This window comes from Variovorax sp. MHTC-1, assembly GCF_003984645.1.
Classification (GTDB): domain Bacteria; phylum Pseudomonadota; class Gammaproteobacteria; order Burkholderiales; family Burkholderiaceae_C; genus Variovorax.
The window spans coordinates 54,628-140,241 of record NZ_RWKI01000011.1 but is presented as its reverse complement, the minus strand read 5'-3'; the positions used below and the strand labels follow the sequence as shown (position 1 = coordinate 140,241).

Genomic DNA, 85,614 nt, shown 5'->3' with positions numbered 1-85,614 from the left:
ATGCGCCGAAGCAAGGATGGGCTATCTGTTTTGGACCCGCACCTCGTCGGCAAAGGCCGCCCCAGCCTTGGCTAATTCTGCGAGGATTTCAGCGTTCAACTCATCGAGCGATGACGAGGCGAAGAAGCGCGCACGAATCGCATCGAAATACGGTGCGCTTCGAAACCAGGCTTTCCATTCTTCGACGCTCGTCGTCTGCACTTCCAGCAACTTGAATTTCACGAGTACCTTGAGCGCATATCGGGCGTGCTTGACGGGATCGCGCGACAGCGCCTCGAGCCTGCGCCGCGCCAATGAAAGCGCTGCCGCCGCCTCGTTGAAGACGCTCCCATGGCCCGGGATCACGCACACTGGCTCGAGCGCTTCGATCAGGTCGAGGGTGGCAGCCACCTCGTCGAAGGACGGCTCTCCCGCCAACTCGGGAAACACGATACCGAAGCCGTTCTCCCAGAGCGCATCGGCAGAGATCAGGGTCCGTGAGCCGGATTCGAACAGGATGATCGAGTGCGGGTCGTGCCCCGGCGCTGCATGCACCTGCCAAGGCAGGTCTCCCAGCACAACATCCTGGCCAGGCACCAGAAGCCCATCGAAACGAAAGCGCGGGCATTGCTGGCCGGTGGCGCGGAAACTCAGTGCATCTTCGTCCCAGCTTCGCACCAGGTCTGCCTCTCCCGGCGGAATCAAGGTGCGTGCCCTGGGGTAGCGCTGCTGCAGCGCCGCGTTGCCGCCGCAATGGTCGCTGTGCAAATGCGTATTCAGCACACGGTCGAGGGGCCGGTCGCCCAGTCCGGCCTCGACGAGGGCCAGCGTCTGGCCGGAATGAGTGGCGTAACCGGTGTCGACCAAGGCCGTCTCGTCACGACCCACCAAGAGGATGTTGTTGGACGAAAGCCATCCGCGCTCAAAAACGTGGAGCTGCGCCGGCAGACCCGCAGCGGCGCTCAAGCCGTCGCGCCTGGCCGCAGCTGGCGCCGGAGGATCTTCCCGACATTCGTCTTTGGCAGACTCTCTCGAAACTCGATGTGCTTCGGACGCTTGTAGCCGGTCAATTGATCATGGCAGTAGCGCATCACTGTCTCCTCGGTCAGCGAGGGATCCTTGCGGACGACGAACACCTTGATAGCCTCGCCCTGCTTCTCGTCCGGCACGCCGATCGCTGCGCATTCGACAACGCCAGGGCACAAGGAAATGACGTTCTCCAATTCGTTGGGGAACACGTTGAACCCGCTCACGAGGATCATGTCCTTCTTGCGGTCGACGATCCGACTGTAGCCGTCTTCCTGCATGACCGCGATGTCGCCGGTTCGCATGAAGCCGTCGGCGGTGAATGCCGCCGCGGTTTCGGCCGGCTGGTTGTAGTAGCCGGTCATGACGTTGGGTCCCTTGATGCACAACTCCCCCGCCTCTCCGGGAGGCAGCGAGCGGCCTTCGTCATCCTTGATCGCAACTTCGATGCTGGGCAGCGGCAACCCGATAGTTCCGGTGAACGCGGTGTTGGAGACCGGGTTGTTGGTCCCGATCGCGCAGGTCTCGCTCATACCCCAACCCTCGATCATCGGGCAGCCCGTGGCCTCGAACCACTTGCGGGCAGTGCCTTCGGACGCCGCCATGCCGCCGGCTTGCGACACGAAGAGCGTGGAGAAGTCGATGGACTTGAACTCGGGGTGCATCAGCAGGGCGTTGAACAGCGTGTTTACCGCCGGCAGCATGTGGAAAGGCCGCTTCTTGAGCACGGCAATGAACTTGTCGAAGTCGCGCGGGTTGGGAATCAGCGTCAGGTGGGACCCTTGGCGGATCGCGAGCAGGCACAGCGTCAGCGCGAAGATGTGATAGAGCGGCAGCGCCGCGATGCTGTTGACCTTGGACAGATCGCCTGCCCGCTCCAGTGCGGGGGTGAACCACGCTTCGGCCTGCAGCGTTGCTGCGACGATGTTGCGATGGGTCAGTACCGCGCCTTTCGACAGTCCCGTGGTTCCGCCGGTGTATTGGAGGAAGGCGATCGAGTCGAGCGTGCTGGGATCCGGCGCCAGCGTGCGTCCCTTGCCCTCGGCGATGACCTGAGGAAAGGGGGTAACGGTGCGGCCGTTGTCGAGCGGTAGCTTGTAGGGTGGAACCATCTTGGCCAGATGCCTCACGGCCACCGTGATCCAGGTGCCGTAGAGGCCCCCGAGCAGATCCCCCATCGAAGTGACCACCACGTGCTTCAAGGGCGTTCGCTCGATCACCTGCTCGAGCGTCGCTGCGAAGTTCTCGAGGATGATGATCGCCGTCGCGCCCGAATCCTTCAGCTGGTGTTCGAGCTCGCGCGCCGTGTACAGCGGGTTCACGTTGACGCAGGTGTAGCCCGCGCGCAGCACACCGCACATCGTGACGGCGAACTGCGGCACGTTGGGAAGCATGATGGCCACGCGCGCGCCAGGCTCCAAGCCACGCGACTGCAGCCATGCGCCCATCGCTTTGGACAGCTCGTCGAGCTCGCCATACGACATCCATCGTTCCATGCACACCGAAAACGGTCGCTCGGCGTAACGCTTGAACGATTCGTCGAACAGATGCCCCAGCGAGCGGTACTGCTCGGGATCGATCTCGTGCGGGACGCCGGCCGGATAGTTCTTCAATGCGGATGACTGCATGCGATCTCCTTTGGCGCGGATTGTCGAAGCGAGCCCGGCCCCGACGCCAGCGGACTTGTCCTAGGGTGGCGCCCGATCTGTCGCGCATGCGATAGTCGGCGCATGGTTGCGCGTCTCCAGCAGTGTTTCGTGCTCGGCAGCCTTCTTGGTGCGATCGCCTGGGCGAGCTTCTGGTGGAGCCGGTCGCCGTCTGTGGCTGTGCTCAGCCTCATCGCGTTGACCTGTACCCACACGACCATCCTTGCGGTCGAGTTCGTTGCGAGCTACCGCATCAACGGCCACGACCCCATTTCCCGCGCGCGAGTGCCCCAGTGCATCCGGGCGTGGCTGGCCGAGAGCTGGCTCGCGCCGCGCGTCTTCTGCTGGTACCAGCCCTTCCGCTCGCGCGCCGTGCATGATCACCTGCCGGCGAACGGTCGAAGGGGCGTGGTGCTGGTCCACGGGTTCCTATGCAACCGTGGATTCTGGACCCCTTGGTTGCGCGAGCTGCGCATCGACGACCGTGCCTTCGTCGCGGTCGACCTCGAGCCGGTCTTCGGCTCGATCGACCACTACGCGCAGACCATCGACGACGCCATCCTGCGGGTTACCGCAGCGACCTCGCTGCCACCGATGCTGATCTGCCATAGCATGGGCGGACTCGCCGCCCGGGCCTGGCTGCGCGATGCCGATCCGGCGCGTGTGCATCGCATCGTCACCATCGGGACCCCGCATCGCGGCACCTGGCTCGCGCGTTTCGGCCGCACGCTCAATGGACGCCAGATGCGCGTGGGCGGCGAATGGATGCAGCAGATCGAAGGCGAACATGCCAGCACGCGGCGGGTTCCTTTCACCTGCTGGTACACGAACTGCGACAACATCGTTTTTCCTACGTCCAACGCGACGCTGCCCGGTGCCGACAACCGTCTCGCCGACGGGTGTGCGCATGTGGAAATGGCCTTCGACCTTGGCCTGAGGCGCGCGACCTTGGCCCTGCTCGATTGTTGACGCTAGGTCGTCGATTCGCCTGGCAGCAGCACACCCGCCTCGATGTCGGGCTGAGTTGCGAGCTTCTGGTAGAGAGGCGTGAAGTCCGGCGCCGTCAGCTCGAACAACCGCGCAAAGCTGTCGATCACGAAGTAGGTGCTCTGGTAGCTGTCGATCTTGTAGCGCGTGCGCATGGTGCGCAGCAGATCGAGCGGCAATCGGTAGGGCTCAGGGCTGCGCACCGCGTGCCGCAGCTCGCCGACCGAGCTCAGGACGCCTGCACCATAGGCGCGCAAGCCGTCGGGCTGGCGAATCAGACCGAACTCGACCGTGTACCAGTAAAGCCGCGCAAGCTTCTCGCCGGCGCCCAGCTCGTGCGCTTTGATGCCGCCCTGCCCGTAGCGCTGCACATAGTCGGCGAAGGTCGGATCGAAGAGCATCGGCACATGGCCGAACAGATCGTGGAACACGTCCGGCTCGACGATGTAGTCGAACTCCTCGGGCTTGCGGATCCAGTCCGTGACCGGGAACTTGCGGTTCGCAAGCAGCGTGAAGAAGGGCAACTCGGGAATGAGTCCGGGCACCGCGACGACTTCCCAGCGCGTCGCCTTGTAGAGCCGCTCGTTGATCTCCTCGAAGCGCGGGATCCGGTCCTTCACGCCGAGGGAAGGCAGCGACGCGATGAAGGCATCGCAGGCCAGGCCCGGCAGCTGCGCGGCCTGGCGCTCATAAAGACGCCGGTAGGTGTCGTGGTCGGCCGGCGTGTAGCTGGCCCAATCCTGCGGACAGGTGTAGTCCGCAAGAACGGCGCCGCCGCGCGAATAGTCGCCGCGCGGCGGGCGCTCCGATTGGCCGTAGACCGCGGGCATGACTGCACCTGTTGGCGTCTCCATGAAAAGCTCCAATGTTTTCTACTTGAGCCAGCGATCCATCACGCGCTGGAATTCGCCACCCGCCTGCGACAGGTGCAGCCATTGGTCGACATAGGCCTTGAAGGCCACGTCGTCGCGCGGCAGCATCCAGGCCATCTCGCCGTACTGCAGCGGCTTGTCTGGATTGACGGCGCACAAGCCCGGCTTGAGCTTCTGCTGGGTGATGGCCTCCGCCGCTTCGGTTACGAAGACGTCAGCGCGCCTCGCGAGCAGCTCGTCGAAGATCGTCACGTTCTCGCCATGCATCGTGAGCTTGGCGCGCTTGAAGTTGGCGCGCGCGAAACGCTCGTTGCTGCCGCCCGGGTTGAAGATCACGCGCACTTCCGGCTTGTCGATGTCGGCCACGCTCTGGTACTTGGCAACGTCCGCGCAGCGTGCGATCGGCGTCTTTCCGTTGACCATGTAAGGCGTGCTGAAGAAGGCGCGCTTCTGGCGCTCGGTTGTCACCGACACGCCGCCCACGGCCAGATCGCACTTGCCGGCCGCGAGGTCGGGCAGGAGATTGGCCCAGGTCGTCTTGACCCATTCCGGCTTCGCATTGAGGCTGCTGCTGAAGCTGGTCATCAGGTCGACATCGATCCCTTCATAGCTCGCATCCGGCTTCTGGAAGCTGAAGGGCTTGTAGTCGCCCGGCGTGCAGATGCGCAGCACGCCGGCCTTTTGCACCGCATCGAGATGCGACGAGGCCGCGCCCGCACGCTGTTGCGGATTCATGGCGCACCCGCCGAGAACGAGGATCGCGGCCGCGATCCATGACGAGCGAATCCAAGAGGTCTGACGCATTCCGCGCTCCTATATGTGATGGGGCGGCTATTGTGCGGCGGTCAGCACGCCCCGGCGCATCTGGTCGAGCTCGATGCTCTCGAACAGCGCCTTGAAGTTGCCGTTGCCGAAGCCGTCGTCGCCCTTGCGCTGGATGAACTCGAAGAAGATCGGGCCCAGTTGGTTCTCGCTGAAGATCTGCAGCAGCAGCGCGTCCTTCTTGCCGTCGATCAAAATCTTGCGCTTGTGCAGGTCCTCGACGTTTTCGCCGTGGCCCGGAATGCGCTTGTCCACCAGCTCGTAGTAGGTGTCGATGGTGTCGAGCAGCTTGACGCCGTTGGCGCGCAAGGCGTCGACGGTCTTGTAGAGATTGTCCGAGCCCATTGCGATGTGCTGGATGCCCTCGCCGCGGTAGAGGTCGAGGTACTCCTGGATCTGGCCAGCCTGTTCCTTGCCCTCCTCGTTGATCGGGATGCGGATCTTTCCGCACGGGCTGGTCATCGCCTTGCTCTTCACGCCCGTGACCTGGCCTTCGATGTCGAAGTACTTGACCTCGCGGAAGTTGAACAGGCGCTCGTAGAAGTCCGCCCACTCGTTCATGCGGCCGCGGTGCACGTTGTGCGTCAGGTGGTCGATGTAGGTCAGGCCGTTGCCTTCGGGCGCCAGCGCCTCGATCGCGCTGAGGCCGGGCAGGGCTTCGAAGTCGACGTCGTAGAAGCCGATGTTGCCGATGTCGCCGAACTGCGCGCCGTTCTTGCCGCGCCAGCGGTCGACCAAGTAGATCAGGCTGTCGCCGATGCCCTTGATCGCCGGGATGTTGAGCTCGCCCGGGCCGGCCTTGTCGGCGAAGCCCCAGGCACCGAGCCCGATGGCGCGCTCATATGCGGCCTTGGCGTCCTGCACGCGAAAGGCGATGGCGCAGACGCTGGGTCCGTGCTGGCGCGCGAAGCGCTGGGCAAAGGAGTCCGGCTCGGCATTGACGATGAAGTTGATCGTGCCCTGGCGGTACAGCAGCACGTTCTTGTGGCGGTGCTTGGCCACTGCCTTGAAGCCCATGCGCTCGAACACCTGGCCCATGGCGACCGGATCGGGTGCGGCGTACTCGATGAATTCGAAGCCGTCGGTACCCATGGGATTCTCCCAAGGGGTGAAGGCGGGGGCGTCGGGGGTGCTCATGGGCTTGTCTCCAATGGAAGGCGAGAAGATCGGGGGAAGGCGGGATTCAGTGTCGCGCCGCGCATGCGCAGCGTCCGTGTTGAACTGTAAAAGCGCAAGCCATCACGATTTCAGCGTTATCGCGCCCCATTCGGCGCCTGAACGCAGGAAACCTGCAAAAATGGACGAATGGACGCACTCGACAAGCAGGATCGGCTCATCCTGCGCACGCTGCAGGCCGACGGCCGCGCCACCTACGACCAGCTGGCCGAAGAGGTGAGCCTGTCGCCCAGCGCGGTGCTGCGGCGGGTCAAGCGGCTGGAAGAAAGCCGCGTGATCGACCGCTACGTGGCGCTCGTGAAACCCGAAGCGGTCGGGCTGGGGCTCACGGCCTATCTCAATGTCCGGCTCGAAAAGCATACCGAGAGCCACAAGCGCAACCCGATGGACCTGTTCCGCGCCAGCGTCCAGACCTGGCCCGAGGTGGTCGAATGCGCGGCGCTGACGGGCGAGATGGACTACCTCTTGCGCGTGGTCGTCGCCGACATGGCGCACTACAGCCGCTTCATCATGGACACCCTGCTCAAGCATCCCAGCGTGCAGGACTGCAAAACCAGCTTCGTGCTCGATCGCGTCAAGGCGACCACTGCGGTGCCCGTGTAACAACATATGGGTTGCGTGCACCCCACGGGACGTGGATTCGTTTACCAATGACCTAAGTTTTCGCCCTACGGTCTTGTTGTTTAGGGGAAAACCCTTATATTGAATGCATGCTTACCGCCAAGGCACTCCTCAAAGCCTCGCTTGGCCTCGGCTCCTTTCTGAAAGCGCCGATGGTTGAAGCCCAGCCGCGCGCCGCCGCGCCCGCACCGGTCATGGTGCCGATCCGCTCGATCGGCCCGCGCGAGCGCGACCGCATCGCGCAACATCTTCTTTCCCTCAAGCCGCACGATCGCTACCTGCGTTTCGGCTATGCAGCATCCGACGAGCAGGTTCAGCGCTATGTCGACGGGCTGGACTTCGATCGCGACGAGCTGTTCGGCATCTACAACCGCCGCCTCGACCTGATCGCGATGGCCCATCTCGCGTTCGCCCCGGCCGACCAGCACAAGGACTGCGCTGAGTTCGGCGTCTCGGTGGCCGAACATGCGCGCGGGCGCGGCTACGGTGCACGGCTCTTCGAACGCGCGGTGGTGGTCGCCCGCAACGAAGGCATCGGCATGCTGTTCATCCATGCGCTGAGCGAGAACGCGGCCATGCTCAAAATCGCGCGCAATGCCGGTGCGACCGTGGTGCGCAGCGGCTCCGAGTCCGAGGCGCATCTGCAGCTGCCAGTCGCCACCTTCGACAGCCGCATGAGCGAGATCGCGCTCGAGCACTACGCGCAGGTCGATTTCCAGCTCAAGACGCGTGCCAAGCAGTTCTGGGCGTTCCTGGCCGATCTGCAGGAAATCCGTAGCGGCGTGCGTGCCGCCCGCGACCAGTCCTCGCCCTGAGCGGGGCCATACCGGGGGAGGCGCGTGCTTCTTCCGGTATCCTTGTGGTCCCCCAACTCCGCCCTCCCGCAGTGGCCGACCCTCACCCTGAACGCGCGCCCGTCGAACGCGAAGACAAGCGCAGTTTTCTGCAGAAGCTCGCCGAATTCATTCATCCGGGCCCCGACTCGCGCGACGAGCTGATCGAAACGCTCGCCGACGCAGAGGACAACGACGTGATCGGCGCCGAATCGCGCGTGATGCTCGAAGGCGTGCTCCGCATGGCCGACATGACCGCCGGCGACGTGATGGTGGCGGCGCCGCGAATGGACCTGGTCAACATCGACGCGCCCTACGATGCGCTGCTGCACCTCGTGATCGACACTGCGCACTCGCGCTTTCCGGTGTACGAGGGCGAAAAAGAAAACATCATCGGCATCCTGCTCGCGAAGGATCTGCTCAAGCTGCAGCGCGCGCCGGGCCTGAACATCCGTGCGCTGCTGCGCCCCGCCACCTTCGTGCCCGAGAGCAAGGGCCTGAACGATCTGCTGCGCGAATTCCGCGGCAACCGCAACCACCTCGCGATCGTGATCGACGAGTTCGGCCGCGTGGCAGGCCTCATCACCATCGAAGACGTGCTGGAGCAGATCGTCGGCGAGATCGAGGACGAGTTCGACATCGCCGAGGAGGAGGGCGACATCTTCGGCCTGGCCGATCGCACCTACCGCGTCTCGGGCGACACGCCCATCGAGCGCGTGGCGGAGGCCTTCGGCATCGTGTTCGACGAAGAAGCGCTGAGCGAAGACTTCGACACCATCGGCGGCCTGATCGCGCACGAGATGGGCCATGTGCCCAAGCGCGGCGAGCACTATGCGCTCGGCGCCTTCGACTTCGTCGTGCTGCACACGAAGGGTGGCGCGGTGCGCTGGTTCAAGGTCTCGCCGGCGCGCGGCGACGACGCGACCGATTGAAAACGCTCGCGCGCGCGCTGGGCTTCGGCATCGCGGGGCTCGCGCAGGCCGCGGCCATTGCGGCCCCGTGGAACGGACAGCCGCTCTGGTGGCTGCAATTGATCTCGCTCGCCGCGCTGGTCTGGCAGCTCGATGCGCTACGGGCCCGCACCAGCCCGCGCCCCGCGTGGCGCAGCGCAGCCTTCTACGGCTGGCTGTTCGCGACCGCCTGGCTCTGCGGCACTTTCTGGTGGCTCTTCATCTCGATGCACACCTACGGCGGGCTCGCTGCGCCGCTCGCTGCGCTGGCGGTGCTTGCGCTCTCCGCAGCGCTGGCGCTGTACTACGCCGCGGCCTGTGCCTTCTTCATCGCATTCGCACCGGCCAACCGGGCGCACGCAGCCGTGCTGTTCGCGGCACTGTGGACCCTGGCCGAGCTGTTGCGAAACAGCTTGTTCACCGGCTTTCCGTGGGGTGCCGGCGGCTACGCGCACGTCGACGGGCCGCTCGCCGCCTATGTGCCCTGGCTCGGCGTCTACGGCGTCGGTGCACTGGCCACGGGCATCGCGACGCTCGCGGCCCTGGTGCTGCGCCACGCGCGCGGCCGTGCAGTGGCGGTGCCGGTCGGTGCCGCGGTGGTGCTGCTTTGCGTGCCCGCTCTCATCGGCGCGGCACGCGGCGAGGCCGACGAGGCTGCGCAATCGCGCGGGCGGCTCGAGGTCGCGCTGCTGCAAGGCAACATCCCGCAGGACGAGAAATTCATTCCGGGCGGCGGCATCGCGACCGCGCTGAGCTGGTACGGCGAGCAGTTGCAGAATGCGACCGCGTCGCTCGTGATCACGCCCGAGACTGCGCTGCCCCTGCTGCCTTCGCAATTGCCGCCCGGTTATCTCGATGCGATCGCGGCGCGTTACGCAAGCAGCACGCAGGCGGCCATCGTGGGCTTGCCGCTCGGCGACGGCCGGCTCTACACCAACACCGTGCTGGGCTTCGGTCCGGGCCAGGGCACGCCCTATCGCTACGACAAGCACCATCTCGTGCCCTTCGGCGAGTTCATTCCGAGGATGTTCCGCTGGTTCACCGAGATGATGAACATCCCGCTCGGCGACTTCAAGAGCGGCGGCCTTGCGCAGGCGTCCTTCGAGTGGCGGGGCCAGCGCATCGCGCCCAACATCTGCTACGAGGATTTGTTCGGCGACGAGATCGGCGCCAACTTCCGCGACGAGGCCAGCGCACCCACCGTGCTGCTCAACGTGAGCAACATCGCCTGGTTCGGCGACACCATCGCGATCGACCAGCACCTGGCCATCTCGCGCATGCGCGCCCTCGAGTTCCAGCGTCCCATGGTGCGCGCGACCAACACCGGTGCCACCGTCGTCATCGACCACCGCGGCCGCGTCACGCATGCGCTGCCACGGCACACGCGCGGCGTGCTGGTGGCTGAGGTCGAAGGCCGCGCCGGGCTCACGCCCTATGCGCTGTGGGTGTCGCGCCTCGGGCTCTGGCCGCTGTGGGGCCTGGGCTTGTTGATCGCCGTGGCGACGGTGCTGCTCGGCCGGCGACAGGCCAGTCGCGCTGCTTCCCGGGGTTGAGCCCTGCGGGTCGAAGCAGGCGCCCACCACCGCGCGTTGTGCCCTCCTTCGACAAGTGCTACGGTCGAACTTCCGTCGTATATCCGACGACATCGCGAAGGGGAATGCCGTGGGAGACCCGATACGCCCGTTGCAACCAGGAGAGGCTGCGCCCGAGTTCGCACTGCCCGCGGTCAATCTCGAGGGAGCGGTCTCGCTCGCCGGTTTGCGTGGCCGCCCCTTCCTGATCGGCCTTTTTCGCGGCCTGCACTGCCCGTTCTGCAGGCGACAGGTGATGCAGCTCGGCCACGTACAACCCGCCCTGGAGAGCGCAGGGGTCGAGACCCTGGCCGTGATCAACACGCCGTTGGAACGCGCTCGCCTGTACTTCCGCTACCGCCCGACGCCGATCATGCTTTTGAGCGACCCGGATTGCCGGACGCACCAGGCCTTCGGCGTGCCGCACATCGAGTTTCTGCCCGAAGGCAGCAGCGAGCGGCCCGAATGGCCCTCTCGCGCGAGCATGGCGGACTTCGAGGCGGCACGCGTCAATCCGACCGGCGAGCTGCCGGAACCGTTGCAGCCGATGGCGTCCAACGGCGTACTCAACGCCATGGACGGCTTCGAGCTCGACGAAACCGACCAGGCGATCTTTGCGCAGCACAGCGCCCAACTCGTCGGGCACTTTCTGGTCGATGGGGCCGGCATCGTCGCCTGGGCGCAGATCGAGGCGCTCGACGGGCCGAACAGCCTTTGCATCTTCCCGAGCGCGGCGCAGATCATCGCGGCTGCCGGCCGCCTAGTACGCTGACTTGCAGCGGATTGTCAGGAGATCCGGATGGACGACGAGACACTCAACCTCAGTATTCGCAAGTTCCTCAAGATGGTCGGCGTCAACTCGCAGCGCGAGATCGAGCAGGCGGTGGCGAAGGCCGTTGCCGACGGCAACGGCACCGAAGCCTTGGCGGCGAGCATGACCCTGGAGCTGCCGGCGCTGGGGCTCAAGGTCAAGTTCGACGGCGATATCAAGCTGCGCTAGACCTTCATCCTGCAGCCGCCGAGCACGAACGCGACCAGCTCACGCTTGAGCGGCGCATCCGGCGTCAGCCCCAGCATCACGCGCGTTTGCAGCGCGTACTTGGCGATCTCGCCCTAAGTTCCGCCGGCCGCCTGCATCGACGCATGCATACAAGGCATTTGGGGACTGCGACGGCGTGGCACGCTTCCTGTATCGTCTCGCCGCTTCGTGAAATTAGTCACACCCCAACAGGAGCTTCCATGTTCTTCGCCCCCCGTTTCCGCGCCTTCGCGGCTACCGCTGCGCTGGTCGCCGCCAGCGCCATCGCGCATGCGCAGCAGGCCTTGCCCAACGTCGTGATCCTCGCGACCGGCGGCACCATCGCCGGCGCCGGCGCCTCGGCCGTCAACAGCGCCACCTACGCCGCCGCCAAGGTGCCGGTCGACAAGCTGATCGCCGGATTGCCCGAGATTTCCAAGGTCGCCAACGTGCGCGGCGAGCAGGTGTTCCAGATCGCCTCGGAAAGCTTCACCAACGACAACCTGATGGTGCTGGCCAAGCGCGTCTCGGCCTTGTCGAAGCAGGCCGATGTCGACGGCATCGTGATCACCCACGGCACCGACACGCTGGAGGAAACCGCCTACTTCCTGAGCCTGGTGGTGCGTACAGCCAAGCCGATCATCGTGGTTGGCTCGATGCGTCCGGGCACGGCGCTCTCGGCCGACGGCGCGTTGAACCTGTTCGACGCCGTCAACGTCGCCGCCAGCAAGGACGCCGGCGGCAAGGGCGTGTTGGTGACGATGAACGACGAAATCCAGAGCGGCCGCGACGTCAGCAAGGTCGTCAACATCAAGACCGAGGCCTTCAAGAGCCAGTGGGGCCCGCTGGGCATGATCGTCGAGGGCAAGAACTACTGGTTCCGCGCGCCGGTCAAGCGCCACACCATGCAGTCGGAATTCAACATCGACGAGATCACGGCGCTGCCGGCGGTCGACATCGTCTACGGCTACGGCAGCGTGCCCGCCACCGCGATCGACGCGTTGGCCAAGAGTGGCGTGAAGGCGATCGTCCACGCCGGCACCGGCAACGGCTCGGTGGCCGACCGGATCGTGCCCACGCTGCAGAAGCTGCGCGGCGACGGCGTGCAGATCATCCGCAGCTCGCGCGTTTCCGACGGCTTCGTGATCCGCAATGCCGAGCAGCCCGACGACAAGTACGACTGGGTGGCCGCGCACGACTTGAAGCCGCAGAAGGCGCGCATCCTGGCGATGGTTGCCTTGACCAAGACCAACGATCCCAAGCAATTGCAACGCATCTTCTGGGAGTATTAGCCCACCCCAGGCTGCGCGCACTTCGTGTCGCTTCGCCAACCCCTTCGAGGGGGCAACATCGGCGGCCCGGCAAAGCCGGTTCCGCGGTGTTCCACGACGAAGGCGCGACACCGGGCTCCGCATGATCGGCCGCAGCGGCGCAAGCCCTGCGGCCGGTCCCGCGTCTGGGCGCTCTTAAAATGGCCGACTCGTCGCGTTGGAGGCCGTCCGCTTCCGACCGGCCACCAGGCCCACCATGCTGACCTTCCAACAAATCATCCTCAAGCTTCAGTCCTATTGGGACGCCCAGGGCTGCGCGCTGCTGCAGCCCTACGACATGGAGGTGGGCGCCGGCACCTCGCACACCGCCACCTTCCTGCGGGCGCTGGGCCCCGAGCCCTGGAAAGCCGCCTACGTGCAGCCGAGCCGTCGCCCCAAGGACGGCCGCTACGGCGAGAACCCGAACCGACTGCAGCACTACTACCAGTACCAGGTCGTGCTGAAGCCGGCACCCGGCAACATCCTCGAGCTCTATCTCGGCTCGCTCGAAGCGCTGGGCTTCGATCTCAAGAAGAACGACATTCGCTTCGTCGAAGACGATTGGGAGAACCCGACGCTCGGCGCCTGGGGCCTGGGCTGGGAGGTCTGGCTCAACGGCATGGAGGTGACGCAGTTCACCTACTTCCAGCAGGTCGGCGGCATCGACTGCAGGCCGATCACCGGCGAGATCACCTACGGGCTCGAACGGCTCGCGATGTACCTGCAGGGCAAGGAAAGCATCTACGAGCTGGAATGGGCGCCCGGCATCAGCTACGGCGACGTGTACCACCAGAACGAGGTCGAGCAGTCGACCTACAACTTCGAGCACAGCGACGCCGACTTCCTGTTCACCGCCTTCGCCGCGCACGAGAAGCAGGCCAAGTACCTGATGGAACAGAAGCTCGCGCTGCCGGCCTACGAGCAGGTGCTCAAGGCAGCCCACAGCTTCAACCTGCTGGACGCGCGCGGCGCGATCAGCGTGACCGAACGCGCGGCCTACATCGGCCGCATCCGCAACCTTGCGCGCAGCGTCGCGCAGAGCTACTACGAAAGCCGCGAACGGCTCGGATTCCCGATGGCGCCGCGCGAATGGGTCGCCGAGATCTCGAAGAAGGCGGCCTGAGCGATGACCTCCAAGAACAACCTGCTTGTCGAACTCTTCGTCGAGGAACTCCCGCCCAAGGCGCTGAGGAAGCTCGGAGACGCCTTCGCTTCCGTGCTGCGCGACCAGCTGGTGGCCCAGGGCCTGGCCGATGCCGGCTCGGTGCTCACCGCCTACGCCTCGCCGAGGCGCCTCGCGGCGCACCTCACGAACGTGCTGGGCCAAGCCGCCGACCGCGCGGTCTCGCAGAAGCTCATGCCGGTGACGGTGGGGCTCGATGCCTCGGGCAACGCCAGCCCGGCGCTGCTCAAGCGCCTGGCCGCGCTGGGCGCCGACGCCTCGGCCGTGCCCGGCCTGAAGCGCGCGATGGACGGCAAGGCCGAGGCCCTGTTCTTCGAAAGCACGGCCAGGGGTGCGACGCTGTCCGAAGGCCTGCAGAAGGCGCTGACCGAGAGCATCGCCAAGCTGCCGATCCCTAAGGTCATGAGCTACCAGCTCGAAAACGGCTGCGAACTGCCCGGCTGGAGCAGCGTGAGTTTCGTGCGCCCCGCGCACGGGCTGGTGGCGCTCTACGGCGACACGGTCGTTGCGGTCGATGCGCTGGGGCTAAAGGCCGGGCGCGAAACTCATGGCCACCGCTTCGAGGCGCAGGTCGATCCGATCGTGCTGCGCGATGCCAACAGCTATGCGGTGCAGCTGGCCGACGAAGGCGCCGTGATCGCGGGCTTCGAGGCCCGCCGCTTCGAGATCGCGCGCCAGCTCGCGGAGGCGGCGTTGACGGTCGGCACCGGCTCGCAGCCGATCCACGACGATGCGCTGCTCGACGAAGTCACGGCCCTGGTCGAGCGCCCGAACGTGCTGGTGTGCGAGTTCGAGCGCGAGTTCCTCGACGTGCCGCAGGAGTGCCTCATCCTCACGATGAAGGCCAACCAGAAATACTTTCCGCTGCTCGACGCCGCGGGCCGGCTCACCCACAAGTTCCTGGTGGTCAGCAACATCCGGCCCGACGACGCCAGCGCGGTGATCGGCGGCAACGAGCGCGTGGTGCGCCCGCGGCTGGCCGACGCGAAGTTCTTCTTCGACCAGGACCGAAAGAAATCGCTGGCCTCGCGCGTCGAGTCGCTGGCCAAGGTGGTCTATCACAACAAGCTCGGCACCCAGGGCGAACGCGTGCAGCGCGTGATGCGCATCGCGCACGCGATCGGCGAACAGCTGGGCACCGCGGCGCACGACAGCACGCTGGCGCCGCGCGCGGTGCAGGCGGCGCAGCTGGCCAAGGCCGACCTGGTGACCGACATGGTGGGCGAGTTCCCCGAGCTGCAGGGCATCATGGGCCGCTACTACGCGCTGCACGACGGGCTCGAGCCCGCGGTGGCCGACGCGATCGAAGACCACTACAAGCCGCGCTTCGCGGGCGACGAACTGCCGCGCAACCAAGTCGGCGTCGTGGTCGCGCTGGCCGACAAGCTCGAGACCCTGGTGGGCATGTTCGGCATCGGCAACCTGCCCACCGGCGACCGCGATCCCTTCGCGCTGCGCCGCCATGCGCTGGGCGTGATCCGCATGCTGATCGAGCGCCAGCTGCCGCTCGACCTGCGCGCCTTGCTGGGCCAGGCCTTCGCCGCCTTCTCGCCGAAGGCCGGCGAAGCCGCGCTCGCCGACCCGACCGAAGCGCTCGAAGCCTTCCTCTACGACCGCCTGGCCGGCAGCTTGCGCGAGCAGGGCGCCAGCGCCCAGGAGGTCGATGCCGTGCTGGCGCCCCAGCCCCAGCGCCTCGGCGAGGTGCCCAAGCTGCTCGCCGCCGTGCGCGCCTTCGCCGCGCTGCCCGAAGCGCCGGCGCTGGCCGCGGCCAACAAGCGCATCGGCAACATCCTCAAGAAGTCGCCGGAAGCCGATGCGCACGTGAGCGAGCTGCTGCTGCAGGAGCCGGCCGAGAAGGCGCTCCATGCCGCGATGCAGAAGGTCGGGCCCGTGGCCAACGCGCAGTTCGACGCCGGCGACTACACCGCTTCGCTGCAGACGTTGGCTGCCCTGCGCGAGCCGGTCGACACCTTCTTCGACGGCGTGATGGTCAATGCCGAGCAGTCCGACCTGCGCCTCAACCGCCTGGGCCTGTTGATGCTGCTGCATGCGGCGATGAACCGCGTGGCGCAGCTCGAGCGCCTCGCCACCTGATCGGTACCGCCATGAAAATCGTCATCCTCGATCGCAACGGCACGCTCAATGTGCACCGCGAGGACTTCGTCAAGAGCGACATCGAGTGGACGCCGCTGCCGGGCGCGCTGGAGGCGGTCGCGCGGCTCAACCACGCGGGCTGGCATGTCGTGATCGCGTCCAACCAGTCCGGGCTCGGGCGCGGGCTGTTCGACATGGCTTCGCTCAACGCGATGCACGCCAAGATGCACAAGATGCTGGCGGCCGTAGGCGGCCGCGTCGATGCGGTGTTCTATTGCCCGCACAGTCCCGACGAGGGCTGCGAGTGCCGCAAGCCCAAGCCGGGCTTGTTCCACCAGATCGGCGAGCGCTACGGCGTCGACCTGGCCAACGTGCCGGTTGCGGGCGACAGCCTGCGCGACATGCAGGCCGGCGCGGCCGCCGGCTGCGAGCCGCACCTGCTGCTGACCGGCATGGGTGCGGCCTGCCGCGGCGTGACGCCGTTGCCGCCCGAGTACCCGCCGAACACGCAGGTGCACGACGACCTGGCGGCCTTCGTCGACTTCCTGCTGGAACGCGAAGAGCAGCAGGCGGCCCTGCAGGTGGCTGTCTGATGGCCTTCCTTCGATCCGTCGTCCACGCGCTGTGGATGCTCGTCACCGTGATCCCCTGGGGCATCATCATGGTGGTCAGCTCGCTCTGGAAGCGCGGCATTCCGCTGTACTGGATGGCCGTGCGCTGGCTCGGCTGGGCCATCGGCGGCGCGCGGCTGCTGCTGGGCATCGAGACGCGCGTGAGCGGCATGGAGAACCTGCCCCAGGACAAGCTCGCCGGCTGCGTGCTGCTGGTCAAGCACCAGTCGACCTTCGAGACCTTCCTGATGCCCACGCTGATGCCGCACCCGCTGGCCTTCGTGTTCAAGAGGGAACTGATCTACGTGCCCTTCTTCGGCTGGGCGATGGCGCGGCTCGACATGATCCACATCGACCGCAGCCAGCGCACGCAGGCTTTCAACAAGGTTGTCGCGCGGGGCCGCGAGCTGCTGGCGCAGGGCATCTGGATCATCATGTTTCCCGAGGGCACCCGCATTCCGCGCGGCCGGCAGGGCGTCTACAAGACCGGCGGCACGCGGCTCGCGTGCGAGACCGGCGTGCCGGTGGTCCCGATTGCCGTGACCTCGGCCAAGGTCTGGCCGCGCAAGGCCTTCATCAAGCGCCCGGGCGTGGTCGATGTCTCGATCGGCCCGGCCATTTCGAGCGTCGGGCGCCGGCCCGACGAGCTGATGCGCGAAGTCGAGGCCTGGATCGAAGGCGAGATGCGCCGGCTCGACCCCGAGGCCTACGTCTCGATCGAGACGGTTTCGGCCTGAGGCCCGGCCATGCGCAGCCTGCTGCAGTTCACGCTCGACCTGTTCGACGAGCCTGCGCCGCCTGCGCCCCCGCCTGTCGTCGAGCAGGCGCCGGCGGGCACCGTCTTCCCGCCGGCGATTCCGCTGGCCGACGCGATGAGCCCGGCCAGCTTCGTCCATCCGCGTGCCACGCGCGAGCTGGTGCTGGGCGACGCACGCGTGGCCTACGAGTTCACGCGCGGCAAGCGCCGCACCATCGGCTTCGTGGTCGGCGCCGAAGGGCTTTCGGTGCGCGCGCCGCGCTGGGTGGCGCTGCGCGACGTCGATGCCGCGGTGAAGGAGAAGGCCGACTGGATCCTGCGCAAGCTGTCCGAGACGCAGCAGCGCCATGCGCAGCTCGAAGCGGCGCGCATCGAGTGGAAGGACGGCGTCAGCTTTCCCTTTCTCGGTGAGCCGGTGGTAGTGCGGCTCGATCCGCACCATGCCTTCGACGGCATCGGCGCGATGCTCGATGCGGGCGCGGGCGTTGCGCCGCACACGCTGCGCCTCGCGCTTTCAAACAGCGCGAACCAGGCCCAGATCCGCGATGCCGCGCAAGCCTGGCTGATGCGCCAGGCGCGGCGCGTCTTCACCGAGCGGCTCGATCACTTTGCACCCCGCCTCGGCGTGGCCTGGCGCAAGCTGGCGTTGTCGAACGCCTCTACGCGCTGGGGCAGCGCCAGTGCCGACGGCGCGATCCGGCTGCACTGGCGGCTGGTGCACTTCAAGATGTCGGTGATCGACTACGTGGTGGCGCACGAACTGAGCCACCTGCGCGTGATGGACCACAGCCCGCGCTTCTGGGAAACGGTAGAAAGCGTGGTGCCGGACTACGGCGCGCTGCGGCAACAGCTCAAGGAGCAGCCGGTTCCCAAGTGGTGACTCCCGCCCCCTCTTGGGAGGGTCGGGGTGGGGGGCACATGGCGTTTCCATGAGACGCTACCCCCATCCCGGCCTTCCCCAAAGAGGGAAGGAGCAAGGCATCAGCGTGCGTGCGTGACGCCGCCGTCAACGATCAGCGTCGAGCCCATCACATAGTCTCCGGCCCGTGACGCGAGGTAGATCGCCGCGCCCGCCATGTCCTCCGGCTCGCCGATGCGGCCGGCCGGAATGTTCCCCTTGATCTCGTCCCCATGGTCGCGCGCGACCTTGTTCATGTCGGAGGCGAAGGCGCCGGGTGCGATCGCGCTCACCACGATGCGGTCCTGCGCGAGGCGCAGCGCCATGCGGCGCGTGAGCTGGATCAGCCCGGCCTTGCTGGCCGCGTAGGAGTAGGTTTCCTGCGGATTGACCGAGATGCCGTCGATCGAGGCGATGTTGATGACCTTCGCCAGGTGGTCGGTGGCCGCCTTCTTGAGCATCGGCGTCAGCGCCTGGGTCAGGAAGAAGGGGGTCTTGAGGTTGAGGTCGACGACCTTGTCCCAGCCGCTCTCGGGAAATTCCTCGTAGGGTGCGCCCCACGCGGCGCCGGCGTTGTTGACCAGGATGTCGAGCGCGTCTTCGTGCTTCGAATACGCGTCGACCAGTGACTGCGCACCGGCGAGAGTCGACACGTCGGCCGGCAGCGAGACGCAGTGGCCGGAGGCCGAGAGTTCCTTGGCCGTCTGGTCGCAGGCGGCGGCCTTGCGCGCCGAGATGTAGACACGGGCGCCCTGCGCCAGAAAGCCTTCGGCGATCATGCGGCCGATGCCGCGCGAGCCGCCGGTGATGAGGGCGCTGCGGCCCTGGAGCGAGAAGAGTCGAGTGGTGTCCATGCGCTATGTCTCCTGAGATGCGGCACAGCTTATTCCGGCGTGCCGGCGATTCGCGTCACCTTGGCGCCAGAAGCCTCAGTTGCGTTTTGTTACTGCATAATCCAACAGCGCCAGCCCCGGCAACGGTCGGCAAGCCCAGTTCTCCCACTTCGTCGGTCCAGCGCGTGATCTCCAAATCCTTCATTGCCGCGTCATGCGACCGCCTGTTCGGGACGGTCTCGGTAACCTGGCCAACCCCGCAGTGGCATCGTCAGCACAATGAACGTGCCTGAGCGCTTTCGGTTCGCCCGCCTGCGCCACTGGCGCGACTGGCAAAGCCTGGCCTATCTCGCCGCGCTGCCCGCGCTGGCGGCCTGGCAATGGATGTACGGCTTCCATTGGCTGCTCTACGGTCTGATGCTATTTCTCACGCTGGGCGTCGGCGTGATCCATCACAACCATGCGCATCTGCGTATGTGGCGCGGCCGCTGGCCGAACCGCTTCACCGATTGCTGGCTGACCCTGTTGCAAGGCCATCCGACCTTCGTGTTCTGGCCGGCGCACGTGGCCAATCACCATCGCCACCGGCACGGGCCGAAGGACGCTGCGCGCACCTACCGGTTCGGAGGTGACACCAATCACCTGCTGGGCTATCTAGTGCATCCGCTGCAGGCCGCGGCCGTGCTCTACCCGATGTTCGTGGTTTGGCTGGGCCGGCTGCGGCGCCGCTGGCCGGGCGCCTGGCGCTACTGCATGGCGCAGTACGTGCTTTGGCTCGGCAGTTGGACCGCGCTGCTGGCGCTCGATTGGCAGAAGGCGCTGCTGTTCGTCATCCTGCCACAGTTGCACGGACTGCATTGGCTGCTGGCCACCAACTACCTGCAGCATGCGCATGCGGACGGCCGGCCGCGCCCGGAAAGCGCTTCGCTCGACTACGCGCGCAACTTCGAAGGACTGGTCAATCCGCTCCTGTTCAACATCGGCCTGCATACGGTGCATCACGAGCACTCGAAGGTGCACTGGTCGGCGCTTTCACGGCTGCACCGCGAGCACTACCGCGCCCGCATCCACCCTTCGCTCAACGAAGGCGGTCTTCTTCCCTACATGGCGCGCGTGTTCGTGCTGGGTGCGCTCGTGTCGCGCTTTCGCAGCCGCTCGCTGATGTCCCCGATTTCTCCACCACGGCCCTGATCCATGCCAGTCTCATTCCAACGCGTCTACCTCGAAAGTGCCGGCTATTTCATGCCCGGCGAGCCGGTGTCCAACGAACACATGGATGCCTACATCGCACCGCTCAACCGCATGTCGGAGCGCATCAAGCGACGCATCCTGGCCGAGAACGGCATCCGCGAGCGCTACTACGCGATCGACGCCGAGGGCCGCACGGTGCACACCAACGCGCAGCTTGCGGCCGGCGCGATCCGCCATTGCCTGCAGCAGGGCGCGGTCGAGCTGTCGCGCGTGTCGTTGCTGGCCAGCGGCTCCTCGGGCGGCGATGCGCTGATGCCGGGCTTCGCCAACATGATCCAGGGCGAGCTCGCGGCGCCGCCGATGGAAACGCTGTCGGTCCACGGCATTTGCGCGGCGGGGGTGTCGGCGATCCAGGCGGCGGCGCAGGGCGTGGAGCTCGGCGCGCATCGCTCTGCGCTGGCGGTGGCGAGCGAGATGCCCTCGCGCCTGTTCAAGCGCTCGCGCTTCGCAGCGCGCGGTTACGACACCGACTTCGACTCGCATTTCCTGCGCTGGATGCTGTCCGACGGCGCCGGTGCGCTGCTGCTGTCCGACGGCGCAGCGGCGCTGGCCGGCGCGCCGGGCCTGCGCTTGCGCCTCAAGTGGATCCATCAGCGCGCCTTCTCCGGCGACTATCCGGTGTGTATGCAGCTGGGCCTGACCGAAGACCGCTCGCGCGGCCACCTGGACTTCGGCTCCTGGGGCGAGGCCGAGGCTGCGGGTGCGCTCGCGCTCAGGCAGGACATCCGCCTCTTGCCGCACCTGTTCGACATCGGCATCCACGAATACGCGGGCCTGGTGCGCGAGGGCTGGGTCGATCCGTCGCGGGTCGACCATTTCCTGTGCCACTACTCGTCGGAGAAGTTCATCCCGGTGGTGGACGACCTGATGCGCAAGGCTGGCCTCGCCATTCCGCGCGAGCGCTGGTATAGCAACCTGGCCTGGCGCGGCAACACCGGCGCGGCCTCGATCATGATCATGCTGGCCGAGTTCCTGCAGACCAAGAGCTTGAAGGCAGGCGAGCAGATCTTCTGCTACGTGCCCGAGTCGGGCCGCTTCATGGCGGCGTACATGCTGTTCGAGGTCGAGGAGTCCGGTGCCGCTGCTGCCGCTGCGCCTGCGCCGGTTCGCGCAGAGGCGGCGACCGAGGCGTCGACTGAAGTCATTGCACCGCCGCACGACCCGGCGGCCGCGCCCGAGGGCCTGGGCGAACTGCTCACCGAGCTGGCCGCGATCTGGCACGACTACCGTTCGCGCGTATGGCGCACGCCGCTGGTGCAGCAGATCCGCGAGCGCCGCTTCGCGCTCGCGGACTACCTGAACTGGATGGAGAACTGGATTCCCCAGGTGCGCGAAGGCAGCAAGTGGATGCGCGAAGGCGCCGCCTCGCTGGCCGAGCCCTACCAGGCGCTGGCCGCCCTGATCGGCTTGCATGCCGGCGAGGAGCAGGACGACTTCATGATCCTGTTCAACGACTACCGCAAGGCCGGCGGCAGCATCGCGGACATCGATGCCCTGCGGCGCAACCCGGGCGGCGAAGCGCTCAACGCCTACCTGCATGGCCTGGCCGCGACGCGCAACCCGATCGGCCTCCTGGGCGCGATCTACGTCATCGAAGGCACCGGGCAGCGCATCGTGCCGGCGCTGCTGCCGCTGATCAAGGCGGGGCTGAAACTGCCCCCTGAAGCTTTCCGCTTCCTCGAGTACCACGGCCACAACGACGAGAACCACCTCAGCCGCTGGCTCGCCGCGGTCGAGATGGCGATGGCGCTCGACAGCGAGGGCAGGGCGGCGCGCCAGATCGTCGACACCGCGCGCCACACCGCGGCGCTTTACCTGATGCAGTTCCAGCACGTCACCGAGCGCATTTCTCCCTGAGCACCGGGCAGTCCGCATCGAATCGCACTTCGACGGCGGACGCTGGAAAGGTGTCGGGACCGAACTCTGCAAACTCTTCTCACCGGCCTCTCTCATCCATCGGATCGAGAGCCGAGCGCACTATGGCCTCCTATCTTCGACACGGCGGATTCCTGCTCTTCTTCGGGCCGCTGATTTTCGTGACCGTTCTGGCAGGTGGAGCTTGGACCTGGCTCGGCTTCATCGTGCCGATGGCCATCGTGATCGTGGGCGACGCCGTCCTTCCTCCCGACACATCGACCCCGGTTCTCAGATGGCCAGGTTTGCTCAACCTGTTTCTGTTCGCGCAGCTTCTTCTGACCGTGATCGCATTGATCCTTGTCGGTTGGAAGATGGCGCCGGGAGATTTCGCGCATATCGGCGAGATGACCCAGGCAATGACCGGTTGGGATGTTCTTCGCCGGCGCGACGAACTCGTCGTCTGGAGCACCTTGGGCGTCGTGCATTCCATCAGCCTCCTGCTGAGCGGGAATTTCTTTGTCGCGCACGAGCTCATCCACCGGCGAGATCGGCTCAGCGCGGGCGCGGGAAAACTGCTGCTGGCAGCGGTGGGCGACACGCAGTTTGCGATCACGCATCTGCATCAGCATCACAAGCATGTGGGCACCCGCGCAGATCCGGCGACCGCGAGGCGCGGAGAGTCCGTGTATCGCTTCATGTTTCGATCCGCGTGGGGGCAGTGGGTCGGCGCCTGGCGGATAGAGAAGGGACGACTGGCCAGACGGGGGCGATCGCCGTGGAGCCTGGACAATCGATTCATCGCCGGGCAAGCGATGACGCTGTCGATCGTCGTCCTCATGGGGGCCGCGTTCGGATGGCAGGCGCTGCTCGTGTTCCTCCTCTGCGCGGCCCGCGCGAAGGCGCTCAACGAGGCGATCAACTACGTTCAGCACTACGGGCTGGTTCGGGTCCCCGGAACGCCGGTCGAGCCTCGCCATTCCTGGGATTGCACGGCGGCGGTGAGCGGACCGCATCTCATCAATCTGCCCCGGCATGCGGACCATCATGCCCGGGCCAACATTCCATTCTGGAAACTGCGCAGCGAGCCTGGTGCTCCGCTGCTGCCGCTCGGCTACTTTGCAGCGCCGCTGCTGGCGATGGTGCCGTCCCTCTGGCGGCGGCGAATGAAGCCGCTGCTGCAGAAATGGGACAGACAGATGGCTTCCGGCGCCGAGCTTGCGCTGCTGCGTGAACGCGCCGGCGATCGGGAATTGCCGCACTCATGAGATGCGGCAACGGCATGCGCGCTAAGGGGAAGCACTGCCCGCCAGCGCCGGCGTCGCTCGCGGGCTGATTCCAAGCGCGACCTCCTGCAGGGTGCGCGCCAGGTGCTCGCCGTCCAGGGGCTTGTGGAGGACTCTTGCGGCCACGCTCGACAACTCGGCGAAACGCGAGGGTGCCGTTTCGCCCGTCACGATCACCGCCGGCAGGGTCGGCATCTCCCGGCGCAGGCGCCCGATCACGTCGATGCCGGTTTCGTTGCGCAAGCGAAAGTCGACCACCAGCACGTCCGGCTCGAAGCCGTCGGCGATCGCCTGCTGCGCCTTGCCCCCATCCGTGACGCCCTTGACCGACCAGCCCATCTGATGCAGATAGATGCACATCGCATTGAGCACTTCGGCCTCGTCGTCGACCAGCAGCACCGCCAGGCGCGTGCCATCGGCGTCGCGCGCGGAGACCGGTGGAGGCGACGAGAGTTCCGGAACCATCGGCGGCGCGGCATCCATCTCGAGTTCGAAGGTCGTGCCCCGGCCCGGCTCGCTGTCGAGCTTCAGCTCGATATCGAGCAGCGCGGCAGTTCGCCGCACGATGGCGAGGCCCAATCCGAGGCCTTGCGCGCGGTCGCGCGACGGGTTGCCGATCTGATAGAACTCTTCGAACACCCGTTCGCGTTCGCTCGCCGGAATGCCCGGACCCGTGTCCAAGACCTGAACCAGGACGCGTCCCGACTGCGCGCGTCGCGCCGCAAGCGTGACGCCGCCGGTCGATGTGAATTTGATGGCGTTGTTGACCAGATTGCCGAGGATGCGCAGCAGCTGATCGCTGTCGGTGAGACCCCACAGCGGCTCGTCCTTCAGGTCGACCCGGAGCGACAGCCCCTTCTGCGCCGCCAGCGCCGCGTACTCGTCATGCACTGCGCGGAGCACCGCTCCGATGTCATGGGATGCGAACTTCGCAGCGATGGAGTGAGCGTCGAGGCGTGAAATGTCGAGCAGCCCGTCCAGCAGTCCGCTGCTCTGGCGCAGCGCGCTGCTGATGCCCCGGCTCACCTCTTTCAACAGCGGATCGGTCGCTCGCTGGGCAAGGATGTCGAGCGTGGTGGCGTTGATCGACAGTGCATGCAAGGGCTGCCGCAGGTCATGGCTGGCCGCGGCGAAGAAGCGTGTCTTGGCCTCACTCGCCGCTTCCGCTCGATCGCGTGCCACCTTGACCGCTTCGGACAGCACCGCGTTGTCGTCGACCACGCTCATGAGTTCCTTCAGGTTGCGAGCCTGATCCTTGACGGTTCCCAGCAGCAGCGCATACATGGCGCAAACGCCGATTCCGAGCGAGATCCCTAGTGTGCCGCCGCGCAAGATCCATCCGACGGCGATGAAGCCAAAGGTCAGCGTGGACAGCCCGACGAAGGCGCGCAGCGAGCCCGCCAGCGAGGTGACGCTGATGGCAACTCCCACGATCAGCATGACGCCCATCAGGAGCGGTCCGGCGTTGGTCGGGATCGAGTAGTAGATGAAGGGGACGATCGGCGCGGTCACCAGGCCGTTCATCGTGAAGCCGTTCTCTAGCCGGCGAAGCCCCGCGAGCCAGGTCTCGGCGGGCGCGCGCTCGATGGTCTGCGCCAGCCGGTAGCGGTGCACCCCCACTGCCCATGTGCAGGCGAGCCAGACCCATTGCCAGATGCTCAGACCTTGCTGCGTGGCGACGAGGGCGACCAGCAGGTAGCCGAAGTAGACCAAAGGTAGGCGCCGGGAGTAGTGCAGCAACAAGGCCAGTCGGCGCTCGGCGATGCGGTGTTCGATGCGCGCCTCACGCAGTTCCGGCCTCGAATCCGTGAGGGAGACGGCTGCGGCTTCAGTCAATTCGCATGCCCTCGCGCGATGCCTGGTAGGCGGCCTCGGTCCGGTTGCGCACGCCGAGCGCCGTGTAGACGGCGGTCAGGTGGGCCTTGACAGTGGACTCGGCGATGTTGAGCTGGCGCGCGATGAGCTTGTTGGGCAGGCCGCGAGCCGCGGCGCGGTAGACGTCCATCTGGCGCGCCGTGAGGCCTGCAAGCCGCGGGTCACTGCCGCTGCCGGGACGGCTTTCGATGTCGGGCGGAGGGGCCGCGTTGAGGGTTTCCAGCGGCAGGAAGATGCGCCCGGCGAGCACGTGCCGCAGCGCGGCGACCATCATTTCCGAGCTGTACTTCTTGGGGATGAAGCCGGCTGCGCCGAGGTCGACCGTGTTGCGGATCATCGCGGCGTCGGTCTCGCCGGACAGCACCACGATGCGCGCCATGCAGCCGGCGTCGCGCAGCCGGCGGATGGATTCTTCGCCGTCGCAATCGGCCAGGTGCCAGTCGAGCAGCACCAGGTCGAACTCCGCGAGCGCCACCAGCTGGACGGCGTTCGTCATTTCGCCCGTGGTTTCCACACGCAACTCGGGAACCAGGACGCTCAGCAGGTTCTTCATACCCTGCAGAAACATCACGTGGTCATCAATCATCAATACGTTCATCGGTACCCCCTGGGTCCGAGTATTCATCAGATTGAGGCCGGAATGAACGGGCTAAGACTTTGGTCGGAGCGGCAGTGAAAGTGCTCTTGCGCTTTTGAATTCGCGCCGAACGCCGGTGACCGGATCGCGAAAAGCCAGCCCCTTGGCCAGCAGCTGCAGCGGCCGCTCGAAGTCCTCGCCGCCTTCGGGCAGAAGCTCGGGATAGATCGCGTCGTTGCGAATCGGCATGCCGATCGCTGCGCAATGCACGCGCAGCTGGTGCCTGCGCCCGGTGAGCGGCGCCAGAAGCAGGCGGGCCCAGCCCTCGCGGGCCTCCAGCAGCTCGAAGCGCGTCTCGGAGTTGGGCTCGCCGGGCGCCTCCCGCATGCGCATGAAATGCGCGTCGTCCACGAGGCGGCTGCGACGCACGGCGGGCAGCACCGGTTCACCGCGCCACGGCACGATGGCCTCGTAGTGCTTGGTGATCTCGCGCTCGGCAAACAGCGCGTGATAGATGCCGCGCGTCTCGGGCCGGACCGAGAACAGCACCACGCCGGCGGTCTCGCGGTCGATGCGGTGCAGGGGCGCCAAGTCGTCGAGACCCAGCTTGCGCTTCAGGCGCACGAGCAGGCTCTCCTGCACGTACTTGCCGACCGGCGTGACCGGAAGGAAATGGGGCTTGTCCACGGCCAGCAGCTGCTCGTCCTGGAACAGGACGACTTCGTCGAAAGGGATGCGGCGCTCCGTCTCGAGCGAGCGGTAGTAGTAGATGCGCAGCCGCGGCTGGTAGGGCCGCATTTCGGTGACGGGCACGCCGTGCTCGTCGACCACCTCGCCCGAGCGCATGCGTGCTTCCCAGGTCGCGCGCGGGATGGCAGCAAAGCGCTGCACCAGGAACTCGGCGATAGTGGGCCAGGGCCCGGCCGGCAGGGCGACGCAGCTCGGGCCGACGCCGTCGCGGGTGGGCAGCGGCAAGGGAGCCGGCATGGCGGGTGCGCGCTCAGGCGGCCGCGAGCCCCGACACGATCTCGGCGAAGGCGGGGCGCGCGGCGGGTTCGGGTTGCGTGCAGCGTGCCTGAAGAGCGGTCAGCAGCCCGAGGGAAGCGGTATCTGTATCGCTCGCCGGCTGGCAGCGTGCCAGCAACTCTTGCAGCAGATGGCCGAAGGCGCACACCTCGATGCGCTGCAGGGCCTGCGCCTGCGCGCGGTCGTCCAGCGGCAGGAAGGAGGCGGCACCGAAGTCACCCAGGAGACAGTCGCCCCGGCCGTCCCACAGGATGTTGTGGGCGTAGAGGTCGCCGTGCAGGATGCCGCGCGCATGCAGCTGCGCCGCGGCCGAGGCGATGCCGCGCGCCATGCACAGCGCGGTCGGCACCGGCCAGCCGGCGTCGCCGGCATAGACGTCGCGCGTGCAGGAGGCCAGGCTGGGCGGGCCGGCCAGGTTGCCGAAGCGCGGATCCACCAGTGAGAGCACCAGGCCTGGCGTGCTCTCGGGATGGTTGCGGACCTGGCCCTGCACTGCTATCAGGTTCGGGTGCGCGCCGGCAGCGATGCAGGCCGCCATCTCGCTGTGGGGCCAGCCGTCGCTGGTGACGGTGCCCTTGAACAGCTTGACCGCCACCGGCTGGATGCCGCCGTCGGCCCGCGCCCAGTCCGCCTGGTGAATCACGCCGGAAGCGCCTTCGCCGAGCTTGTGTTGCAGCGAGAGAGAGTTCCAATCAATGGCCGGGATGGCCTCTGCGGCCAGCGCCGCCGCCTCGGCTCGGTCGTCGAAGGGATTGCCCGCGAAAGCCAGCCACGAAAGCCGCGGCAGCGAGAGCAGCCAATCGGGCAGGGCGGCAAGGCGGTTGGCCGAGATGCGCAGCAGCTCGAGCCCTTGGCAGGCGGCCATCTCGGCCGGCAGCGCCTGCAGGCGATTGCCCGCCAGCATCAGCTTTTGCAGCCGCGTGCAGCGGCCGATGGTGCGGGGCAGCGCCTCGATCTCGTTGTCCGTCAGGATCAGCCAGCGAAGCGTTGCCGGCAGCGAGCCGGCGGGCACCTCGCGGATGCGGTTGGCCTTGAAGCCCGCGATGTCGAGCTGCGCGCATTGCCCGACCGATTCGGGCAGCTGCGTGAAGCGGTTGTTCGAGCAGAAGAGCACGCGCAGCCGGTGCAGGCGGCCCAGGTCCGCCGGCAGGGTGGCGAGCGCATTGCCCGATAGGTCGAGCACTTCCAGCGTATCGGCCAGTTCGAAGATTTCGCGCGGAAATTCGGTGAGCCCGCACGACAGGTCCAGCCGCCGGGCACCGGCCAGCTCGCCTGCACGCAGCCGGGCCAGCGTGTCGTTCATTCGATAACCTCTGCGGTATTCGCCTTGGGAGAGGCCGGATGGCTCATGCGAACACGCCGAAGCGGTGAATGCCGTCCTCACCCTTTCGGCGTTGCAGCAGCCCCTCGAACCACAGCAGGTGCAGGTGCGCCACCGTCTCGCCCATGGCAAAAGTCATCTGGTGCAGGTCGAGCTGGCGCTTGAACAGGATCGGCAGGCCTTCGGCCGCGCTGTGCGGCGTCCGGGTGCAGGCCTCCAGCAGCTCGGCCAGGCGGTCGCGGTGGTGTTCCTGCAACTGCTCGACGCGCCGATGGATGCCGGTGAAGGGCTTGCCGTGCGAGGGCAGTCCCAGCGTGCCGGCGGGCAGGGTCTTGAAGCGCTCGATGCTGTCGAGGAAGAGGCGCAACGGATTGGCCTCCGGCTCGCCTGCGTGCACGCTCACGTTGGTCGAGATGCGCGGCAGCATCATGTCGCCGCCCAGCAGCGCGTTGAGTTCCTCGCAATAGAGCGCGATGTGCTCGGGCGCATGGCCGTAGCCGCTGATGCAGCGCCAGGCGCGCCCGCCGATCGAGACCGTGGCGCCGTCGAGCAGGCGCACGAAGCTCGCTGGCACTGCGGGCACCATGTTCGCGTAGTAGTTGCTGCGCGCGCGGATCTTGGCCACCGATTCGGGGTCGACCAGGCCGTGCGCGGCGAAGAAGTCGGCCGCTGCGTCGCCGCCGGCGAGCGTGTCGCCGGCGCTGGTCAGCACGCGCGCCACGTGGTAGTCGGTGGCGCTGATCCACAGCGGCGCGTTCCAGCGCCGGCACAGCCAGTCGGCCAGGCCGATGTGGTCGGGGTGCATGTGGGTCACGATCACGCGCAGGATCGGCAGGCCTTCGAGCTGGGTGGCGAAGATCTGCTCCCACTGCGCGCGCGAGGCGTCGTGGGCGATGCAGCAGTCCACCACCGTCCAGCCTTCCTTGCCGTCGATGGTGTCGCGCAGCAGCCAGAGGTTGATATGGTCGAGCGCGAAGGGCAGCGCCATGCGGATCCAGCGCACCCCGGGTGCGACCTCGAAGGTCTCGCCCGGCGCGGGCAGCGTGTCGCCGAAGGGATATTGGAGTTCGCGTTCGAGGAGGTTCATGTACGATTGACGTTAACGTAAACGTCATGGAGAAGAGCCAACATTGTAGGCAGTGCAGCCCGAACCTGCTGTCGCCGCCGCAACCCCGCATCCGCATCATGCCTTCGCAGACCTTCACCATCGGCGAACTCGCCCGGGAATTCGACCTCACCACGCGGGCGATCCGCTTCTACGAGGACATGGGGCTGCTCGCCCCGGAGCGCGCGGGCCAGCAGCGCGTCTACACCGCGCGCGACCGTGCGCGGCTGACGCTCACCCTGCGCGCCAAGCGGCTCGGCCTGAAGCTGACCGAGGCCAAGGAAATTCTCGACATGTACGACAGCCCGCGCGACACCGCCGCGCAGCTGCAGCGCTTTCTCGGCGTGCTCGGCAGCCACCGGGCCCAGCTCGAGGCCCAACTGGCCGAGCTGGAGGCCAACCTGGCCGAAGTCCGCGCGCAGGAGAAACAGGCACGCGCCGCGCTCGCGCGTGCCGCCAAACCCAAGGCCCGCTGAGGGCCCGCTGAACGCCCGACTTTCACCCCAGTCACCGACAATGGACGACAACATGCCTGACAACCTCGACGACCTGTTCTCCCACAACCGCAGCTGGGCTGCGCGGATGGAGCGCGACCGCCCCGGCTTCTTCACCGGCCTGGTGAAGCAGCAGACCCCCAAGTACATGTGGATCGGCTGCTCCGACAGCCGCGTGCCCGCCAACCAGATCACCGGGCTGGAGCCGGGCGAGGTGTTCGTGCACCGCAACGTGGCCAACATCGTGGTGCACTCCGACCTCAACGCGCTGTCGGCGATCCAGTTCGCGGTCGAGCGGCTCAAGGTCCGGCACATCATGGTGGTCGGGCACTACGGCTGCGGGGGCGTCCAGGCTGCGCTCGAGGGCGTACGCATCGGTTTGGCCGACAACTGGATCCGCCACATCCAGGACGTTCGCGACCGCCACCGCGTGTTCCTCAACAGCCTGCCGGAGTCGCTGCGCGCCGACGCCCTGTGCGAGCTCAACGTGACGGAGCAGGTGGTCAACGTGGCGGTCAGCACCGTCATGGAAGATGCCTGGAGCCGCAATCAGTCCGTGTCCATCCATGGCTGGGCCTTCGGCGTGCACGACGGCCTGCTCCAGGATCTGGGCATGACGCTCGACGGTGCCAAGCCGATCGAGGGGATGTACAAGGCGGCCGTGCAGCGCATCCGCCACAAGTGGAGCAAGCTCGGCGAAGTGCAGCCCGACGCCGACACCGAGCAAGCCGCGTCCTGACCCATGTTCCCCCAGCGTCTCGACTCGCCGCTGGCCTACGACATCGCGAAGGCGATGCGCGACGGCTTCAACCGCCACTACCAGCTGTTCCGCGCCGAGTCGGCGCGCGCCAAGCACCGTTTCGAGACGGCCGACTGGCACGGCCAGCAGCGGGCGCAGCGCGAGCGCATCGAGTTCTACGACCTGCGGGTGAGCGAGGCGGTGGCGCGGCTCGAGAAGGAGTTCAAGGCCGGCGAGCAGCCGATGGACGTCTGGCACCAGGTCAAGCTGCACTTCATCGGCTTGCTGGTCGACCATCACCAGCCCGAGCTGGCCGAGAGCTTCTTCAACTCGGTGACCACCAAGATCCTGCACCGCGCCTACTTCCAGAACGACTTCATCTTCGTGCGGCCGGCCATCAGCACCGAGTACATCGAGCCGCGCGATGCACCCACCTACCGCGCCTACTACCCCGAGCGCGAGACGCTGGATGCCACCATCGAGCGCATGCTCGAGGACTACGCGCTGCAGGGCGCCTACGCCAACATGCAGCGCGACGCCGAGCGCGTGGCGGCCGCCATCCTCGGGCGCTTCCACCAGGTCAAGCTGCGCGCCAACTTCCAGCTGCAGGTGCTGTCGGGCCTGTTCTACCGCAACAAGGGCGCCTACGTGGTCGGAAAGATCATCAACGGCTTCATCGAGCTGCCCTTTGCGCTGCCCATCCTGCACGACAGCGCCGGCAAGTTCTACATCGACGCGGCGCTCTTCGGCGAGGAAGACCTGCAGATGCTCTTCAGCTTCGCGCGCGCCTACTTCATGGTCGACATGGAGGTGCCATCGGCCTATGTGCAGTTCCTGCGCTCGCTGATGCCGCGCAAGCCGCGCGCAGAGATCTACAACGCGCTCGGGCTGGCCAAGCAGGGCAAGACGCTCTTCTACCGCGACTTTCTCTATCACCTCAACTACTCGAGCGACAAGTTCCGCATCGCGCCCGGCATCAAGGGCATGGTGATGCTGGTGTTCGACCTGCCGTCCTTCCCCTACGTGTTCAAGGTCATCAAGGACTTCTATCCGCCACAGAAGGACACCACGCGCGAGCAGATCAAGAGCAAGTACATGCTGGTCAAGCAGCACGACCGCGTGGGCCGCATGGCCGACACGCTGGAGTACAGCGACGTCGGCTTCCCGCTCGACCGCTTCGAGCCCGAGCTGATCGAGGAGATCCAGAAGTTCGCGCCCAGCCAGCTCGAGATCGGCGACCGCGACGGCAACGGGGAGATGGAGGTGGTGCTCAAGCACGTCTACATCGAGCGCCGCATGATCCCGCTCAACATCTACCTGCAGGAAGCTTTCGACCAGCTCGAGCATCCCGAGCACGCCAAGCGCGCGGGCAAGCAGCTGGAGCATGCAGTCATCGAGTACGGCAATGCCATCAAGGACATGGTTGCGGCCAACATCTTCCCCGGCGACATGCTGTGGAAGAACTTCGGCGTCACGCGCGGCGGCAAGGTCGTGTTCTACGACTACGACGAGATCGAATACCTCACCGACTGCAACTTCCGCCGCGTGCCGACGCCGATCCACGAGGAAGACGAGATGAGCGGCGAGGTCTGGTATTCGGTCGGTCCGAAGGACGTGTTCCCCGAGACCTTCGGCCCCTTCCTGCTCGGCAACGAGGCGGTGCGCGAGGCCTTCATGACCCACCATGCCGACCTGCTCGACGCCGCCTTCTGGCAAAGCCACAAGGAACGCATCCAGGCCGGCCAGATGCTGGACGTTTTTCCCTACGACGAGGCGCAGCGGTTCATTCACGATGGCCATGCCCCGTACTTTTAGCTCGTCCCCAGGCTGCGCGTACTTCGTGTCGCTCCGCCAACCCCTGGCGGAGGCAACACCAGCGGCCCGGCAAAGCCGGTTCCGCGGTGCTTGACGAATGGGGCAGGCGTAGGCGCGAGATTTGATTTTTGCTAGTGCACATTTTTCTTAAGGAGCAACTTCCATGACCGAATCCATCGTCATCGTCGGCGCAGCCCGCACCCCCATGGGCGGCTTCCAGGGCGACTTTTCTTCCCTTGCCGCGCACGACCTCGGCGGCGTCGCCATCAAGGCGGCCATCGAGCGCGCGGGCATCGCGCCCGACACGGTCGGCGAGGTGCTGTTCGGCAACTGCCTGATGGCCGGCCAGGGCCAGGCGCCGGCGCGCCAGGCGGCCTACAAGGGCGGCCTTCCCGACAGCGCAGGCGCGGTCACGCTCAGCAAGATGTGCGGCTCGGCCATGAAGGCCGCGATGCTCGCGCACGACCTGCTGCTCGCGGGCACGCACGAAGTCATGGTGGCCGGCGGCATGGAGAGCATGACCAACGCGCCCTACCTCATGCTGAAAGGCCGCGGCGGCTACCGCATGGGCCACGACCGCATCTTCGACCACATGATGCTCGACGGCCTCGAGGACGCCTACCAGCCCGGCCGCTCGATGGGCACCTTCGGCGAGGACTGCGCGGCCAAGTACAAGTTCACGCGCGAGCAGCAGGACGCCTTCGCGATCGCGAGCGTGGAGCGCGCCAAGGCCGCCACCACCTCGGGCGCCTTCAAGGCCGAGATCGCACCGGTCACGGTCAAGGGCCGCGGCGGCGACACCGTGATCGAGATCGACGAAGGCCCGGGCAAGGTCAAGCTCGACAAGATCCCGCAACTCAAGCCGGCCTTCAAGAAAGAGGGCGGAACCATCACCGCCGCCTCGAGCTCGTCGATCAACGACGGCGCCGCCGCGCTGGTGATGATGACCGAGAGCACCGCGAAGAAGCTCGGCGCCAGGCCGATCGCGCGCCTTGTCGGCCATGCCACCCACGCGCAGCAGCCCGAGTGGTTCTCGACCGCGCCCGTGGGCGCCGTGTCCAAGCTGTTCAAGAAGACCGGCTGGGGCGTGAAGGACGTCGATCTCTGGGAAGTCAACGAAGCCTTCGCCGTGGTGCCGATGGCGCTGATGCACGAGCTCGACATCTCGCACCACATCGTCAACGTCCACGGCGGCGCCTGCGCCCTGGGCCACCCGATCGGCGCCAGCGGCGCGCGCATCATGGTCACGCTGATCCATGCGCTGCAGCAGAAAGGCAAGAAGCGCGGCGTGGCGACGCTGTGCATCGGCGGCGGCGAAGGCACGGCGGTCGCGCTCGAATTGGTCTGAGGCAAGAGCAGGCACGATAACTGCAGTCCAGACCGCAACGAAGGCGGTGACCGTTGGCAAAAAGGGCGCCGTCCATTCGATGCGCGACCTTTCCACGCTGGAGTTCTCTTTTCATGCCGTCTCCGATTTCGAAGGCTCAGTTCGACAAGCTTCGCGCACTGGTCGATCAAGGGCGCATCCATACGGCCTATGACTACCTCTCCGACCGCGGCTACTACTACGCGTGCTGGGCCGCCGGCGACGTCGAAGACAGCCAGGCTCCCGAGGCACGGGGCCGCACGGTGCCGGGCCTGGGCCTGGAGGCCCGGCAGAAGCTGACGGAGCACGAGCTCGCGCGCTTTCGAACCAGCATGGCAAAGGGCTATCTGGGCGCGCTGGGTGCTCAGTTCGAACACGGCCCCTCCATCACGCGCGACGTCAGCGCAGAAGAGACGGCCGAGTTTCATGGTGAGGTCTTTCGAACTCACTTTCTCGGCATCAAGGACTGGACCCTCTGCGTTCCCTTCGAGCTGCAGGAAAAAGCCGGCGGCCTCGAAGCCGTCGAGCGCTACTGGGACGGCGTGCTGCGAACCGCCGCCAAGCTGAGCGCGCGGGCCATTGCGCGCTCGGCCGCACTGATCGCCGCATAGCGACGGGCACCGCGCACGGTTGACATTTTTTTGCCATATTGCCGCGCGCTGTGACATTTCTTGTTCGGCGCGGGCGAGCCGTGTCGCAGCGAGCGGTACCTAGAATGACGGCCTTGCGTCAACAAGAGACAAGACCATGCTGCTCAATGCCGACCAGGAAGCGATACGCGACGCGGTGCGCGACTTCGCGCAAGCCGAGCTCTGGCCGAATGCGCCGCGCTGGGACCGCGAGCACAGCTTCCCCAAGGAAGCGCATGCTGGCCTAGCGGCGCTCGGCGCCTACGGCATCTGCGTGCCGGAGGAAGACGGCGGCGCCGGCCTCGACTACCTGACGCTCGCGCTGGTGCTGGAAGAGATCGCGGCCGGCGACGGCGGCACCAGCACCGCGATCAGCGTCACCAACTGCCCGGTCAACGCGATCCTCATGCGCTACGGCAATGCGCAGCAAAAGAAGAAGTGGCTGCAGCCGCTGGCGCAAGGACAGATGCTCGGCGCCTTCTGCCTGACCGAGCCGCAGGCCGGCAGCGATGCCTCGTCGCTGCGCACCACGGCGCGCAAGGACCCGGACGGCTGGGTGATCGACGGCGTCAAGCAGTTCATCACCAGCGGCAAGAACGGCCAGGTCGCGATCGTGATCGCGGTCACCGACAAGGGCGCGGGCAAGCGCGGCATGAGCGCCTTCATCGTGCCCACCGACGCGCCTGGCTACACGGTCGCGCGGCTGGAGGACAAGCTGGGCCAGCATTCGAGCGACACCGCGCAGATCAACTTCGACGCCTGCCGCATCCCGGCCGAGAACCTGATCGGCCAGGAGGGCGAGGGATACAAGATCGCGCTCGGCGCGCTGGAAGGCGGCCGCATCGGCATCGCCGCGCAGAGCGTGGGCATGGCACGCAGCGCCTTCGAGGTGGCACTGGCCTACGCCAAGGAGCGCCAGGCCTTCGGCGGCTCGATCTTCGAGCAGCAGGCGGTGGGCTTCAGGCTCGCGGAATGCGCGACCCAGCTCGAAGCGGCGCGCCAGCTGATCTGGCATGCGGCGAGCCTGCGCGACGCGGGCCGGCCCTGCCTCAAGGAGGCGGCGATGGCCAAGCTGTTCGCGAGCGAGATGGCCGAGCGCGTGTGCAGCGCGGCGATCCAGACGCTCGGAGGCTACGGCTACGTCAACGACTTCCCGCTGGAACGCATCTACCGCGACGTGCGCGTCTGCCAGATCTACGAAGGCACGTCGGACATCCAGAAGCTCCTGATCCAGCGCGCCCTGGCCTGACGACATCGGCCTCGCACTGTCTAAAGCTCTATGGCGCCTGCGGCCGGCTTCCCTGCCGATTGGCGGATTCACGCGCGCGCCGCGAACGCCCAGACTGATGCCAGTGGAAACGATGAGGAGCGCATCATGGCAACGGATCTCATGACTCTCGGCGTACTCGGAATGGTCGTGCTGGGCGGCTGGCTGATCGATCATGTGGGGCAGCAGGCCAAGGCGCGCCTCGCACGCGCTCGGAAGCCGGTGCAACGCGATCCCCGCAAATAGCGTTAGCAAGGCCCTAGTCGCTGCTGTCATCGATCTGGATGACAGACAGACGCCGCCCAGCGGCGCAACATGGCGGCCTCTCTCCCCGGAGCTTTCGCCATGTCCCATTCGAATTCCGCCCTGGCTCTTCGCGCAGCGGCCCTCTTGTGCATCGCGGGGCTCGCCCCGCAGTCCCACGCGCAATCCGCGCCGCCCGACATCGCCATGCTGACCGCCAGCGAGGCCGCGCAGCGCCTGTGCGCCGGCTCGCTGAGCAGCGAGCAGCTGGTCTCGGCCTATCTCGCGCAGGCCAAGGCCAAGCCGCAGCTCAATGCCTTCATCACGCTCGACGAGGCCGGCGCGCTGAAGGCCGCGCGCGCCGCCGATGCGGCGCGCAAACGCGGTGGCCCCTGCAAGCCGCTGGGCGGCGTGCCCGTGGTCATCAAGGACAACATCCAGGTCCAGGGCCTGCCCGCCACCGCCGGCACGCCGGCGCTGAAGGGCTTCGTGCCCAGCGCCGATGCGCCCGTGGTCGCCAAGCTGCGCGCGGCAGGCGCGGTGGTGCTGGGCAAGACCCACATGCATGAGCTCGCCTTCGGCGTCACCGGCTACAACCCCGCCTTCCAGAGCGGGCCCGAGGTCGGTGTGCGCAATGCCTACGACGCGACCCGGATCGCGGGTGGCTCCTCCTCGGGCAACGGCGCGGCGCTCGGCGCGCGCATGGCGCCGGCCGCGCTCGGCACCGACACCGGCGGCTCGGTGCGCATTCCCTGCGCCTTCAATGGCTGCGCGGCGCTGCGTCCGAGCATGGGCCGCTATTCGCAGCAGGGCATCGCGCCGATCTCGCACACGCGCGACACCGCCGGGCCGATGGCGCTCTCGGTGGCCGACCTGGCGCTGCTCGACCGCACCATCGCCGGCGGCGCGCCGGTGGTGCCGGCAGACCTGAAGCGAGTGCGGCTCGGCGTGGTGCCGGACTTCTTCGCGAATCTCGATGCCGACACCAAGGCCGCCACCGATGCTGCGCTGGCCAAGCTGCGCGAAGCCGGCGTCACGCTGGTCGACGTTGAGATGCCGAAGCTGATGGAGCTCAACGCAGCGGCCGGCTTCCCGATCGCGTTCTACGAGGCGCACGACGACATGGTGGCCTACCTCGCCAAGTACCGCACCGGCATCGACATCCGCCAGCTGGCCGCGGCCGTGGCCAGCCCCGACGTCAAGGGGGCCTTCGAAGGCCTGGTGATCCCGCGCAAGCTGCCCGCGGCCAACGGCGTGGTCGATGCCAAGCCCGCCTACGACAACGCGATTGCCAAGGCGCGGCCGGCGCTGCAGAAGCTCTACCGCGACACCTTCAAGGCGAACCGGCTCGATGCGCTGGTGTTCCCGACAGTGACGCGCGTCGCGCTCGGCGCCACGCCGGAGGCCAGCAGCCCGAAGAACTTCGGCGCGCTGATTCAGAACACCGACCCCGCCGGCAATGCCGGCATCCCCGGCCTGCAACTGCCCTCCGGCCTGGGCGCCACCAGTGGCTTGCCGATCGGGCTTGAATTCGACGGTCCCGCCGGCAGCGACCGCAAGCTGCTGGCACTGGGGCTTGCGGTCGAAGGGGTGCTGGGCCGCCTGCCGGCGCCCACGAAGTAATCAGCGATCCGGGCCGGGCGCCGTCCAGCCCGCCAGCGCCGAGCGGCGTTCGATGCCCAGCTTGCCGAAGATGCGCCGGAGGTAGGTGCGCACCGTCGGCACGGCGACTGCCATGCGCCGCGCGATGTCCTTGTCGGTCAAGCCCTCGCGCACCGCCTGCGCGACCTGCTGCTCGCGCGGGCTCAGCTGCGGCCATGCGGCAGGCTCGGCCTCGATGCGCTGCGCGCGCTGCAGCGCGCCGGCAAAGGCCGGCTCGATCAGGTCCAGCAGCGCCTTCTCGTGCTCGCCGAAATCCCCGCGCGCGCGGCAGCGCCAGATGCGCAGGTCGCCCAGCGCGCGCTGGCCGTCGAAAGCGTGCAGGTTCATGCCCCAGTGCAGGCCGTCGCGTGAGAGGAAGTCGTTGAAGAAGGACGTGCGCATCAGCGTGCGCTGCGGCATCACTTGGGTCACGCGGGTGGCGCGGCGGCGCGCTTGCAGGACGAAGGTGATCGGGGCGTGATGCTGGTGCCACTCGGCATAGCGGTCGAGGTTGGCCGGGTCCATGTTGAGCGCCACCCGGCGGCCGAAGCTGCCGCTGTCGGCATCCCACACGAAGGAGGCGAACTGGTCGGCATGCAACAGGTCGAGCAGCGCCCAGCCGATGCGCTCGCGGATCTCGCGCTCGCTCTGGTCTTCTGCGAGCAGCGCGAAGATGCCGCGCAGCGCGTGCTGTTCCGAAGCCTTCAGGTACATGGCCACTCCTTCGCGTGTCGAGCTTAGTGCGCGAGCAAGGGCCGCGCCATCCGTGGCGATTCAGGGTTTGCGAGAGGGCTTGCACAATGCGCGAGAATCTGTCTCTCCCTCATGTCCACTTCCTCTCCCAACTCCGCGCGCGTTCCCTGCCCCTGCGGGCGCCGCGACCGCCGGGAGCTGCCGCTTCCCTATGCCCAGTGCTGCGGGCGCTATCTCGACGATTTCGAGCGCACGCCGGCGCCCGACGCCGAGTCGCTCATGCGTTCGCGCTACACGGCTTTCGTGCTCGAGCGGGCCGAATACCTGCTGGCCACCTGGCATGCGTCGACGCGCCCTGCGACGCTCGGCTTCGAGCCCGACGTCAAATGGCTGGGCCTGGAGGTGCGTTCGCGCTCGGTGCTCGACGCCGACCATGCCGAGGTCGAGTTCGTTGCCCGCCAGCGCAGCAGCGCCGGCGTGGCGACCCGGCTGCACGAACGCAGCCGCTTCGTGCGCGAGGACGACGGCGGACTCAGCCGCTGGTACTACCTCGACGGCGATCTGCGCTGAAGCCTTCGGGCCACTTGAAAAGGCCATCGCCGCCGCATGCGACCTGCATCGCGCGCTAGCAATTCGATAGCGCGCGGCGCGCCATTGTGTCCAGAACGGAGACAGTCCGATTCCTTTTGGGCTATTTATCCACGGCCCTCGCGCCCCCACACTCTCTTCCACACTCCGAACAGAACCAGCACCAGAGGGCGAAATGGCCAGCAGCACGAGGATTCCGACCGCCTATCGGCAATGGCTCCATGCCATGCTGGTGGCGCCAGTCGTGGCCGCTGCGCCCTGGATGGCCGCACCGGCATCGCGTCCACGCGCAGCGCCGGTGGTTGCGGCGGGGCGTCTCGTGACCGGGGAATAGCGGATGGACGATCTCGTCACGCTTCTCTCGGCCCAGGGTGCCGCCGTGGTGTTCCTCGCCACGCTGGCGACCCGCCTCGGTGCGCCCGTGCCGGCTGCGCCCTTTCTCATCGTCGCCGGCGGGCTGTCGGTCGGCGGGCAGGTCTCCTTCGCCGCCGTGCTGGCGGCTGCACTGGCCGGCAACATCCTCGGCGACGGCGCCTGGTTCCTGGCCGGGCGCCGCTGGGGCTACCGCGTGATGCGGCTCCTGTGCCGCATCTCGCTGTCGGCCGACTCCTGCGTACGGCGCAGCGAGGCCATCCTCGGCCGCTGGGGCGGGCTGTCGCTGATCGCGGCCAAGTTCGTGCCGGGCGTGTCGGTGGTCGCGCCGCCGATGGCGGGCGCACTGGGCATGTCGAACACGCGCTTCCTCTCCTACGAGACCGTGGCCGCGCTGATCTGGACGCTGGGCTTCCTCATGCTCGGCCGCCTCTTCCATGCGGCGATCCAGGACGTGCTGTCGGTGCTGTCCAACGTCGGCCTCACGGCCGCGGTCGTCGGCACGCTGGTGCTCGCGGCATTCGTCGCCTGGCGCTATCGCCGGCGCCGGATCGCGCTCGCGGCCGAGGACATCGAGCAGATCGAGGTCGGCGACTTGCGCGAAGCCTTCGCTGCCGGCGAGCGCCCGATGCTGATCGACGTGCGCTCCGCCGAAGGCCGCGCGCTGGACCCGCGCGCGATTCCGGGCGCGGTCGGCATCGGGCTGCGCGAGCTTCCGTCGCAGCTCGCCGCGTTCGCCGACGGGCGCGAGCTCATCGTGTTCTGCGACTGCCCGAACGACGAGTCCGCCATCGCCGCCGCGCGCGTGCTGATGAAGGCCGGTTTGCCGCGCGTGCGCGTGCTGGCGGGCGGGCTCTCGGCCTGGGCCGCCGCGGCCGCGCTCGAGGAGGCCGATGAAGAGGCAGCGCCGGCCGGCGCGTCGTGCGTCGCCGCCCATGCTGCCTGATACCCCTTGATCCCGGCCGCGAACGAGGCCTAGAATCGGCCCCGCTCCGGGGTGCACGCAGATGCGTACTGAGATGGCCAAGCGGCCGAACCCGCGAACTTGATCTGGTTCATACCAGCGTAAGAAGAGCTGCGACTCCCCGGCCCCGGACATTCTTTTTCCGCCGTGCCGATCCTGGAGCCATCGCGGAGCACCCATCCAACGAACCGGAGTGCCCCGCATGAATGCCCCTGACAAGTTCGCCTCGCTGCTCACGCTGACCCGCGAGCCCTTTCCTGCATCGACCAAGAGCGCCATCGCCGGCAGCCGCCCGGACCTGCGCGTGCCCGTGCGCGACGTGCTGCTCACCAACGGCGAAAAGGTGTCGCTCTACGACACCTCGGGCCCGTACTCCGACCCTTCGGCCGAGATCGACGTGCGCCGCGGCCTGCCCGGCGTGCGCGGCGCCTGGATCGCCGAGCGCGGCGACACCGAAAGCTACCAGGGCCGCTCGCACCAGATGCTCGACGACGGCGCCACCCATGCCGACCGCGACGCCCAGCGCCTGGCCGAGCTGCGCGCCGCCGCCTCGGGGCTGCAGCGCGCGCCGCTGCGTGCCAAGTCCGGCATGAACGTGAGCCAGATGCACTACGCGCGGCGCGGCATCGTCACGCCCGAGATGGAATACGTCGCGCTGCGCGAGAACGGCAAGCGCGAATGGATGGCCGAGTACCTGGCCGACGCCGCGCGCGAGAAGCGCCTGGCCGGCAACCCGATGGGCGCGCAGATCCCGAAGATCATCACACCCGAGTTCGTGCGCGACGAGGTGGCGCGCGGCCGCGCCATCATCCCGGCCAACATCAACCATCCCGAAGTCGAGCCGATGGCGATCGGGCGCAATTTCCTCGTGAAGATCAACGCCAACATCGGCAACTCCGCCGTGACCTCGAGCATCGAGGAAGAGGTGGAAAAATTGGTGTGGGCGATCCGCTGGGGCGCCGACAACGTGATGGACCTTTCCACCGGCCGCAACATCCACACCACGCGCGACTGGATCGTGCGCAACAGCCCGGTGCCCATCGGCACCGTGCCGATCTACCAGGCGCTCGAGAAGGTCGGCGGCGTAGCGGAAGACCTCACGTGGGAGATCTACCGCGACACGCTGATCGAGCAGGCCGAACAGGGCGTCGACTACTTCACCATCCATGCCGGCTTGCGCCTGCCCTTCATCCACCTCACGGCCGACCGCCGCACCGGCATCGTCTCCAGAGGCGGCTCGATCATGGCCAAGTGGTGCATCTCGCACCACCGGGAGAGCTTCCTGTACACGCGCTTCGAGGAGATCTGCGAGATCATGAAGGCCTACGACGTGAGCTTCTCGCTCGGCGACGGCCTGCGCCCGGGTTGTGCCGCGGACGCCAACGACGAGGCCCAGTTCGCCGAGCTGCGTACCCTGGGCGAGCTCACGCAGATTGCATGGAAGCACGACGTGCAGACCATGATCGAAGGCCCCGGCCACGTGCCGATGCACCTGGTTCAGGCCAACATGGACGAGCAGCTCAAGCACTGCCACGAGGCGCCGTTCTACACGCTGGGCCCGCTGACCATCGACATCGCGCCCGGCTACGACCACATCGCGAGCGCGATCGGCGCCGCCATGATCGGCTGGGCCGGCACGGCGATGCTCTGCTACGTCACGCCCAAGGAGCACCTGGGCCTGCCGGACCGCGACGACGTGAAGCAGGGGATCATCGCGTACAAGATCGCGGCGCATGCGGCCGACGTGGCCAAGGGCCATCCGGGCGCGCGGGCGCGCGACGACGCGCTGTCCAAGGCGCGCTTCGAGTTCCGCTGGCAGGACCAGTTCAACCTCGGCCTCGACCCCGACACCGCGCGCGAATTCCACGACGAGACCCTGCCCAAGGATTCGAGCAAGGTGGCGCATTTCTGCTCGATGTGCGGCCCGAAGTTCTGCTCGATGAAGATCACGCAGGAGGTGCGCGAGTACGCGGCGCAGCGCGGCATCGACGAGGCGAAGGCCCTGGACGAGGGCATGGCGGGCAAGTCGGCGGAGTTCAAGGCCGGCGGGGGCGAGATCTACATCCCGATCCAGTCGGTCTGAAGATTCGGGGGCGATCAGGCCGGCGCCGGGCCGCCAGCGCGGCGAAGTCCGCGCTCCGCGCAGACGGGCGGCCTGCAGCTACCCCTCGGGGGGGGCAGCGAGTACATGAAGTGACGGAGCGTGGGGGCTGCATTGATTACGATCGAACCCATGAATTCCATCCCCTTCGACGCCGTCCTCTTCGACTGCGACGGCGTCCTCGTCGACTCCGAACCCATCACCAACCGCGTGCTCGCCGAGATGCTCGGCGAACTCGGCTGGCAGCTCACGGTGGAGGAGTCGATGCGCATCTTCACCGGCAAGGCGGTGAAGGACGAGGTCGCGTTGATCGAGTCCATGACCGGCTTCGCCATCACGCCCGAATGGCTGGACGGCTTTCGCGGCCGCCGCAACGCCGCGCTCGAACGCGAGCTGGTCGCGATCCCCAACGCCGCCGGCGCGGTGCGCGCGCTGCATGCGGCACTCGACGGTCGCATCGCCTGCGCGTCGGGCGCCGACCGCTACAAGGTGGAGCTGCAGCTCGACAAGGTCGGCATTCTCGACTGCTTCGCCGGCCGCATCTTCAGCGGCCACGAGATGCCGCGCTCCAAGCCGGCGCCCGACGTCTACCTGGCGGCGGCCGCCGCGCTGGGCGTCGATCCGGCGCGCTGTGCGGTGGTCGAGGACACGGTGACCGGCGCCGCGGCCGGCGTCGCCGCGGGCGCCACCGTGTTCGGCTACAGCCCTTCCGACCTCGGCCACAGCGGGCCGGAGGCGCTGCGGGCCGTCGGCGTGACGCGGGTGTTCGGCGACATGGCGCAGCTCCCGGCGCTGCTGGCCGCGATGGATCGCTGAGCGGGAGGAAGGGACTTCAGTTCGTGCGCTGCGTGGCCGCCTTGGCCATCGCGGCGAGGGCCTGCGTCATCGCGTGGGCGCGTGCCGACCAGAAGCGGCCGATCAGCTTGTCGGCGTTTTCGACGACTGCGGGATGGATGCGCGAGCGGCCGGAGGTGGCGGCGAATTCGACCAGGGCCGCGTATTCGGAAGTATCGGTGTCGGGAGTTTGCATGCCTCGATCCTAGGGCGGGAGGACTCGCCAGCGGCATGCAACGCGGGCAGGCGGCGAGCGAAGCGGCGAACTTTGTCACGGATCATCCTCGGGGCGCAAGCCTGCGGCCGGCCTCCGATGCGCCGCCGCGACGGAATGCGCCGGGTGTTACACCTGACCAGGCCCGGAAGGCACGGGAGAAGCTTTTCTCGTTGCGAAATCCCACTGCCAGCGCGATCTGCTTGATCGGCCGTTCGGTGCGGCGCAACTGCTCGGCCGCCTGCTCATGCCGCACTTCGTCCTTCAGCGCCTGCAGCGAAACGCCTTCCTCCAGCAGCTGGCGGTGCAGCGTGCGGGCCGAGAGGTTCAGGATCGCGGCCAGCGCCTCTGCCGTGGCGGCTTCCCTGCCGCGCGTGCGCAGCAGCTCGCGCACGCGCTGGCCCAGCAGGCGGTCGCGGCGGTACTGCAGCACGGTGAGCGGCAGCGCGCGCCGCAGCATGGTGCGCAGCGCCTGCTCGTCGCGCTGCAGCGGCAGGGCCAGGTAGCGTTCGTCGAAGCTGTAGCTGGCCGCCTCGGCGCCGAAGCGCAGTGCGCCGCCGAACATCAGCGGATAGGCATCGCGGTGCGGCGGCGCCTCGAAGGGGAAGGTGGCCTCGCGCAGCGAGACCCGCGAATCGATGACCCAGGAGGCATAGCCGTGCAGGAAGCGCAGGTTCGACACCAGGCAGAACTCGCGCAGGGCGCCGAGCTCGGCGTGCTCGCGGATCGACACCGTCGCCGCACCGCCCGCCACCTTCAGCTCGAGCGCGATGTCCCCGGTCAGGAGCCGGTGGTGCCGGCACCAGCGCTTGATCGCGACGCCCAGGTTCGGCGAGCTCAGCGAGGCGCGGCACAGCATGCCGTAGGTGCCCCAGGGCAGGCGCCGGCTGAACCAGCCGAGCGCCTCGTCGTCGAGCTCCTGCATCGCAAAGCCCGACAGCACCTCGAACTGCGCCGCCGTCACGCGGCCCTGCGCGTTCTTCAGATCGCGCGGCGCAATCTGTGCCTGTGCCAGGGCCTTGGCCGGGTCCATGCCGTAGCGCTCGTAGCCCAGAACGATCGCTCGCACGAAGGCCATCGGCGTGGCGGCGCGGACGGCCGGTTTGAAGAGCGAGGAGGACATGAAGGAGGGCGATCTCGGTGACGCAATATGCAACCATTGTGGCGCCAATTGCAACGGCACAGGGCGTAAGCTGCGCCTTCCCGCGCGGGATTTCCGGCGCGAACGAACCGCTTGTGAGGAGACAACCCCATGCATGACCCCGGCCTGAACTTCGACCTGGGCGAGACCATCGACTCGCTGCGCGATGCGATCCAGAACTTCGCCGCCAACGAGATCGCGCCGCGCGCCGCCGACATCGACCGCGAGAACCTGTTCCCCCACGACCTCTGGAAGAAGCTCGGCGAGCTCGGCCTGCACGGCATGACGGTGAAAGAAGAGTACGGCGGCACCGAGCTCGGCTACCTGGCCCACATCGTGGCGATGGAAGAGGTGTCGCGGGCCTCAGCCTCGGTCGGCCTCTCGTACGGCGCGCATTCCAACCTCTGCGTCAACCAGATCCACCGCAACGGCAGCGAGGCGCAGAAGAAGAAGTACCTGCCCAAGCTGGTGAGCGGCGAGCACGTGGGTGCGCTTGCGATGAGCGAGCCCAACGCCGGCTCCGACGTGGTCAGCATGAAGCTGCGCGCCGAGAAGAAGGGCGACCGCTACGTGCTCAACGGCGGCAAGATGTGGATCACCAACGGCGGCGACGCCGACACGCTGGTGATCTATGCCAAGACCGAGCCCGAGATGGGCGCGCGCGGCATGACGGCCTTCATCGTCGAGAAAAGTTTCAAGGGCTTCTCGGCCGGCACCAAGCTCGACAAGCTCGGCATGCGCGGGTCCAACACCTACCCGCTCTTCTTCGACAACTGCGAAGTGCCCGAAGAGAACGTGCTGGGCGGCGAGGGCGCCGGCGCCAAGGTGCTGATGAGCGGCCTGGACTACGAACGCGCGGTGCTCTCCGGCGGCCCGCTCGGCATCATGGCCGCCTGCATGGACGCGGTGCTGCCCTTCGTGCACGAGCGCAAGCAGTTCGGCCAGAGCATCGGCGAGTTCCAGCTCATGCAGGGCAAGCTGGCCGACATGTACTCGACCTGGCAGGCCACGCGCGCCTACGTCTACGCCGTGGGCAAGGCCTGCGACCGCAACGACCATGCGCGCACCTTCCGCAAGGATGCCGCGGGCGCGATCCTCTATTCGGCCGAGAAGGCCACCTGGATGGCCGGCGAGGCGATCCAGGCGCTGGGCGGCGTAGGCTACACCAACGAGTTCCCGGTCGGGCGGCTGTGGCGCGATGCCAAGCTCTACGAGATTGGCGCCGGCACCAGCGAGATCCGGCGCATGCTGATCGGGCGCGAGCTGTTTGCGGAAACAGCTTAGGCGCAAGACAGGAGACGACATGCCATTGACCCAGAGTCTCGACCGCGGCGCCACCGACGTGCCGCTGATCGAGCAGACCCTCGGCGGCTTCTTCGACGACATGGCGGCGCGGCAGGGCGAGCGCGAAGCGCTGGTCAGCGCGCACGAGCACAAGCGGCTCAGTTACCTCGAGCTGCAGCGCGAAGCCAACCGCCTGGCCAGCGCGCTGCTCGGCCTGGGCCTCGCGCCCGGCGACCGCGTCGGCATCTGGTCGCACAACAACGTGGCCTGGGTGCTGATGCAGATCGCCACCGCCAAGGCCGGCATCATCCTGGTCAACATCAATCCGGCCTACCGGACCGCCGAGCTCGAATACGCGCTCAACAAGGTGGGGTGCAAGGCGCTGGTCACGATGCCGCAGTTCAAGACCAGCGACTACCTCGGCATGCTGCGCGAGCTGGGGCCGGCGCGCCTCCCACTGCTCAAGCACATCGCTTGGATCGACAAGGAGGGCGCCGGCGACGAGGTGCCGGGTGCGCAACGCTTCTCCGCGCTGCTGGCGAGCGGCAATCCCGACGATCCGCGCATCGTACAGATCGGCCGCACGCTCAAGGCCACAGACCCGATCAACATCCAGTTCACCAGCGGCACCACCGGCTTTCCCAAGGGCGCGACGCTGACGCATCGCAACATCCTCAACAACGGCTTCTTCATCGGCGAGTGCATGAAACTCGCGCCGGAAGACCGGCTCTGCATCCCGGTGCCGCTCTACCACTGCTTCGGCATGGTGCTCGGCAACCTGGCCTGCCTGACGCACGGCTCGACCATCGTCTATCCGAACGACGGCTTCGACCCGCTCACCGTGATGCAGACGGTGCAGGCCGAGCGCTGCACCGGCCTGCACGGCGTGCCGACGATGTTCATTGCCGAGCTCGACCACCCGCGCTTCAAGGAGTTCGACTTCAGCACGCTGCGCACCGGCATCATGGCCGGCTCGCCGTGCCCGACGGAGGTGATGAAGCGGGTGGTCGACCAGATGCATCTCTCCGAGATCACCATCGCCTACGGGATGACCGAGACCAGTCCGGTGAGCTGCCAGAGTTCGACCGACACGCCGCTCGAGAAGCGCGTGTCGACCGTCGGCACGGTGCAGCCGCACATCGAGATCAAGATCGTCGACCCCGAAACGGGAGAGATCGTGAAGCCCGGCGTGTCGGGCGAGTTCTGCACGCGCGGCTATTCGGTCATGCACGGCTACTGGGAAGACGAGGAGAAGACGCGCGAAGCCATCGATGCCGAAGGCTGGATGCACACCGGCGACCTCGCCACCATGGACGCCGAGGGCTACGTCAACATCGTCGGCCGGATCAAGGACCTGGTGATCCGCGGCGGCGAGAACATCTACCCGCGCGAGATCGAGGAATTCCTCTACCGCCATCCGAAGATCCAGGACGTGCAGGTGGTCGGCCTGCCCGACAAGAAATATGGCGAGGAGCTCTGCGCCTGGATCATCGCGAAGCCGGGGCAGACCCTGACGGCCGACGAGGTGCGCGACTTCTGCAAGGGCCAGATCGCGCACTACAAGGTGCCGAAGTACATCCAGTTCGTCACCGAGTTTCCGATGACGGTGACAGGCAAGATCCAGAAGTTCAAGATTCGCGACGCGATGAAACACCAGCTGGGCCTGGACGAAGAAAAAACTGCATGAGCAAACTCGAAACCAAACTCAATGCGCGTTCGGCCGATTTCCAGGCCAACGCCACCGCGATGCGCGCACTGGTCGACGACCTGCATGCCCAGTTCGCCAAGGTCCAGGCCGGCGGCGGCGAGGCGGCACGTGCCAAGCACACGGCACGCGGCAAGCTGCTGCCGCGCGACCGCGTCGCGCAGCTGCTCGACCCCGGCACGCCCTTCCTCGAAGTCGCGCCGCTCGCGGCCCACGCGATGTACCACGGCGCAGCGCCCGGCGCCGGCCTGATCGCCGGCATCGGGCGCGTGAGCGGCGTCGATTGCATGATCGTGTGCAACGACGCGACGGTGAAGGGCGGCACCTACTATCCCGTCACGGTCAAGAAGCACCTGCGCGCGCAGGAGATCGCCGAGCAGAACCGCCTGCCCTGCATCTACCTGGTCGATTCGGGCGGCGCCAACCTGCCGAACCAGGACGAGGTGTTTCCGGACCGCGATCACTTCGGGCGCATCTTCTACAACCAGGCCAACATGAGCGCCCAGGGCATCGCGCAGATCGCCGTGGTCATGGGCTCGTGCACGGCCGGCGGCGCCTACGTGCCGGCGATGAGCGACGAGTCGATCATCGTCAAGAACCAGGGCACCATCTTCCTGGGGGGGCCACCGCTGGTGAAGGCGGCCACCGGCGAGGTGGTCACGGCCGAGGACCTGGGCGGCGGCGACGTGCACACGCGGCTGTCCGGCGTGGCCGACCACCTGGCGCAGAACGACCTGCATGCTCTAGCGCTGGCGCGTTCTTCAATCGCCAACCTCAATGCGCACAACCGCGCGGCCAGAGCGGCGCCGGCTGCCGAGGTGCGTGCGCCCGAATTTCCAGCCGACGAGCTCTACGGCGTGATCCCCACCGACACCCGCAAGCCCTTCGACGTGCGCGAGATCATCGCGCGCATCGTCGACGGCAGCGAGTTCCACGAGTTCAAGTCGCGCTTCGGCGCCACGCTGGTCTGCGGCTTCGCCGAGATCGAGGGCATGCCGGTGGGCATCGTCGCCAACAACGGCATTCTTTTCAGCGAGTCGGCGCAGAAGGGGGCGCACTTCATCGAGTTGTGCTGCCAGCGCAGGATCCCGCTGGTGTTCCTGCAGAACATCACCGGCTTCATGGTCGGGCGCAAGTACGAGAACGAAGGCATCGCGCGCCACGGCGCGAAGATGGTGACGGCGGTGGCCACCGCCAACGTGCCCAAGTTCACCATCATCATCGGCGGCAGCTTCGGCGCCGGCAACTACGGCATGTGCGGCCGCGCCTACTCGCCGCGCTTCCTTTGGATGTGGCCCAACGCGCGCATCAGCGTGATGGGCGGCGAGCAGGCCGCGAGCGTGCTGGCCACCGTCAAGCGCGACGGCATCGAGGCCAAGGGCGGGCAGTGGAGCGCCGAGGAGGAAGAGGCCTTCAAGTCGCCGATCCGCCAGCAGTACGAGGCGCAGGGCCATCCCTACTACGCGACGGCGCGGCTGTGGGACGACGGCATCATCGATCCGGCCGACACGCGCCGCGTGCTGGCGCTGGGCCTGGCGGCGGCGCGCAATGCGCCGATTCCGGAGCCGAAGTTCGGCATCTTCCGCATGTGAGGCAGAGATCGTCATGTCCCTTCCGAACTACTTCGCGAGCCTGGGGCGCTACCACGTGTGGGCCACGCACAAGCTGCTCGATGCCCATTTGAAGGGGCTGTCCGACGCCGACTGGCATCGCGACTGCGGCCTTTTCTTTCGCTCGGTCCATCGCACGGTCAACCACCTGCTGGTGGCCGACAACATCTGGTATGCGCGCTTCGCCGAAGGCCGCTCGCCGCGCATCCCGCTCGACACCGAGCTGCACGCCGAGCGCGCCGCGCTGTGCGAGGCGCTGGGCGCGGCGGTGACGCGCTGGAGCCCCTGGCTCGCGACGCTCGCGCCCGAGCGCTGCGACGGCGAGCTGGTCTACACGCGCAACAACGGCGAGGAAGTGCGCATCCCCTTCGCGCCGGCGCTCGGCCATGTGTTCAACCACGCGACCCATCACCGCGGCCAGCTGACGGCTGCGCTGACGGCCATGGTCCAGCCGGGGCCGGAGATCGATTGGGTCTATCTGCTGCAACAGGAAGCCAAACAATGAGCCAGTTCACCACGCTCGAACTCGAGATCGAAGGCGCCGTCGCGCGCATCTGGCTCAACCGGCCCGAGCTGCGCAATGCCTTCGACGATGTCGTCATCCGCGAATTGGACGATGCCTTTTCGCAGGCGGGCGCTGCGGCCGATGTGCGCGTCATCGTGCTCGGCGCCAACGGCCCGGCCTTCTGCGCCGGCGCCAATCTCAACTGGATGCGCCGCGCGGCCGACTTCACGCACGAGCAGAACCTGGCAGACGCAGGCGGACTGGCCGCGATGCTGCGCACCATCCACGAAAGCCCGAAGCCGGTGATCGCGCGCGTGCAGGGCGATGTCTATGCCGGCGGCATGGGGCTGGTCGCCGCCTGCGATGTCGCGGTGTCGGTCGACACGGCCTGGTACTGCCTGAGCGAAGTCAAGATCGGCCTGATTCCCGCGACCATCAGCCCCTATGTGCTGCGGGCCATGGGCACGCGCGCAGCACAGCGTTACTTCCTGACTGCCGAACGCTTCACCGCGGCAGAAGCGCACCGCATCGGCTTCGTGCACGAGGTGGTGGCGGCCGATGCGCTCGATGCCAAGGTGGCCGAGCTGGTGAAGGCATTCACCGGCGCCAGTCCGGCGGCCGTGCGTGCCTGCAAGCAATTGATCGTCGATGTTGCAGGCCGCGAGATCGACGACGCCTTGATCGCGAAGACAGTGCAAGGCATTGCCGATATCCGCGCCAGCGAAGAAGGCCGTGAAGGCGTGCAGGCCTTCCTGCAAAAGCGCAAACCCTCCTGGCTCGGCGAGCAGAAATGACTTCGCTAGACCTGCCGCAACTGCTCGCACTGTCCGCCGCCATCGGCTGGGCCAGCGGCCTGCGGCTCTACCTGGTCGTGCTGCTGATCGGCCTGGCCGGCTACCTAGGCTGGGTGCAGCTGCCGGGCGGGCTGCAGTTGCTTGCGCATCCGGTGGTCATCGCGGCCAGCGGCTTCATGGTCTTCATCGAGTTCTTTGCCGACAAGATCCCGGGCCTCGATTCGCTGTGGGACATGGTGCACACGGCCATCCGCATTCCGGCCGGCGCGGCGCTGGCCGCCGGCGTCTTCGGCGCCGACCATGCGGTGATGGCGGTCGTGGCCGCTTTGCTGGGCGGCAGCTTCGCGGCCACCGCGCATGTGGCCAAGGCCACCACCCGCGCCGCGATCAACACCTCGCCCGAGCCCTTCAGCAACGTCGGTGCGTCGCTGGTCGAAGACACGATGGTGCCGGCGGGGTTGTGGCTGGCGGTTGCGCATCCGCTGGTGTTCGCGGTGCTGTTCATCGCCGTGCTCGTGCTCAGCGTGTGGCTGATCCGAAAGAGCTGGCGCTTCCTCAGGGCGCTGTTCGGCCGCGTGGCGCGCATCTTCAGCGGGCAGCCGGATCCCGGCGTCGTATCCGCGTTCCAGTTCAAGAAAGATCCTCCGGAAGACACCCCTCATGTTTAAAAAGATTTTGATTGCCAATCGCGGAGACCAGCCGCAAAGCGGCGCAGCGGCGAAGCCAAATCGCATGGCACGCGTAGCGTGCGGAGGCGATTTCACCGCGGGGACGCAGGATGTTTAAGAAGATCCTCATTGCCAACCGCGGAGACCAGCCGCAAAGCGGCGCAGCGGCGAAGCCAAATCGCATGGCACGCGTAGCGTGCGGAGGCGATTTCACCGCGGAGACGCAGCATGTTTAAGAAGATCCTCATTGCCAACCGCGGTGAAATCGCCTGCCGCGTTGCCGCCACGGCGCGCCGCATGGCCATCCGCACGGTGGCCGTGTACTCCGATGCCGACGCCCACGCCAACCACGTGCGCGCCTGCGACGAATCGATCCACCTGGGCGGCAGCGCGCCGAAAGACAGCTATCTGCGCTGGGAAAAAATCCTCGAAGCGGCCAAGGCCACAGGCGCGCAGGCCGTGCATCCCGGCTACGGTTTCCTGAGCGAGAACGAGGAGTTCGCGCAGGCCTGCGCGGATGCCGGCCTGGTCTTCATCGGCCCGCCGCCTTCGGCTATCAAGGCCATGGGGCTGAAGGCCGAGTCCAAGCAGCTGATGGAAAAGGCCGACGTGCCGTTGGTGCCCGGCTACCACGGCAGCGACCAGAACCCGGACTTGCTGCAGCGCGAGGCCGACCGCATCGGCTACCCGGTACTGATCAAGGCCAGCGCCGGCGGCGGCGGCAAGGGCATGCGCGTGGTCGAGAAGGCAGTCGACTTCGCGCCCGCGCTGGCTTCGTGCCAGCGCGAGGCCATCAACAGTTTCGGCGACGACGCGGTGCTGATCGAGAAGTACGTGCAGCGTCCGCGCCACATCGAGATCCAGGTCTTCGGCGATACCCAAGGCAACTACGTCTACTTGTTCGAGCGCGACTGCTCGGTGCAGCGGCGCCACCAGAAGGTGCTGGAAGAAGCGCCGGCGCCAGGCATGACCGAGACGATGCGCAAGCAGATGGGCGAAGCGGCGGTGGCCGCCGCGCGCGCCGTGAAGTACGTAGGCGCGGGTACGGTGGAGTTCATCGTCGAGCAACGCGCCGACGGCAGCATGGATTTCTTCTTCATGGAGATGAACACGCGGCTGCAGGTGGAACACCCGGTGACCGAAGCGATCACCGGGCTCGACCTGGTCGAGTGGCAGTTGCGCGTGGCCGCCGGCGAAGCGTTGCCGCTCGCGCAAGACCAATTGCAGATCCACGGCCATGCGATCGAGGCGCGCATCTGCGCCGAGAACCCGGACAACAACTTCCTGCCCGCCACCGGCACGCTGCATGTCTACCGCAAGCCGGCCGCCACGGCTTTCCAGCGCACGACCATGAGCGGCACCAGTGCCGCGGTTCGCATCGACGACGGCGTGCGCGAAGGCGGCGCGATTTCGCCTTTCTACGACTCGATGATCGCCAAGCTGATCGTGCACGGCGCCACGCGCGACGAGGCGCTCGCCCGGCTCGATGCCGCGCTGGCGCAGACGCACATCGTCGGCGTGGCGACCAACGTGCAGTTCCTGCGCGGCATCCTCCGCACCGACTCCTTTGCCCACGCGAAGCTCGACACGGCGCTGATCGAGCGCGAGCGCGCCGTGCTGTTCGACCAGGAGCCGCTGGGCCTGCCGATGGCGGCTGCGGCATCGATTGCGCACACCTTGCTCGAAGAGGCCGCGAGCGCGTCGGCCGACCCCTTCAGCCGCCGCGACGGCTGGCAGTCGCATGGCATCGCGATGCGGCCCTTCGCGTTCGAGTTCCGCGGCGAGCCCCAGTCGGCCGAGCTGAGCTACCTGCACGACGGCGGGCTCTTGCTGCGCGTCGGCGAGGTGTCGGGGCCGCTGGTGATCGGCCGCTTCCCCACGGGCGAGCTCGAAGTCCAGTTCAACGGCCAGCGCCATACCCTGGACGTCTACGAGGACCAAGACACGGCCTATGTCTTCGCGGCGCACGGCGCCACGCGGATCGTCGCCATCGACCGCCTGGCCCACGCCGGCGATGTGCATGCCGAGGGCGGCCGTCTCACCGCGCCGATGCCCGGCAAGGTGGTGTCCTTCGCGGTCAAGGCCGGGGACAAGGTCAGCCGCGGGCAGCCGCTCGCGGTGATGGAGGCGATGAAGATGGAGCACACGATCGCGGCGCCGGCGGACGGGACCGTGGAGGAGCTCCTCTACATGCCCGGGGACCAGGTCACGGAGGGCGCGGAGCTGCTGCGCATTGCGGGATGAGCTCACCCCCAGGCTTCGCGCACTTCGTGTCGCGCGCGCCGTCCCCCTCGCCGGGGGCAACACCAGCGGCCCGGCAAAGCCGGTTCCGCGATGTTCCCCGAACAGGCCGGGCCTTCGGCGGCCTAAGATTCAGGGCAAATGCGAATCACCGTCTGCCTCACTGACAACCGCCCCGACGCCTGGATCGAGGGCCTTCGCGCCGCGCTGCCCGAAGCCGTGATCGAGAACTGGCGCCCCGGCGCACCGCAGGCCGACCACGCCGTGGTCTGGGCACCGCCGCAAGCCTTCATCGATGACCAGCCGAGGCTGCGCGGCATCTTCAATATCGGCGCCGGCGTCGATGCGCTGCTCAAGCTCGCGCTGCCGCCGCAAGCCCAAGTGGTGCGGCTCGACGATGCCGGCATGTCGGTGCAGATGGCCGAGTACGTCTGCCATGCGCTGATCCGGCATTTCCGCGAGTTCGACGTCTACGAGGCCGACGCGCGTGAAGGCCGCTGGAGTTTCCGCAAGCCGCGCGAGCGCGCGGACTTCGCAGTCGGCGTGATGGGGCTCGGCGTGCTCGGCGAGCGCGTGGCCAAGGCTGCTGCGCAGTTCGAGTTCCCGATCAACGGCTGGAGCCGTTCGCCCAAGACCATCGATGGCTTGCGCTGTTTTGCCGGCGAGGCGGAGTTCAACGACTTCCTCGGCGCGAGCCGCGTGCTGGTCAACCTGCTGCCGCTGACGCAGGCCACGCGCGGCATCCTGAACCGCGAGAACCTGTCGCGCCTGAACGGCGGCGAACCGGGCGGCTACCTGATCAACGTCGGACGCGGCGCGCACCTGGTGGAAGCCGACCTGATCCCGTTGCTCGACAGCGGCCGGCTGGCCGGCGCCACGCTCGACGTGTTCGAGGTCGAGCCGCTGCCTGCCGAGCATCCCTTCTGGCGCCATCTGAAGATCACGGTGACGCCGCACAGCTCAGCGCGCACGGTGCGCGAAGCCTCCATCGCGCAGATTGCCGGCAAGATCCGCGCGGTCGAACGCGGAGAACGCGTGGCCGGCGTGGTCGACGCGAAACGCGGATACTGATTCGCTCCACGAGAACTGCCATGAACCTTCCATCCAAAGTCAAGATCGTCGATGTCGGCCCGCGCGACGGGCTGCAGAACGAAAAGCAGCCGGTCGCGGCCGAGGTCAAGATCAGCCTCGTGCACCGGCTGCAGGATGCGGGCTTGAAGGAAATCGAGGTCACCAGCTTCGTCTCTCCCAAGTGGGTGCCGCAGATGGCCGACAACGCCGAAGTGATGCACGGCGTCCGTCGCCAGCCCGGCGTGCGCTACTCGGTGCTGACGCCGAACATGAAGGGCTTCGAGGCTGCGATCGCGGCGCCGCGCGAAGAATGGCCGGACGAGATCGTCGTCTTCGGCGCCGCCAGCGAGGCCTTCAGCCGGAAGAACATCAACTGCTCGATCGAAGAAAGCATCGAACGCTTCCGGCCGGTGGTCGAGGCGGCGCGCGAGAAAGGCATCTACGTGCGCGGCGCGATGTCGTGCACCGTGGGCTGCCCTTACGAAGGCGAGATCGCACCCTCGCGCGTCGACATGCTGGCCGGGCTCATGAAGAGCATCGGCGTGCAGCATGTGGGCGTGGCCGACACCATCGGCGTCGGCACGCCGCGGAAGGTACAGCGCGCGCTCGAGGCAACGCTCAAGCACTACGCCATCGACGATGTTTCCGGCCACTACCACGACACCTACGGCCAGGCGCTTTCCAACACGCTTGCGAGCCTGGAGATGGGCGTCTGGCAGTTCGACACCTCGGTGGGCGGGCTCGGCGGCTGCCCCTTTGCCAAGGGTGCGACCGGCAACGTCGCGACCGAGGACGTGGTCTACATGCTGCACGGCATGGGCATCGCGACCGGCATCGACCTCGACCGGCTAATCGATGCCGGCGTCTACATCAACCAGGCGCTGGGGCGCGAGCCGAATTCACGGGTGTCGAAGGCCATCCGCACGAAAAGGGAGACGGATTCATGTGCGGTTCCGAATTGACTTCGCTTCCCGACGGCGTCCAGCGCGTCGCGCGCCTGCTGCAGGACAGGGGCCATCCCCATGCGCCGCAGATGCTCGACGACGCCTGCCGCACCGCGCAGCAGGCGGCCGATGCGCTGGGCATCGAGCTCGGACAGATCGCCAAGAGCATCGTGTTCCGCCGCAAGGGCGACGACACGGCGGTGCTGGTCGTGACCTCGGGCGACAAGCGCGTGGACGAGAAGAAGGTGGAGGCGCTGGTCGGCAAGCTCGGCCGCGCCGACGCCGATTTCGTCAAGAGCACGACCGGCTTCTCGATCGGCGGCGTCTCGCCCTTCGCGCATGCCACGCCGCCCGTCATGCTGATCGATCGCGAGCTGTTCCGCTTCGAGGACGTCTGGGCCGCGGCCGGTCATCCGCACGCGGTGGTGCGGCTGCGCCCGGACGACCTCGAAGGGCTGACCGGCGCGCCGGTGGCGGACGTGGTGTGAGCACCATCGCATCGCCCTGCACCTCCGTGTGCCGCATGAATCCGAAGAGCGGCCTGTGCGAAGGATGCCTGCGCACGCTCGACGAGATCGCGGGCTGGAGCCGCATGGACGACGCGGCCAAGGAGGCTGTCTGGCTGCGCATCGAGGAACGAAAGGCGGCCCACCCCGACGAAGCGGAGTGCCCATGAAGCACATCACCTTCTACCTCGACTTCATCTCGCCCTACGCCTATCTGGCGTTCGAGCATCTGCCGCAGGCGCTCGAGGGCCTGAGCTACAGCGTGGCCTACCGGCCGGTGCTGCTCGGCGCGCTGCTCAAGCACCATGGCCAGCTCGGGCCGGCCGAGATTCCGGCCAAGCGGGCCTGGACCTACCGCCACGTGCTGTGGCTGGGCCATGCGAACGGCATCGCGATCGAGATGCCGGCATCGCATCCGTACAACCCGCTGCCGCATCTGCGCCTCGCGCTGGCCACCACGCCGAACGGCGACATCAACCGCCATGTGGCCGAAACCATCTTCCGGGACATCTGGCAGGCCGGCGGCGAAGCGGGCGATGCCGCGCGCCTGGCCGCGCTCGCGGCGCGCCTGAAGCAGGCGCGCGACGGTGCAGGCGACGAGGTCAAGGCGCAGCTCAAGATCAACACCGAAGAGGCCGTGGCGAGCGGCGTGTTCGGCGTGCCGGCCTATGCGGTCGACGGCCGCCGGTTCTGGGGCTTCGACGGCCTCGCGATGCTGCGCGCGTATCTCGCCGGCGATGCCTGGTTCGCGGGCCCGCAATGGGACGAGGCCGACCAGCGGCCCTCGCTGCTGCACCGCAATCGCTGAGTTTCTTACAAGCTGAAACGTATCCTTCGGGTTTCACCTTAAACCGTCAGCATCGATTCAGTTTGGCGAAAGCCCTGGGTCAGTCGCCGCCCCAAGAATCGCCGCACGTCCCACGCCGTGGGCCGAACCTTCCACAGGAGACGACGAAATGGCAGCCACACTTGATTCGCGGGGAAGGCCGATGCCTGCAGCCCGACCCATGTCCTCGGAGGAGAAGAAAGTCATCTTCGCCTCCTCCCTCGGCACCGTGTTCGAGTGGTACGACTTCTATCTCTATGGTTCGCTCGCGGCGATCATCGCCAAGCAGTTCTTCAGCGGCCTAGATGCGGGCGCGGCCTTCATCTTCGCGCTGCTTGCCTTCGCGGCAGGCTTCCTGGTGCGGCCCTTCGGCGCCATCGTGTTCGGCCGCCTCGGCGACATGATCGGGCGCAAGTACACCTTCCTGGTGACCATCCTGATCATGGGCCTGTCGACCTTCATCGTCGGCCTGCTGCCCACCTACGCGACCATCGGCGTCGCGGCGCCGGTGATCCTGATCGCGCTGCGCATGCTGCAGGGCCTCGCGCTCGGCGGCGAGTACGGGGGTGCCGCCACCTACGTGGCCGAGCACTCGCCGCACGGCAAGCGCGGCGCCTACACCTCGTGGATCCAGACCACGGCCACGCTGGGCCTGTTCCTGAGCCTCTTGGTCATTCTCGGCGTGCGCACCTGGCTCGGCGAGCAAGCCTTCGGCGACTGGGGCTGGCGCATTCCGTTCCTGGTCTCGATCGCGCTGCTCGCCATCTCGGTCTGGATCCGGCTCTCGCTTTCCGAGTCGCCGGCCTTCCAGAAGATGAAGGCCGAGGGCAAGACCTCGAAGGCGCCGCTGTCCGAATCCTTCGGCCAGTGGAAGAACCTCAAGATCGTGATCCTGGCGCTGGTCGGCCTGACGGCAGGCCAGGCCGTGGTCTGGTACACGGGCCAGTTCTACGCGCTCTTCTTCCTGACGCAGCAGCTCAAGGTGGACATCACGACCGCCAATCTGCTGATTGCCGCATCGCTCCTGATCGGCACGCCTTTCTTCGTGCTGTTCGGCACGCTGTCCGACAAGCTCGGCCGCAAGCCCATCATCATGGCGGGCTGCCTGCTCGCCGTGGTGACCTACTTCCCGGTCTTCAAGATGCTGACCGAATACGCCAACCCCGACCTGGCCAGGGCGCAAGCCACGGCCGGCGTTACGGTGACCGCCGATCCGAAGTCCTGCTCGTTCCAGGGCAACCCGGTGGCGCGCGAGATCGACTTCAAGAGTTCCTGCGACATCGCCAAGCGTTACCTGGTGCAAAACTCGGTGAGCTACGACAACGTGGAGGGCGCGCCCGGCTCCAAGGCCGTCATCAAGATCGGTGACAAGACCGTCGAAGCGCCGACCGGCAACGTCGTGAATCAAAAGTTCGACGAGGCATCGACCAAGGCCATCGCCGCCTTCAAGAAGAGCGTCGCCGACGATCTGAAGGTGGCCGGCTATCCGGCCAAGGCCGACCCGGCAAAGATGAACAAGTTGATGCTGGTGCTTCTGCTCACCTACCTCGTGATCCTGGTCACGATGGTCTATGGGCCGATCGCCGCGATGCTGGTCGAACTGTTCCCGACGCGCATTCGCTACACCTCGATGAGCCTGCCGTACCACATCGGCAACGGCTGGTTCGGCGGCCTGCTGCCGACCACCGCCTTCGCGATCGTGGCGACCACCGGCAACATGTACAACGGCCTCTGGTATCCGATCATCATCGCGGGCATGACGCTGGTGGTGGGCACGCTGTTCATCCGCGAAACCAAGGACGTGGACATCTACGCCAACGACTAGGACTGGATAGCTCTCCCCAGGCTTTGCGCACTTCGTGTCGCGCCGAGCTTGGTCGTAGCAAAGGGCTTGGCCCTTTGTTCAACAAAAAGGCTTCGTGCCGGCACGGCACGAGGCCTTTTTCTTGAACATCTTCTGGAGACTCAACCCATGTGGAAAATCGCCGTCGGTTTCGTCATCTTCGCCGCCATCTCCCTGTTCGTGATCATGCAAGCGGGGGACAAGGTCGACATGTCCGGCGAGACGCACAGCGGGGACGTCACGCACGCCCCCGACCCCGCTGCGAAGAAGTAGAAGGCGAAAGGCGGACGCCGCCGGGCGGCCCCAGGCTGAGTGAAAGCCGGGGGCTTCTTACCGCTTCTTACCGCTTGAACTTCCCGTCGCTGATGATGGAGAGGTCGGCGAAATCGATCCCCGAATGGTCCTGCGGCGAATAGCTCACCTCCAGGCCGCCGCCGAGGTCGAGGCTGCGGATGCTCTCGAGCGCGGCGAGCACCTTGGCGCGCGTCGGCTTCGGCCCGGCGCGGCGCAGGGCCTCGACCAGCACCTTGGCCGAGGCGAAGCCTTCCAGCGCGGCCGGCGAGAGTTCGTTCTGCCCCTTGGCGCGCGCCAGCGCCAGCGCTTCCTTGACCATCGGATGCCCGATCGAGCGCTCGTTGGGGAACACCTGCGTCACGATCACGCCGCCGCTGGCGCTGCCCAACTGCTTGATGAAGCCCGACGAGGCGTTGTTGGACAGCGTGACCACCTGGGCCGCCGAGCCCGCCGCGCGCAGCGCCTTGACGCCTTCGACCACCGCGGTGCCGGAGCCGATCCAGAGCACGGCCTGGGCGTTGGCGGCCGCGATCTTCGGCACGATGCCCGCATAGTCGGGCTTGTCGCGGTCAGCCGGCACCGTCGCCGCCGGCGTCGCCTTGGCCTTGTTGAAGCCGTTCATCGCGCCTTCGAGCGCGTCCTGGCCGAAGGAATCGGTCACGTGCACCACCGCGATCCGGCTGACGCCGATGGTGAGCAGGTGCGCGACCGCCTTCTCGGCCTCGCGCTGGTAGGTCGAACGCACGTTGAACACATGCTTCTGCACCGGCTTGTGCAGCACCATCGCGCCGGTGGAAGGGCCGATCAGCGCCACGTCGTTCTTGTCGAGCAAGGGAATGATGGCCTGCGAATGCGGGGTGCCGCGGCTCATGAACAGCGCCACCACTTTCTTGTCCTCGATCAGCACGCGGGCGTTCTCGCTCGCCCGCTTGACGTCGAAGGCGTCGTCCATGCGCAGCACTTCGATTTTTTCGCCGCCGATGCCGCCCTGGGCATTGGCCGCGTCGATCACCAACTGCGCGCCGGCGATCGTCTCGTTGACGCTGGCGGCGACCGAGCCGGTCATGCCGGCCGTTTGGCCGATCAGGATCTGCGCCGAAGCGCTCATGGTGCCGAGTGCCAGCACGACGGCCGTGCAAAGCACGCGCATCTTGTTCATTGAAGGACCCTTAAAGAGAGGGGAGCCGGAAAGGCAAAGCCGCTATTTGTTACCAGATGTCGCTTCCGCCTTATTCGGGAAAACCCCTGCCTCTCAGCCGGCCATGTGCAGCTTTGCACGAAGCCCGCGCCGCCTTCCTAGAATGTCTGCCCCACCCCCAAGGCACTCATGACACAGGGCTCCATCCGGATTCGCGGTGCACGCCAGCACAATCTCCAAAATCTCGACCTCGACATCCGCACCGGCGAGATGACGGTGGTCACCGGCCCGAGCGGTTCGGGCAAGTCGAGCCTGGTGTTCGACACCCTCTATGCCGAGGGCCAGCGCCGCTATGTCGAGACCTTCTCGGCCTATGCGCGGCAGTTCCTCGACCGCATGGACAAGCCGGCGGTCGACAAGGTGGAGGGCGTGCCGCCCGCGATCGCGATCGACCAGACGAATCCAGTGCGTTCTTCGCGCTCGACCGTCGGCACGATGACCGAGCTCAACGATCACCTGAAGCTGCTGTTCGCACGCGCGGCCCAGCTGTTCGACCGCGAGACAGCGCTGCCGGTGCGCCACGACTCGCCCGACACCATCTACGCCGAGCTCGTGTCGCGCGCGGCCGCGGCCGGCGATCCGCGCGTCGTGCTGACTTTTCCTGTCGAACTGCCTGCCAGTACCTCGGCCGAAGAGGTGACGCAATGGCTGTCGGCCAGCGGCTTCACGCGCGTGCAGGCCGAGCGCGAGATCGCGACGCCGACCGGTCCGCGCAAGGTGCTGGACGTGGTGGCGGACCGCTTCCGCATCGCCGGCGCCGAACGGGCGCGCGTGATCGAGGCGATCGAGGTCGCGCTCAAGCGCGGCAGCGGACGGCTCACTGTCTATGCGTTGGCTGCGGAAGAGGGTGGCCGCCCCGCCGCCGGGCCGCCCCAAGGCGGGGCAGCCCCCTCGGGGGGCAGCGAACCACACGAAGCGGGGAGCGTGGGGGCAGCATCCCCGGAGATCTGGAAGTTCTCGACGGGCCTCCATTGCCCCGAAAGCGACGTCCGCTACGGCGACCCGATCCCGTCGATGTTCTCCTTCAACTCGGCCGTCGGCGCCTGCGAGACGTGCCGCGGCTTCGGCCGCGTGATCGGCGTCGACCTCGGCCTCGTGATCCCCAACGACAAGCTCACGCTGCGCGCCGGCGCGATCAAGACGATCCAGACGCCGGCCTGGAAGGAAGCGCAGGACGACCTGATGCGCCATGCCGAGGCGGCAGGCATTCCGCGCGACACGCCGTGGAACAAGCTCACGCCCGAGCAGCAGGCCTGGGTGGTCGAGGGCTCGCCCAACTGGAAGGGCAAATGGAACCAGCAGTGGTACGGCGTGCGCCGCTTCTTCGGCTACCTGGAAAGCAAGGCCTACAAGATGCACATCCGCGTGCTCTTGTCTAAGTACCGCAGCTACACGCCGTGCCCCACCTGCGCCGGGGCGCGCCTCAAGCTGGAGAGCCTGTTGTGGCGCATCGGCACGAAGGAGGATGCCGATGCGGTGCTCGAGCCCTCGAAGCGCTTCATGCCGGTCGGCGTGAAGTGGTCGCGCGAGCAGCTGGAGGCGCTGCCGGGACTGTGCCTGCATGACCTGATGCTGCTGCCGATCGAGCGGCTGCGGCGTTTCTTCGACGGCTTCGGTCTTGCTCCCTCCCCCTCTGGGGGAGGGCAGGGGTGGGGGCATTCGACGGTTGCACAGCTCGCGAGCCCCCATCCCAACCTTCCCCCGGAGGGGGAAGGAGCAAGACATGGAGACGCCCAGGCCCTCAAGCTGCTCTTCGAAGAGATCACCACGCGCCTGCGCTACCTGCACGACGTCGGCATCGGCTACCTCACGCTCGACCGCCAGAGCCGCACGCTCAGCGGCGGCGAGGTGCAGCGCATCAACCTCACGACCGCGCTCGGCACCTCGCTGGTCAACACGCTGTTCGTGCTCGACGAGCCCAGCATCGGCCTGCATCCGCGTGACATGAACCGCATCACCGAGGCCATGCTGCGCCTGCGCGACGCCGGCAACACCCTGGTTGTGGTGGAGCACGATCCGGCCGTGATGCTGGCCGCCGACCGCGTGATCGACATGGGCCCGGGCCCCGGCGTGCGCGGCGGGCAGATCGTGTTCGACGGCAGCACCGACGCGCTGCGCGACGCCGAGACGCTGACCGGCCAGTACCTGGGCGGGCGCAAGCAGATCGGCATGGGCTTCCGCCGCATGGTGAGCGAGAACACGCCGCGCCTCATCCTCGAAGGCGTGCGCGAGCACAACCTGCAGAACATCACGGTCGAGCTGCCGCTCTCGCGCCTCGTGTGCATCACCGGCGTCAGCGGCTCGGGCAAGTCGACCCTGATCCAGGACGTGCTGGCGCCCGCGCTGATGCGCCACTTCGGGAAGGCCACTGAATCGCCCGGCGCACACGACCGCATGCTCGGAGCCGATCATCTGAGCGAGGTCGTCTTTGTCGACCAGTCGCCGATCGGCAAGACGGCGCGTTCCAATCCGGCGAGCTATGTCGGCGCCTGGGACGCGATCCGCGAGATCTTCGCCACCGCGGCGCTCTCGCGGCAGCGCGGCTACACCGCATCGAAGTTCAGCTTCAACAGCGGCGACGGGCGCTGCCCGACCTGCGGCGGCTCGGGCTTCGAGCACGTGGAGATGCAGTTCCTCTCCGACGTCTACCTGCGCTGCCCGGACTGCGACGGCAAGCGCTACCGGCCCGAGATCCTCGAAGTGGCGATCGAGCGCGCCGAGCGCAGCTTCAACGTCGCCGACGTGCTCGATCTGACCGTGGCCGAGGCCGCCGCCATCTTCGCGAACGACCGCGAGGTGCTGCGCGTGCTGCAGCCGATCGCCGACGTCGGCCTGGACTACGTCAAGCTCGGCCAGCCGGTGCCCACGCTCAGCGGCGGCGAGGCGCAGCGCCTCAAGCTCGCGGGCTTCCTCGCCGAGGCGGCCAAGAACGGCAGCGCGAGCAAGCAGCCGCTGGCGCGCAAGGGGACGCTGTTCCTGTTCGACGAACCGACCACCGGGCTGCACTTCGACGACATCGCGCGCCTGATGCGCGCGCTGCGCAAGCTGCTCGATGCCGGCCATTCGCTGGTGGTCATCGAGCACAACCTCGACGTCATCCGCGCCAGCGACTGGCTGATCGACCTCGGCCCCGAAGGCGGCGAGGGCGGCGGCCAGGTGGTGGCGGTGGGCACGCCGGAGCAGGTGCGCGAGAACCGCGCCTCGCTCACCGGCGCCGCGCTGCTCGACTACGACCTGGCCGTCGGGCCCGGCGCCTACAAGGTGGCGGAACGCGCGGCGCGCTCGTACGCGGCGCGCGTGCAGCCGGTTGTGGGGCGCGATGCGATCCAGATCGTCAATGCGCGCGAGCACAACCTCAAGAATCTCTCGGTCGACATCCCGCGCGGCAAGTTCAGCGTGGTCACCGGTGTCAGCGGCTCGGGCAAGTCCACGCTGGCCTTCGACATCCTGTTCAACGAAGGGCAGCGGCGCTACCTCGAATCGCTCAACGCCTATGCGCGCAGCATCGTGCAGCCGGCCGGGCGGCCGGAGGTCGATGCGGTCTACGGCATTCCGCCGACGGTCGCGATCGAGCAGCGGCTTTCGCGCGGCGGGCGCAAGAGCACAGTCGGCACCACCACCGAGGTCTGGCACTTCCTGCGCCTGCTCTACGTCAAGCTCGGCATCCAGCATTGCGTCCACGACGGCGCCGCGGTGCAACCGCAGACGCCCGACAGCATCGCGGCGCAGCTGCTGAAAAACTTCAAGGGCCAGCACATCGGCCTGCTGGCGCCGCTGGTGAGCAACCGCAAGGGCGTCTATACCGAGCTGGCCGACTGGGCGCGCCCGCGCGGCTACACGCACCTGCGGGTGGACGGCGAGTTCCTGCCGACCACCGGCTTTCCGCGCATCGACCGCTTCAAGGAGCACAGCATCGAGCTGCCGGTGGCCAGCCTCGACGTGCTGCCTTCGGAAGAGACCGCGCTGCGCCAGGCGCTGACCCGCGCGCTCGAACACGGCAAGGGCGTGGTGCACGTGCTGAGCGATCTCACCGGCCTGCGCGGCGCCATGATGGCCAACGCGCCGACCGGCGGCATCGGCCGCACGCACGTGTTCTCCACGCTGCGCGCCTGCCCGGTCTGCAGCACCAGCTATGCGGAGCTCGATCCGCGGCTCTTCTCCTACAACAGCAAGCACGGCTGGTGCCCCGACTGCGTGGGCACCGGCGTCAAGCTCAGCAAGGAGCAGCGCAAGGTCTACGACGATTCGGTGATGGCCGACGACCAGAAGGGGCGTGAGCAGACCTTTGCGGAGCCGGAGGCGGAAGATGTGGGCGATGTCGTTTGCCCGACTTGCGAGGGGACCCGCTTGAATGCGACGGCGCGAGCGGTGTTGTTCGGCGGCGGGGGTGCCCCTCACCCCAACCCGCTCCCCAGCGGGGAGCGGGAGCCGGAGCCCGCATTGCTCCCTCTCCCGCTTGCGGGAGAGGGCTGGGGTGAGGGCGGCATCGGCATCACCCAGCTCGCACGCATGAGCGTCACCGACATTCGCATCTGGTTCGAGCACCTGGCATTGACCGGCCGCCAAGCCGAGATCGCACGCGACCTGGTGCCGGAGATCAGGAGCCGCCTCGAGTTCCTCGAGGAAGTGGGCCTCGGCTACCTCACGCTCGATCGCGGCGCGCCGACGCTGTCCGGCGGCGAGGCGCAGCGCATTCGCCTCGCCGCGCAGCTCGGCAGCAACCTGCAGGGCGTCTGCTACGTGCTCGACGAGCCCACTATCGGCTTGCACGCGCGCGACAACCAGATCCTGCTGGATGCTCTGCACAAGCTGGGCGACAAGGGCAACACGCTGGTGGTGGTGGAGCACGACGAAGACACCATCCGCCGCGCCGACCACATCATCGACATCGGCCCCAGCGCCGGCAAGCGCGGCGGCCGGCTGGTCGCCGAGGGCTCGGTCGCCGATCTCGAGCGCGCGGGCGATTCGCAGACCGGCCGCTACCTGCGCGATGCGATCAGGCATCCGCTGCAGCCGCGGCGCCCGGTGCCGCTGCCCGAGCCCGGCGCGCCCGACTGGCTCAGCGTGCGCGGCGCCGACCTGCACAACCTGCAGGAGGTCACGGTCTCGCTGCCGCTGCACCGGCTGGTGGCGGTGACGGGCGTCAGCGGCTCGGGCAAGTCGACGCTGGCGCGCGACGTGCTGCTGGCCAACGTGTACGCGGTCGTGGTCCAGCGCATGACCAAGGCCGGCCGCGATGCAGACGCAGCGGGCAAGCGGCCGGCCTGGGCGGGCTGCAAGGGCGTCGAGGGCTACGAGACCATCGACCGCGTTCTCGAGGTCGACCAGACCCCGATCGGCAAGACGCCGCGCAGCTGCCCGGCCACCTACATCGGCTTCTGGGACACCATCCGCAAGCTCTTCGCCGACACGCTCGAGGCCAAGGCGCGCGGCTACGGGCCGGGCCGCTTCAGCTTCAACACCGGCGAGGGCCGCTGCCCCGGCTGCGAGGGCGCGGGCGTGCGCACCATCGAGATGAGCTTCCTGCCCGACGTCAAGGTGCCCTGCGAGGTCTGCCACGGCGCCCGCTTCAATCCCGAGACGCTGGCCGTGAGCTGGCGCGGCAAGAGCATCGGCGACGTGCTGCAGATGGAGGTCGACGAGGCGGTGGAGTTCTTCGCGTCCATGCCCAACATCAGCCATCCGCTGCAGCTGCTGAAGGACGTCGGCCTCGGCTATCTCACGCTCGGCCAGCCCTCGCCGACGCTGTCCGGCGGCGAGGCCCAGCGCATCAAGCTGGTGACCGAGCTCAGCAAGGTGCGCGACGACGTCACGCGCCGCGGCAACAAGGCGCCGCATACGCTCTACGTGCTCGACGAGCCGACCGTCGGCCTGCACATGGCCGACGTCGAGAAGCTGATCCACGTGCTGCACCGGCTGGTGAACGGCGGCCACAGCGTGGTCGTGATCGAACATGACCTCGACGTGATCGCCGAGGCCGACTGGCTGATCGACCTCGGCCCCGAAGGCGGCAACGGCGGCGGGCGCGTGGTCGCGGCGGCGCCGCCCGAGGAGGTGGTGAAGCTGCGCACGCACACGGGCGTGGCGCTGGCGCCGGTGCTGGCGCGCGGGGCCGGCCGGCATGAAGTGCTGACGCTGCCCGTGCCGGCGGCCTTGCCGGTCCTGGCGCGCAAGGAAGCCTGATGCTCACCGTCTACAACGATCTGCACGTGCTGCACCACGGCAAGCAGGAGATGTTCCGCGGCGAGCTGGTGCCCTGCTTCGAGGTGCCGGCGCGCGCGGACTACGTGCTGCGTGAGCTGAAGGAGCGCGGGCTCGGCGCTGTCGAAGGCCCAGCCGACTTCGACGATGCGGCCATCGCGCGCATTCATGCGCCGCGTTACCTCGACTTCCTCGCCGGCGCCTGGGACGAATGGGTCGCGCTGGATGCTGCCACGCGACCCGCGATGCGCTGCCGTCGTACTGGCCGATCCGCAGCTTCCGCTCCGACGTGCTGCCGGCGAGCTTCCCGGCGCGCCTGGGCCTGTTCTCGTACGACGCGGGCTCGCCGCTCACCGCCGGCACCTGGACCGCGGCGCGGGCCGGCGCCGGCTGCGCGCTCTCCGCCGCGGCGCACGTGCTGCGCGGCGAGCGCGCTGCCTTCGCGCTCACGCGTCCGCCGGGCCATCATGCGGGTGCCGACTTCTTCGGCGGCTACTGTTTCCTCAACAACGCGGCGATCGCGGCCCAGGCGCTGCGCGACGCCGGCTGCGATCGGGTCGCGGTGCTGGACATCGACTATCACCACGGCAACGGCACGCAGGCCATCTTCTATGAACGTGCCGACGTGCAGTTCACCAGCATCCACGGCGACCCGCACACCGAGTATCCGTACTACCTGGGCTATGCGGACGAAGAGGGCGCCGGCGCGGGCCTGGGCTTCAACCGCAACCTGCCGCTGCCGCGTGGAACCGGCTTCGCGGCCTGGCGCGAGGTGCTGCAACGGGCGCTGCGCGGCATCGCCGAATTCCGGCCGGGCGCGCTGGTGGTGTCGCTCGGGCTCGACACCTTCGAGGGCGATCCGATCGCCGGCTTTACGCTCGCCACGCCCGACTACCTGCGCATCGGCGAAGACCTGGCGGGTGCCGGCCTGCCGACCGTGTTCGTCTTCGAGGGCGGCTATGCGGTCGCCGAGGTCGGCACCAACGCCGTCAACGTGCTCGACGGCTTCATGCAGCGCGCCGGCTGAGCGGCGGCGCTGACGCCTGCGCGACTCGCCCCGGGGTGAAACCCGATTGCCCTCGCGGCGAGCGCGCTGCCAAATGGCGGGTTCTTCAGTCCGGAGCCAGCCTCATGTTTCGTCGTTCCCTCTTGTGCCTTGCCCTGCTCGGCTTCGCGGCCACAGCCGCCCATGCGCAAGCCTTTCCGAGCCGGCCCATCAAGCTGGTGATCGCCTTTCCCGCGGGCGGCCCGACCGACATCACGATGCGGCAGCTGGCCGAGAACGCCTCGAAGATCATCGGCCAGCCGGTCGTGGTCGAGAACAAGCCCGGCGCCGGCGGCACCCTGCCGGCGCAGGCGCTGCAGACAGCGCCCGCCGACGGCTACACCGTCGCCCAGATCCCGCTCGGCGTGTTCCGCCTGCCCTACACGACCAAGATCAACTGGGATCCGGTCAAGGACATCAGCTACGTCATCAACGTCACCGGCTACGCCTTCGGCATCGTCGTGCCGGCCGACAGTCCGTTCAAGACATGGAAGGACTTCGTTGCCTATGCCAAGGCCAATCCCGGCAGGCTGACCTATGGCTCTACCGGCAACCTGACCAGCCCCCACCTCACCACCGAGCTGATCGCGCAGCAACTGGGCATCCAACTGCAGCATGTGCCCTACAAGGGCAGCGCCGACCTGATGCTCGCCGTGCTCAGCGGCCAGCTGATGGCTGCGGCCGACAGCACCGGCTTCGCGCCGCAGGTGGAGGCAGGCAAGCTGCGCGTGCTCAACACCTGGGGCGAGAAGCGGCTGGCCAAGTTCCCCGATGCGCCGACGCTCAAGGAGCTGGGCCTGGACATCGTGCAGAACTCGCCTTTCGGCATCGGCGCGCCCAAGGGGACGCCGCCCGATGTGGTCAAGAAGCTGCACGATGCCTTCAAGCAGGCGATGGAAGAACCCAGCTACGTGGCCTCGCTGGGCCGCTACGACATGCTGCCGAACTACATGAGCTCCGCCGACTACGCGAAGTTCGCGCAGACCACCTTCATGCGCGAGAAGGCGCTGATCGAGAAGCTGGGGCTCGCCAAGACGCAGTGAGTGCGCGATGAGCGAATCGCTGCACGTCGTCTGCCCGCATTGCCACACGACCAACCGTGTGCAGAGCTCGCAACTGGGCAGCGCGCCCGACTGCGGCAGCTGCCACCGGCCTCTGTTCACCGGCCATTCCACCGCGCTGGACGAAGCTGCCTTCGACCGCCATGTCGGCCGCAACCAGATCCCGGTGCTGGTCGACTTCTGGGCGCCGTGGTGCGGTCCCTGCATCCAGATGGCACCCGCCTTCGAGCAGGCGGCCGCCCAGCTCGAGCCGCAGTTCCGGCTGGCCAAGGTCGACACAGAAGCTGTGCCAGCGCTCGGTGCGCGCTTCGGCATCCGGAGTATTCCTACCTTGGCGCTGTTCAGCGCCGGGCGGGAAGTCGCGCGCCAGGCAGGTGCGATGGGCAGCGCCGATATCGTGCGCTGGGCAAAGGCGCAGCTTCCATAGCGCCGCGCGCCGATCGCCTCAGCGGATGTCGAGCACCGCGGCCGCCACTTGCGCGAAGCCGGCGCCGCGTTCGCCGGCGCTGATGTAGCGCGGCAGCGTCGCCAGCTGCGCCTCGAAGCGGCGGATGTTGGCCACGCCCACGCTGTGCGGGAAGCGCTCGAACATCAGCACGTCGTTGGTCGAGTCGCCCACGTAGACCCAGCGATCGAGCTCGGCCCTTAGGTCGCGGCCGAAGAGCCCGCGCACGATCCAGCAGGCGCCGACCCACTTGTTGTGGTCGCCGAACCAGCCGTTGATGTGGATCGAGCTCACGGTCGCGTTCATGCCTTCGGCGCGCATGATCTGCACCGCCTGCGCGATCTGCGCTTCGCTCAGGTGGGCGAACTCGCTGTGGTCGATCGCGATGTCGGTCTCGCGTCCCGGAGAGTCGGTGGCGCGCCTGGCGCCCGGCACTTCGCGTTCGATGCGCGCGAGCGCTTGCTGCATGTGCCCGAAGTTGAGGTCGCGCGTCGCGGCATCCTGGCGGTAGCGCTTCTCGACCTCCCCCGAGGGCGCGGGCACGAGCGCCACGGCGCCGTTCTCGGCAACCATGGCATCGACCGGCCAGACCAGCGCGAAGGGCGCGCACCAGCCGACCGAGCGGCCGGTGATCGCGATCACCGGCAGGCCGGCCGCCTTCAGCGCGTGCAGCGCCTGCAGCGCGTCGGGCGTGATCGCGCCCTCGGTGGTCAGCGTGTCGTCGATGTCGGTGAGGATGCCGGTGATCCGCCGGCGATCTTCAGTGGGCCATGCGCTCAGTGGAAGCATCAACCGGCCGTTTGAAGTGCAAGCCCCGCATGCTCGCGCAGCGGATGGAAATGGATCTTGGGAAAACGCTCCTGCGCCAGCCGCACGTCGTAGGGCGAGGTGCAGAGATAGGCCAGCGTATCGGCCGCATCGCGTGCCATGCGGGCCGGGTAGGCGTCGGTGAAGGCGCGCAGCTCGGCCGGCGTGTCGGCCGTGATCCAGCGCGCGCCGGTGTACTGGCAGCCTTCCAGCCGCACGTCGGCGTCGTACTCGGTCTTCAGCCGGTGCTGCACCACTTCGAACTGCAGTTGTCCGACAGCACCCAGCAGCATCGGGCCGCCGACCTCGGGCCGGAACACCTGGATCGCGCCCTCCTCGCCGAGCTGGGCCAGGCCCTGCTGCAGCTGCTTGGTGCGCAGCGGGTTCTTGAGGATCACGGTCATGAACAGTTCGGGCGCGAAGAAGGGCAGGCCGGTGAACTGCAGCGAGGCGCCGTCGGTGATGGTGTCGCCCAGCTGCACGCCGCCATGCGTGGTGAAGCCGACGATGTCGCCCGCATAGGCCTCTTCTACCGCCTCGCGGCGCTGGCTCATGAAGGTCACGACGCTGGTCGGACGCAGCTCCTTGGCGGTGCGCTGCACCTTGAGCTTCATGCCCGGCGTGTACTTGCCCGAGGCCATTCGCACGAAGGCGATGCGGTCGCGGTGATTGGCGTCCATGTTGGCCTGCACCTTGAACACCACGCCGGCGAAGTCCTTGTCCTCGGGCTGGATCTCGCGCACCACCGGCTGGCGGTTGACCAGCGTGGTGCTGGTGCGCGGCTGCGGCGGCGGCGCCAGGTCGACCAGCGCATCGAGCACTTCCATCACGCCGAAGTTGTTGACGCCGGAGCCGAAGAACACCGGTGTCTGCCTGCCGGCGAGGAAGGCCTCGCGGTCCCAGGTGGGCGAGGCGCCGGTAGCGAGTTCCATGCTTTCCATGGCGGTGTCGAACTCGTGCCCGAAGCGCTTCTGCAGCGCTTCGCGCTCGGCCAGCGGCATGGCTTCGAAGTCCTGCGGCAGGCGCTCGCTGCCCGACTCGAACACCGTCATCGCCTGCGTGCGCAGGTTGACGATGCCGCCGAAGCTCTTGCCCTGGCCCACCGGCCAGGTCATCGGCACGCAGGGCATGCCGAGTTCGCGCTCGATCTCGTCGAGCAGTTCCAGCGGCTCGCGCACCTCGCGGTCCATCTTGTTGACGAAGGTGATGATCGGCGTGTCGCGTTGGCGGCAGACCTCGATCAGCCGGCGCGTCTGCGCCTCGACGCCGTTGGCCGCGTCGATCACCATCAAGGCCGAGTCGACGGCGGTCAGCACGCGGTAGGTGTCCTCGGAGAAGTCCTTGTGGCCGGGCGTGTCGAGCAGGTTGATCACGTGCTCGCGGTAGACCATCTGCATCACCGAGCTGGCTACCGAGATGCCGCGCTGCTTCTCGATCTCCATCCAGTCTGAGGTGGCGTGGCGCGATGCCTTGCGCGCCTTCACCGAGCCGGCGATCTGGATTGCGCCGGAGAACAGCAGCAGTTTCTCGGTCAGCGTGGTCTTGCCGGCGTCGGGGTGGGAAATGATCGCGAAGGTGCGACGGCGGCGGGTTTCGGAGGCGAAAGACATGGGAGGGGCGAATCGGAAGAGGCCACAGGCGTCGGGCCAACCCGCGATTATCGATGCCCGTGCCATCCCGGCGCTGCTCGGGTAAAATCCGCCGTTCCGAGGAGCGTTGCAGCGCCGCCAGGCGTGAGGCTCGGACCCCATCGCAACCACGCTCACCCGCTGTTCTCGCGGTGAGTCTCATCCTCCGAAGGCAGCGGCATCATTCAAAACTTGTTTTGGAGTCCACATGAGCGCCGTTCTCAAATCTTCCCCGGTGTCCACCGCCGACCAAGCCATCGCCGACCTGTCCCTTGCCGCCTGGGGCCGCAAGGAAATCCGCATCGCGGAAACCGAAATGCCCGGCCTGATGGCCATCCGCGAAGAGTTCGCCAAGAGCCAGCCGCTGAAGGGCGCACGCATCACAGGCTCGCTGCACATGACGATCCAGACTGCGGTGCTGATCGAAACCCTGCAGGCGCTGGGCGCCACCGTGCGCTGGGCCTCGTGCAACATCTTCTCGACGCAAGATCACGCGGCCGCTGCCATCGCAGCCACCAACACGCCGGTGTTCGCGATCAAGGGCGAGTCGCTGGAAGACTACTGGGACTACACCCACCGCATCTTCGACTTCGGCCCCAAGGGCTCGGCCGGCGAAGGCCCGAACATGATCCTGGACGACGGCGGCGACGCCACCCTGCTGATGCATCTGGGCCAGAAGGCCGAGAAGGACCAGAGCGTGCTGGCCAACCCGACCAGCGACGAGGAGCGCATCCTCTACGCCGCGATCAAGGCCAAACTGGCGGTCGACGCCACCTGGTACACACGCAAGTCGGCCGAGATCATCGGCGTGACCGAAGAAACCACCACCGGCGTGCATCGCCTGAACGAGATGAGCGCCAAGGGCACCTTGCTGTTCCGCGCCATCAACGTCAACGACTCGGTGACCAAGAGCAAGTTCGACAACCTCTACGGCTGCCGCGAGTCGCTGGTGGACGGCATCAAGCGCGCCACCGACGTGATGATCGCCGGCAAGGTGGCCTGCGTGGCCGGCTACGGCGACGTCGGCAAGGGCTCGGCCCAGGCGCTGCGCGCGCTGAGCGCCCAGGTGTGGGTGACCGAGATCGATCCCATCAACGCGCTGCAGGCCGCGATGGAAGGCTACAAGGTCGTGACCATGGAGTACGCGGCCGACAAGGCCGACATCTTCGTGACCACCACCGGCAACCGCGACGTGATCCGCCACGAGCACATGGCAGCGATGAAGGACCAGGCGATCGTCTGCAACATCGGCCATTTCGACAACGAGATCGCCGTCGCCTCGCTCGAGAAGTACGAGTGGGAAGAGATCAAGCCGCAGGTCGACCACATCACCTTCCCCGACGGCAAGAAGATCATTCTGCTGGCCAAAGGCCGCCTCGTGAACCTGGGCTGCGGCACGGGCCACCCGAGCTTCGTGATGTCCTCTTCCTTCGCCAACCAGACCATCGCCCAGATCGAGCTCTTCACCAAGCCCGACGCCTACCAGGCCGGCAAGGTCTACGTGCTGCCCAAGCATCTCGACGAGAAGGTCGCGCGCCTGCACCTGAAGAAGGTCGGCGCCATGCTGACCGAGCTGACCGACGAGCAGGCCGCCTACATCGGCGTGAACAAGAACGGCCCTTACAAGCCGGACACCTACCGCTATTGAGCTGAGCGCGTGCGCGCCGATCAGTTGCTCGTCGAACGCGGCCTGGCCGCCTCGCGCTCGCAGGCCGTGCGGTTGATCGCGGCCGGCCTGCGCTGGCGCGACGGCACGACATGGCGCGTGGTCGGCAAGAACCGCGACGAGGTGCCGGAGACGGCGGAACTCGAGCTTGTCGATGCGGCCGAGGCGCGCTATGTCTCGCGCGGCGGACTCAAGCTCGAGGGCGCGCTCGCCGCGACCGGCATCGATGTGCACGGCAAGCGCTGCCTCGACGTCGGCCAGTCGACCGGCGGCTTCACCGACTGCCTGCTGCAGTGCGGTGCCGAGCACGTGGTGGGCGTGGACGTGGGCCATGGCCAGCTGCATGCACGGATACGCGGCGATGCACGCGTGACGGCGGTCGAAGGCGTCAATGCGCGCACGCTCGACGCTTCGGCCTGGGCCGATGCCTCGCCCGGCTACACGCATTTCGATCTGATTGTCGGCGATCTCTCGTTCATCTCGCTCACGCTGGTGCTGCCCGCGCTGATACCGTTGCTGAAGGAGGCAGCCCCCACGCTCGGCACTGACGTGTCCTCGCTGCCCCCCGAGGGGGCGCGCGCGTCTTGGGGCGGCCCGGCGGCGCGCGGCGGTGAACTCCTGATGCTGGTCAAGCCGCAGTTCGAACTGCAGCCGGGGCAGGTCGGCAAGGGCGGCATCGTGCGCGATGCGGCGCTCTTTGCGGTGGTCGAACAGCGCCTGCGCACAGCGTGCGCGGAGCTCGGCCTGCGCGTCGCCGCGTGGTTCGACAGCCCGATCGCGGGCGGCGATGGCAACCGCGAATTCTTCATTCATGCCGTTCGTGCGAACGGCCAACCAGGAGCCGGCCGTGCGCCTTCCGTTGAGCTTTGAATTCTTTCCGCCGAAGACGCCCGAAGGCGCGGCCAAGCTGCGCACCGTGCGCCAGCAGCTCTATGCGAGGCGGCCCGAGTTCTGCTCGGTGACTTATGGCGCGGGCGGCTCCACGCACGAAGGCACTTTCGGCACGGTGCGCGAGATTCTCGGCGAAGGCGTCGATGCGGCCTGCCATTTTTCCTGCATCGGTGCCACGCGCAGCACGGTGCGCGAGCAACTGGCGGAACTCAAGGCCATGGGCGTCAAGCGCCTGGTCGCGCTGCGCGGCGATTTGCCGAGCGGCTACGGCATGGGCGGCGAGTTCCACCATGCGAGCGACCTCGTCGCCTTCATCCGTGAAGAGACCGGCCGCGACTTCCACATCGAGGTCGCCTGCTATCCCGAAGTGCATCCGCAGGCGCGCTCGCCCGAAGCGGACCTGCAGGCCTTCGCGGCCAAGGTGCATGCGGGCGCCGACTCGGCGATCACGCAGTACTTCTTCAGCCCCGAAGCCTACTTCCGCTTCGTCGACGAAGCGCGCAAGTTGGGTTTGGCGACGCCCATCGTGCCGGGCATCATGCCGATCACGAGCTCGACCCAGCTGATGCGCTTTTCCGATGCCTGCGGGGCCGAGATCCCGCGCTGGGTCCGCCTGCGGCTGCAGGGCTTCGGCGACGACACGGCCTCGATCAAGGCCTTCGGCCTCGACGTGGTGGCCGATCTCTGCGCGCGCCTGGCCGGCGGCGGCGCGCCGGCGATCCACTTCTACACGATGAACCAGTCGGTGGCGACGCTTGCGTTGCTGGAGCGGCTGGGCTGGGACGAATGAGGTCGCGCCTCCTGGCCGGCCGGCTGGCGCTCGTCGCCGCGGCCGTCTGGCTGGCGGCTTGCACCACGCAGCCTCCCTCGTCCTCGCCGAGCGAAGGCGCGCAAGGATTGCGGCCTCTGGCGCGGCAGCCCGCACTGCCGCCCGGCGCGCCGCCGCGTTCGCAGGTGCCGTCGGTGCGCTATGAGCTCGCGGGGCCGGGTGCCGACGAATTGCCGGACGACGGCGCACCGGGCGACGAAGGCCCGCGAGAAATCCATGAGCGCGGCGGCGCTTCCTGGTACGGCATCCAGTTCCACCAGCGCAAGACCGCGAACGGCGAGCGCTTCGACATGACCGCCATGACGGCCGCGCACAAGACGCTGCCCTTCAACACCCGCGTCTGCGTGCGCAGCCTGGTGAACGGGCGCGAAGTGCTGGTCCGCATCAATGACCGCGGGCCCTATGCATCGGGCCGCATCATCGACCTGAGCCGTGCGGCGGCCGAGGCGATCGGCATGCTGGGGATGGGCATCAAGCAGGTCGCGTTGTCGATCATGGACAAGAACGGCGCGCGCTGTGCCGGCACGGCGGTCGAGACCAATGCGGCGGATGCGGTGCCGGACGTCACCCCCGCGCCTGCCAGGAAGCGCGCGGCCAGGAAGAGCCGCGAGGTGCCGCCGCGCCTGCGGCGCTGAGCGCGCCTGCGCGGCCGGCTCAGCCGCCGCTCTCGAGCGAGGAGGCCGCGTGGCGATCCTGCCCGAGGCGTTGCACCATCTGCGGCAACGCGGGCTCGAGCAGCGCCTTCAGCGTGTACGGCGGATTGATCAGGAACATGCCGCTTGCGGGCAGGCCCGGCCGATGCGTGGCGCCCGAGGCATCGGTTACGATCTTGCTCGACTTCACCGTCAGCGTCGCGTGCAGCCAGGACTTGCCGGCCTTGGTGGCCAGCGTCTTGAGCCGGCGCGGCAAGTCGTGCGCCTCGGGCCGCGGAATGATCGGATACCACACGGCATAGGTTCCGGTCGCGAAGCGCTTGAGCGCCGCGCTCACGAAGTCGAGCACGCGTGCGTAGTCGCTCTTGATCTCGTAGCTCGGGTCGCACAACACCAGCGCGCGGCGCGAGGGCGGCGGCAGGAACTTGGTCGCGCTGCCGAAGCCGTCCTCGCGCAGCACGGCGATCTGGCGCCCGGCCTCGAGCTGTGCGATGTTGGCGTCGAGGGTGCGCGCGTCGGTCGGGTGCAGCTCGAAGAGCTTGAGCTTGTCATGCTCGCGCAGCAGGTGGTGCGTGATGAAGGGCGAACCGGGGTAGATCCGGGCGCCGCCCTTGGGATTGAAGTCGCGGATTACATCGAGGTAGCGCGCGAGCGCATCGGGCAGCGGCGCCGCCTTGGCGTCCTTCGGCTCCGAGAGCAGACGCAGCACGCCCTCGGCCGCCTCGCCGCTGGTGCCGGCGTAATCGCCGTCGAGCCGGTAGAGACCGGCGCCAGCGTGCGTGTCGACCACCGTCAGGGCGGCCTCTTTTTCGAGCAGGTGCTCGAGCGTGGCGATCAGCACCGTGTGCTTGAGCACGTCGGCGTGGTTGCCGGCATGGAAGGCGTGGCGGTAGCTGAACATGAGAAATAGTGCCTGGAAGATGAACGGGGGAACGCTAGACTCACGCGCCGTAACATTGAATTACAGAGGGTCGAGGATGCGAGGAGTCAGCTGGCGATTCTGGGGCCTGTCGGCTTGGATGATTGCATTGTCGTTGGGGCTGTCGGGCTGCGCCTCTCGACTGGCGGTGGTCAAGAACGAAGAAGCTTTGGGCGGGATCAAGCGCTTGGCCGTTCTCGATGTCGCGCCGCCCAAGTTGATAGCGATTAGTCAAAGTGGTGCCCCGGCCGTCGCAGCGGCGATACCCGGGCTCGGGGTTCTTGGGGCAGCGATCGTTGGCGGCGTTGCTGGCGGTATCGAGGGTGCGATCAAGGGCCGGACGGGGGAATCGCTTCAGAGTCGCTACGCTTCGTCCGGCATCCAGCTGCAGGACGTGCTTGTCGCCTCGCTGGCCGAGCAATTACGTAGACGTGGCTATGAAGTCATCAGGCTCGAGAAGGCGGCCAAGCGCCGCGCTGATGGTCAACTGGACCTAGCCGGGCTGGACATTCAGGCCGATGCTGTTCTGGCAATCGAGTACCTTAGCGTGGGCTATATCTCGCCCGCGTTCAAGTCTTCGTGGCATCCGGTGCTCCAACTGCGCGCGGAACTGGTCGAGATTCCTGCCCGCAGGACGATCTACTCGAAGGCGTGGGCGGCTGCGCCGGTCAATGCCGCCGGCCCGCCCTTGCAGATGGTGAATGAGGGACCCCTGCTCGAATTCGGTTCTGTCGAGCAGTTCGAAGCCCAAGGCCGCAAGTCGATTGAACAGCTCGCGAAGTACCAGGCTTGGATTGCAACGAGATTCATTGCTGATCTCGGTGGGCGGGGCGGCAGCGTCGAGGCGACGGCACTTGCCGCAGATCCACTGCCAGCCGCCGGCGTCCTCGGCCAGCTGTCCGTTGCTTCGCCATCTGGGGCGACTCCCTCGTCCACGGCTGTCGTGCCGTCGGTGCAGCGAGCGGCCGCATCTTCTTCGGCTTTGGTCCAGAACAAGGTGCTCCGACGCGGGGATTCACTCGAGTACGTGCTGGTCGATCAGCTCACGAACGCACGCGCGCCGGTTTTCTATCGGGTTGATCGTGTGGATGGTGAGAACATCTATTTCAACCAAGGGTCGCGCATCGAAAAGTTCGACGGCCAGGTTGTCTCCGTCAGTTCCCCGGTCGGCGGCGTCTTCGACGCGGCATCGCCGCCCGGCGGCTGGGCACGCGTCGATCTGCAAGATGGCGCGAGCTGGCGTGTCGACTATATGGGAATCGGAGCCGAAAAAATCCGATATCAACTCGATGCAACCGTCATGGGCAGCGAGACCGTGCAGGTCGATGGCGTGGACACGGGCGCGCGCCAGATCCTCTACACCGGTTGGATGTACGCGCAGGCCGGAGCGACGCAGCCGCTTCCTTCGCGGTTCCGGGCGAACGTGCTCTATTCCACGGACTTGGGGCGTGTCGTCAAGTTCGATGCGGAGTACCGGCGTGGTGTCGGCAACACCTATCGAGAGAGCCTCGAACTGGTGCGCGTGTGGCGCTGAGTCACGCCTCGGCCAACTTCGGGCTATAATCTTCGGCTTCGCAGCGCTTTAGTGGCCCCGCGGCGAAGCTCCAAACCCCCACCTAAGAGATTCCCGCCAGAGGAACGCCGACCGTGGAAAAGGGCCCGCCAAACCTTCCTTTGCCGGAAAACTCATGACCAAAACGTTCAGCGCCAAGCCCGCTGACGTGACGCACGAGTGGTTTGTGATTGACGCGACCGACAAGGTCCTCGGACGAGTAGCCAGCGAAGTTGCTCTCCGTTTGCGCGGCAAACACAAGGCCATTTACACGCCTCACGTCGATACCGGTGACTTCATCGTCATCATCAACGCAGCCCAGCTGCGCGTCACCGGCGCCAAGCCGCTTGACAAGGTGTACTACCGTCACTCGGGTTATCCGGGCGGCATCACGGCCACCAATTTCCGCGACATGCAAGCCAAGCATCCGGGCCGCGCCCTGGAAAAGGCCGTCAAGGGCATGCTGCCCAAGGGCCCGCTCGGCTACGCGATGATCAAGAAACTCAAGGTGTACGGCGGCGCAGAGCACCCGCATACCGCCCAACAGCCCAAAGTGCTGGAACTGTAAGGAGCCTTGAGAATGATTGGTGAATGGAACAATGGCACCGGCCGTCGCAAATCGAGCGTCGCCCGCGTGTTTCTGAAAAAAGGCACCGGCAAGATCACGGTCAACGGCAAGGACATCCAGGATTTCTTTGGCCGCGAAACCTCGATCATGATCGCCAAGCAACCGCTCTTCTTGACCAACAACGTCGAAACCTTCGACATCATGGTCAACGTGGCGGGCGGCGGCGAATCGGGCCAGGCCGGCGCGACGCGCCACGGCATCACCCGCGCGCTGATCGACTACGACGCGACGCTCAAGCCGGTGTTGAGCCAGGCCGGTTTCGTGACGCGCGATGCGCGCGAGGTCGAGCGCAAGAAGGTCGGTCTGCATTCCGCACGCCGCCGCAAGCAGTTCTCGAAGCGCTGATCGCCCTTTGGGCCTATCGCTCGCACTGTCAAAAAGCCGCCTTCGGGCGGCTTTTTGCTGATTGAAGTAGCATCACCTTCATTGGCCGCTCGTTCGGCCCACACAGGAGTTCTCCCACATGAGTGCCGTTGCCGAAAACATCCAGCCCCAAATGCCCGAGCCGATCGTCTTCACCGACAGTGCGGCCGCCAAGGTGGCCGACCTGATCGCCGAAGAGGGCAACCCCGACCTCAAGCTGCGCGTGTTCGTGCAGGGCGGCGGCTGCTCCGGCTTCCAGTACGGTTTCACCTTCGATGAAATCACCAACGAGGACGACACGACCATGACCAAGAACGGTGTGTCGCTCCTGATCGATGCCATGAGCTACCAGTACCTGGTCGGCGCCGAGATCGACTACAAGGAAGATCTGCAGGGCGCCCAGTTCGTGATCAAGAACCCGAACGCCACCAGCACCTGCGGCTGCGGATCGAGCTTCTCGGCCTGATACCGCCGCACCGTGCCAAAGAGCCGCCTTCGGGCGGCTTTTTGCTGCCTGCCGTTTTCAGCCTTTTAGGCCGGATAGATGGCGCCGAGCACGCGCGCGCCGCGGGCGCCGGTCACGCTGGCGAGGTTGCCGGATTCGCCGCGCATCGTGCTGCGCGCCAGCCAGGCGAAGGCTGCCGCCTCGACCTGCTGCGGCGGCAGGCCGCGGTCGGCGGACGAAACCACCTTCACGGCAGGCAGCAGCGCCTGCAGGCGGGCCAGCAGGTGGTGATTGAGCGCGCCGCCGCCGCAGACGATCAGCAACTGGCTGCCGGCGCCATGGCGCTGCAGATCCGCCGCGCAGACCGTCGCGGTCAGCTCGGCCAGGGTCGCTTGCACGTCGGCCGGTGCGGCCGCCGAGGTGCCCAGATGCGCGGCCAGCCAGGTCGGATTGAACAGATCCCGCCCGGTGCTCTTGGGCGGTGCCTTGGCGAAGTAGGCGTCGGCCCGAAGGCGCGAGAGCAGGTCGGGCAGCACCCGGCCGCTGGCGGCCCACTGGCCGGCATGGTCGAAGGGCTGGCCGATGTGGCTCTGGCACCAGTGGTCGAGCAGCGCGTTGCCCGGCCCGCAATCGAAGCCGAGCACCGTGCCGCTGCCGGCCGGCAGCAGGCTCAGATTGGAGATGCCGCCGATGTTCAGCACCGCGACGACCTGGTCGTCGCGCGCGAACAGCGCCCGATGAAAAGCGGGCACCAGCGGCGCGCCCTGGCCACCGGCTGCGAGATCGCGGCTGCGGAAATCGGCCACCACCCGGATGCCCGTGAGTTCCGCGATCAGCGAGGGATTGTTGATCTGCAGCGTGTAGCCGACCTCGTCGAACTCGCCCGGCCGGTGGCGCACCGTCTGGCCGTGCGCTCCGATGGCCGTCACGGCCTCGGGGGCGGTGCCGGTGTCGGCCAGCAACTGCTGCACCACGCTCGCGTAGATTCTTGCGAGCCCATTGCCGGCCAGTGCGGCTCGATGCAATTCGTTGTCGCCGCCCAGCGCATTGAGCGCCATCAGCTCGGCGCGCAAGGAAACCGGAAAGCTGGCCGAGGCGTGGGCCCGCACCGCGATGCGTCCGTCCGAAAAGTCGGCCAGGACGCCGTCGACGCCGTCGAGCGAAGTGCCGGACATCAGGCCGATGAAGAGTTCTTCAGCCATCGCCGGCAGCGAAAACTAGGCCGACGCCGGACCGCCCCAAGGCCACAAAGCTTCCGCCTCGGGGGCTGGCGAAGCGCACGAAGTGGCAAGCCGGGGGGCTGGCATTCAGTCTGCGCTGGCCTGGACGACCGAGAAAGCCGCTGCCAGCTCGGTGCGCGTGGCAAGGGCCAGGCGCTCGAAGGCCGGCCGCGCCGCCGCGCTGATCGGCACGCCGCCGTCCTGCTGCGCGATGGTGGCCGGGTCCTGGTATTCGCCGTTCACCCGGAACTCGAAGTGCAGGTGCGGTCCGGTGGCCCAGCCGGTGGAGCCGACCGCGCCCACGGTCTGGCCCTGGCTCACGCTTTGCCCGACCTTGACGTCGACGCGGCTCAGGTGCGCGTAGGCCGTCTGCTGGTTGTTGCGGTGATTCACGATCACGATGTTGCCGTAGCCGCTCTGCGTGCCTGCGAATTCCACGGTGCCATCGCCCACGCTGCGCACGGTCGTGCCGGTAGGCGCGGCATAGTCGATGCCGTTGTGCTGGCGCCAGCTGTTGAGGATGGGGTGCATGCGCATCGCGAAGCCGCTCGATACGCGCGAGAACTCGACCGGCGAGCTCAGGTAGGCACGACGCAGGCTGTCGCCGTTGGGACGGTAGTAGCCGCCCTTTTGCCCGGGCTCCTGGAACCACAGGGCCTGGTGCAGCTTGCCGTTGTTCTCGAACTCGGCCGACAGCACGCGGCCGCTGCGCAGGGTCTGCCCGTCGGCATCGAAGGTTTCGTAGACGACGGCGAAGCGGTCGCCCTTGCGCAGCGAGCGGAAATCGACGTCGCCCGAGAAGATGTCGGCCAACTGGCTCGCCACGGAATCGGGGATGCGTGCGTCGTCGGTGGCCGCGAAGAGCGAACTGCGAACGATGCCGCTGGCCAGCCGGCTGCCCGGGGTCAGGGCGTCGGTTTCGGTGCGCACGCGGTAGCCGGTGCCGATCTTTTCGACCACCAGGCGCTTGAAGCCGCCGTCGCCGTCGGGAATCCAGCGGGCGCTGAGTTTTTGCAGGGTGTTTTCTTGCGTGGCCTCGGCGGTCACGGTGCGGCCGACGCGGTTGAACAGGGCGGAGCGGGCCTCGGCATTGCCGCGCACGAAGGCGGCTGCTGCGGCGTCGTCGATGCCCAGTCTGCGCAGCAGCGCTTCGGCCGTGTCGCTGGAGCGGGTGATTTCGGTGCGGAACAGCGTGAAACCGTGGGTATCGAGCGCTTCCACCTGGTCGGCGAAGGAGCGCGGGGTGACGGCTTCGAACACCTGCTTGACCGGCAACTCGGACGCATCGGGGCCGAGCGAGGCGACGGCGAAGGCGCCGCCGCCGGCGGACAGCAGCAGCGCGGCGATGGCCGCCGTGATCTGCTTCGGGTACGTCCGGAATGTATGGGCCACGCGGGAAGCAAGCGCCTCCTCGGCGGCAAGAATGCCGTTGATCAAACTTCGAATTCCAGCTCAGGTCAGCAAATCCGCGCTGCAAAGGCCGTGTCGGACGGGCGGCAGGACGGTGCGGAAAAAAAGCGCCGCTTAGAATCCGGCGCTTGAAAAGTCGGGCTGAGTATAGCTTCGGCCATAGTCAAATCAGCCAAAAAGCGCCATGAATCCCGATTTTGTTACAACCGCAAGCCTCTCCGATGGTGTAGGACGAGCCCTCGAAATTTCACTTCGTGGGGTCGACGAGTTGCTGCCCCAGGACGAGTGGGTGAAGAAGCTCCAGCGCGCCGAGGCGACCAGCAAGCCGTTGCGGATCAAGCTGGGCCTGGACCCGACGGCGCCCGACATCCATATCGGCCACACGGTGGTGCTCAACAAGATGCGCCAGCTGCAGGACCTCGGCCACACCGTGATCTTCCTGATCGGCGACTTCACGACCACCATCGGCGACCCCTCCGGCCGCAACAGCACCCGGCCGCCGCTCACGCGCGAGCAGATAGAGGCCAACGCCCAGACCTACTACCGGCAGGCCAGCCTGGTGCTGGACCCCTCGAAGACCGAGATCCGCTACAACTCCGAGTGGAGCGACCCGCTGGGTGCGCGCGGGATGATCCAGCTGGCGGCCAAGTACACCGTGGCGCGGATGATGGAGCGCGACGACTTCAACAAGCGCTTCAAGGCCGGCCAGTCGATCTCGGTGCATGAGTTCCTCTACCCGCTGATGCAGGGCTACGACTCGGTGGCGCTCAAGTCCGATCTCGAACTGGGCGGGACCGATCAGAAATTCAACTTGCTCATGGGGCGGCATCTCCAGGAAGAGTATGGCCAAGAGCCGCAGTGCATACTCACCATGCCGCTGCTGGAAGGGCTCGACGGCGTCGAGAAGATGTCCAAGAGCAAGAACAACTACATCGGCATCAGCGAGGACGCCAACACCATGTTCGCCAAGGTGCTGTCGATCTCGGACACGCTGATGTGGCGCTGGTACACGCTGCTGAGCTTTCGCTCGCTGGCCGAGATCGCGGCGCTCAAGGCCGAGGTCGAGGGCGGCCGCAATCCGAAGGATGCCAAGGTCGCACTCGCCAAGGAGATCACGGCGCGCTTCCACAGTGCCGCCGCGGCGGAGGCGGCCGAGCAGGACTTCATCAACCGCAGCAAGGGCGGCGTGCCGGACGAGATTCCCGAGGTAACGCTCTCGGGTGCGCCGCTGGGCATTGCCCAGGTGCTCAAGCAGGCAGGGCTGGCGGCCTCGACCTCGGAGGGCAACCGGCTCATCGACGGCGGCGGCGTGCGCGTCGATTCGAGCGTGGTGAGCGACAAGGGGCTCAAGCTGGCGGCGGGCAGCTATGTCGTGCAGGTCGGCAAGCGCAAGTTCGCGCGCGTCGACTTGAGCTGAGCCGGGCCTGCTCTTCAGCGCACTGCGGTGTGGTCCGGGGGCGGCAACAGCTCGAAGAGCAACTTGTGCGCGGCCCGCACCCTGGCCGGATCGGCCTGGTCGACCACCGGCGCGCCGCGCGTGGCGGTCGTGGCGCGCTGATAGGATTTCGAGAGCGTCTCTTCGACGTCGCTGTTGCTGCGCACGACCAGGGCCGAAGAGCTGCCGTCGGCTTGCGGCAGCAGCACGACCCGCGTGGACGAGGTCGAGGGTGGCGTGCCGGCGCAGGCCGCCAGCAGCGCAGCCGACAGAACGGCAACGACAAGCCCGGCGAAAAGGCGAGACGTGCTCACTGCTGCGCGCCCGCCTGCACGATGAAGTCCGTGCCGCGGATGCCGATGGTGGCGGTCTGCGTCTCGACGCGCACGGCATCGGGCTGGGTCTTGCCGATCAGGCCGGTCACCATGCGCAGCGATCCGCGAAGCAGCGAGACCAGCAAGCCGCCGTCGCGCGTGGCCGGATCGAAGTGGAACTGCTTGAGGTCGAGCCGGGACGACGGCCCCACCACCATCCTCGTGCCGTCGCGCAGCACCAGGCTGGCGGCCGAGTCGGCCTCGGTCACGATGCGGTCGATCGGTGCGATGGCGTCGCCGGCGTGCGCCGGACGCGCGGTGCCGTCGGTGTCGAGAAGCTGAACGCTGCCGCGCACCGCCTTCAGCATGCCGGCATGCTCCGCGGCCGGCGCCTGGGCCAGGGCGCCGGCGCTGGCGAGCAGAAACGGGCCGCACAAGCTCATGGCCAAGCGTTTCTTCATGCGCACTCCTATCCGGGTTTCGTGTTCCTGCACATGGTAAGCGAGCCGCGCACCGCGGCCGTGCCCCGATAATTCGCCACCTTCCCGCGGCGCATGTCTCGTTTGTCCTCGTCTTCCACCGGTCGTTCTCCGTCGCCTGGCGCGTTCAGTCCGCGCTTGCTGCTGCGCATTTCGATCGCCGTCGCGCTGGTCACGATCGTGCTCAAGGGCTCGGCCGGGTGGCTGACCAACTCCATGGGCCTGATCTCGGACGCCATGGAGTCCTTCGTGAACCTGGCGAGCGCCATGTTCGCGCTCGCGATGGTCACGATCGCCGCACGGCCGGCCGATGAAGACCATCCCTATGGCCATCACAAGGCCGAGTACTTCTCTTCGGGCTTCGAAGGCATCCTGATCATCGGTGCGGCCATCGCCATCCTGTGGGCGGCCGTGGCACGGCTGCTTTCGCCCGAGCCGCTCGAGCAGCTGGGCTGGGGCCTGGCGCTGTCGATCCTCAGTTCGGGCTTCAATGCCGCATTGGCCTTCGCGTTGTTCCGGGCTGCGCGCACGCATCGCTCCATTGCGCTGGAAGCCGATGCACGGCATCTGCTCGCCGACGTCTGGACTTCGGCCGGGGTCGTGATCGGCATCGCGGCGGTCGGGCTGACCGGCTGGCTCTGGCTCGATCCGCTGCTGGCGATCGGCGTCGCCTTGAACATCGCGCGCGAGGGGGTGAAGCTGGTGTGGCGCTCGTCGCAGGGGCTGATGGACGAGGCACTCGACCCCGAGTCGCAGGCGCTGCTCCACGCCACGCTGGAAAGCTTTGCCGCCAGCGTGCCCGAGGGCGTGCAGCTTCGCTTCGACGACATCGCGACACGCCGTGCCGGCCAGCGCCGCTTTGCCGACCTGCACATGCACGTGCCCGGCGACTGGTCGCTCGAGCGCGCAGCGGGCTTGCGCGATGCGCTCGAGCAGGCGCTGATGGATGCGGTGCCCGGCCTGCGCGTCACCATCCAGTTGCTGCCGCTGGGCATGGAAGCGCGCGCCACGCAGATCGAGGACGACGCGTGAAGGCGCTGCTCCAGCGCGTGGCCGAGGCGCGCGTCGACATCGGCGGCCGCACCGTCGGCGCCATCGAAGCAGGGCTGCTCGTGCTGCTGTGCGCGGAACGCGGCGACGGTGACGTCCTTGCCGATCGCCTGCTCGCCAAGATCCTGAAGCTGCGCATCTTCTCGGACGAGGCCGGCAAGATGAATCGCAGCGTGCAGGACATCGGCGGTGGCCTGCTGGTGGTGAGCCAGTTCACGCTGGCGGCCGACGTGAGCGGCGGCAATCGCCCCAGCTTCACGCAGGCGGCGCCGCCCGACGAGGGGCGCCGGCTGTACGAGTACTTCGTGGCCCGGGCGCGCGCCGCGCATCCGGTGGTGGCTACCGGCGAGTTCGGCGCCGACATGCAGGTGCGGCTGGTGAACGACGGGCCGGTCACCATTCCGCTGCAGATCTCGTCTTGAGCTTCAGTAGGGGTTCTTGATGCCGAAGCGCGCGAGGATCTCGATCTCGCGCGCCTCCATGGCCTCGGCATCGGCCTCG

The 85,614-nt window shown here is 67.3% G+C and carries 80 protein-coding genes, 1 pseudogene and 2 riboswitches (1 of these 83 only partly in view); of the genes and pseudogenes, 58 read left to right on the top strand and 23 right to left on the bottom strand.

The window, feature by feature from the left end; translation table 11 throughout:
• Positions 1 to 21: 21 nt before the first annotated feature.
• Both EJI01_RS19125 and EJI01_RS19120 read right to left on the bottom strand, forming a co-directional pair.
• Positions 22 to 945, bottom strand: coding sequence for an MBL fold metallo-hydrolase (locus tag EJI01_RS19125; RefSeq protein ID WP_126838711.1), 924 nt, complete (start codon positions 943 to 945; stop codon positions 22 to 24).
• Positions 942 to 2,633: an AMP-binding protein gene (locus tag EJI01_RS19120; protein WP_126838710.1), complete on the bottom strand. Its 1,692-nt coding sequence runs from the start codon at positions 2,631 to 2,633 to the stop codon at positions 942 to 944. The genes EJI01_RS19125 and EJI01_RS19120 overlap by 4 nt, the downstream gene beginning before the upstream one ends.
• A 102-nt stretch (positions 2,634 to 2,735) precedes the next feature.
• Here EJI01_RS19120 and EJI01_RS19115 point away from each other — a divergent pair, with 102 nt between their 5' ends.
• Entirely contained in the window at positions 2,736 to 3,620 is an 885-nt protein-coding gene (locus tag EJI01_RS19115) for an esterase/lipase family protein (protein WP_126838709.1), read from the top strand.
• 2 nt (positions 3,621 to 3,622) lie between these two features.
• Here EJI01_RS19115 and phhA read toward each other — a convergent pair whose 3' ends face one another.
• Genes phhA through hppD form a run of 3 tightly spaced genes read right to left on the bottom strand, consistent with a single transcriptional unit; the run spans position 3,623 to position 6,469 of the window.
• Positions 3,623 to 4,492 (bottom strand): phenylalanine 4-monooxygenase, encoded by an 870-nt coding sequence (gene phhA, locus EJI01_RS19110; RefSeq protein WP_126838708.1) that lies wholly within the window; start codon positions 4,490 to 4,492, stop codon positions 3,623 to 3,625.
• Between the two features lie 18 nt (positions 4,493 to 4,510).
• Entirely contained in the window at positions 4,511 to 5,314 is an 804-nt protein-coding gene (locus EJI01_RS19105) for a transporter substrate-binding domain-containing protein (RefSeq protein WP_126838707.1), read from the bottom strand.
• Between the two features lie 27 nt (positions 5,315 to 5,341).
• Entirely contained in the window at positions 5,342 to 6,469 is a 1,128-nt protein-coding gene (hppD, locus tag EJI01_RS19100; protein ID WP_126838706.1) for a 4-hydroxyphenylpyruvate dioxygenase, read from the bottom strand.
• 168 nt (positions 6,470 to 6,637) lie between these two features.
• Here hppD and EJI01_RS19095 point away from each other — a divergent pair, with 168 nt between their 5' ends.
• From EJI01_RS19095 to EJI01_RS19035, 12 genes are all read left to right on the top strand, one after another.
• Positions 6,638 to 7,111 (top strand): Lrp/AsnC family transcriptional regulator, encoded by a 474-nt coding sequence (locus EJI01_RS19095; RefSeq protein WP_126838705.1) that lies wholly within the window; start codon positions 6,638 to 6,640, stop codon positions 7,109 to 7,111.
• Positions 7,112 to 7,218: 107 nt separating this feature from the next.
• Complete coding sequence (locus EJI01_RS19090; protein ID WP_126838704.1) at positions 7,219 to 7,944, top strand: GNAT family N-acetyltransferase; 726 nt, start codon at positions 7,219 to 7,221, stop codon at positions 7,942 to 7,944.
• Positions 7,945 to 8,015: 71 nt separating this feature from the next.
• Complete coding sequence (locus EJI01_RS19085) at positions 8,016 to 8,894, top strand: HlyC/CorC family transporter (RefSeq protein WP_126838703.1); 879 nt, start codon at positions 8,016 to 8,018, stop codon at positions 8,892 to 8,894.
• A complete protein-coding gene (gene lnt, locus EJI01_RS19080) occupies positions 8,891 to 10,465 on the top strand; it encodes an apolipoprotein N-acyltransferase (protein WP_126838702.1) in 1,575 nt (524 codons plus the stop codon). The genes EJI01_RS19085 and lnt overlap by 4 nt, the downstream gene beginning before the upstream one ends.
• A 130-nt stretch (positions 10,466 to 10,595) precedes the next feature.
• Positions 10,596 to 11,255, top strand: coding sequence for a redoxin domain-containing protein (locus EJI01_RS19075; RefSeq protein ID WP_221885689.1), 660 nt, complete (start codon positions 10,596 to 10,598; stop codon positions 11,253 to 11,255).
• 27 nt (positions 11,256 to 11,282) lie between these two features.
• Positions 11,283 to 11,483, top strand: a complete 201-nt coding sequence (locus tag EJI01_RS19070; protein ID WP_126838700.1) for a DUF6494 family protein — start codon at positions 11,283 to 11,285, stop codon at positions 11,481 to 11,483.
• 239 nt (positions 11,484 to 11,722) lie between these two features.
• Positions 11,723 to 12,793, top strand: a complete 1,071-nt coding sequence (locus EJI01_RS19060) for an asparaginase (RefSeq protein WP_126838699.1) — start codon at positions 11,723 to 11,725, stop codon at positions 12,791 to 12,793.
• A 235-nt stretch (positions 12,794 to 13,028) separates the two neighbouring features.
• Positions 13,029 to 13,934 carry a glycine--tRNA ligase subunit alpha gene (glyQ, locus tag EJI01_RS19055; protein ID WP_126838698.1) on the top strand — a complete coding sequence of 302 codons (906 nt, stop codon included), beginning with the start codon at positions 13,029 to 13,031 and terminating at the stop codon, positions 13,932 to 13,934.
• Between the two features lie 3 nt (positions 13,935 to 13,937).
• Complete coding sequence (glyS, locus tag EJI01_RS19050; RefSeq protein ID WP_126838697.1) at positions 13,938 to 16,088, top strand: glycine--tRNA ligase subunit beta; 2,151 nt, start codon at positions 13,938 to 13,940, stop codon at positions 16,086 to 16,088.
• Positions 16,089 to 16,099: 11 nt separating this feature from the next.
• Complete coding sequence (gmhB, locus tag EJI01_RS19045) at positions 16,100 to 16,681, top strand: D-glycero-beta-D-manno-heptose 1,7-bisphosphate 7-phosphatase (protein ID WP_185878974.1); 582 nt, start codon at positions 16,100 to 16,102, stop codon at positions 16,679 to 16,681.
• On the top strand, positions 16,681 to 17,436 hold the full coding sequence (locus EJI01_RS19040; RefSeq protein ID WP_126838696.1) for a lysophospholipid acyltransferase family protein: 756 nt from the start codon (positions 16,681 to 16,683) through the stop codon (positions 17,434 to 17,436). The genes gmhB and EJI01_RS19040 overlap by 1 nt, the downstream gene beginning before the upstream one ends.
• A 9-nt stretch (positions 17,437 to 17,445) precedes the next feature.
• On the top strand, positions 17,446 to 18,336 hold the full coding sequence (locus EJI01_RS19035) for a M48 family metallopeptidase (protein WP_126838695.1): 891 nt from the start codon (positions 17,446 to 17,448) through the stop codon (positions 18,334 to 18,336).
• 101 nt (positions 18,337 to 18,437) lie between these two features.
• On the opposite strand, the gene EJI01_RS19030 is transcribed toward EJI01_RS19035, so the two are convergent.
• Complete coding sequence (locus EJI01_RS19030; RefSeq protein ID WP_126838694.1) at positions 18,438 to 19,208, bottom strand: SDR family oxidoreductase; 771 nt, start codon at positions 19,206 to 19,208, stop codon at positions 18,438 to 18,440.
• A gap of 258 nt (positions 19,209 to 19,466) precedes the next feature.
• On the opposite strand from EJI01_RS19030, the gene EJI01_RS19025 reads away from it, so the two are divergent.
• The 3 genes from EJI01_RS19025 to EJI01_RS19015 all read left to right on the top strand — a co-directional run bounded on the left by EJI01_RS19025 (position 19,467) and on the right by EJI01_RS19015 (position 23,560).
• Positions 19,467 to 20,378, top strand: coding sequence for a fatty acid desaturase (locus EJI01_RS19025; protein ID WP_126838693.1), 912 nt, complete (start codon positions 19,467 to 19,469; stop codon positions 20,376 to 20,378).
• A gap of 3 nt (positions 20,379 to 20,381) precedes the next feature.
• Complete coding sequence (locus tag EJI01_RS19020) at positions 20,382 to 22,295, top strand: iron-containing redox enzyme family protein (RefSeq protein WP_126838692.1); 1,914 nt, start codon at positions 20,382 to 20,384, stop codon at positions 22,293 to 22,295.
• Between the two features lie 122 nt (positions 22,296 to 22,417).
• The gene (locus EJI01_RS19015) at positions 22,418 to 23,560 is read left to right on the top strand and encodes an alkane 1-monooxygenase (protein ID WP_126838691.1); all 1,143 of its coding nucleotides are present in this window, start codon (positions 22,418 to 22,420) and stop codon (positions 23,558 to 23,560) included.
• Between the two features lie 21 nt (positions 23,561 to 23,581).
• Here EJI01_RS19015 and EJI01_RS19010 read toward each other — a convergent pair whose 3' ends face one another.
• From EJI01_RS19010 to EJI01_RS18990, 5 genes are all read right to left on the bottom strand, one after another.
• On the bottom strand, positions 23,582 to 25,414 hold the full coding sequence (locus EJI01_RS19010) for a hybrid sensor histidine kinase/response regulator (RefSeq protein ID WP_126838690.1): 1,833 nt from the start codon (positions 25,412 to 25,414) through the stop codon (positions 23,582 to 23,584).
• Positions 25,407 to 26,039 (bottom strand): response regulator transcription factor, encoded by a 633-nt coding sequence (locus EJI01_RS19005; RefSeq protein WP_185878973.1) that lies wholly within the window; start codon positions 26,037 to 26,039, stop codon positions 25,407 to 25,409. Before EJI01_RS19005 ends, EJI01_RS19010 begins: the two co-directional genes overlap by 8 nt.
• A 63-nt stretch (positions 26,040 to 26,102) precedes the next feature.
• Positions 26,103 to 27,017, bottom strand: coding sequence for a pseudouridine synthase (locus tag EJI01_RS19000; RefSeq protein WP_126838688.1), 915 nt, complete (start codon positions 27,015 to 27,017; stop codon positions 26,103 to 26,105).
• Positions 27,018 to 27,030: 13 nt separating this feature from the next.
• Positions 27,031 to 28,359, bottom strand: coding sequence for a leucine-rich repeat-containing protein kinase family protein (locus EJI01_RS18995; protein ID WP_126838687.1), 1,329 nt, complete (start codon positions 28,357 to 28,359; stop codon positions 27,031 to 27,033).
• 43 nt (positions 28,360 to 28,402) lie between these two features.
• Positions 28,403 to 29,464: an MBL fold metallo-hydrolase gene (locus tag EJI01_RS18990; RefSeq protein WP_126838686.1), complete on the bottom strand. Its 1,062-nt coding sequence runs from the start codon at positions 29,462 to 29,464 to the stop codon at positions 28,403 to 28,405.
• 98 nt (positions 29,465 to 29,562) lie between these two features.
• Between EJI01_RS18990 and EJI01_RS18985 the strand changes: the two genes are divergently transcribed.
• From EJI01_RS18985 to iaaH, 8 genes are all read left to right on the top strand, one after another.
• On the top strand, positions 29,563 to 29,958 hold the full coding sequence (locus tag EJI01_RS18985) for a MerR family transcriptional regulator (RefSeq protein ID WP_126838685.1): 396 nt from the start codon (positions 29,563 to 29,565) through the stop codon (positions 29,956 to 29,958).
• Positions 29,959 to 30,010: 52 nt separating this feature from the next.
• Positions 30,011 to 30,715: a carbonate dehydratase gene (can, locus tag EJI01_RS18980; protein ID WP_126838684.1), complete on the top strand. Its 705-nt coding sequence runs from the start codon at positions 30,011 to 30,013 to the stop codon at positions 30,713 to 30,715.
• A 3-nt stretch (positions 30,716 to 30,718) separates the two neighbouring features.
• A complete protein-coding gene (gene aceK / locus EJI01_RS18975) occupies positions 30,719 to 32,530 on the top strand; it encodes a bifunctional isocitrate dehydrogenase kinase/phosphatase (RefSeq protein WP_126838683.1) in 1,812 nt (603 codons plus the stop codon).
• Positions 32,531 to 32,693: 163 nt separating this feature from the next.
• On the top strand, positions 32,694 to 33,878 hold the full coding sequence (locus EJI01_RS18970; protein ID WP_126838682.1) for an acetyl-CoA C-acyltransferase: 1,185 nt from the start codon (positions 32,694 to 32,696) through the stop codon (positions 33,876 to 33,878).
• A 113-nt stretch (positions 33,879 to 33,991) separates the two neighbouring features.
• Positions 33,992 to 34,507 (top strand): hypothetical protein, encoded by a 516-nt coding sequence (locus tag EJI01_RS18965; protein WP_126838681.1) that lies wholly within the window; start codon positions 33,992 to 33,994, stop codon positions 34,505 to 34,507.
• Positions 34,508 to 34,643: 136 nt separating this feature from the next.
• The gene (locus EJI01_RS18960; RefSeq protein WP_126838680.1) at positions 34,644 to 35,774 is read left to right on the top strand and encodes an acyl-CoA dehydrogenase family protein; all 1,131 of its coding nucleotides are present in this window, start codon (positions 34,644 to 34,646) and stop codon (positions 35,772 to 35,774) included.
• A gap of 126 nt (positions 35,775 to 35,900) precedes the next feature.
• Positions 35,901 to 36,038 (top strand): hypothetical protein, encoded by a 138-nt coding sequence (locus tag EJI01_RS28825; protein WP_185878972.1) that lies wholly within the window; start codon positions 35,901 to 35,903, stop codon positions 36,036 to 36,038.
• Between the two features lie 99 nt (positions 36,039 to 36,137).
• A complete protein-coding gene (gene iaaH, locus EJI01_RS18955) occupies positions 36,138 to 37,658 on the top strand; it encodes an indoleacetamide hydrolase (protein ID WP_126838679.1) in 1,521 nt (506 codons plus the stop codon).
• Here iaaH and EJI01_RS18950 read toward each other — a convergent pair whose 3' ends face one another.
• On the bottom strand, positions 37,659 to 38,390 hold the full coding sequence (locus tag EJI01_RS18950; protein ID WP_126838678.1) for a helix-turn-helix transcriptional regulator: 732 nt from the start codon (positions 38,388 to 38,390) through the stop codon (positions 37,659 to 37,661).
• 111 nt (positions 38,391 to 38,501) lie between these two features.
• Between EJI01_RS18950 and EJI01_RS18945 the strand changes: the two genes are divergently transcribed.
• The 5 genes from EJI01_RS18945 to EJI01_RS18930 all read left to right on the top strand — a co-directional run bounded on the left by EJI01_RS18945 (position 38,502) and on the right by EJI01_RS18930 (position 43,210).
• Positions 38,502 to 38,939: a YchJ family protein gene (locus EJI01_RS18945; RefSeq protein WP_126838677.1), complete on the top strand. Its 438-nt coding sequence runs from the start codon at positions 38,502 to 38,504 to the stop codon at positions 38,937 to 38,939.
• A gap of 193 nt (positions 38,940 to 39,132) precedes the next feature.
• Complete coding sequence (locus EJI01_RS28820) at positions 39,133 to 39,291, top strand: hypothetical protein (RefSeq protein WP_185878971.1); 159 nt, start codon at positions 39,133 to 39,135, stop codon at positions 39,289 to 39,291.
• A 3-nt stretch (positions 39,292 to 39,294) separates the two neighbouring features.
• A complete protein-coding gene (locus EJI01_RS18940) occupies positions 39,295 to 40,275 on the top strand; it encodes a rhodanese-like domain-containing protein (protein WP_126838676.1) in 981 nt (326 codons plus the stop codon).
• A gap of 37 nt (positions 40,276 to 40,312) precedes the next feature.
• Positions 40,313 to 40,418, top strand: a riboswitch (TPP riboswitch).
• Positions 40,419 to 40,495: 77 nt separating this feature from the next.
• A complete protein-coding gene (thiC, locus tag EJI01_RS18935; RefSeq protein ID WP_126838675.1) occupies positions 40,496 to 42,376 on the top strand; it encodes a phosphomethylpyrimidine synthase ThiC in 1,881 nt (626 codons plus the stop codon).
• A gap of 150 nt (positions 42,377 to 42,526) precedes the next feature.
• Complete coding sequence (locus EJI01_RS18930) at positions 42,527 to 43,210, top strand: HAD family hydrolase (RefSeq protein WP_126838674.1); 684 nt, start codon at positions 42,527 to 42,529, stop codon at positions 43,208 to 43,210.
• 16 nt (positions 43,211 to 43,226) lie between these two features.
• Here EJI01_RS18930 and EJI01_RS18925 read toward each other — a convergent pair whose 3' ends face one another.
• Together EJI01_RS18925 and EJI01_RS18920 are read right to left on the bottom strand one after the other, a co-directional pair.
• Complete coding sequence (locus EJI01_RS18925; protein WP_126838673.1) at positions 43,227 to 43,424, bottom strand: hypothetical protein; 198 nt, start codon at positions 43,422 to 43,424, stop codon at positions 43,227 to 43,229.
• An 82-nt stretch (positions 43,425 to 43,506) separates the two neighbouring features.
• Complete coding sequence (locus EJI01_RS18920; protein WP_126838672.1) at positions 43,507 to 44,565, bottom strand: AraC family transcriptional regulator; 1,059 nt, start codon at positions 44,563 to 44,565, stop codon at positions 43,507 to 43,509.
• 129 nt (positions 44,566 to 44,694) lie between these two features.
• Between EJI01_RS18920 and EJI01_RS18915 the strand changes: the two genes are divergently transcribed.
• The 14 genes from EJI01_RS18915 (at position 44,695) to EJI01_RS28815 (ending at position 58,853) form a co-directional block, all read left to right on the top strand.
• Positions 44,695 to 45,867, top strand: a complete 1,173-nt coding sequence (locus EJI01_RS18915) for an isovaleryl-CoA dehydrogenase (protein WP_126838671.1) — start codon at positions 44,695 to 44,697, stop codon at positions 45,865 to 45,867.
• A gap of 19 nt (positions 45,868 to 45,886) precedes the next feature.
• Positions 45,887 to 47,554 (top strand): AMP-binding protein, encoded by a 1,668-nt coding sequence (locus EJI01_RS18910; protein ID WP_126838670.1) that lies wholly within the window; start codon positions 45,887 to 45,889, stop codon positions 47,552 to 47,554.
• Positions 47,551 to 49,164, top strand: a complete 1,614-nt coding sequence (locus EJI01_RS18905; protein ID WP_126838669.1) for a carboxyl transferase domain-containing protein — start codon at positions 47,551 to 47,553, stop codon at positions 49,162 to 49,164. The genes EJI01_RS18910 and EJI01_RS18905 overlap by 4 nt, the downstream gene beginning before the upstream one ends.
• A gap of 13 nt (positions 49,165 to 49,177) precedes the next feature.
• Positions 49,178 to 49,687: a DinB family protein gene (locus EJI01_RS18900; RefSeq protein WP_126838668.1), complete on the top strand. Its 510-nt coding sequence runs from the start codon at positions 49,178 to 49,180 to the stop codon at positions 49,685 to 49,687.
• Entirely contained in the window at positions 49,684 to 50,481 is a 798-nt protein-coding gene (locus tag EJI01_RS18895) for an enoyl-CoA hydratase/isomerase family protein (protein ID WP_126838667.1), read from the top strand. The genes EJI01_RS18900 and EJI01_RS18895 overlap by 4 nt, the downstream gene beginning before the upstream one ends.
• Entirely contained in the window at positions 50,478 to 51,149 is a 672-nt protein-coding gene (locus EJI01_RS18890) for a DUF4126 domain-containing protein (protein ID WP_126838666.1), read from the top strand. Before EJI01_RS18895 ends, EJI01_RS18890 begins: the two co-directional genes overlap by 4 nt.
• Positions 51,150 to 51,377: 228 nt before the next feature.
• Entirely contained in the window at positions 51,378 to 53,393 is a 2,016-nt protein-coding gene (locus EJI01_RS18885; RefSeq protein WP_126838665.1) for an acetyl/propionyl/methylcrotonyl-CoA carboxylase subunit alpha, read from the top strand.
• A 138-nt stretch (positions 53,394 to 53,531) separates the two neighbouring features.
• On the top strand, positions 53,532 to 54,461 hold the full coding sequence (locus tag EJI01_RS18880; protein WP_126838664.1) for a 2-hydroxyacid dehydrogenase: 930 nt from the start codon (positions 53,532 to 53,534) through the stop codon (positions 54,459 to 54,461).
• 20 nt (positions 54,462 to 54,481) lie between these two features.
• The gene (locus EJI01_RS18875) at positions 54,482 to 55,423 is read left to right on the top strand and encodes a hydroxymethylglutaryl-CoA lyase (RefSeq protein WP_126838663.1); all 942 of its coding nucleotides are present in this window, start codon (positions 54,482 to 54,484) and stop codon (positions 55,421 to 55,423) included.
• Positions 55,405 to 55,893 carry a YbaK/EbsC family protein gene (locus tag EJI01_RS18870; RefSeq protein WP_126838662.1) on the top strand — a complete coding sequence of 163 codons (489 nt, stop codon included), beginning with the start codon at positions 55,405 to 55,407 and terminating at the stop codon, positions 55,891 to 55,893. The genes EJI01_RS18875 and EJI01_RS18870 overlap by 19 nt, the downstream gene beginning before the upstream one ends.
• Complete coding sequence (locus EJI01_RS18865; protein WP_260602520.1) at positions 55,890 to 56,081, top strand: DUF1289 domain-containing protein; 192 nt, start codon at positions 55,890 to 55,892, stop codon at positions 56,079 to 56,081. The genes EJI01_RS18870 and EJI01_RS18865 overlap by 4 nt, the downstream gene beginning before the upstream one ends.
• A complete protein-coding gene (locus tag EJI01_RS18860; RefSeq protein ID WP_126838661.1) occupies positions 56,078 to 56,719 on the top strand; it encodes a 2-hydroxychromene-2-carboxylate isomerase in 642 nt (213 codons plus the stop codon). The genes EJI01_RS18865 and EJI01_RS18860 overlap by 4 nt, the downstream gene beginning before the upstream one ends.
• A 148-nt stretch (positions 56,720 to 56,867) precedes the next feature.
• A complete protein-coding gene (locus EJI01_RS18855; RefSeq protein ID WP_126838660.1) occupies positions 56,868 to 58,562 on the top strand; it encodes an MFS transporter in 1,695 nt (564 codons plus the stop codon).
• Positions 58,563 to 58,709: 147 nt separating this feature from the next.
• Positions 58,710 to 58,853 (top strand): hypothetical protein, encoded by a 144-nt coding sequence (locus EJI01_RS28815; protein WP_185878970.1) that lies wholly within the window; start codon positions 58,710 to 58,712, stop codon positions 58,851 to 58,853.
• 67 nt (positions 58,854 to 58,920) lie between these two features.
• Here EJI01_RS28815 and EJI01_RS18850 read toward each other — a convergent pair whose 3' ends face one another.
• Entirely contained in the window at positions 58,921 to 60,033 is a 1,113-nt protein-coding gene (locus EJI01_RS18850; RefSeq protein ID WP_126838659.1) for an ABC transporter substrate-binding protein, read from the bottom strand.
• Between the two features lie 168 nt (positions 60,034 to 60,201).
• On the opposite strand from EJI01_RS18850, the gene uvrA reads away from it, so the two are divergent.
• The 4 genes and pseudogenes from uvrA to trxC all read left to right on the top strand — a co-directional run bounded on the left by uvrA (position 60,202) and on the right by trxC (position 68,806).
• Complete coding sequence (gene uvrA, locus EJI01_RS18845; protein WP_260602519.1) at positions 60,202 to 66,255, top strand: excinuclease ABC subunit UvrA; 6,054 nt, start codon at positions 60,202 to 60,204, stop codon at positions 66,253 to 66,255.
• Positions 66,255 to 67,300 (top strand): annotated as a pseudogene (locus tag EJI01_RS18840) (histone deacetylase family protein). Before uvrA ends, EJI01_RS18840 begins: the two are co-directional and overlap by 1 nt.
• 104 nt (positions 67,301 to 67,404) lie before the next feature.
• Complete coding sequence (locus EJI01_RS18835) at positions 67,405 to 68,361, top strand: tripartite tricarboxylate transporter substrate binding protein (RefSeq protein WP_126838658.1); 957 nt, start codon at positions 67,405 to 67,407, stop codon at positions 68,359 to 68,361.
• 7 nt (positions 68,362 to 68,368) lie between these two features.
• On the top strand, positions 68,369 to 68,806 hold the full coding sequence (gene trxC / locus EJI01_RS18830) for a thioredoxin TrxC (RefSeq protein WP_126838657.1): 438 nt from the start codon (positions 68,369 to 68,371) through the stop codon (positions 68,804 to 68,806).
• Between the two features lie 18 nt (positions 68,807 to 68,824).
• Here trxC and EJI01_RS18825 read toward each other — a convergent pair whose 3' ends face one another.
• Positions 68,825 to 69,613, bottom strand: a complete 789-nt coding sequence (locus EJI01_RS18825) for an HAD-IIB family hydrolase (RefSeq protein WP_126838656.1) — start codon at positions 69,611 to 69,613, stop codon at positions 68,825 to 68,827.
• Entirely contained in the window at positions 69,613 to 71,241 is a 1,629-nt protein-coding gene (locus EJI01_RS18820; protein ID WP_126838655.1) for a peptide chain release factor 3, read from the bottom strand. The genes EJI01_RS18825 and EJI01_RS18820 overlap by 1 nt, the downstream gene beginning before the upstream one ends.
• A gap of 92 nt (positions 71,242 to 71,333) precedes the next feature.
• A riboswitch (S-adenosyl-L-homocysteine riboswitch) is annotated at positions 71,334 to 71,402 on the top strand.
• A 65-nt stretch (positions 71,403 to 71,467) separates the two neighbouring features.
• Between EJI01_RS18820 and ahcY the strand changes: the two genes are divergently transcribed.
• From ahcY to EJI01_RS18800, 4 genes are read left to right on the top strand one after another with little or no spacing between them, the layout of a single operon-like run.
• The gene (gene ahcY, locus EJI01_RS18815; protein WP_126838654.1) at positions 71,468 to 72,907 is read left to right on the top strand and encodes an adenosylhomocysteinase; all 1,440 of its coding nucleotides are present in this window, start codon (positions 71,468 to 71,470) and stop codon (positions 72,905 to 72,907) included.
• Positions 72,908 to 72,916: 9 nt separating this feature from the next.
• Positions 72,917 to 73,795 carry a TlyA family RNA methyltransferase gene (locus EJI01_RS18810; protein WP_126838653.1) on the top strand — a complete coding sequence of 293 codons (879 nt, stop codon included), beginning with the start codon at positions 72,917 to 72,919 and terminating at the stop codon, positions 73,793 to 73,795.
• Entirely contained in the window at positions 73,773 to 74,606 is an 834-nt protein-coding gene (metF, locus tag EJI01_RS18805) for a methylenetetrahydrofolate reductase [NAD(P)H] (protein ID WP_126838713.1), read from the top strand. The genes EJI01_RS18810 and metF overlap by 23 nt, the downstream gene beginning before the upstream one ends.
• Positions 74,603 to 75,280, top strand: coding sequence for a septal ring lytic transglycosylase RlpA family protein (locus tag EJI01_RS18800; protein ID WP_126838652.1), 678 nt, complete (start codon positions 74,603 to 74,605; stop codon positions 75,278 to 75,280). The genes metF and EJI01_RS18800 overlap by 4 nt, the downstream gene beginning before the upstream one ends.
• A gap of 19 nt (positions 75,281 to 75,299) precedes the next feature.
• Here EJI01_RS18800 and EJI01_RS18795 read toward each other — a convergent pair whose 3' ends face one another.
• Positions 75,300 to 76,199, bottom strand: coding sequence for a 23S rRNA (adenine(2030)-N(6))-methyltransferase RlmJ (locus tag EJI01_RS18795; protein ID WP_126838651.1), 900 nt, complete (start codon positions 76,197 to 76,199; stop codon positions 75,300 to 75,302).
• Positions 76,200 to 76,317: 118 nt separating this feature from the next.
• Here EJI01_RS18795 and EJI01_RS18790 point away from each other — a divergent pair, with 118 nt between their 5' ends.
• The 4 genes from EJI01_RS18790 to erpA all read left to right on the top strand — a co-directional run bounded on the left by EJI01_RS18790 (position 76,318) and on the right by erpA (position 79,226).
• Entirely contained in the window at positions 76,318 to 77,751 is a 1,434-nt protein-coding gene (locus EJI01_RS18790; protein WP_126838650.1) for a hypothetical protein, read from the top strand.
• 154 nt (positions 77,752 to 77,905) lie between these two features.
• On the top strand, positions 77,906 to 78,337 hold the full coding sequence (gene rplM, locus EJI01_RS18785; protein ID WP_028249522.1) for a 50S ribosomal protein L13: 432 nt from the start codon (positions 77,906 to 77,908) through the stop codon (positions 78,335 to 78,337).
• A gap of 12 nt (positions 78,338 to 78,349) precedes the next feature.
• Positions 78,350 to 78,742, top strand: coding sequence for a 30S ribosomal protein S9 (gene rpsI / locus EJI01_RS18780; RefSeq protein WP_093109516.1), 393 nt, complete (start codon positions 78,350 to 78,352; stop codon positions 78,740 to 78,742).
• Between the two features lie 118 nt (positions 78,743 to 78,860).
• The gene (erpA, locus tag EJI01_RS18775; protein WP_126838649.1) at positions 78,861 to 79,226 is read left to right on the top strand and encodes an iron-sulfur cluster insertion protein ErpA; all 366 of its coding nucleotides are present in this window, start codon (positions 78,861 to 78,863) and stop codon (positions 79,224 to 79,226) included.
• A gap of 65 nt (positions 79,227 to 79,291) precedes the next feature.
• Here the strand turns inward: erpA and EJI01_RS18770 are convergent, their stop codons facing one another.
• Positions 79,292 to 80,407 (bottom strand): anhydro-N-acetylmuramic acid kinase, encoded by a 1,116-nt coding sequence (locus tag EJI01_RS18770; protein ID WP_126838648.1) that lies wholly within the window; start codon positions 80,405 to 80,407, stop codon positions 79,292 to 79,294.
• A gap of 105 nt (positions 80,408 to 80,512) precedes the next feature.
• Positions 80,513 to 81,862, bottom strand: coding sequence for a M23 family metallopeptidase (locus EJI01_RS18765; RefSeq protein WP_126838647.1), 1,350 nt, complete (start codon positions 81,860 to 81,862; stop codon positions 80,513 to 80,515).
• A gap of 157 nt (positions 81,863 to 82,019) precedes the next feature.
• Between EJI01_RS18765 and tyrS the strand changes: the two genes are divergently transcribed.
• Positions 82,020 to 83,252 (top strand): tyrosine--tRNA ligase, encoded by a 1,233-nt coding sequence (tyrS, locus tag EJI01_RS18760; protein WP_126838646.1) that lies wholly within the window; start codon positions 82,020 to 82,022, stop codon positions 83,250 to 83,252.
• Between the two features lie 14 nt (positions 83,253 to 83,266).
• Here tyrS and EJI01_RS18755 read toward each other — a convergent pair whose 3' ends face one another.
• Together EJI01_RS18755 and EJI01_RS18750 are read right to left on the bottom strand one after the other, a co-directional pair.
• Positions 83,267 to 83,584, bottom strand: a complete 318-nt coding sequence (locus EJI01_RS18755; RefSeq protein ID WP_126838645.1) for a hypothetical protein — start codon at positions 83,582 to 83,584, stop codon at positions 83,267 to 83,269.
• Positions 83,581 to 84,045 carry a FecR domain-containing protein gene (locus tag EJI01_RS18750; RefSeq protein WP_126838644.1) on the bottom strand — a complete coding sequence of 155 codons (465 nt, stop codon included), beginning with the start codon at positions 84,043 to 84,045 and terminating at the stop codon, positions 83,581 to 83,583. Before EJI01_RS18750 ends, EJI01_RS18755 begins: the two co-directional genes overlap by 4 nt.
• Before the next feature lie 93 nt (positions 84,046 to 84,138).
• Here EJI01_RS18750 and EJI01_RS18745 point away from each other — a divergent pair, with 93 nt between their 5' ends.
• Both EJI01_RS18745 and dtd read left to right on the top strand, forming a co-directional pair.
• Entirely contained in the window at positions 84,139 to 85,095 is a 957-nt protein-coding gene (locus tag EJI01_RS18745) for a cation diffusion facilitator family transporter (protein ID WP_126838643.1), read from the top strand.
• Entirely contained in the window at positions 85,092 to 85,535 is a 444-nt protein-coding gene (dtd, locus tag EJI01_RS18740) for a D-aminoacyl-tRNA deacylase (protein WP_126838642.1), read from the top strand. Before EJI01_RS18745 ends, dtd begins: the two co-directional genes overlap by 4 nt.
• Before the next feature lie 3 nt (positions 85,536 to 85,538).
• Here the strand turns inward: dtd and ybeY are convergent, their stop codons facing one another.
• Positions 85,539 to 85,614, bottom strand: the final stretch of a protein-coding gene (gene ybeY, locus EJI01_RS18735) for an rRNA maturation RNase YbeY (protein WP_126838641.1). Its footprint extends 377 nt past the window's final position; only the last 76 of its 453 coding nucleotides appear in the window; its start codon lies beyond the right edge, outside the window; it ends in the stop codon at positions 85,539 to 85,541.

Excerpts from the sequence above, each read along its gene's own strand:
- EJI01_RS19120 (WP_126838710.1), bottom strand. The coding sequence starts at position 2,633 with ATGCAGTCATCCGCATTGAAGAACTATCCGGCCGGCGTCCCGCACGAG.
- EJI01_RS19115 (WP_126838709.1), top strand. The coding sequence starts at position 2,736 with ATGGTTGCGCGTCTCCAGCAGTGTTTCGTGCTCGGCAGCCTTCTTGGT.
- phhA (WP_126838708.1), bottom strand. The coding sequence starts at position 4,492 with ATGGAGACGCCAACAGGTGCAGTCATGCCCGCGGTCTACGGCCAATCG.
- EJI01_RS19105 (WP_126838707.1), bottom strand. The coding sequence starts at position 5,314 with ATGCGTCAGACCTCTTGGATTCGCTCGTCATGGATCGCGGCCGCGATC.
- hppD (WP_126838706.1), bottom strand. The coding sequence starts at position 6,469 with ATGAGCACCCCCGACGCCCCCGCCTTCACCCCTTGGGAGAATCCCATG.
- EJI01_RS19095 (WP_126838705.1), top strand. The coding sequence starts at position 6,638 with ATGGACGCACTCGACAAGCAGGATCGGCTCATCCTGCGCACGCTGCAG.
- EJI01_RS19090 (WP_126838704.1), top strand. The coding sequence starts at position 7,219 with ATGCTTACCGCCAAGGCACTCCTCAAAGCCTCGCTTGGCCTCGGCTCC.
- EJI01_RS19070 (WP_126838700.1), top strand. The coding sequence starts at position 11,283 with ATGGACGACGAGACACTCAACCTCAGTATTCGCAAGTTCCTCAAGATG.
- EJI01_RS19060 (WP_126838699.1), top strand. The coding sequence starts at position 11,723 with ATGTTCTTCGCCCCCCGTTTCCGCGCCTTCGCGGCTACCGCTGCGCTG.
- glyQ (WP_126838698.1), top strand. The coding sequence starts at position 13,029 with ATGCTGACCTTCCAACAAATCATCCTCAAGCTTCAGTCCTATTGGGAC.
- glyS (WP_126838697.1), top strand. The coding sequence starts at position 13,938 with ATGACCTCCAAGAACAACCTGCTTGTCGAACTCTTCGTCGAGGAACTC.
- gmhB (WP_185878974.1), top strand. The coding sequence starts at position 16,100 with ATGAAAATCGTCATCCTCGATCGCAACGGCACGCTCAATGTGCACCGC.
- EJI01_RS19040 (WP_126838696.1), top strand. The coding sequence starts at position 16,681 with ATGGCCTTCCTTCGATCCGTCGTCCACGCGCTGTGGATGCTCGTCACC.
- EJI01_RS19035 (WP_126838695.1), top strand. The coding sequence starts at position 17,446 with ATGCGCAGCCTGCTGCAGTTCACGCTCGACCTGTTCGACGAGCCTGCG.
- EJI01_RS19030 (WP_126838694.1), bottom strand. The coding sequence starts at position 19,208 with ATGGACACCACTCGACTCTTCTCGCTCCAGGGCCGCAGCGCCCTCATC.
- EJI01_RS19025 (WP_126838693.1), top strand. The coding sequence starts at position 19,467 with ATGAACGTGCCTGAGCGCTTTCGGTTCGCCCGCCTGCGCCACTGGCGC.
- EJI01_RS19020 (WP_126838692.1), top strand. The coding sequence starts at position 20,382 with ATGCCAGTCTCATTCCAACGCGTCTACCTCGAAAGTGCCGGCTATTTC.
- EJI01_RS19015 (WP_126838691.1), top strand. The coding sequence starts at position 22,418 with ATGGCCTCCTATCTTCGACACGGCGGATTCCTGCTCTTCTTCGGGCCG.
- EJI01_RS19005 (WP_185878973.1), bottom strand. The coding sequence starts at position 26,039 with ATGATTGATGACCACGTGATGTTTCTGCAGGGTATGAAGAACCTGCTG.
- EJI01_RS19000 (WP_126838688.1), bottom strand. The coding sequence starts at position 27,017 with ATGCCGGCTCCCTTGCCGCTGCCCACCCGCGACGGCGTCGGCCCGAGC.
- EJI01_RS18995 (WP_126838687.1), bottom strand. The coding sequence starts at position 28,359 with ATGAACGACACGCTGGCCCGGCTGCGTGCAGGCGAGCTGGCCGGTGCC.
- EJI01_RS18990 (WP_126838686.1), bottom strand. The coding sequence starts at position 29,464 with ATGAACCTCCTCGAACGCGAACTCCAATATCCCTTCGGCGACACGCTG.
- EJI01_RS18985 (WP_126838685.1), top strand. The coding sequence starts at position 29,563 with ATGCCTTCGCAGACCTTCACCATCGGCGAACTCGCCCGGGAATTCGAC.
- can (WP_126838684.1), top strand. The coding sequence starts at position 30,011 with ATGCCTGACAACCTCGACGACCTGTTCTCCCACAACCGCAGCTGGGCT.
- aceK (WP_126838683.1), top strand. The coding sequence starts at position 30,719 with ATGTTCCCCCAGCGTCTCGACTCGCCGCTGGCCTACGACATCGCGAAG.
- EJI01_RS18970 (WP_126838682.1), top strand. The coding sequence starts at position 32,694 with ATGACCGAATCCATCGTCATCGTCGGCGCAGCCCGCACCCCCATGGGC.
- EJI01_RS18965 (WP_126838681.1), top strand. The coding sequence starts at position 33,992 with ATGCCGTCTCCGATTTCGAAGGCTCAGTTCGACAAGCTTCGCGCACTG.
- EJI01_RS18960 (WP_126838680.1), top strand. The coding sequence starts at position 34,644 with ATGCTGCTCAATGCCGACCAGGAAGCGATACGCGACGCGGTGCGCGAC.
- EJI01_RS28825 (WP_185878972.1), top strand. The coding sequence starts at position 35,901 with ATGGCAACGGATCTCATGACTCTCGGCGTACTCGGAATGGTCGTGCTG.
- iaaH (WP_126838679.1), top strand. The coding sequence starts at position 36,138 with ATGTCCCATTCGAATTCCGCCCTGGCTCTTCGCGCAGCGGCCCTCTTG.
- EJI01_RS18950 (WP_126838678.1), bottom strand. The coding sequence starts at position 38,390 with ATGTACCTGAAGGCTTCGGAACAGCACGCGCTGCGCGGCATCTTCGCG.
- EJI01_RS18945 (WP_126838677.1), top strand. The coding sequence starts at position 38,502 with ATGTCCACTTCCTCTCCCAACTCCGCGCGCGTTCCCTGCCCCTGCGGG.
- EJI01_RS28820 (WP_185878971.1), top strand. The coding sequence starts at position 39,133 with ATGGCCAGCAGCACGAGGATTCCGACCGCCTATCGGCAATGGCTCCAT.
- EJI01_RS18940 (WP_126838676.1), top strand. The coding sequence starts at position 39,295 with ATGGACGATCTCGTCACGCTTCTCTCGGCCCAGGGTGCCGCCGTGGTG.
- thiC (WP_126838675.1), top strand. The coding sequence starts at position 40,496 with ATGAATGCCCCTGACAAGTTCGCCTCGCTGCTCACGCTGACCCGCGAG.
- EJI01_RS18930 (WP_126838674.1), top strand. The coding sequence starts at position 42,527 with ATGAATTCCATCCCCTTCGACGCCGTCCTCTTCGACTGCGACGGCGTC.
- EJI01_RS18925 (WP_126838673.1), bottom strand. The coding sequence starts at position 43,424 with ATGCAAACTCCCGACACCGATACTTCCGAATACGCGGCCCTGGTCGAA.
- EJI01_RS18920 (WP_126838672.1), bottom strand. The coding sequence starts at position 44,565 with ATGTCCTCCTCGCTCTTCAAACCGGCCGTCCGCGCCGCCACGCCGATG.
- EJI01_RS18915 (WP_126838671.1), top strand. The coding sequence starts at position 44,695 with ATGCATGACCCCGGCCTGAACTTCGACCTGGGCGAGACCATCGACTCG.
- EJI01_RS18910 (WP_126838670.1), top strand. The coding sequence starts at position 45,887 with ATGCCATTGACCCAGAGTCTCGACCGCGGCGCCACCGACGTGCCGCTG.
- EJI01_RS18905 (WP_126838669.1), top strand. The coding sequence starts at position 47,551 with ATGAGCAAACTCGAAACCAAACTCAATGCGCGTTCGGCCGATTTCCAG.
- EJI01_RS18900 (WP_126838668.1), top strand. The coding sequence starts at position 49,178 with ATGTCCCTTCCGAACTACTTCGCGAGCCTGGGGCGCTACCACGTGTGG.
- EJI01_RS18895 (WP_126838667.1), top strand. The coding sequence starts at position 49,684 with ATGAGCCAGTTCACCACGCTCGAACTCGAGATCGAAGGCGCCGTCGCG.
- EJI01_RS18890 (WP_126838666.1), top strand. The coding sequence starts at position 50,478 with ATGACTTCGCTAGACCTGCCGCAACTGCTCGCACTGTCCGCCGCCATC.
- EJI01_RS18885 (WP_126838665.1), top strand. The coding sequence starts at position 51,378 with ATGTTTAAGAAGATCCTCATTGCCAACCGCGGTGAAATCGCCTGCCGC.
- EJI01_RS18880 (WP_126838664.1), top strand. The coding sequence starts at position 53,532 with ATGCGAATCACCGTCTGCCTCACTGACAACCGCCCCGACGCCTGGATC.
- EJI01_RS18875 (WP_126838663.1), top strand. The coding sequence starts at position 54,482 with ATGAACCTTCCATCCAAAGTCAAGATCGTCGATGTCGGCCCGCGCGAC.
- EJI01_RS18870 (WP_126838662.1), top strand. The coding sequence starts at position 55,405 with ATGTGCGGTTCCGAATTGACTTCGCTTCCCGACGGCGTCCAGCGCGTC.
- EJI01_RS18860 (WP_126838661.1), top strand. The coding sequence starts at position 56,078 with ATGAAGCACATCACCTTCTACCTCGACTTCATCTCGCCCTACGCCTAT.
- EJI01_RS18855 (WP_126838660.1), top strand. The coding sequence starts at position 56,868 with ATGGCAGCCACACTTGATTCGCGGGGAAGGCCGATGCCTGCAGCCCGA.
- EJI01_RS28815 (WP_185878970.1), top strand. The coding sequence starts at position 58,710 with ATGTGGAAAATCGCCGTCGGTTTCGTCATCTTCGCCGCCATCTCCCTG.
- EJI01_RS18850 (WP_126838659.1), bottom strand. The coding sequence starts at position 60,033 with ATGAACAAGATGCGCGTGCTTTGCACGGCCGTCGTGCTGGCACTCGGC.
- uvrA (WP_260602519.1), top strand. The coding sequence starts at position 60,202 with ATGACACAGGGCTCCATCCGGATTCGCGGTGCACGCCAGCACAATCTC.
- EJI01_RS18835 (WP_126838658.1), top strand. The coding sequence starts at position 67,405 with ATGTTTCGTCGTTCCCTCTTGTGCCTTGCCCTGCTCGGCTTCGCGGCC.
- trxC (WP_126838657.1), top strand. The coding sequence starts at position 68,369 with ATGAGCGAATCGCTGCACGTCGTCTGCCCGCATTGCCACACGACCAAC.
- EJI01_RS18825 (WP_126838656.1), bottom strand. The coding sequence starts at position 69,613 with ATGCTTCCACTGAGCGCATGGCCCACTGAAGATCGCCGGCGGATCACC.
- EJI01_RS18820 (WP_126838655.1), bottom strand. The coding sequence starts at position 71,241 with ATGTCTTTCGCCTCCGAAACCCGCCGCCGTCGCACCTTCGCGATCATT.
- ahcY (WP_126838654.1), top strand. The coding sequence starts at position 71,468 with ATGAGCGCCGTTCTCAAATCTTCCCCGGTGTCCACCGCCGACCAAGCC.
- EJI01_RS18800 (WP_126838652.1), top strand. The coding sequence starts at position 74,603 with ATGAGGTCGCGCCTCCTGGCCGGCCGGCTGGCGCTCGTCGCCGCGGCC.
- EJI01_RS18795 (WP_126838651.1), bottom strand. The coding sequence starts at position 76,199 with ATGTTCAGCTACCGCCACGCCTTCCATGCCGGCAACCACGCCGACGTG.
- EJI01_RS18790 (WP_126838650.1), top strand. The coding sequence starts at position 76,318 with ATGATTGCATTGTCGTTGGGGCTGTCGGGCTGCGCCTCTCGACTGGCG.
- rplM (WP_028249522.1), top strand. The coding sequence starts at position 77,906 with ATGACCAAAACGTTCAGCGCCAAGCCCGCTGACGTGACGCACGAGTGG.
- rpsI (WP_093109516.1), top strand. The coding sequence starts at position 78,350 with ATGATTGGTGAATGGAACAATGGCACCGGCCGTCGCAAATCGAGCGTC.
- erpA (WP_126838649.1), top strand. The coding sequence starts at position 78,861 with ATGAGTGCCGTTGCCGAAAACATCCAGCCCCAAATGCCCGAGCCGATC.
- EJI01_RS18770 (WP_126838648.1), bottom strand. The coding sequence starts at position 80,407 with ATGGCTGAAGAACTCTTCATCGGCCTGATGTCCGGCACTTCGCTCGAC.
- tyrS (WP_126838646.1), top strand. The coding sequence starts at position 82,020 with ATGAATCCCGATTTTGTTACAACCGCAAGCCTCTCCGATGGTGTAGGA.
- EJI01_RS18750 (WP_126838644.1), bottom strand. The coding sequence starts at position 84,045 with ATGAAGAAACGCTTGGCCATGAGCTTGTGCGGCCCGTTTCTGCTCGCC.
- EJI01_RS18745 (WP_126838643.1), top strand. The coding sequence starts at position 84,139 with ATGTCTCGTTTGTCCTCGTCTTCCACCGGTCGTTCTCCGTCGCCTGGC.